General features: G+C 64.3%; 96 protein-coding genes (2 of these 96 only partly in view). 55 read left to right on the top strand and 41 right to left on the bottom strand.

The genetic code is table 11. The annotated features are described in order from the left end of the window. Positions 1–138, top strand: the 3' portion of a protein-coding gene (locus RPS27_RS13250; RefSeq protein ID WP_212064944.1) for an SDR family NAD(P)-dependent oxidoreductase. 699 nt of this gene lie to the left of the window's left edge; 138 of the gene's 837 nt are visible here — the last part of the coding sequence; its start codon lies off the left edge, out of view; the stop codon is at positions 136–138. 109 nt (positions 139–247) lie between these two features. On the opposite strand, the gene RPS27_RS13245 is transcribed toward RPS27_RS13250, so the two are convergent. Both RPS27_RS13245 and RPS27_RS13240 read right to left on the bottom strand, forming a co-directional pair. Beyond that, entirely contained in the window at positions 248–1,624 is a 1,377-nt protein-coding gene (locus tag RPS27_RS13245) for a cytochrome P450 (protein ID WP_194405063.1), read from the bottom strand. A gap of 145 nt (positions 1,625–1,769) precedes the next feature. Next, entirely contained in the window at positions 1,770–3,005 is a 1,236-nt protein-coding gene (locus tag RPS27_RS13240; RefSeq protein WP_212064945.1) for an LLM class flavin-dependent oxidoreductase, read from the bottom strand. A gap of 249 nt (positions 3,006–3,254) precedes the next feature. On the opposite strand from RPS27_RS13240, the gene RPS27_RS13235 reads away from it, so the two are divergent. Both RPS27_RS13235 and RPS27_RS13230 read left to right on the top strand, forming a co-directional pair. After that, entirely contained in the window at positions 3,255–4,658 is a 1,404-nt protein-coding gene (locus tag RPS27_RS13235) for an MFS transporter (RefSeq protein WP_212064946.1), read from the top strand. A gap of 148 nt (positions 4,659–4,806) precedes the next feature. Further along, the gene (locus RPS27_RS13230) at positions 4,807–6,012 is read left to right on the top strand and encodes a PHB depolymerase family esterase (protein ID WP_212064947.1); all 1,206 of its coding nucleotides are present in this window, start codon (positions 4,807–4,809) and stop codon (positions 6,010–6,012) included. A 46-nt stretch (positions 6,013–6,058) separates the two neighbouring features. Here the strand turns inward: RPS27_RS13230 and RPS27_RS13225 are convergent, their stop codons facing one another. Beyond that, the gene (locus tag RPS27_RS13225) at positions 6,059–6,361 is read right to left on the bottom strand and encodes a hypothetical protein (protein WP_249131367.1); all 303 of its coding nucleotides are present in this window, start codon (positions 6,359–6,361) and stop codon (positions 6,059–6,061) included. 139 nt (positions 6,362–6,500) lie between these two features. Here RPS27_RS13225 and RPS27_RS13220 point away from each other — a divergent pair, with 139 nt between their 5' ends. After that, the gene (locus RPS27_RS13220) at positions 6,501–6,866 is read left to right on the top strand and encodes a helix-turn-helix domain-containing protein (protein ID WP_212064948.1); all 366 of its coding nucleotides are present in this window, start codon (positions 6,501–6,503) and stop codon (positions 6,864–6,866) included. Positions 6,867–6,870: 4 nt separating this feature from the next. On the opposite strand, the gene RPS27_RS13215 is transcribed toward RPS27_RS13220, so the two are convergent. Beyond that, positions 6,871–7,539, bottom strand: a complete 669-nt coding sequence (locus tag RPS27_RS13215) for an MBL fold metallo-hydrolase (RefSeq protein WP_212064949.1) — start codon at positions 7,537–7,539, stop codon at positions 6,871–6,873. Positions 7,540–7,627: 88 nt separating this feature from the next. After that, complete coding sequence (locus tag RPS27_RS13210) at positions 7,628–8,746, bottom strand: vWA domain-containing protein (protein ID WP_211415385.1); 1,119 nt, start codon at positions 8,744–8,746, stop codon at positions 7,628–7,630. Between the two features lie 225 nt (positions 8,747–8,971). Here RPS27_RS13210 and RPS27_RS13205 point away from each other — a divergent pair, with 225 nt between their 5' ends. Next, positions 8,972–10,570, top strand: coding sequence for an alpha-amylase family glycosyl hydrolase (locus tag RPS27_RS13205; RefSeq protein ID WP_212064950.1), 1,599 nt, complete (start codon positions 8,972–8,974; stop codon positions 10,568–10,570). Between the two features lie 38 nt (positions 10,571–10,608). Here the strand turns inward: RPS27_RS13205 and RPS27_RS13200 are convergent, their stop codons facing one another. Next, the gene (locus RPS27_RS13200) at positions 10,609–12,309 is read right to left on the bottom strand and encodes an alpha-amylase family protein (protein WP_212064951.1); all 1,701 of its coding nucleotides are present in this window, start codon (positions 12,307–12,309) and stop codon (positions 10,609–10,611) included. A 153-nt stretch (positions 12,310–12,462) separates the two neighbouring features. Here RPS27_RS13200 and RPS27_RS13195 point away from each other — a divergent pair, with 153 nt between their 5' ends. Continuing rightward, on the top strand, positions 12,463–12,954 hold the full coding sequence (locus RPS27_RS13195; RefSeq protein ID WP_194405053.1) for an MmcB family DNA repair protein: 492 nt from the start codon (positions 12,463–12,465) through the stop codon (positions 12,952–12,954). Positions 12,955–13,107: 153 nt separating this feature from the next. On the opposite strand, the gene RPS27_RS13190 is transcribed toward RPS27_RS13195, so the two are convergent. Both RPS27_RS13190 and RPS27_RS13185 read right to left on the bottom strand, forming a co-directional pair. After that, positions 13,108–13,662 carry an ActR/PrrA/RegA family redox response regulator transcription factor gene (locus RPS27_RS13190; protein WP_008141807.1) on the bottom strand — a complete coding sequence of 185 codons (555 nt, stop codon included), beginning with the start codon at positions 13,660–13,662 and terminating at the stop codon, positions 13,108–13,110. Between the two features lie 102 nt (positions 13,663–13,764). Then, complete coding sequence (locus RPS27_RS13185; RefSeq protein ID WP_212064952.1) at positions 13,765–15,087, bottom strand: ActS/PrrB/RegB family redox-sensitive histidine kinase; 1,323 nt, start codon at positions 15,085–15,087, stop codon at positions 13,765–13,767. Positions 15,088–15,193: 106 nt separating this feature from the next. Here RPS27_RS13185 and RPS27_RS13180 point away from each other — a divergent pair, with 106 nt between their 5' ends. From RPS27_RS13180 to RPS27_RS13160, 5 genes are all read left to right on the top strand, one after another. Continuing rightward, entirely contained in the window at positions 15,194–15,985 is a 792-nt protein-coding gene (locus RPS27_RS13180) for an ABC transporter ATP-binding protein (RefSeq protein WP_212064953.1), read from the top strand. A 109-nt stretch (positions 15,986–16,094) separates the two neighbouring features. Further along, positions 16,095–16,913, top strand: a complete 819-nt coding sequence (locus tag RPS27_RS13175) for an ABC transporter permease (protein ID WP_194405051.1) — start codon at positions 16,095–16,097, stop codon at positions 16,911–16,913. Positions 16,914–17,034: 121 nt separating this feature from the next. Continuing rightward, positions 17,035–18,363, top strand: a complete 1,329-nt coding sequence (locus RPS27_RS13170) for a polyhydroxyalkanoate depolymerase (protein ID WP_194405050.1) — start codon at positions 17,035–17,037, stop codon at positions 18,361–18,363. Positions 18,364–18,580: 217 nt separating this feature from the next. Further along, the gene (locus RPS27_RS13165) at positions 18,581–19,420 is read left to right on the top strand and encodes a M48 family metallopeptidase (protein ID WP_211415390.1); all 840 of its coding nucleotides are present in this window, start codon (positions 18,581–18,583) and stop codon (positions 19,418–19,420) included. 195 nt (positions 19,421–19,615) lie between these two features. Next, positions 19,616–20,371, top strand: a complete 756-nt coding sequence (locus RPS27_RS13160; protein WP_212064954.1) for an SDR family oxidoreductase — start codon at positions 19,616–19,618, stop codon at positions 20,369–20,371. A 156-nt stretch (positions 20,372–20,527) separates the two neighbouring features. On the opposite strand, the gene RPS27_RS13155 is transcribed toward RPS27_RS13160, so the two are convergent. Further along, entirely contained in the window at positions 20,528–22,744 is a 2,217-nt protein-coding gene (locus RPS27_RS13155; RefSeq protein ID WP_212064955.1) for a transglycosylase domain-containing protein, read from the bottom strand. Positions 22,745–22,911: 167 nt separating this feature from the next. Here RPS27_RS13155 and RPS27_RS13150 point away from each other — a divergent pair, with 167 nt between their 5' ends. Next, positions 22,912–23,337 (top strand): DUF1330 domain-containing protein, encoded by a 426-nt coding sequence (locus RPS27_RS13150; RefSeq protein WP_212064956.1) that lies wholly within the window; start codon positions 22,912–22,914, stop codon positions 23,335–23,337. 138 nt (positions 23,338–23,475) lie between these two features. On the opposite strand, the gene RPS27_RS13145 is transcribed toward RPS27_RS13150, so the two are convergent. The 3 genes from RPS27_RS13145 to RPS27_RS13135 all read right to left on the bottom strand — a co-directional run bounded on the left by RPS27_RS13145 (position 23,476) and on the right by RPS27_RS13135 (position 26,711). Then, complete coding sequence (locus RPS27_RS13145; protein ID WP_212064957.1) at positions 23,476–24,702, bottom strand: ABC transporter substrate-binding protein; 1,227 nt, start codon at positions 24,700–24,702, stop codon at positions 23,476–23,478. 269 nt (positions 24,703–24,971) lie between these two features. Then, a complete protein-coding gene (locus tag RPS27_RS13140; RefSeq protein ID WP_212064958.1) occupies positions 24,972–26,210 on the bottom strand; it encodes an ABC transporter substrate-binding protein in 1,239 nt (412 codons plus the stop codon). A 144-nt stretch (positions 26,211–26,354) separates the two neighbouring features. Further along, a complete protein-coding gene (locus RPS27_RS13135) occupies positions 26,355–26,711 on the bottom strand; it encodes a DUF1304 domain-containing protein (protein ID WP_313754090.1) in 357 nt (118 codons plus the stop codon). A gap of 99 nt (positions 26,712–26,810) precedes the next feature. Here RPS27_RS13135 and RPS27_RS13130 point away from each other — a divergent pair, with 99 nt between their 5' ends. Continuing rightward, entirely contained in the window at positions 26,811–27,353 is a 543-nt protein-coding gene (locus RPS27_RS13130) for a methylated-DNA--[protein]-cysteine S-methyltransferase (protein WP_212064959.1), read from the top strand. Positions 27,354–27,407: 54 nt separating this feature from the next. Here the strand turns inward: RPS27_RS13130 and RPS27_RS13125 are convergent, their stop codons facing one another. Then, complete coding sequence (locus RPS27_RS13125) at positions 27,408–27,776, bottom strand: nuclear transport factor 2 family protein (protein ID WP_194405044.1); 369 nt, start codon at positions 27,774–27,776, stop codon at positions 27,408–27,410. 187 nt (positions 27,777–27,963) lie between these two features. On the opposite strand from RPS27_RS13125, the gene RPS27_RS13120 reads away from it, so the two are divergent. Next, entirely contained in the window at positions 27,964–28,863 is a 900-nt protein-coding gene (locus RPS27_RS13120; RefSeq protein ID WP_211415396.1) for a LysR family transcriptional regulator, read from the top strand. An 86-nt stretch (positions 28,864–28,949) separates the two neighbouring features. Here RPS27_RS13120 and RPS27_RS13115 read toward each other — a convergent pair whose 3' ends face one another. Continuing rightward, complete coding sequence (locus tag RPS27_RS13115; protein ID WP_212064960.1) at positions 28,950–31,742, bottom strand: [protein-PII] uridylyltransferase; 2,793 nt, start codon at positions 31,740–31,742, stop codon at positions 28,950–28,952. A 188-nt stretch (positions 31,743–31,930) separates the two neighbouring features. Here RPS27_RS13115 and RPS27_RS13110 point away from each other — a divergent pair, with 188 nt between their 5' ends. From RPS27_RS13110 to RPS27_RS13085, 6 genes are all read left to right on the top strand, one after another. After that, entirely contained in the window at positions 31,931–32,902 is a 972-nt protein-coding gene (locus tag RPS27_RS13110; RefSeq protein WP_212064961.1) for an aliphatic sulfonate ABC transporter substrate-binding protein, read from the top strand. A 213-nt stretch (positions 32,903–33,115) separates the two neighbouring features. Continuing rightward, entirely contained in the window at positions 33,116–33,961 is an 846-nt protein-coding gene (locus tag RPS27_RS13105) for an ABC transporter permease (RefSeq protein ID WP_212064962.1), read from the top strand. A 17-nt stretch (positions 33,962–33,978) separates the two neighbouring features. Then, positions 33,979–34,764, top strand: a complete 786-nt coding sequence (locus tag RPS27_RS13100) for an ABC transporter ATP-binding protein (RefSeq protein ID WP_212064963.1) — start codon at positions 33,979–33,981, stop codon at positions 34,762–34,764. Between the two features lie 54 nt (positions 34,765–34,818). Continuing rightward, complete coding sequence (locus RPS27_RS13095) at positions 34,819–35,328, top strand: OsmC family protein (RefSeq protein ID WP_212064964.1); 510 nt, start codon at positions 34,819–34,821, stop codon at positions 35,326–35,328. 181 nt (positions 35,329–35,509) lie between these two features. Further along, complete coding sequence (locus RPS27_RS13090) at positions 35,510–36,319, top strand: hypothetical protein (protein WP_212064965.1); 810 nt, start codon at positions 35,510–35,512, stop codon at positions 36,317–36,319. A gap of 370 nt (positions 36,320–36,689) precedes the next feature. After that, positions 36,690–38,366 (top strand): PAS domain-containing methyl-accepting chemotaxis protein, encoded by a 1,677-nt coding sequence (locus RPS27_RS13085; protein ID WP_212064966.1) that lies wholly within the window; start codon positions 36,690–36,692, stop codon positions 38,364–38,366. Positions 38,367–38,507: 141 nt separating this feature from the next. Here RPS27_RS13085 and mutS read toward each other — a convergent pair whose 3' ends face one another. After that, positions 38,508–41,246 carry a DNA mismatch repair protein MutS gene (gene mutS / locus RPS27_RS13080; protein ID WP_212064967.1) on the bottom strand — a complete coding sequence of 913 codons (2,739 nt, stop codon included), beginning with the start codon at positions 41,244–41,246 and terminating at the stop codon, positions 38,508–38,510. Between the two features lie 216 nt (positions 41,247–41,462). Here mutS and pcaF point away from each other — a divergent pair, with 216 nt between their 5' ends. The 6 genes from pcaF (at position 41,463) to RPS27_RS13050 (ending at position 48,227) form a co-directional block, all read left to right on the top strand. Then, entirely contained in the window at positions 41,463–42,671 is a 1,209-nt protein-coding gene (pcaF, locus tag RPS27_RS13075) for a 3-oxoadipyl-CoA thiolase (protein ID WP_212064968.1), read from the top strand. Between the two features lie 139 nt (positions 42,672–42,810). Then, a complete protein-coding gene (locus RPS27_RS13070; protein ID WP_212064969.1) occupies positions 42,811–43,704 on the top strand; it encodes a dioxygenase in 894 nt (297 codons plus the stop codon). Between the two features lie 127 nt (positions 43,705–43,831). Further along, positions 43,832–44,533: a protocatechuate 3,4-dioxygenase subunit beta gene (pcaH, locus tag RPS27_RS13065; RefSeq protein ID WP_212064970.1), complete on the top strand. Its 702-nt coding sequence runs from the start codon at positions 43,832–43,834 to the stop codon at positions 44,531–44,533. Further along, positions 44,534–45,136, top strand: coding sequence for a protocatechuate 3,4-dioxygenase subunit alpha (pcaG, locus tag RPS27_RS13060; RefSeq protein WP_212064971.1), 603 nt, complete (start codon positions 44,534–44,536; stop codon positions 45,134–45,136). A gap of 262 nt (positions 45,137–45,398) precedes the next feature. Next, on the top strand, positions 45,399–47,087 hold the full coding sequence (locus RPS27_RS13055) for a methyl-accepting chemotaxis protein (protein WP_212064972.1): 1,689 nt from the start codon (positions 45,399–45,401) through the stop codon (positions 47,085–47,087). A 48-nt stretch (positions 47,088–47,135) separates the two neighbouring features. Further along, positions 47,136–48,227, top strand: a complete 1,092-nt coding sequence (locus RPS27_RS13050; protein WP_212064973.1) for a phosphotransferase — start codon at positions 47,136–47,138, stop codon at positions 48,225–48,227. 168 nt (positions 48,228–48,395) lie between these two features. Here RPS27_RS13050 and RPS27_RS13045 read toward each other — a convergent pair whose 3' ends face one another. From RPS27_RS13045 to RPS27_RS13035, 3 genes are read right to left on the bottom strand one after another with little or no spacing between them, the layout of a single operon-like run. Beyond that, positions 48,396–49,952 carry an MDR family MFS transporter gene (locus tag RPS27_RS13045; protein ID WP_212064974.1) on the bottom strand — a complete coding sequence of 519 codons (1,557 nt, stop codon included), beginning with the start codon at positions 49,950–49,952 and terminating at the stop codon, positions 48,396–48,398. A gap of 30 nt (positions 49,953–49,982) precedes the next feature. Continuing rightward, on the bottom strand, positions 49,983–51,152 hold the full coding sequence (locus RPS27_RS13040; RefSeq protein ID WP_212064975.1) for an HlyD family secretion protein: 1,170 nt from the start codon (positions 51,150–51,152) through the stop codon (positions 49,983–49,985). Then, the gene (locus RPS27_RS13035) at positions 51,145–51,627 is read right to left on the bottom strand and encodes a MarR family winged helix-turn-helix transcriptional regulator (protein ID WP_194405027.1); all 483 of its coding nucleotides are present in this window, start codon (positions 51,625–51,627) and stop codon (positions 51,145–51,147) included. Before RPS27_RS13035 ends, RPS27_RS13040 begins: the two co-directional genes overlap by 8 nt. A 157-nt stretch (positions 51,628–51,784) precedes the next feature. Here RPS27_RS13035 and RPS27_RS13030 point away from each other — a divergent pair, with 157 nt between their 5' ends. From RPS27_RS13030 to RPS27_RS13005, 6 genes are all read left to right on the top strand, one after another. After that, positions 51,785–52,279: a Fur family transcriptional regulator gene (locus RPS27_RS13030; protein ID WP_194405026.1), complete on the top strand. Its 495-nt coding sequence runs from the start codon at positions 51,785–51,787 to the stop codon at positions 52,277–52,279. Between the two features lie 36 nt (positions 52,280–52,315). Continuing rightward, positions 52,316–53,269: a DMT family transporter gene (locus RPS27_RS13025; RefSeq protein WP_211415411.1), complete on the top strand. Its 954-nt coding sequence runs from the start codon at positions 52,316–52,318 to the stop codon at positions 53,267–53,269. A gap of 12 nt (positions 53,270–53,281) precedes the next feature. Then, positions 53,282–54,565 (top strand): flavodoxin-dependent (E)-4-hydroxy-3-methylbut-2-enyl-diphosphate synthase, encoded by a 1,284-nt coding sequence (gene ispG / locus RPS27_RS13020; RefSeq protein ID WP_194405024.1) that lies wholly within the window; start codon positions 53,282–53,284, stop codon positions 54,563–54,565. A gap of 144 nt (positions 54,566–54,709) precedes the next feature. Further along, the gene (locus RPS27_RS13015) at positions 54,710–55,606 is read left to right on the top strand and encodes a TauD/TfdA dioxygenase family protein (protein ID WP_212064976.1); all 897 of its coding nucleotides are present in this window, start codon (positions 54,710–54,712) and stop codon (positions 55,604–55,606) included. Positions 55,607–55,752: 146 nt separating this feature from the next. Continuing rightward, the gene (locus RPS27_RS13010) at positions 55,753–57,090 is read left to right on the top strand and encodes a Rieske 2Fe-2S domain-containing protein (protein WP_211415413.1); all 1,338 of its coding nucleotides are present in this window, start codon (positions 55,753–55,755) and stop codon (positions 57,088–57,090) included. A gap of 3 nt (positions 57,091–57,093) precedes the next feature. Beyond that, positions 57,094–57,909 carry an N-acetylmuramoyl-L-alanine amidase gene (locus RPS27_RS13005; RefSeq protein WP_212064977.1) on the top strand — a complete coding sequence of 272 codons (816 nt, stop codon included), beginning with the start codon at positions 57,094–57,096 and terminating at the stop codon, positions 57,907–57,909. Between the two features lie 9 nt (positions 57,910–57,918). Here RPS27_RS13005 and RPS27_RS13000 read toward each other — a convergent pair whose 3' ends face one another. The 3 genes from RPS27_RS13000 to RPS27_RS12990 form a co-directional block, all read right to left on the bottom strand. After that, the gene (locus tag RPS27_RS13000; RefSeq protein ID WP_212064978.1) at positions 57,919–59,526 is read right to left on the bottom strand and encodes a Na+/H+ antiporter; all 1,608 of its coding nucleotides are present in this window, start codon (positions 59,524–59,526) and stop codon (positions 57,919–57,921) included. A gap of 46 nt (positions 59,527–59,572) precedes the next feature. Then, the gene (bla, locus tag RPS27_RS12995) at positions 59,573–60,430 is read right to left on the bottom strand and encodes a class A beta-lactamase (RefSeq protein ID WP_313754065.1); all 858 of its coding nucleotides are present in this window, start codon (positions 60,428–60,430) and stop codon (positions 59,573–59,575) included. 216 nt (positions 60,431–60,646) lie between these two features. Further along, the gene (locus tag RPS27_RS12990) at positions 60,647–61,021 is read right to left on the bottom strand and encodes a nuclear transport factor 2 family protein (protein ID WP_194405018.1); all 375 of its coding nucleotides are present in this window, start codon (positions 61,019–61,021) and stop codon (positions 60,647–60,649) included. Between the two features lie 93 nt (positions 61,022–61,114). On the opposite strand from RPS27_RS12990, the gene RPS27_RS12985 reads away from it, so the two are divergent. Both RPS27_RS12985 and RPS27_RS12980 read left to right on the top strand, forming a co-directional pair. Next, complete coding sequence (locus tag RPS27_RS12985; protein ID WP_313754064.1) at positions 61,115–61,543, top strand: GFA family protein; 429 nt, start codon at positions 61,115–61,117, stop codon at positions 61,541–61,543. Between the two features lie 183 nt (positions 61,544–61,726). Continuing rightward, positions 61,727–63,553, top strand: coding sequence for a caspase family protein (locus tag RPS27_RS12980; RefSeq protein ID WP_212064981.1), 1,827 nt, complete (start codon positions 61,727–61,729; stop codon positions 63,551–63,553). A gap of 32 nt (positions 63,554–63,585) precedes the next feature. Here the strand turns inward: RPS27_RS12980 and RPS27_RS12975 are convergent, their stop codons facing one another. Together RPS27_RS12975 and RPS27_RS12970 are read right to left on the bottom strand one after the other, a co-directional pair. Next, positions 63,586–64,278, bottom strand: coding sequence for a DUF1345 domain-containing protein (locus RPS27_RS12975; RefSeq protein ID WP_211415420.1), 693 nt, complete (start codon positions 64,276–64,278; stop codon positions 63,586–63,588). A gap of 9 nt (positions 64,279–64,287) precedes the next feature. Then, a complete protein-coding gene (locus RPS27_RS12970) occupies positions 64,288–65,211 on the bottom strand; it encodes a polyprenyl synthetase family protein (RefSeq protein ID WP_194405014.1) in 924 nt (307 codons plus the stop codon). Between the two features lie 161 nt (positions 65,212–65,372). Between RPS27_RS12970 and mtgA the strand changes: the two genes are divergently transcribed. The 3 genes from mtgA to RPS27_RS12955 all read left to right on the top strand — a co-directional run bounded on the left by mtgA (position 65,373) and on the right by RPS27_RS12955 (position 67,189). Next, on the top strand, positions 65,373–66,047 hold the full coding sequence (mtgA, locus tag RPS27_RS12965; protein ID WP_212064982.1) for a monofunctional biosynthetic peptidoglycan transglycosylase: 675 nt from the start codon (positions 65,373–65,375) through the stop codon (positions 66,045–66,047). Between the two features lie 163 nt (positions 66,048–66,210). After that, the gene (gene rpmF, locus RPS27_RS12960) at positions 66,211–66,393 is read left to right on the top strand and encodes a 50S ribosomal protein L32 (RefSeq protein WP_007598106.1); all 183 of its coding nucleotides are present in this window, start codon (positions 66,211–66,213) and stop codon (positions 66,391–66,393) included. A 142-nt stretch (positions 66,394–66,535) separates the two neighbouring features. After that, positions 66,536–67,189: a hypothetical protein gene (locus RPS27_RS12955; protein WP_212064983.1), complete on the top strand. Its 654-nt coding sequence runs from the start codon at positions 66,536–66,538 to the stop codon at positions 67,187–67,189. Between the two features lie 6 nt (positions 67,190–67,195). Here the strand turns inward: RPS27_RS12955 and RPS27_RS12950 are convergent, their stop codons facing one another. Next, positions 67,196–67,456 (bottom strand): hypothetical protein, encoded by a 261-nt coding sequence (locus RPS27_RS12950; protein WP_212065226.1) that lies wholly within the window; start codon positions 67,454–67,456, stop codon positions 67,196–67,198. A 220-nt stretch (positions 67,457–67,676) separates the two neighbouring features. On the opposite strand from RPS27_RS12950, the gene RPS27_RS12945 reads away from it, so the two are divergent. Further along, positions 67,677–69,371, top strand: coding sequence for a bifunctional diguanylate cyclase/phosphodiesterase (locus tag RPS27_RS12945; protein ID WP_212064984.1), 1,695 nt, complete (start codon positions 67,677–67,679; stop codon positions 69,369–69,371). 98 nt (positions 69,372–69,469) lie between these two features. Here the strand turns inward: RPS27_RS12945 and RPS27_RS12940 are convergent, their stop codons facing one another. The 7 genes from RPS27_RS12940 to RPS27_RS12910 all read right to left on the bottom strand — a co-directional run bounded on the left by RPS27_RS12940 (position 69,470) and on the right by RPS27_RS12910 (position 79,047). After that, a complete protein-coding gene (locus tag RPS27_RS12940; protein WP_212064985.1) occupies positions 69,470–70,978 on the bottom strand; it encodes a tripartite tricarboxylate transporter permease in 1,509 nt (502 codons plus the stop codon). Positions 70,979–70,982: 4 nt separating this feature from the next. Further along, positions 70,983–71,468: a tripartite tricarboxylate transporter TctB family protein gene (locus RPS27_RS12935; RefSeq protein WP_212064986.1), complete on the bottom strand. Its 486-nt coding sequence runs from the start codon at positions 71,466–71,468 to the stop codon at positions 70,983–70,985. A gap of 155 nt (positions 71,469–71,623) precedes the next feature. Next, positions 71,624–72,601, bottom strand: coding sequence for a tripartite tricarboxylate transporter substrate binding protein (locus tag RPS27_RS12930; RefSeq protein WP_212064987.1), 978 nt, complete (start codon positions 72,599–72,601; stop codon positions 71,624–71,626). A gap of 203 nt (positions 72,602–72,804) precedes the next feature. Continuing rightward, complete coding sequence (locus RPS27_RS12925) at positions 72,805–75,672, bottom strand: PAS-domain containing protein (RefSeq protein ID WP_212064988.1); 2,868 nt, start codon at positions 75,670–75,672, stop codon at positions 72,805–72,807. Positions 75,673–75,880: 208 nt separating this feature from the next. Continuing rightward, positions 75,881–76,756, bottom strand: coding sequence for an acyl-CoA acyltransferase (locus RPS27_RS12920; RefSeq protein WP_212064989.1), 876 nt, complete (start codon positions 76,754–76,756; stop codon positions 75,881–75,883). 38 nt (positions 76,757–76,794) lie between these two features. Further along, entirely contained in the window at positions 76,795–77,775 is a 981-nt protein-coding gene (locus RPS27_RS12915; RefSeq protein ID WP_212064990.1) for an amino acid--[acyl-carrier-protein] ligase, read from the bottom strand. Positions 77,776–77,829: 54 nt separating this feature from the next. After that, complete coding sequence (locus RPS27_RS12910) at positions 77,830–79,047, bottom strand: acyl-CoA dehydrogenase family protein (protein WP_194405005.1); 1,218 nt, start codon at positions 79,045–79,047, stop codon at positions 77,830–77,832. 358 nt (positions 79,048–79,405) lie between these two features. Here RPS27_RS12910 and RPS27_RS12905 point away from each other — a divergent pair, with 358 nt between their 5' ends. The 3 genes from RPS27_RS12905 (at position 79,406) to mtnA (ending at position 81,850) form a co-directional block, all read left to right on the top strand. Then, positions 79,406–79,678, top strand: a complete 273-nt coding sequence (locus RPS27_RS12905) for a phosphopantetheine-binding protein (RefSeq protein ID WP_211415430.1) — start codon at positions 79,406–79,408, stop codon at positions 79,676–79,678. A 159-nt stretch (positions 79,679–79,837) separates the two neighbouring features. After that, on the top strand, positions 79,838–80,713 hold the full coding sequence (locus RPS27_RS12900) for an S-methyl-5'-thioadenosine phosphorylase (RefSeq protein WP_194405003.1): 876 nt from the start codon (positions 79,838–79,840) through the stop codon (positions 80,711–80,713). Between the two features lie 30 nt (positions 80,714–80,743). Next, positions 80,744–81,850 carry an S-methyl-5-thioribose-1-phosphate isomerase gene (gene mtnA, locus RPS27_RS12895; RefSeq protein ID WP_212064991.1) on the top strand — a complete coding sequence of 369 codons (1,107 nt, stop codon included), beginning with the start codon at positions 80,744–80,746 and terminating at the stop codon, positions 81,848–81,850. A gap of 185 nt (positions 81,851–82,035) precedes the next feature. Here mtnA and RPS27_RS12890 read toward each other — a convergent pair whose 3' ends face one another. Together RPS27_RS12890 and RPS27_RS12885 are read right to left on the bottom strand one after the other, a co-directional pair. Beyond that, positions 82,036–83,820, bottom strand: a complete 1,785-nt coding sequence (locus RPS27_RS12890) for an adenylate/guanylate cyclase domain-containing protein (RefSeq protein ID WP_313754063.1) — start codon at positions 83,818–83,820, stop codon at positions 82,036–82,038. 168 nt (positions 83,821–83,988) lie between these two features. After that, positions 83,989–84,624, bottom strand: a complete 636-nt coding sequence (locus tag RPS27_RS12885) for an HAD-IA family hydrolase (protein WP_212064992.1) — start codon at positions 84,622–84,624, stop codon at positions 83,989–83,991. Between the two features lie 99 nt (positions 84,625–84,723). Between RPS27_RS12885 and RPS27_RS12880 the strand changes: the two genes are divergently transcribed. Continuing rightward, positions 84,724–85,482 carry a trypsin-like serine protease gene (locus RPS27_RS12880; protein ID WP_212064993.1) on the top strand — a complete coding sequence of 253 codons (759 nt, stop codon included), beginning with the start codon at positions 84,724–84,726 and terminating at the stop codon, positions 85,480–85,482. Between the two features lie 125 nt (positions 85,483–85,607). Continuing rightward, positions 85,608–87,110, top strand: coding sequence for a flavin-containing monooxygenase (locus RPS27_RS12875; protein ID WP_212064994.1), 1,503 nt, complete (start codon positions 85,608–85,610; stop codon positions 87,108–87,110). Between the two features lie 231 nt (positions 87,111–87,341). On the opposite strand, the gene RPS27_RS12870 is transcribed toward RPS27_RS12875, so the two are convergent. Together RPS27_RS12870 and RPS27_RS12865 are read right to left on the bottom strand one after the other, a co-directional pair. Further along, positions 87,342–88,268: a response regulator gene (locus RPS27_RS12870; RefSeq protein ID WP_194404998.1), complete on the bottom strand. Its 927-nt coding sequence runs from the start codon at positions 88,266–88,268 to the stop codon at positions 87,342–87,344. Beyond that, positions 88,252–91,623: an ATP-binding protein gene (locus tag RPS27_RS12865; RefSeq protein WP_313754062.1), complete on the bottom strand. Its 3,372-nt coding sequence runs from the start codon at positions 91,621–91,623 to the stop codon at positions 88,252–88,254. The genes RPS27_RS12870 and RPS27_RS12865 overlap by 17 nt, the downstream gene beginning before the upstream one ends. Positions 91,624–91,794: 171 nt before the next feature. On the opposite strand from RPS27_RS12865, the gene urtA reads away from it, so the two are divergent. The 9 genes from urtA (at position 91,795) to RPS27_RS12820 (ending at position 103,083) form a co-directional block, all read left to right on the top strand. Then, entirely contained in the window at positions 91,795–93,054 is a 1,260-nt protein-coding gene (gene urtA / locus RPS27_RS12860) for an urea ABC transporter substrate-binding protein (RefSeq protein WP_211415445.1), read from the top strand. A 132-nt stretch (positions 93,055–93,186) separates the two neighbouring features. After that, the gene (urtB, locus tag RPS27_RS12855; RefSeq protein WP_194404995.1) at positions 93,187–94,113 is read left to right on the top strand and encodes an urea ABC transporter permease subunit UrtB; all 927 of its coding nucleotides are present in this window, start codon (positions 93,187–93,189) and stop codon (positions 94,111–94,113) included. 17 nt (positions 94,114–94,130) lie between these two features. Beyond that, positions 94,131–95,273 carry an urea ABC transporter permease subunit UrtC gene (gene urtC, locus RPS27_RS12850; RefSeq protein ID WP_212064995.1) on the top strand — a complete coding sequence of 381 codons (1,143 nt, stop codon included), beginning with the start codon at positions 94,131–94,133 and terminating at the stop codon, positions 95,271–95,273. A 10-nt stretch (positions 95,274–95,283) separates the two neighbouring features. Continuing rightward, positions 95,284–96,039: an urea ABC transporter ATP-binding protein UrtD gene (gene urtD, locus RPS27_RS12845; RefSeq protein ID WP_212064996.1), complete on the top strand. Its 756-nt coding sequence runs from the start codon at positions 95,284–95,286 to the stop codon at positions 96,037–96,039. A 223-nt stretch (positions 96,040–96,262) separates the two neighbouring features. Further along, positions 96,263–96,952, top strand: coding sequence for an urea ABC transporter ATP-binding subunit UrtE (urtE, locus tag RPS27_RS12840; protein WP_028133834.1), 690 nt, complete (start codon positions 96,263–96,265; stop codon positions 96,950–96,952). Positions 96,953–96,980: 28 nt separating this feature from the next. Further along, entirely contained in the window at positions 96,981–98,210 is a 1,230-nt protein-coding gene (fmdA, locus tag RPS27_RS12835) for a formamidase (RefSeq protein WP_157285379.1), read from the top strand. Between the two features lie 89 nt (positions 98,211–98,299). Further along, a complete protein-coding gene (locus RPS27_RS12830) occupies positions 98,300–98,677 on the top strand; it encodes a zinc ribbon domain-containing protein (RefSeq protein WP_212064997.1) in 378 nt (125 codons plus the stop codon). A gap of 38 nt (positions 98,678–98,715) precedes the next feature. Further along, a complete protein-coding gene (locus RPS27_RS12825) occupies positions 98,716–99,756 on the top strand; it encodes an aliphatic amidase (protein WP_194404991.1) in 1,041 nt (346 codons plus the stop codon). A 189-nt stretch (positions 99,757–99,945) separates the two neighbouring features. Further along, entirely contained in the window at positions 99,946–103,083 is a 3,138-nt protein-coding gene (locus tag RPS27_RS12820) for an autotransporter domain-containing protein (protein ID WP_212064998.1), read from the top strand. 4 nt (positions 103,084–103,087) lie between these two features. On the opposite strand, the gene RPS27_RS12815 is transcribed toward RPS27_RS12820, so the two are convergent. Beyond that, complete coding sequence (locus tag RPS27_RS12815) at positions 103,088–103,918, bottom strand: MlaD family protein (protein ID WP_211415452.1); 831 nt, start codon at positions 103,916–103,918, stop codon at positions 103,088–103,090. Between the two features lie 146 nt (positions 103,919–104,064). Continuing rightward, the gene (locus RPS27_RS12810) at positions 104,065–106,284 is read right to left on the bottom strand and encodes an acetate--CoA ligase family protein (protein ID WP_212064999.1); all 2,220 of its coding nucleotides are present in this window, start codon (positions 106,282–106,284) and stop codon (positions 104,065–104,067) included. Positions 106,285–106,494: 210 nt separating this feature from the next. Here RPS27_RS12810 and RPS27_RS12805 point away from each other — a divergent pair, with 210 nt between their 5' ends. Beyond that, on the top strand, positions 106,495–108,144 hold the full coding sequence (locus tag RPS27_RS12805; RefSeq protein WP_313754061.1) for a glycosyltransferase: 1,650 nt from the start codon (positions 106,495–106,497) through the stop codon (positions 108,142–108,144). Between the two features lie 11 nt (positions 108,145–108,155). On the opposite strand, the gene RPS27_RS12800 is transcribed toward RPS27_RS12805, so the two are convergent. The 3 genes from RPS27_RS12800 to RPS27_RS12790 form a co-directional block, all read right to left on the bottom strand. After that, entirely contained in the window at positions 108,156–109,148 is a 993-nt protein-coding gene (locus RPS27_RS12800) for a glycosyltransferase (RefSeq protein WP_212065001.1), read from the bottom strand. A gap of 140 nt (positions 109,149–109,288) precedes the next feature. Then, positions 109,289–109,858, bottom strand: coding sequence for a class GN sortase (locus tag RPS27_RS12795; protein WP_211415455.1), 570 nt, complete (start codon positions 109,856–109,858; stop codon positions 109,289–109,291). 179 nt (positions 109,859–110,037) lie between these two features. Further along, entirely contained in the window at positions 110,038–112,299 is a 2,262-nt protein-coding gene (locus RPS27_RS12790; RefSeq protein ID WP_212065003.1) for a marine proteobacterial sortase target protein, read from the bottom strand. A gap of 187 nt (positions 112,300–112,486) precedes the next feature. Between RPS27_RS12790 and RPS27_RS12785 the strand changes: the two genes are divergently transcribed. Together RPS27_RS12785 and RPS27_RS12780 are read left to right on the top strand one after the other, a co-directional pair. After that, positions 112,487–113,257 (top strand): multiprotein-bridging factor 1 family protein, encoded by a 771-nt coding sequence (locus RPS27_RS12785; RefSeq protein ID WP_194404983.1) that lies wholly within the window; start codon positions 112,487–112,489, stop codon positions 113,255–113,257. A 52-nt stretch (positions 113,258–113,309) separates the two neighbouring features. After that, positions 113,310–114,821 carry a glycosyltransferase family 2 protein gene (locus RPS27_RS12780; RefSeq protein WP_212065004.1) on the top strand — a complete coding sequence of 504 codons (1,512 nt, stop codon included), beginning with the start codon at positions 113,310–113,312 and terminating at the stop codon, positions 114,819–114,821. A 79-nt stretch (positions 114,822–114,900) separates the two neighbouring features. On the opposite strand, the gene RPS27_RS12775 is transcribed toward RPS27_RS12780, so the two are convergent. Then, a protein-coding gene (locus RPS27_RS12775) for an ABC transporter substrate-binding protein (RefSeq protein WP_211415458.1) crosses the window boundary here: on the bottom strand, positions 114,901–115,343 show its final stretch. The gene runs 781 nt beyond the window's last position; only the last 443 of its 1,224 coding nucleotides appear in the window; its start codon lies beyond the right edge, outside the window; it ends in the stop codon at positions 114,901–114,903.

Here is a 115,343-nt window from a genome sequence, read left to right as displayed (position 1 = left end):
GTGTTTCTGGCCAGCGACGAATCCAGCTTCATCAACGGCCACGATCTCGTCGTCGACGGCGCCATGACCGGCGGCCGCAACTGGAGCCAGCAGCAGCAGGGCTATGTGGCCCTGCGCAAGGCGTTCGATCAGGGGTAGCCGATAGCGCGTAGGGCGGATTAGCCGCAGGCGTAATCCGCCTCTTCGCCTCCGCAGAGACAGAAGTGGCGGGTTACGCCTGCGGCTAACCCGCCCTACAAAGCAACGCCTAAACCGCCTTCACCCGCACCCTCAACCCATCCCGCGGTTTTGGGATCGGCCACATCTGCCAGTCCGGTTTGTAGCCCGGCTCCAGCGACACCTCGATGTTCTGCAAAAAGTGCCGCGCGAAGCATTTCGCCTGCATGTAGGCGAAGTGCAGGCCGAGGCACATATGCGCGCCGCCGCCGAACGGGACCCAGGCGAAGCGGTGGCGGCCGCGCTGGGCCTCGTCGGTGAAACGCATGGGATCGAAGCGGTCCGGCTCCGGCCAGATGTCCTTCATGTGATGGGTATAGAGCGGATTGACGCCGACCGCGGTGCCGGCGGGAATGGTAAAGCCCTTGAAGGTGAAATCGCGCATCGCGCGGCGCGGCATCGAGGGCACCGGCGGCTTGATCCGCAGCGCTTCCTTGAACGCCATCTCCGACAGCGGCATCTTCTCGAGATCGTCGAAGCTGCTCGGCGCGCCCGGCGCAAGCCCGAGCGCGAGAACTTCCGCGCGCAGCCGGTCCTGCCAGTCCGGATTGGCGGCGAGCTCGCCGATAAAGGAGGTCAGCGACGAGGTCAGGGTGTCGTGCGCCGCCATCATCAGGAAGCTCATGTGGTCGATGATGTCCTGCTCGGACAGCAGCGCGCCGTCCTCATGGGTGGCGCGGCACAGCTGCGAGAACAGATCGTCGCCGCCGTGATTGCCACGCCGCAGCGGGATCTGCTCGCGGAAATAGGCGACGATGCGCTTGCGGCCCCTGACGCCGGCTGCCATCTGGGTGCCGGGCAGGGGGCGGCGGATCGGGGCGACGGCGGCGGCGACCATGTCGACGAAGGCGCGGTTGATCTCGTCGACCTCAGGCCCGATGTCGGCGCCGAGGAACGAGGCCGCGGCGAGATCGAGCGTGAGCTGCTTCATCGCCGGGTAGAGCTGCATCTCGCCAGGCTTGGCCTTCCACTGCGCGACCCGCGCGGCGATGCCGCGGTCGAGATCGGCGAGGTAGGATTTCATCGGCCCCGACTTGAACGCGACCGACAGCGTCTTGCGGTGCAGCCGGTGCTCGTCGAAATCGAGCAGCATCAATCCGCGCGGAAACAACAGGCCAAGCACCTTGTTCCAGCCGTGGGTCGAGGAGAACAGTTTCTGCTGATCGAACATCACGAGCTCGTTGGCCTCCGGCCCGAGCAGCACGACATTGGTCTCGCCGAACACATGGGTGCGGTAGACCGGACCGTATTTGGCGCCGTTCGCCTCGATATGACCCTTGGGATCAGCCAGCACCTGCAAGGTCTTGCCGATGATCGGCCAGCCTTCGTCGCCGGGAATGTGCGTCAGCGCGTTACGCTTGGGCGCGGTGTAGTCGGGCGCCGTTGCGGCCACATTCTGCATCGACATGACGATTGCTCCGGTTGGCGGGCGCTTCCAGCGTAGCACAATCCAGGCCTGGTGACGCGACGGTTGCTGGCGCAAATGACCGCAGGCGACATCGCCTCCCCCGGGCTCGCGCTGCGCGCGCCCGGGGACGACGAGTGGATCCGTCCTACCGCTTCGCCGCTTCCTTCTGCAGATCCGGGGCGTTGACGGCGGGAATGGCGACACGGCCCGGGCCGGTCACCTTCAGCGCCTCGGCGGCCTTCTCGTTCTCCATGATCTTGGCCATCACCGCCTGACCCGCGCGCTCGAAGATCGCGCGGTTCTCGATCACGAATTTTTGCGAGCGGCGCAGGGCGTCGATATAGCCGTTGATTTCAGGCACGACGTACCGCGCCACCATGTCCCAGCTCCGGCGCGTCGCTTCCGGATTGGCCCAGTCGTGCACGAAGCCGATGATGGCGCCGACCCCGCCCGACACCTGCATCACGTTCTTGATGGTTTTGACGAGATCGTCGGGCGTGCCGATGGTGGAGGCCGCGCCCTCGACGAAGGCGGTCTTGTCCACGGCCTCATCCGGGGAGGAGAATGCGGTGAGGCCCGGCCGCTGCAGCGTGCCGACATTATACTCGTTGTGCCAGCGCATCAGCCCGGCGCCGGCCTCGCGGCGCGCCTGCTCGCGGGTCTCGGCGATGTGGAAGGTCAGGAGCACGCGCCAGTCGGCACGGTCGACCTTCGTGCCGTGCTTCTTGGCGGCGTCCTCGGCGAACTGCCATTGCTGCTGCAGCGACATCAGCCCCTGCGTCGTCATCGATCCCAGCGAGATGATGCCGATGCCGTATTTGCCGGCGAGCGTCATGCCGGAGGGCGAAATCTGCGAGGCTACGACGAACGGCATCTCTTCCTGCAAGGGGAGGATCTGCAGCGCGGCGTCGTTCATGGTGAACCAGTCGCTCTTTGCCGTGACGCGCTCGCCGTTGAACAGGCGCCGGATCACGCCGATCGCCTCGTCCTGGCGGTCGCGCTGCGTCATCGGGTCGATGCCGAGCGTATGCGCGTCGGAGGCGAGCGCGCCGGGGCCTGAGCCGAAGATGGCGCGGCCGCCGGTCATGTGGTCGAGCTGCACCATGCGCTGGGCGACGTTGTAGGGATGATGATAGGGCAGTGACACCACGCCGGTGCCGAGCTTGATCCGCTTGGTGCGCTCGCCGGTCGCGGCCAGGAACATCTCCGGAGAGGCGATCATCTCCCAGCCGGATGAATGGTGCTCGCCGCACCAGAACTCGTCATAACCGAGCGCATCGAGCTGCTCGACCAGGTCGAGATCGCGCCGGAACTGGAGCATCGGATGCTCCCCGATCGGGTGATGCGGGGCAAGGAAGGCTCCGAACTTCAGGCGTGCCATGACGTTTTCTCCGGCTTTGATTTTCTGTTTGTTGAGGCGACAAGGCTACGTGCCTGATGGCACGAACGCAATCGCGCGGTGTCCCGCGCGGCGGAATGCAGGCATGCGTGTTTTTTCCTCTCCCCGCTTGCGGGGAGAGGCGAGCGGTCGCGCCTTCGAATGAAGGAAGCGCGGAGTCCTACCTCGGAGGTAATCGCGGCGCTGCAAACGATCTGAAATCATCGGCCGCGTCTTCAGGGACCTGCACCGATGCATCAAATCGTCACAAGGCCGATCGATTCGACCCGCCGCTGGTGGGTGCTGGCGATCGTGGTCGCCGCCCAGTTCATGTTCGGCGTCGATGCCTTCATTGTGAACGTTGCCATTCCCACCATTGCGGCGGAGCTGAAGGCGACTCCGGCGCAGATCGAATCCGTCATTGCCATCTATCTGATCGCCTATGCCACGCTGGTCGTCACCGGCGGCCGGCTCGGCGACATCCATGGCACCAAAAAAATATTCCTCGCCGGTGTGCTCGGCTTCACCCTGACGTCGCTGTGGTGCGGCCTCGCGCAATCCGGCGCGGAGCTGATCATCGCCCGGCTGGCGCAGGGCGCGACCGCCGCGCTGATGGTGCCTCAGGTGCTGGCGACGCTGCATCTGTTGTTCACGGACGGCCAGCGCAGCCGCGCCTTCGCCATCTACGGCATCGTGCTCGGGCTTGCCGGCGCTGCGGGCTTCCTGCTCGGCGGCCTCTTGATCACGGTTGATCTGGCCGGCACCGGCTGGCGTTCGGTGTTCTTCGTCAACGTGCCCTGCGGCCTCGTCATTGCAGTTGCCGCCTGGCGCATCATGCCGTCGGCGCCGCGGCGGTCAGGGACACGGCTCGACATCAAAGGCAGCGTGGTCCTGTTCGCAGGGCTGCTGTGCCTGATCGGCCCGCTGCTGTTCGGTCACGATGTCGGCTGGGCGCCCTGGCTGTGGGCGCTGATGGCGGTCGGCGGCGTCATCCTGGCCGCATTCCCAAAGCTCGAGCGCGCCGTCGCGCGCGCGGGCATGCCGCTGATCGACCTGACGCTGCTGGCGGACGCCGCTTTCCTGCGCGGGCTCGGCGCCGCCTTCTTTTTCTTCTTCGCCAATCTCTCCTTCTACCTCGTCATGACGCTGTTCATGCAGCGGGGCCTGAAGATCCCGCCACTCGCGGCCGGCATGGCGTTCCTCCCGCTGGCGCTCGCTTTCGTCGTGGCGTCGCGTCATAGCGGCGTGCGGGCGCGGCATCGCGGCAGCAAGGTCTTGATCGAGGGCTGCGCGATTCAGGTCGCGGGCCTCGCCGCGCTCGCGCTCGTCGCAGGCTGCGTCGACGCACCGTCGGCGCTCCTGCTCGCGCTCACCATGATCATCTTCGGCTATGGACAGGGATTGGTGATGGCCCCGCTCTCCGGCGCGGTGCTCTCGACCGTGAAGCCCGTCGCTGCAGGCTCGGCATCCGGCATGTACGGCACCATTGCGCAGATCGGAAATGCGGCCGGAGTGGCCGCAATCGGCGCGGTGTTCTTCGCGGTCGAAGCGTTGCAATCAACGCGCGCAGGATTCCTGGTCTCGCTTGTGCTGTTTGTGACATTAATCATGATCTGCGCCGCATTTTTGTCGTGCCAGCGTCGTGCGCCTGCATGAAGTTGAGGCAATGGGGTTAATACGTGCGAGTTTCCGCGGGGATTTCCGGGGATTTTCGCCGGATTGACAGCGCACGGTCTTTTTATTTTGCAATGCAGCAACTATCTGGTCTGGCTGGACGTTGAATGTCGCCCACCAGGAAGTTGCCGTGTCACTCGCCAAAAATATCGATCTGTTGAGACGTCTGCCCAGGCTGGACGGTCTGCGCTTCGCCGAGCTCGGCCGCGGCGCGGACGCACCCAGTCCGTTGCAGGAGATCGCGGATTTCGGCGGCAACCCCGGAGCGTTGCGCATGTTCGCGTTCGTGCCGGAGCAGTTGCAGAAGCCGCGCGCGCTCGTCGTCGTGCTGCATGGCTGCGGCCAGACCGCGGCGGCCTACGATCTCGGCGCCGGCTGGTCGACGCTGGCCGAGCACTATGGCTTCGCGCTTCTGATGCCCGAGCAGCAGCGCATCAACAACGGCAACACCTGCTTCAACTGGTTCAATCCCGAAGACATTGCGCGCGGCAGCGGCGAGGCGCATTCGATCCGCGAGATGATCGCCCACATGGTCGGGGCGCATCGCATCGATCCCAGGCGAATCTTCATCACCGGCCTGTCCGCCGGCGGCGGCATGACGTCGGTGATGCTCGCGACCTATCCGGAGATCTTCGCCGCCGGCGCGGTCATTGCCGGATTGCCCTACGGCATCGCCATGAACCTGCGCGAGGCGCTCGACGGGATGTTTCATTCCCCAATGCGTCCGGCGCGCGAGCTCGGCGATCTCGTGCGCAACGCGTCCGATCATAGCGGCCCCTGGCCGAAAATCTCGGTGTGGCACGGCAGTGCCGACCGCACCGTCAATCCGGGCAATGCCAACGAGATCGTCAAGCAATGGCTCGATCTGCACGATCTGCCTGAAACGCCGATGGCGGAGACCATCGTCGACGGCTATCCGCGCCAAGCCTGGTGGAACAAGGACGGCGAGACGCTCGTCGAATCCTTTGCCATCACCGACATGGCGCACGGCACGCCGCTCGGCCTTGCCGACAACGATCAGCGCTATGGCGTCGAAGGCGCCTTCCTGATCGAGGCCGGGATCTCCTCATCCTACCACATCGCTAAGTTCTTCGGCCTCACGGACTGGATTGCAGACGCTGCCAAGGCGGAAGCCAAATCGGCAACCAAGCCGGCAGCCAAGCCTGTAAGCAAGCCGGCAACCAAGCCTGGGCTCTCGCCCGCGCCGCATCTCGCCCGTTCGATCCGCGCGGCGATCGCCGAACAGCCGGCCGAACCGAAGCGCGAGCAGGCCCGCAGCTTCGATCTCGGCCAGATCATCACCCGCGCGCTGACCGCGGCGGGATTGATGAAGTAGCCTCGCTGTCGTCCCTGAGTTCGCAAGGACGACAGCTGCGTTGTGGCTACGCGGTTGCGTCGATCATCTCGATCGGCGTTGCCGTCACCTCGCCGCCGGACACTTGCCGCGTCATCGCCGAATAAGCCTTGAAGAAGTCGCGCGATTGCAGCGTTTTCTGCGCATCCTCGTCGGCGACGCTGGCGAGATGGAAGTAGTGGCCATCGTCGCGGTTCTTGAGGACGCGATAGCCGACCCGTCCTTTCAGCTCCGGATCGCCGTCGATCGCCTTGATGAAGCGGGCGATCTCCTGATGCCAGGCTTCCGTCGTACCGTTCCTGAACTCGTACTTGATCATGAAGTGCTTCATGTGACGCTCCCTGTTCGTCATGTGCGTCATCATCTGCGCCTTGTGGGCGCAGCTGCAAGTATGGACAAAATTGATAGTATGGACTTTTTCGCCGTCGCTCCTATCCTCTCCCAAGCTGGATGCGCATGGAGGGGACGACATGGCAAAGGCAATTCTGGCGCGCAGCTGTCCGGTCGCGGCCTTTCAGAAGATGATCAGCGGCAAGTACAAGCTCCGCATCGTCTGGGATTTGAAGGACGGTCCGCGCCGCTATGGTGAGATCCGAAGCGGCCTGTTGCGCGGTACCACCGGCAGCGCCGAGATCACCCCGCGCGTGCTCAGCCGCGAGCTGAAGGCGCTCACGGCGAGCGGCCTGATCGATCGCAAGGATTTTGGCGAGGTGCCGCCGAAGGTCGAGTATCGCCTCACCCGCAAGGGCAAGAGTTTCGTGCCCGTCGTCGCGGCGATCCGCGAATGGGGCGAGCGCAACCTTGGTGAGACGGCGGTTGTGGACGCCGCCGAATAGACTCTCACATCTCGCCGGTGATGAACGGGTTGGTCATCCGCTCCTGGCCGATGCTCGAGCCGGCGCCGTGGCCGCAGATGAAGCCGACGTCGTCGCCGAGCGGCAGCAGCTTCGTCAGGATCGAGTTGATCAGCGTCGCGTGACTGCCGCCGGGCAGATCGGTACGCCCGACCGAGCCGGCGAACAGGACATCGCCGACATGGGCGAACCGCAATTCCTTGTTGAAGAACACCACGCTGCCCGGCGAGTGGCCGGGGCAGTGGAAGATGTCGAACGTGAGGTCGCCGATCGACACGGTGTCGCCCTCGTTGAGCCAGCGGTCCGGCGCAAAGTTACGCACGCCGGTCATGCCGAAGCGCGCGCCGCTTTCGACCACATTGTCGAGCAGGAATTTGTCCGCTTCATGCGGCCCCTCGATCGGCACTTTCAGCGCATCGCGCAGATCGGCTGCGCCGCCGACATGGTCGATATGGCCGTGGGTCAGCCAGATCTTCTCGACGGTGACGCCGGTCTGCTTGATCGCATCCAGGATCTTCGGCACGTCCCCGCCGGGATCGATCACCACGGCCTTCTTGGAGGGCTCGTCCCAGATGATGGTGCAGTTCTGCTCGAACAGCGTCACGGGGACGATGATCGCGCCCGCCTTGGCTTTGGTGTCGTTTTGCTCGGTCATGGCGCCACAATGCCGATTTTTGCCATGCCGCCAAGCAAAAGATTCGCGCGAGGGATCCGGGGAACGGGTGTTCCCCGGATCGCCGCGATTACCGCTTGATCTGCGCCTTCAGCGTCTCCTGGACGACCCCGTCGAAGGACGAGGTTTTCGGCGACTTCACGGCCTGATCGGCGATGTATTTGTCGCGCTTGGCGACCAGCGCGGCGAGCTTCTCGTTCAGGGTCTTGCGCTGTTCGACCTGCTTGGCGACTTCGGCCTCGCGCTGCTCGGGCTTCATCGCGCGCAGGTTCTCGGGCAGGTCCGCGTCCTTGACGGCGGCGACGCTGGTCGTGCCCTTGGCCGCATCGGCAACGAGGTCGCCGCCGCCGGTGACCGCTTCCGCGGTCGCGCGGGCCCGCTTGCCGATATAGCTTGTCATGTCGGCCGCGACTGACGGTGCGGCCGCCGCCACGCTCGCCGTCTGCTGCATCTTCATCTCCGTGCGCTTCTGCATCTCGCGCGGCCCATAGGGAATCACCGTGCCGTTCAGCTGCTGCTGCAGGATGATGATATCCTGGTCGTACGGCGTCTCGATCACCACGATTTGGCCGCCATCCTGCGGAATCGGGATGAAGCGGCCTTGGCCGATCTGCGCGATGTCGCGCCACACCCGCTCGGTATCGCGGGCATCGCCGGCGAGCACGGCGTTGACGATGATGTCCTTTTGCCGGGCGGCCGCGAGGGTCGTCGGATATTTCGTGTCCTGCGCGTAGTCCATGTGCGGCGGCGCATCGCCGACCAGGAAGACGATGTGCCTGGCGTCGCTGCCACCAGTCCATTGCAGCTTGTTGACGGCGACGTCGAGCGCCTCGTTGACGCTTTCGGGCCAGTCGCCGCCGCCGCGCGCCTTCAGCTCCAGCAGGTTGGCATAGAGATCCTGGATGTCGCGGGTCAGCTCGATCTTCGATGTCACGTAATCGTCGCCGATGTCGCGATAGGCGACGAGGCCCATGCGGATATCGGCATCCGGATTGGAATCGACGATCGCGGTGGCGATCGACCAGATTTTGCGCTTGGCGCCCTCGATCAAGCGCGCCATCGAGCCCGTGGTATCCAGCACGAAAGCGACTTCGACGGTGGGCCGTGCCAGGGCCGGGGACAATCCGGCCGACAGCGGCAGGGCAGCAAGAGCGAAGGCGAGCGAGCACAGTGTGATGCGTGACCTCATGGGGTCCCTCCAGTGTTTTTCGTCCCTCGGAACCGAGGTTCCACTGGCATCGCGGTGGGCTGAAGCCGGAACAAAGGCCGGACTAGCGCGAAATTACGGCGATTCCCGGCGAAATCCGCGCCATGCGGTCCCTGGCGACGTCCTCTCAGCGGCGGCCGTCACCCCTATGTGAACCCTTGGCGCGGTTCCGCGTTGCTGTCCCCGAAGCGCATTCGGGGGATGATCTTGGCTCGGAACGACAAGAACTGGTGGCGCAACGGCATTTTCTATCAGATCTACCCGCGCTCGTTTCAGGACGCCGACGGTGACGGTGTCGGCGATCTCGCCGGCATCTTGCGCCGGCTGCCCTATGTGAAATCGCTCGGTGTCGACGCGATCTGGCTGTCGCCGATCTTCCCCTCGCCGATGGCCGATTTCGGCTACGACATTTCCGACTATACCGGCATCGAGCCGCTGTTCGGCACGATGGAAGATTTCGACGCGCTGATCGCGGCCGTCCATGACAACGGCCTGAAGCTGATCCTCGATCTCGTGCCCAACCACACCTCGGACCAGCATCCCTGGTTCGTCGAGAGCCGATCCTCGCGCGACAATCCCAAGCGCGATTGGTACATCTGGCGCGATCCGGCCGGCGACGGCGGCGTGCCGAACAATTGGTTGTCCGAGTTCGGCGGCAGTGCGTGGCAGCTCGACGAGGCCACGGGCCAGTATTATTACCACGCCTTCCTCGCCCAACAGCCCGACCTGAACTGGCGCAATCCGGATGTCCGCAGCGCCATCTACGACGTGATGCGGTTCTGGCTGGAGAAGGGCGTGGACGGCTTCCGCGTCGACGTGATCTGGCACCTCGTCAAGGATGCCGAATTCCGCGACAATCCGCCGAACCCGCATTACGTCGAGGGCCGGCCGCCGAACGAGCGCATCCTGACGCAATACTCCACCGACCAGCCCGAGGTGCACGACGTGATCGCCGAGATGCGACGCGTCACCGATGCATATTCCGCGCGCGTCCTGATCGGCGAGATCTATCTGCCGCTGCACCGGCTCATGGCCTATTACGGCAACGATCTCACCGGCGCGCAGATGCCGTTCAACTTCGCGCTGCTCTCGACATTCTGGAGCGCGCGCTCGATCGAGAAGATCGTCGAGGATTACGAGAAGGCGCTGCCGCGCGGCGCCTGGCCGAACTGGGTGCTCGGCAACCACGATCGCCCGCGCGTGGCGAGCCGCGTCGGCACGGAGCAGGCCCGCGTCGCCGCCATGCTGCTGCTGACGTTGCGCGGCACGCCGACGCTCTATTACGGCGACGAGATCGGCATGCACCAGGTCGCGATTGCGCCGGAGGATGTCCGCGATCCCTTCGAGAAGAACGTGCCCGGCATCGGTGTCGGCCGCGACGGCTGCCGCACGCCGATGCACTGGGATGCGTCGAAATTCGCCGGATTCTCCGCGGTGCGGCCGTGGCTGCCGCTGCCCGAGCACTCTGTACGCGACAATGTCGCCAGTCTCGAAGCCGATCCACGCTCGATCCTCAACCTCTACAAGCGCCTGATCGGCTTGCGGCAGAGTTGCCCACAACTGATCGCTGGCGACTATCATCCGGTCGCCGCGCACGGCGATCTCCTGATCTATCGCCGCGAGGCCGAGGGCCGGGCGGTGATCGTGGCGCTCAATCTCGGTGCGGACCCGGTCACCGCGACGACGAGCGCCGTCCGCTTCGGCAGCAGGATTTTGCTGTCGACGTTCCTGGATCGTGAGGGGGAAGGAATCGAAGGCGTGCTGGAGCTGCGTGGCAATGAGGGAGTGATCGTCGCTCCACCCTAGCCGTCGTCCCGGTGGATACAGCGAGGCATGTCGAGACGTCACCCCGGATGCTTATTCCCACGTACCGTATTCCCGTCGATGTCACTCCGCTTCAACAGATAATCCAGCCCGCCGACGCGGTACCAGCGATAGCCATAGGGCTCCAGTACGACGCGGTGCTGGCCGCGCTTGTCGGCATGGCTGTGGTCCTCCGCGAGGAGATTGATCAAATGCGCGCCGGCCTCGCCCGATAGCCCCACCGAGAACGCGATCTCGCGCGGCTTCTCGTCGAGATTATGCACGAACAGCACCGAATTGTTGCGCCAGTCGTAGCGCATGATGAACACCGCGGGATCGCGCGTCGGGATGATGGCGAAATCGCCCCAGCCCACCTCCGGCACTTCCTTCCGCATGCGGACGATGCGCTCGGTCCAGTTCAGCATGGAGTTGGGGTCGCGCCGCTGCTTTGCCACGTTGACGTGCGGATAGCCGTAAGGTCCCTTGTCGATGACGGGGCAGGCCGGCTTGTCGCTCTTGGTGAAGCCGCCATGAGGCTCGGTCGACCATTGCATCGGCGTGCGCGCGCAATTGCGCTCGGGCAGCGAAAGGTCGTCGCCCATCGCGATCTCGTCGCCATAGCGGATCACGGGCGTTCCCGGCAGCGTGCACATCAGGCTGTAGGCGAGCTCCAGCCGCCTGCGGTCGCCGCCCAGCATCGGCGCGAGGCGGCGGCGAATGCCGCGGTCGTAGAGCTGCATGTCCTTGTCGGGGCCGAACGATTTGAACACCGCATCGCGCTGCGCCTTGGTCAGGCGTCCCAGATCGAGCTCGTCGTGATTGCGCAGGAACAGGCCCCATTGCGCGGTCGCCGGCCGCGGCTTGGTCGCCTTCAGCGCCTTCGCCAGAGGGCGCGAGTCCGCCGAGGCCAGCGCATAGAACAGATGCTGGTTGACGTGGAAATTGAACATCATGTGCATGCGGTCGGCGTCCTGGCCGAAATATTCCATGTCGGTTTCCGGCAGCACGTTGGCCTCGGCGAGAATGATGGCGTCGCCCTGCCGCCATTGCAGGAATTCGCGGAACGCGCGCAGCATGTCGTACTGCTCGACCGCCTTCTTCACCTTGGCGCCCTTGGTCGCGATCACGAAGGGCACGGCGTCCATGCGGAAACCGGAGACGCCGAGCTGGATCCAGAAGCCCATGATCTTGAGAATTTCCGCCTGCACGTAAGGATTCGACGTGTTGAGGTCGGGCTGGAAATCGTAGAAGCGATGGAAGTAATACGCGCCCGCTTCCTTGTCGCGCGTCCATGTCGATTTCTGCACGCCGGGAAACACCATGCCCTTGTTGGCATTGGCGGGCTTCTTGTCGGACCACACATACCAGTCGCGATAGGGCGAGTTCTTGTCGCGCCGCGCCTCCTTGAACCATTGATGCTGGTCCGAGGTGTGGTTGACGACGAGGTCGATGATGATGCGGATGCCGCGCTGCTTGCAGCCATGGGTGAACTCGACGAAATCGCCGAGCGTGCCGTAGCGGGGATCGACGCTGTAATAATCGGCGATGTCGTAGCCGTCGTCGCGGCCCGGCGAGGTCTGGAACGGCATCAGCCAGATCGTGGTGATGCCGAGGCCGTGCAGATAATCGAGCCGGCGCAGCAGGCCCTTGAAATCGCCGATGCCGTCGCCGTTGGCGTCCATATAGGAGCCGACGGACAGGCAGTAGATCACGCCGTTCTTGTACCAGAGATCGTCTATCATGCGCGCGCCGCCTCGGTGGTTCCGCCGAGGAACGGCGGCTGCGTGATAAGTGCGTGGAAGAGGGGAGGTTCCGCATCCTCACCGGGTGTGTGGTAACAGCCCGCCCCTATCGGACAGTGTCCGCCCCACACGGAATCGGCTATCCTCCTCGCCATGGACAACCCCGCCCGCAACCTCTCCCTCGTTCCGCCGCCCGACCGCCGCCAATCCGAGACGGCGCTTGCGATCGCGCGCGGCACCTCGCGGCTGTTACGTTCGCTCGGCTTCTCCTGCATCAGCGAATTGCCGCTGCCCTCGGGGCGGCGCGCCGATCTGGTCGCGCTGAACGAGCGCGGCGAGATCTGGATCGTCGAGATCAAATCGTCGGTGGAGGATCTGCGTGCCGATCAGAAATGGCACGAATACCGCGCCCATTGCGACCGGCTGTTCTTCGCCTTCACGCAGGATCTGCCGTGCGAGATCTTTCCGGAAGAGACCGGCCTGATCGTCGCCGACGCCTATGGCGCGCACCTGCATTGCGAAGCGCCCGAGCACAAGCTCGCCGCCGCCACGCGCAAGCAGATGACGGTGCGGTTTGCAATGGCAGCAGCGTTACGGATCAACCGCCTGGTCGATCCGCAGGGACACGCGGAGTTTTGGGAGTAGAACGGTCTCGTGTCCCGGACGCGCTGCAGCGCGTAGCGTTGCTGCGCAGAGCCGGGACCTGGAAGGCGGCAATGGATTCTGAGAACTGGACCCCGGCTCTGCAGCGCATCACTTCGTGCTGCGCTGCGTTCGGAGCGCGAGAGCCGTTGAAGCTTACCGCGGCGCGCGCTTGGCCAGAATGCGCTGCAGGGTTCGCCGGTGCATGTTGAGCCGGCGCGCCGTTTCCGAGACATTGCGGTTGCACATCTCGTAGATGCGCTGGATGTGCTCCCAGCGCACGCGGTCGGCGGACATCGGGTTGGTCGGCAGCTCGGACTTCTCCGCGCTGGTCGACAGCAGCGCCGCGACGACGTCGTCGGCATCCGCGGGCTTGGAGAGATAATCGATCGCGCCCATCTTCACCGCGGTGACGGCGGTGGCGATGTTGCCGTAGCCGGTCAGCACGATCGCGCGCGCATCCGGGCGCTTCTTCTTCAGCGCCGAGACGACGTCGAGGCCGTTGCCGTCGCCGAGCCGCAAATCGACCACGGCGAATGCGGGCGCCGCCTTGCCGATCTGGGCAAGACCGTCCGACACGGTGTCACATGACGTCACCGCAAAGCCGCGCGTCTCCATGGCGCGCGACAACCGCTCCAGGAACGGCTTGTCGTCCTCCACGATGAGCAGCGAGCGGTCGGTCTGTTCGTTCAGTTCGGCGATGGCGTTCAAGGTTTTGTCCTCTCTCCAACGCGTCTACATATGGCCTCGCAATCGGGCGGTGCCAAGGCCGCCGATAGTCGATCGGCCCTGTTGTGCGACGCAAGGTCGCGGCTATCCTATTGTTTCTTCGAGCGTCTCGATAGCCTCAAAGCGCTCTCGCGGCCAACTGATGTGGACCACGGCACCGTGTTCCGGAAAGGTCCGGTTGGTAAACGAGACCTTGGCGCCGGTGCGTTCGAGCAGTGTCCGCGCGATGAACACGCCCAATCCGAGGCCGCGTCGTTCGCCACCGCCCTCGTCCACGGTTCGCCGCCGCGACAGATAGGGCTCGCCGATCCGGTTCAGGATATCAGGGGGAATGCCGGGGCCGTCGTCGGAGATCACGAGCTCGATCGTATCCTTGTTCCACCACGCGTTCACCTCGACCGTGGTGCGGGCGAAATCGACCGCGTTCTCGACGATGTTGCCGACGCCGTAGAGGATCGCCGGATTGCGCGAGCCGACCGGCTCGGCCACGGCGGCGACCGCGATCCGCACCTTGATCTCGACACCGAAATCGCGGTGCGGGGCCACCACCTCCTCGATCAGCTCCGACAGCTTCATGCGGTCGAACGGCGCACCGGTGGAGGAGAGCTGGGTGATCTTGCTCAATATGTCGCGGCAGCGCTGGGTCTGCTCGCGCAGCATCTTCAGGTCGGCGGCAAAACTGGCGTCTTTCACCGTCTTCTCCAGCTCGCGCGAGATCAGGAAGATCGTGGCGAGCGGCGTGCCGAGCTCGTGCGCGGCGGCAGCGGCAAGGCCGTCGAGCTGGGTCAGATGCTGCTCGCGCGTCAGCACCAGCTCGGTCGCGGCCAGCGCGTCCGCGAGCTTGCGCGCCTCCTCGGTCACCTGGAACGAATAGAGGCTGGTGACGCCGATCGCGAGCACGATCGAGAGCCAGACGCCGACCAGATAGATCGGCGGCAGCACCAAGGGATCGTCGGAATCCCAGGGCAGCGGCAGATGGAAGAAGAACAGCACCGAGGCGCAGGCGACCGCGAGCAGGCCGAGGCCGAAGGTGAGGCGCGCCGGCAGCGCCGTGGCCGAGATCAGCACCGGCGCGAGGAACAGGAACGAGAACGGGTTCTGCAAGCCGCCTGTAAAGTACAGCAGACCGGCCAATTCCACGATGTTCAGCGCGAGCAGGCCGGCCGCCTGGATCGGCTCCAGCCGCTGCATCGGATTGGCCGCGGTCTGCAGCGCCAGGTTCAGGGCCGCCGACAGAGCGATGATGCTGACGCAGGGGACGATCTCGACGTTGAACTCCAGCCCCTGTGCCACGATGAAGATCGCGGCGAGCTGCCCCAGCACCGCAAGCCAGCGCAGCCGCAGGATCGTATCCAGGCGGATATGCCGCTGCGAGGGGCGGAAGTCGGAAGCAGCAATTTCGGTCATATCGGCCAATGTGGCGGCGCCTTCCAAGGTCACAAACGCTGGGCTCGCGGAACCATCGGATTACAAGCCTTGCGCTCCCTGCCGCAATAGCAGAAGAACGGTCAGCATGACGGAGAATGACGAGGCTTCAAGTCGGCCGACTGTCGCGGAGCGCAGCTCGTCCGCGGCGATCGCGGTCGAGCATCTCGTCAAGGTCTACAAGCAGACCCGCGCCGTCGACGACATCTCCTTTGTCCTGCCGCGCGGCAGCATCACCGGCCTTCTGGGCGGCAACGGCGCCGGCAAGACCACGACCATCGCGATGATCATGGGGCTGGTGCTGCCGACCTCCGGCCGCGTGCAGGTGCTCGGCCATCGCATGCCCGAGGAGAGCGCTGCCGTGCTGGGGCGGATGAACTTCGAGAGCCCCTATGTCGACATGCCGATGCGGCTCACGGTACGGCAAAACCTCACCATCTTCGGCAAGCTCTATGCGGTCAAGGACCTCGCGAACCGCATCGCGGAGCTCGCGGGCGATCTCGATCTCACCGACTTCATCGACCGTGCCAACGGCAAGCTCTCCGCCGGGCAGAAAACCCGCGTCGCGCTGGCCAAAGCGCTGATCAACCAGCCCGAGCTTCTGCTGCTGGACGAGCCGACCGCTTCGCTCGACCCCGATACGGCCGACTGGGTGCGGGCGCATCTGGAGCGCTATCGCAAGGCGAACAACGCCACCATTCTGCTGGCTTCGCACAACATGCTCGAGGTCGAGCGGCTCTGCGACCGCGTCATCATTATGAAGCGCGGCCGCATCGAGGACGACGACACGCCCGAGGCGATCATGGCCCGCTACAACCGCACCACGCTGGAGGAGGTGTTTCTCGACGTCGCGCGCGGCCGGAAGGAGGCGGTGCGATGAGTAGACGCAGCCGTAGCCCGGATGGAGCGCAGCGTAATGCGGGACGCCTGTCGCTTGTGGCACGATTCCCGGATTGCGCTGCGCTCCATCCGGGCTACGGATCGCTCCTATGACCGACATCTCCCACCATCACGGCATCTCCGCCCATCGCATCGGCGCGATGATCCTGCGCTATTGGTATCTCTTGCTGTCGTCCTGGCCGCGGCTGCTTGAGCTGTTGTACTGGCCGGCGCTGCAGGTCATCACCTGGGGCTTCATCCAATATTACATCGCGGAGAATGCCAGCTTTTTCGCGCGTGCCGGCGGCACGCTGATCGGCGCCGTCATCCTCTGGGACATCCTGTTTCGCGGCCAGCTCGGCTTCTCCATCTCGTTCCTCGAGGAGATGTGGGCGCGCAATCTCGGAAACCTCATGATGAGTCCGCTCAAGCCGATCGAGTTTCTGCTCTCGCTGATGGTCATGAGCCTGATCCGTCTCGCGATCGGAATCATCCCGATGACGCTGCTGGCGCTGTTCCTGTTTCACTTCAACGTCTACGCGCTCGGCCTGCCGTTGATTGCCTTCTTCTGCAATCTGATCTTCACGAGCTGGTCGGTCGGCATCTTCGTCTCGGGCCTGGTGCTACGAAACGGCCTTGGCGCGGAGAGCATCGTCTGGACCTTGATGTTCGTGATCTTGCCGCTCGCCTGCATCTACTATCCCGTCAGCGTGCTGCCGGTTTGGCTGCAATATGTCGCCTGGACGCTGCCGCCGACCTACGTGTTCGAAGGAATGCGCGCGCTCCTGATCGAGAACACCTTCCGCACCGACCTGATGCTGGATGCACTGGCCATCAATGTGGTGCTTCTGGTTGCATCTTTTGGGGCATTCCTTGCCCTTTTACGCAGCGCCAGGAAGCACGGCTCGCTGCTGGCGGGCGGCGAATAGCGTCACTTTCTCGTGGATTCAGGCCGGTTGAGCCGTTTCGGCCACGTAGATGTACGGAACCATGCATTGACGCAATATTACGCATTCGGCAGTATGCTGCGATGCGAAGAGGAATATAGCGATGCCTATTGGTGAGTTTGGCGGCGCGCCGCCCCTGGCGGCCGAAGGCAGTCCGGTCCTGACGACGCCGATGTACTGGATGTACGAGATGGCGCACGCCTCTCTCAATCCGGCACGTGCGGTCACTGACGCCACCAAGTTGCTGTTTCAAAATCCGCTCAATCCCTGGGCGCGCACCGAGATCGGCAAGTCGGTCGCCGCAGCCTGCGAATTGTTCGAGCGCACCACGCGCCGTTACGGCAAGCCGGAATGGGGTCTCAACGACACCGAGGTCAACGGCATCCGCGTTCCCGTCGAGGTCCGCTCGGTCTGGGAAAAGCCGTTCTGCCGGCTGCTCTATTTCGATCGCAAATTCGCGCGGCCTTTGCGTAGCCCGCAGCCGCGCGTGCTGATCGTCGCGCCGATGTCCGGCCATTATGCGACGCTGCTGCGTGGCACTGTCGAAGCCTTCCTGCCCGCGCATGAGGTCTACATCACCGACTGGGCCGATGCCCGCATGGTGCCGCTCAGCGACGGCCGCTTCGATCTCGACGACTACATCGATTACGTCATCGAGATGCTGCATGTCCTCGGCGGCAACACGCATGTGCTGGCCGTGTGCCAGCCCTCCGTGCCCGTCGTCGCCGCCGTCTCGATCATGGAAGCGCGGCGAGATCCCTTTGTGCCGACCTCGATGACGCTGATGGGCGGGCCGATCGACACTCGCCGCAATCCGACCGCGGTGAACAACCTCGCCCAGGAGCGCGGCATCGACTGGTTCCGCAACCACGTCATCACCAAGGTGCCGTTCCCGCATCCGGGCATGATGCGCGACGTCTATCCGGGATTCCTGCAGCTCAACGGCTTCATCAGCATGAATCTCGACCGACATATGGACGCCCACAAGCAGCTCTTTGCCCATCTGGTGAAGGGCGACGGCGACCTCGTCGACAAGCATCGCGAGTTCTATGACGAATATCTCGCGGTGATGGATCTCTCGGCAGAGTATTACCTGCAGACGGTCGACACCGTGTTCGTGAAGCACTCGCTGCCGAAGGGCGAGATGACCCATCGCGGAACACGCGTCGATCCCTCCAAGGTCACGCGCGTGGCGTTGATGACGGTCGAAGGCGAGAACGACGACATCTCCGGTCTCGGCCAGACCGAAGCAACGCACACATTGTGCAGCTCGATCCCGGATCATCGCCGCATTCATTACGTCCAGAAGGGTGTCGGGCATTACGGCGTGTTCAACGGCTCGCGCTTCAGGTCGGAAATCGTGCCGCGAATTCACGACTTCATGGTTTCGGCGGCGAATCCGAGCTCGTTGCAGGCGCGCGCGGCCGAATAACCTGCTTTTTCGGCTTTCCCGTCGAAAATCCGGTTCCGGCCGGACGTTCCGGAGGGGGTGAATACCCGCCAGATTCGCGGTATTTAGGTAGCTTTATAGGAGTGAGTCAGCACTCACCTCTTGGGGGTGCCGCATGCATCCAGCGAGGGCGAAAAAAGCCGGTTCCAACCCCAGTCTGTAGGGTCTCCCGGAAGCCTGACCGCTGTATATTGGGCAAATGATTTGTTTTTGCGCCGAGCGCTTCCCATGGCGGCGGTTATGGCAGAATCCGGGCGCCCTCCTGCCCCCCGGACTGACAGACATGGCCACCCGCGCACTCCTTTATCGTCGGCCCCACGAACCAAAGACCGTCCTGATCACCCACGGATCGCAATTTTTTGCCATCCGATTGCGCCGGCACCGCCGCGCGCGCCGTTACACGCTCAGAATTCATCCGAGCGATCGCGAAGCCATCCTCACGATGCCGCCGCGCGGCACGCTGGCCGAAGCCAAAGACTTCGCGCAGCGCCATGGCGCGTGGATCGCCGCGCGTCTCGGTCGCTTGCCAAAGGCCGCGCCGTTCCAGCCGGGCACGGTGATACCGCTCCGCGGCACGCCGCATCGCATCGTTCATCGCGCCGGCACGCGTGGCACGGTGTGGACCGAGACTCGCGATAGCGGCGAGAAGATTCTCTGCGTCGCCGGCGGGCTCGAACATGTCGATCGCCGCGTCAGCGACTTCCTCAAGCGCGAGGCGCGCCGCGATCTGCAGCGTTCGGCGGAAGCCTACGCCGCCGAGCTCGGTGTCCGGGTCAAGCGCCTGTCGATCCGCGATCAGTCCAGTCGCTGGGGTTCATGCACCTCCGCGGGCTCGCTGTCGTTCTCCTGGCGACTGATCCTCGCGCCGCCCTTCGTGCTGGACTATCTCGCCGCCCACGAGGTCGCCCATCTCGTCGAGATGAACCACTCGGCGCGGTTCTGGCGCGTTTGCGGCAAAGTCTGCCCCTCGATGGAGCGCGCCAAGAAGTGGCTCGATACCTACGGCAACGACCTGCACCGCTACGGCGTCGAGGATTAGGGCTCGCTTTTGCCTCATCTGACGCTGTCATCGCCCGCCTTGTGCGCGAGGGCTTGCAGCCGCGCGCGCCGATGGATTGATGGGACTTTGTTCTCAGCGGCCTCGGTGTCCGGCCAGCCCTTTCGCGCAAGTCGACAGCCTCTTCATTGATCATCAATCCACGGGCATCCCCCTGATTTGTGAGGAGATCAACCGATGAACCTCGGACTGGAAGGCAAGACCGCCCTCATAACGGCGGCCAGTGGTGGAATTGGCAGCGGCATCGCCGGCTCACTGGCAGACGCGGGGGTGCGGGTCGCAATCAGTGGGCGGACGGCGGCCGCGCTGGAGAAGGTAGCCGGAGCCCTCGCCTCGCGCGCCGGCGGTCGCCCAGTGATCGTCGTGGGGGACGTGTGCGCGCAAGGCGGCCCGGCGCAAATTGCAGCCGAAGCGTCGGCCGCGCTCGGCGGGCACGTCGATATCCTCGTCAACAACGCCGGTGGGGCGAGACCCGTGACGGGCGAGGCCGACGATGCCTTCTGGGACGAGGCGATGACGCTCAACTTCCTTGCGGCACGTCGCTTGACCGACCTCATCTCGCCGGGAATGAAGGCTCGAAACTGGGGGCGGATCGTCAACATCTCGGGTGCGCTTGTTGCGCCTAAGCTCAATGGAGCGGCGCCGGCCAAGGCCGCTCTCGTCAGCTGGTCCCGAACGCTATCGTCCGAACTCGGCCCCTATGGTGTCACCGTTAACACGATCGCACCGGGCCGCATCAACACCGCTCAAATTCAGAAATTGCATCCAACGGAGCAATCGAAGGCGGACTTCATCAAGCAGAACATCCCTGCCGGCTATTTCGGGGAGCCTGAGGATATCGGGCACCTCGTCGCGTTTCTCGCCTCTCCACTCGCCCGCTACATCAACGGCGCTGCAATCCCGGTTGATGGGGGTGCGATCCGCCGGGTGTAGAACGTCAATCCCGAAGGGTTGCAGCTGACGTCCAAGCCCGCGCTTCGAACATCAAGGCTTCCCCCGCAAGCCGTTGATTTCGTTAGCGCCGGCTACTGTGCATGGGGTTGTTTTCGCGGTTTTTGTGTTGAGGTCGCCAATGTCCTCAGGCCGCGCCTATCGGTTTCCGCCGAACAACCGGTCCATCAGCCAGCCATCGAGTCCCGCAGCAGCCTCCGGCCGTGCATTGGCGCGCGTCGGCGGCGGGCGATAGCCGCCATTGTTGGCCGGCGCCGGTGCGGGCGCAATCGCTGTCGGCGGTGACACTTGCGAAGCCGCCTGCGCAAGGTTCGACAGGCCCCAGCCGCCTGGCGAGCTCGGCAAGTTTGCCACCGCCACACCCTCGTGCGCCGTCTTCATGAAGCGCGACCAGACTTCCACCGGCAGGCCGCCGCCGGTAGCCTTCTTGGTCGGCGAGTTGTCGTCGTTGCCGAGCCAGACGCCGGTGACGAGGTTTGCGGTGTAGCCGATGAACCAGGCGTCGCGATAATCCTGGCTGGTGCCGGTCTTGCCGGCCGCGGGCCATCCCGGGATCTCCGCCTTCTTGGCGGTCCCTGAAACAAGCGTCTCCCGCATCATCGCGTTCATCATGCCGACATAGCGGGGGTCGATCACCGGGTTGCGCTCTTCAGGCTGACGCATGTAGAGCAGCTTGCCGCTGAGCGTCCTGATCCGCGTCACGACATGCGGCGCCACTGCGAAGCCGCCATTGGCGAAGGGCGCGTAGGCGCCGACCAGTTCGACGACCGAGACTTCCGACGTGCCGAGCGCGATCGAGGCATTGGGCTCGAGCTTTGAGGAGATGCCGAGCCGGTGCGCGGTGCGCACCACGTTCTTCGGTCCGACTTCGAGGCCGAGACGGATGGCGACGGTGTTGAGCGACATCGCCAGCGCCTGGGTCAGCGTCACCGCGCCGAAATATTCATGGGTGTAGTTCTCGGGCCTCCAGCCCTTGACCTCGATCGGCGCGTCCTGGCGCATCGTGTCAGGCGTCAGGCCCTGTTCGAGCGCCGTGAGGTACACGAACGGCTTGAAAGAGGAGCCGGGCTGTCGTTTGGCGGTGACCGCGCGGTTATACTGGCTCTCGGAATAGTTCCGCCCGCCGACCATCGCGCGCACGGCGCCGTCGGGCGTCATCGCCACCAGCGCGCCCTGGCTGACATTGAACTTCACGCTCTTGGCCGCGAGCTCGTCGATGATGGCGGCTTCCGCCACGCTCTGCAGCTTGGGATCGATCGTGGTCTCGACCTTGATGCTCTCGTCGATCTGGCCGACCAGATCGTCCAGGACCTCGCCGATCCAGTCGGCGACGTAATTGACGGTGCCGGCGCCGGCCGGCTTCACATTGTAGGAGGGATGGCCGATCGAGGCCTTGGCCTGCGCGTCGGTGATGAATTTTGCATCCGCCATCGCCGCGAGCACGATTTGCGCACGCGCTTCGGCGCCTTCGGGATTGCGGTTCGGGGCGAGGCGCGAGGGCGATTTGACGAGACCGGCCAGCATCGCCGCCTCGGCCACGGTGACGTTCTTCGCCGACTTGCCGAAATATTTCTGCGCGGCGGCTTCGACGCCGTAGGCACCGGAGCCGAAATAGACGCGGTTGAGATAGAGCTCCAGGATCTCGTCCTTGGAGTGCTTGCGCTCCAGCCAGATCGCGAGCTCCGCCTCCTGCAGCTTGCGCTGCATGGTGCGCTCCTGGGTCAGGAACAGGTTTTTCGCGAGCTGCTGCGTCAGCGTCGAGCCGCCCTGCGAGACGCCGCGGTGCAGAACGTTGGTGACGAGGGCGCGCAGGATGCCGACGGGATCGATGCCGAAATGCGAATAGAAGCGGCGATCCTCGATGGCGATGAACGCCTTCGGCAAATAGGGCGGCAGGTCCTTCAGCGCGACATTGGCGCCGGCCATCTCGCCGCGCTGCGCCAGCATGCTGCCGTCGATGCCGACGATCTGGATCGTCGGCGGGCGTTTTGGAATCTCCAGCGACTGGATCGGCGGCAAATGGGCGCCGACATAGATCACGACGCCGATCACCGCGATGCCGCCCCACAGGCTCAGCACCGCGCCCCAATAGACCAGACGGCCGAGGCCGAACCCGCCCCGCGACTTCGCGCGCCGCTTGGCGCCGCTCCGGCTGGCCGGCGCCTTGCGTTCGCGCGGCGGCTCGCCGCCGGGCTCGTCAGCCTTGCGCTTGGCGGATGATTTCGCTGATTTCTTCGGCTTGTCGTCGCCGCCACCGGGAACGCGATCCGCCGCGGTCAGGCGCAGATCGGAGAGCGCCGCGGGCAAGCCGAACAGCGGCTCCTTCCGCCCACCCTTTTTCTTTCCCCACGCCATACGCAAAACGCCCGGTCAGCCCGCCCCGTCGCACGCTAGCGGTCGCTGTTTAAGGCCCGGTTACCCCGGCGTTAACGCGTGATTAGGAGGTGAGGCATTCGCACCCCGCAGTTCCGCATCCTCGGCGGCAAAGCTAGGATCGTCGGCATCAAGAAGAGGGAGCGCTCATGGGCCATATCGATCCGACCAAGGAGACTTTTGCGCAGTTCCGGGAGAACGACCGTCCCGGCCCAATCCATATGCTCAACCTGGTGCGGTTGCGGAAAGAGGCGGCCTATCCGGACGGACGCAAGGCGAGCGGCGCGGAAGCCTACGCGGCCTATGGGCGCGAGAGCGGCCCGGTGTTCGAACGCCTCGGCGGCCGCATCGTCTGGCAGGGCAGGTTCGAGCTGATGCTGATCGGCCCGCAGGACGAACGCTGGGACCATTGCTTCATCGCGGAGTATCCGAGCGTCGCCGCCTTCGTCGAGATGATCCGCGACCCCGTTTATCGCGAGGCGGTGAAGCACAGGCAGGCCGCGGTGGAGGATTCCCGCCTGATCCGGCACGCGGTGCTGCCCGTGGGGAAGAATTTTGGCGAGATCCCGGCGTGAATGCCGTTGGACCGATCTCTCGCGGTCGTCATGGCCGGGCTTGACCCGGCCATCCACGACTTCCTTTCGCGCCTCTAAGAACGTGGATGCCCGGGGACAAGCCCGGGCATGACGTCGTTGAGGCCGCGTTCTTGAGAACTAACCTGCCGGACCCGCATCCTCCAGGATCGGGCCGAACAGCTCCCAGCGCTCGCCGTTGAACTTCATCATCTGAAGCTGCTTGTTGACGCGGTAGTCGGTCGGCGACGTATTGGCCTTGATGCCGGGCAGCGACAGGTCGAGTTCAACGTCCTTCAGGCTGGTGGCGACCTTCATGACGTTCTCGCGAGTCAGGTTGTCGCCGCATTTCTGGAGCACGTAGGCCATCAACTGCGAGGTCGAGTAGCCGTAGCTGTTGAAGCTCGAATCCTTGTCGCCGTCCGGATAGTACTTGGCCATGAACTCGAAATATTTCTTCATGCCCGGATCATCCTTCCAGCTCGGATCGAGCGGATCCTTGCCATAGTTGACGCTGATCACGCCCTTGGATGCTTCAAGTCCAGCGGGCTTCATCACGGCGCCGACCGAAGTGGCGTTGATGTCGAGAATATGCACGGGGTGCCAGTCGAGCTCGGCGATCTTCTTGATCGCCTGCGCGGCCTGCTTCGGCGTCGTGGCGCTGAAGAACAAATCGGCGCCTGCCGACTTGATCTTGAGGATCTGTGAATCGACGGTGGGATCGGACACTTCGTACGAAGCTTCCGCGACGATCATGCTGGAGGCCTTGTCTCCAAGCCCGGCCTTGATGCCGTTCAGATAGTCTTTTCCGAGATCGTCGTTCTGGTAGAGGACGCCGACCTTGGCGTTCGGATGATTCTTGATGATGTACTGGCCGTAGATGCGGCCTTCGACGAAGTAGTTGGGATTGAAGCCCATCGTCCAGGGGAAGTTCTTGGGGTCGGTGAACTTCGATGCGCCAGTGGCCGCGAAGAGTTGCGGCACCTTCTTGGCGTTGAGATATTTCTGCACGGCAGCGTTCGAGGGGGTGCCGAGAAGCTGGAAGGTCAGCAGCACCTCGTCGCTCTCGACCAGCTTGCGCACCTGCTCCACGGCCTTCGGGGGCGAATAGGCGTCGTCATACTGGATCAGGTTGATCTTGCGGCCGTTGATGCCGCCCTGATCGTTGATCATCTTGAAGTAAGCGGCCTGGGTCTTGCCGATCGTGGCATAAGCGGAGGCGGGACCGCTGAACGGGTTGGTCTGACCGATCTTGATTTCGGTGTCCGACGCGCCGGGGTCATATTTCTTCTGGGCATTGGCCGACGAGACCGACAGCGCCAAAGCGAGCGCCGTGCCAGTGACCAGATGCAAAAATCCGTTCCTCATTCGCAATTTCCTCGGTTTGTTATCGCGGACGATCTTTCCATCGCCCCGTCGGCGGCGGACGTCATCGCTGGGCGGGAGTGTGGCGGAGGCTCTGCTGCGACGCAAGATTACATGCTGGTCACGAAAGTGACTTTAGTCGAACCGACGCTGGGACCTTCAGGTATGGTTGACGACGCGGCCAGCCGTGGAAAGCAGGACGCCCGCACCCCGGGGAGGGCGAGCGTCCGTTACGTGCTCTGTCCGGGCAGAGGCGAGGTATCCGGGTCTCGCTAGCCCGACGGTCCCGTGTCCTCGATGATCGGTCCGAACAGCTCCCAGCGTTCGCCGTTGAACTTCATCATCTGCATCTGCTTGTTGACGCGGAAGTCGTTCGGCCCGGTGTTGATCTTGATGCCGGGGAGCGCGAAGCTCGGCGTGAAGTTCTTGATGTTGGCGACCTGCTTCATGATGTTCTCACGCGTCAGGTCGTCGCCGCATTGCTTCAGGACCTGCACCAGCAACTCCGCCACCGAATAGGCATAGGTGTTGACGGTGTTGAGCTTGTCGCCTTCCGGGAAGTACTTGTCCATGAAGGCGAAGAAGGCCTTCACGCCGGGATCGTCCTTCCACTGCGGATCGCTCGGCTCCTTGCCGTATTGGGTCGAGATGATGCCCTTGGAGATGTCGAGGCCGGCCGGCTTCAGCGTCGCCGAGATCGGGCTCGCATTGATGTCGAGGATGTGCACCGGCGTCCAGCCGAGGTCGGCCAACTTCTTGATCGCCTGCGCCGCGAATTTCGGCGTCGAGGCATCGAAGAACACGTCGACACCCATCGACTTCAGCTTGACCACCTGGGAGTCGACGGTCGGGTCGGTGACCTCGTAGGAGACTTCGCCGACGATCATGTTGGCCTTGTCGCCGAGGCCGCTCTTGAGGCCCGCGAGATAGTCGCGGCCCATGTCGTCGTTCTGGTAGAGCACGCCGATCTTGGCGTTCGGATGCTCCTTGAGAATGTACTTGGCGTAGATCCGTCCCTCGGACACGTAATTGGGATTGTAGGCGATGGTCCAGGGATAGTTCTGCGGATCGTTGAAGCGCGCCGCGCCGGTCGAGGCCAGCAACTGCGGGACCTTCTTGCCGTTCAGATATTTCTGCACGGCCGCGTTCGCCGCGGTGCCGATCAGCTGGAAGGTGAACAGCACCTCGTCGCCCTCGACCAGCTTGCGCACCTGCTCGACCGTTTTCGGCGGCGAATAAGCGTCGTCATACTGGATCAGGTTGATCTTGCGGCCGTTGATGCCGCCCTGATCGTTGATCATCTTGAAATAGGCGGCCTGGGTCTTGCCGATATTGGCGTAGACGGAATAGGGGCCGGAGAACGGCACGGTCTGGCCGATCTTGATCTCTGTGTCGCTCGCCCCGGTGTCGTATTTCTTCTGCGCGAAGGCCTGGCTTACAAAGGCCTGGTTCGCGGAGAACGCGACGGCGAGCGCCGCCGTGGCAGCTAGAAAGGCTCTGCGATTATTCATGTGGGTGTTCCTCCAGACGGAATTTTCCGCCGATGGTCTTTTTCCGCTGATTGCAACGGTCGCCATCGCTGCCGAAGATTGTGGAGGAAGGTTCGCCGCCGCGCAAGGATCGCGGCGCTGCGCCGTAGCGTCTCAGGCCAGAAGCTAAGCCAGGAACAACGCCGCCAGCGCGATCGCCGCCGGCAGCGCCTGCACCATCAGGATGCGGCTGCTGACGGTCGCGGCGCCATAGGCGCCGGCCACGATCACGCAAAGCAGGAAGAACGCCTTGATCTGGAACGCGAAGGCCGGGTTGCCGTGGACGAGACCCCAGATCAGTCCGGCCGCGAGGAAGCCGTTATAGAGACCTTGATTGGCGGCCAGCACCTTCGTGATCTCGGCCTTCTCAGGCGTGTTGCGAAACACCTTCAGGCCCTGTGGCTTGTCCCAGAGAAACATCTCCAGGGTCAGGAAGAAGACGTGCAGCGCGGCGACCAGCGCCACCAGGACATTGGCGATCAGAATCAAGGTGAGCTCCCCCAAAGCGTCAGCTTTCGGGTGGACGTTACCACGGCCGGCATGGCAAGTGCGATGGGCGTGTTTCGTTGCAATGGTGCCGCAATGGCCAGTCGGTCAACCAAATCCTCAGTCAGCTTCGGCCTCGATCGCCTGACGACGCCGATCGGCACCGCGCTGCTCGTCACCGACGCGGAAGGCGCGCTGCGCGCGCTGGATTGGGATGATTACGAGCACCGGATGCGAGAGCTCCTGCGCCTGCACTACGGCGTGGTGGAGCTGCGTGACCGGCCTGCGCCCGTTTCCATGCGGACGGCGCTGTCAGGCTATTTCGACGGCGATCTCGGCCAGCTCTCGGTCATCGCATGGCGCATCGCCGGCACCCCGTTCCAGCAGAAGGTCTGGACCGCGCTCGCGCAAATCCCTGCGGGCACCACGATGAGCTATGGCGCACTCGCCACAAAGATCGACCTGCCCAAAGCAATTCGCGCCGTCGGCCATGCCAACGGCTCCAATCCGATCAGCGTGGTGCTGCCATGTCATCGGCTGATCGGCGCGGATGGTTCGCTGGTGAAGTATGGCGGCGGGCTCGAACGCAAACGCTGGCTGCTGCGGCACGAGGGGGTGAAGATTCGGGAGTCCCTTTGAGAACGAGCGATCGTCGGGCGATCTCTTGGATGTTCTCCCCTTATGCCGAACTCGTCAGATTTCCGACGTCATCACCTTCTGCACGATCTTCCATGTTCCATTCACCTTTAAGCACGACAACAGGTCCGTGAAGGAACGCGGCGGAATTTGCAGTTTCACCTTCAAGAGCGCGAGCTCCCTCTCGACATCTATCGACACGATCTGATCATCGCGCTCGCAGCCCTGTTGCTTCGGAGCCTTCATGTTGCGGACTACTGCCAGCCAGGCCGCAATCGGCGTCACGCCGACATTGCCGTCCTCGGCGACCTTCGTCACGGAACTCGAGGGGTGGAAGATGGACGCAAATTTCTCAGCATCCATTTCATAGGCAGCATCGAAATAGGTCTGCGCCAGGGAGCGCAAGGCAGAAACGTCCGTGTCCATGGTCTTCCTTGAGGTTGTCGTGCCGAACTCATTCATGCGGCTCGGTCGGCTGTGCTGAGCCTGGACCTGCCCTGCGTTCAGGAAGGCTGCTGCAAGTCGTCTCGTTGCCCGCAAAGACCTACGGCAAAGTGGCTTATGAAACTAGACACCTTGCTTGGCATAGGCTCGTGAGCAATATTCATGAACGATGACCAACGAAATGAACGAACTCGCCGCGTTTGCGGTCGTAGCCAACGAACGAAGCTTTACACGCGCTGCGATAAAGCTCGGTGTATCCCAATCTGCCTTGAGCCATACAATCCGGAGACTCGAGCAACGGCTAGAGTTGAAGCTGCTCGCCCGAACAACTAAGAGCGTTGCGCCGACCGCCGCCGGGGCAGCCCTTTTGGAAGATTTGTCTCCGGCCCTCGAGCAAATTCGTCAGGCCCTCGACAAGGCCCGTAGCGTTCGGCGTCGGCCCCAAGGCCGCCTTCGAATCGTGATGTCGCGATCGGCCGCCGTGATGGTCTTATTGCCGCGGCTGAGAGCTTTTGCTGAGGCCTACCCTGACATCGTTCTGGACATTGTCACCGTCACTGGTCCCGTGGATCTTGTGGCGGGCGAGTTCGATGCCGGTATTCAGCTTGGCGAGTACATCCAAAAGGACATGATCGCGGTTCGTCTCACGCCCGACCTGCGGCTGGCGGTCGTAGGTTCGCCGCGATATTTCGCTTCACGACGCATTCCCGAAAATCCAAAGGACCTTAACGATCATCGGTGCATTACCTTGCGTCTTGCGAGCGGTCCATATCGATGGGAGTTCGAGCAGGGTCGAAAGTCGGTCACGATCAACGTGAACGGCCCGCTGATCATTGACGATACTCACCTGGTGATCCAGGCAGCGCTCGCCGGGGTTGGTGTCGGACTCGCCTATGAGGAGCAGGTCGCCGGGTATGTTGCGCAGCGCCGCCTTATCAGGGTGCTGGAGGACTGGACGCCGCCAATTCCCGGCTTCTTCATGTACTATCCCAGTCGTCAGCATCAACCGGCTGCATTGTCTGCGCTGGTGAACGCGCTACGACTTTCCGGACAGAGGTCGGCGCGATGATCAGCAGAGGGGAAAAGCCGTGGCCTGCCGGCCTCTTCCCCTCTCAATCCGGGCCGCACCGCGGCCAGTCCGGACATGAGGAAAACTCACGCCGCCGGCGCCGCAACCGCCTTGTCGCCGGCCATCACATGGGTCAGTGCGCTCTTGATCGCGGCCTGGCGTGTCGGTGCGCTGATCTGGGCGCCGAGGAGGTCGGTGACGTAGAACACGTCGCGCGCGCGCTCGCCGAAGGTCGCGACGTGGGCTGAAGCAATGTTGAGGTTGAGCTTGGAGATCGCGGTGGTCAGCTCGTAGAGCAGGCCGGGCCGGTCGAGGCCCGAGACCTCGATCACGGTGTAGCGGTCGGACCATTGGTTGTTGATGGTCACTTCCGGCTCGATCACGAAGGGTTTTGCCTTGCTGCGCACGGTGCGGCGGGCCACCACCTCGGGCAGACGCAGCTTGCCTTCCAGCACGTCCTCGATCATCTCGCCGATGCGGGTGGCGCGCCGTCCCTCGTCCTCGTCGCGGTCATATTCCCGGGAGATCGAGATCGTGTCGAGCGCGCGGCCGTCGGTCGTGGTGTAGATCTGGGCATCGACGATGTTGGCGCCGGCCGAAGCGCAGGCGCCCGCGATGATCGACAGCAGCCAGGGATGGTCGGCCGCGAAGATCGTGAGCTCGGTGACGCCGCGCACCTCGTCGAAGCCGACATTGATCGCGAGCTTGTGGCCGGCCTGCTCGCTGGAGCGGACGAAGCGCGCGTGGCGGATTTTTCGCGGCAGCTCGACCTTGAGCCAATAGGCCGGATAGTGCCGGCCGATATAGGCGTCGAGCTCCTCCGCCGGCCATTCTGCGAAGGCCATGCGGAATTCTGCGTGGGCGGACGCAAGACGTTTGCCCCGGTCGACCTCCGAGAAGCCGCCTGTGAGCACCGGCTCGGTCTCATAATACAGTGAGCGCAGCAGCTGCGCCTTCCAGCCGTTCCACACGCCCGGACCGACGCCGCGAATGTCCGCGGTGGTCAGGATCGTCAGGAGCTTCATCTGCTCGACCGACTGCACCACTGCTGCGAAATTCTCGATGGTCTTGCGATCCGAGAGGTCGCGCGACTGCGCGACCGTGGACATCGTCAGATGCTCCTCGATCAGCCAGGCGATGAGCTCGGTGTCGGCCGGGCTGAAGCCGAGCCGCGGGCAGAGCCGGCGCGCGACCTTGGCGCCGGCGATCGAGTGGTCCTCCGGCCGGCCCTTGGCGACGTCATGCAGCAGCGTGGCGATATAGATCACCGCGCGGTGCTCGGGCCGCGTCTTGCGCATGAGGTCGCTGGCGAGCGTGAACTCCTCGACGCCGCCGCGCTCGATGTCCTGGAGGAAGCCGATGCAGCGGATCAGATGCTCGTCGACGGTGTAGTGATGATACATGTTGAACTGCATCATCGAGACGATCTTGCCGAAGGCGCGGATGAAGTGGCCGAGCACGCCGGTCTCGTTCATCCGCCGCAGCACGATCTCGGCGTTGTCCGAGGTCAGGATCTCCATGAACAGCCGGTTGGCCTCGGGATTTTCACGCATTTGCGCATTGATCAGGCCGAGCGAGCGCGTGACGTCGCGCATCGCATCCGGATGGAAGGCGAGGTTGTTCTTCTGCGCGAGCCGGAAGATCCGGATCAGATTGACCGGATCGTGCTTGAAGACATCCGGGGCTGCGACGTTGATGCGGTTGTTGTCGACGATGAAGTCGTCGCTGTCGGGGACGCGCCGCTTCGCCGCGGTCGGCCGCAGCCGCGCCATCATCCGGCTCAGCACCGGCGCGGGCTTGGCCTGCTGGTCCTCGAGCTTGGCGCAGAGGATGGCGGTGAGGTTGCCGACCTCCTTGGCGACAAGGAAGTAGTGCTTCATGAAGCGCTCGACGTCCTGCATGCCGGGATGCGAGGTGTAGCCGAGCCGTACCGCGATCTCGCGCTGGAGGTCGAAGGAGAGGCGCTCTTCGGCGCGGCCAGAGTAGAAATGCAGATTGCAGCGCACCGACCACAGGAAGTCGGCGCAGCGGCGGAAGCTGCGATATTCCTGCGCGTCGAACACCCCGCGCTCGACCAATTCGTCGGTGTCGCGCACGCGGTAGACGTATTTGGCGATCCAGAACAGCGTGTGCAGGTCGCGCAAGGCGCCCTTGCCGTCCTTGACATTGGGCTCGACCAGATAGCGCGACTGGCCGCCGCGCCGATGGCGCTCCTCGCGCTCGGCGAGCTTTGCGGTGACGAATTCCGACGCGGTGCCCTGCACCACCTCCTTGTCGAAGCGCGCGACCAGCTCGTCGTAGAGCGGCTTGTCGCCGGTCAGGAAGCGGGTCTCCAGGATGGCGGTGCGGATCGTCATGTCGCCACGTGCCTGCCGGATCGATTCGTCCACCGAGCGCGTGGCGTGGCCGACCTTCAGCCCCATGTCCCACAGGCAGTAGAGGATGGCTTCGGCGACCTGCTCGCCCCAGGCGGTCTGCTTGTAGGGCAGGATGAACAAGAGATCGATGTCGGATTCGGGCGCCATCAGGCCGCGGCCGTAGCCGCCGGTCGCGACCACCGCCATGCGCTCGGCGCCGCTCGGGATCGGCGAACGGTAGAGATGACGGGTCGCCGCCGAATACAGGATGCGGATGATCTCGTCCTGGACGTGACAGAGCCGCTCCGCGCAGCGGCGGCCGTGGCGGTCCTTCAGGAGGATGTCCTGTGCCGCGGCGCGCGCCGCGATCAGCTCGGCCTTGAGCAATTGCGCCATGGCCGTGCGGAACGCGTCTTCGCGTCCCCCATGCTTTTCGACAAGCGCATTGATGGCGGCGGTGATCCGCGCAGTGTCGAAACGCTCGTCCACCTCGGCCTTGTGCTCAGTCGCGACGCTGTCCATGCCTCACCGGATATAAGAGGTGACAGGCGCTGTCACCCGCCATTCTCTGGCAATAGTCGTTCCATGCTGGAAAGCGGCGGCTTCGGGCAAATCTGTTCTCGGCCGGCGGGCTTTCAAGGGGCGGATTTTCTCGTTGATTTCTAGATTTAACTCATTGAAAAACAATGAAGTTTTGGAGGAGGCTGGGCATGACTGGGATGACACGACGCATTCTGCTGGCGGGCGCTATTGCGCTCGCGGTGGCGCCTGCGGCAAAGGCGGCGGATCCGCTCAAGGAAATCCGCATCGACTGGGCGACCTACAACCCGGTGTCGATGGTCCTGAAGCAGAAGGGCCTCTTGGAGAAGGAGTTCGCCAAGGACGGGATCACCATCACCTGGGTGCAGTCGGCCGGCTCCAACAAGGCGCTCGAATTCCTCAATGCCGGCTCGATCGATTTCGGCTCGACCGCGGGCTCTGCGGCGCTGGTGGCCAAGATCAACGGCAACCCGATCAAGTCGATCTACGTCTATTCGCGCCCTGAGTGGACCGCGCTGGTGACGGGCAAGGATTCCAAGATCGCTGGCGTTGCCGATCTCAAGGGCAAGCGCGTCGCGGTGACGCGCGGCACCGATCCGCACATCTTCCTGGTCCGCGCGCTGCTCAGCGCCGGCCTCACCGAAAAGGACATCACGCCGGTGCTGCTGCAGCATGCCGACGGCAAAACCGCGCTGATCCGCGGCGACGTGGACGCCTGGGCCGGCCTCGATCCGATGATGGCGCAGGCCGAGGTCGAGGAAGGCGCAAAGCTGTTCTATCGCAAGGCGGACGCCAACACCTGGGGCATCCTCAATGTGCGCGAGCAGTTCTTGAAGGATCATCCGGACGCCGCCCGCCGCGTGCTTGCGGTCTACGAGGAGGCGCGAAAGTACTCGCTGGCCAATTACGACGAGCTGAAGAAGACCTTCATCGCCGTCACCAAGCTTCCCGAGGCCGTCGTCGACAAGCAGCTCAAGGAGCGCACCGAGCTCACCCATAGCCGCATCGGCGCACCCCAGCGCGAGTCGATCCTCGCCGCCGGCCTCGCCCTGCAGCAGGCCGGCGTCGTCGATGCCAAGGTCGACGTGAAGGCGGCGCTGGATGCGTTGATCGACGATCAGGTGCCGTTGCCGACGAATTGAGGTGCTCTTTCCCTCTCCCCTTGTGGGGGAGGGTGCCTCGCGAAGCGAGGCGGGTGAGGGGTATCTTTCTTCACGGTCAGTATTGCGAGCGGAGAGAACCCCCGGCGCTTCGCGCCACCTTCTCCCACTCCCACAAGAGGAGAAGGGAAAAGCAGCGGAGGGCGCTGCAAGAGTAGTGTTGCAATCTCGCGGAAGACGCGCTTCCTAACGGCCATGATCTCCGACGCACCAGTCTTGCAACAGACATCGGAACCAGCCGAAAGCGCCGCCGCGCCGTCTCGGCTCGCCCGCTATGCACGGCCGATGCTGGGTGTGTTGCTGCCGCTCGCCCTCGCGCTCGGTTGGGAGTTCCTGGTCTGGCTCGGCTGGTCCAACGGCCGGCTGGTGCCGCCGCCCTCGCGCGTGTTTGCCACCATCGCCGAGCTTGCCCGTTCCGGTGAGCTGGTCCGCCACATCACCGCGACGCTGTGGCGCGTCGCGCTCGGCTTCGCCTTCGGCGTGGTCGCGGGCACGGTGCTCGGCGCCATCTCCGGCTATTGGTCGCTGGCGCGGCGGCTTCTTGATCCCACCGTACAAGCCTTGCGCGCGATCCCCTCGCTGGCCTGGGTGCCGCTGTTCATTCTCTGGCTCGGCATTTTCGAGACCTCGAAGATCGCGCTGATCGCGGTCGGCGTGTTCTTCCCGGTCTATCTCGGCGTGATGGGCGCGATCCTCTCGGTGGACCGCAAGATCGTCGAGGTCGGCCGCACGTTCCGCCTGTCCGGGCCGGCCATGATCCGCCGCATCCTGCTGCCTGCGGTGCTGCCGGCTTATGTCGTGTCCTTGCGGGTCGGTCTCGGCCTCGGCTGGATGTTCGTGGTCGCCGCCGAGCTGATCGGCGCCTCGGAAGGCCTCGGCTATCTCCTGCTCGACGGCCAGCAGCTCGGCAAGCCCGCGCAGATCCTCGCCGCGATCGTGATCTTCGCCATTCTCGGCAAGCTCACGGATTGGCTGATCGAGATTGCAGCCGCGCCGTTCCTGCGCTGGCAGGACGCCTTCGGGCGTGCCAAAGAAACTTGACAAGGGGGCGTAACGCGATGCTGGCGCTCGACCGGGTCAGCAAGACCTATCCCAACGGCGTGCATGCGCTGGCGCGCTTTTCCGCCGAGATCAAGCAGGGCGAGATCATCGCCATCATCGGCGGCTCCGGCTGCGGCAAGTCCACTTTGCTGCGCGCCATTGCCGGTCTCGACCGCGCCAGCTCGGGCACGGTGAGCCTCGACAACGAGGCGATCTCTTCGCCGCACGCCAAGATCGGCATCATCTTCCAGGAGCCGCGGCTGCTGTCCTGGCTCAGCGTGGCCGACAATATCGGGTTTGGCCTTGCCGACCTGCCTGCGGTCGAGCGGCGCCAGAAGGTCGCGCGCGCGCTCGAGCGCGTCGGCCTCGCCGAGAAGGCGCAGGCCTGGCCGCGCGAGCTGTCGGGCGGGCAGGCCCAACGCGTCGCGATCGCACGCGCGCTGGTGCCGCAGCCGGAGGTGCTCCTGCTCGACGAGCCGTTCTCGGCGCTGGATGCCTTCACCCGCCGCGACCTTCAGGATCATCTGCTCGACCTCTGGGCCGACACGCGACCGACGCTGATCCTCGTCACGCATGACGTCGACGAGGCCGTGGTGCTGGCTGACCGCGTGCTGGTGATGCGGCCGCGGCCGGGCCGGCTGTTCGACCAGATCGAGATCAATCTCGGCCGCCCGCGCGACCGCAATTCGCCGCTGTTCGAGACTTTCAAGCGAAGTGTGCTGACGTCACTCGACCGGTCGCTCGACCGCAACGTGCCCGACCGTGACGCAACCCAGGGTCCCGGTCAGGCCATGTGGTGGTGACAATTTCTCTCTGAGCCGGTACATCGAGGGGCAATTCTTCCGGGAGAGAACAAGATGGACGCCGCCCAACTGCGCCAGATGCAGGCTCCGATCAAGGAGCGCTACAAGACCGATCCCAAGACCGCGCTGATCACACTGAAGGCCAAGGGCTCGACCGACAGCGAGGGCATCGCCTGCAAGGTCGAGACCGGCCGCGCCATCGCGCTTGCTGGCCTGCATCCGGCCACCGGCGGCTCCGGCCTCGAGCTCTGCTCCGGCGACATGCTGCTCGAAGCCTTGGTCGCCTGTGCCGGCGTCACCCTGAAATCGGTTGCGACCGCGATCGAGGTGCCGCTCAGGGCCGGCAATGTCTATGCCGAGGGCGATCTCGATTTCCGCGGCACGCTCGGCGTCGACAAGGAGACCCCTGTCGGCTTCGCCGAGATCCGCTTGCGCTTCGAGGTCGACACCGACGCGCCGCAGGACAAGCTCGATCTCCTGCTCAAGCTCACCGAGCGCTATTGCGTGGTCTATCAGACCATCAAGAACGGCCCGAAGGTCTCGGTGTCGATGCAGCGGATGTGAGGCGAGGGTCGTAACCCGATCATTGGTGTCGTCCCGGGGCGCGCCGCTTGGCGTGAGCCCGGGACCCATAATCCCAGGCCGTCGCGATTTCAGACGGTTGTTGCTCCAGCTCTTAAACCACGCCGGCCTGTGGTTATGGATTCCTGGCTCGCGCTTCGCGCGCCCGGAAATGACAGATAGAATGTCCCCCGACATCCACTTCATCCTCTTCCTTCTTCTGCGCATGGCGATCGCGGCGACCTTCGTCGTGACGGCGTCGATCATCACCGAGCGGTCGGGACCGGTGATCGGCGCGCTGGTCGCGACCCTGCCGATCTCGGCCGGTCCTTCCTACGTCTTTCTCGCGCTCGACCACGACGCCGCCTTCATCGCGCAAGGCTCGCTCGCGAGTCTTCCGATCAATGCGGCGACGATCTTCATGTGCCTCACTTACGTCGTGCTGGCGCAGCGGCATAGCCTTCTGGTGAGTTGCGGCAGTGCGGTCGCGGTCTGGATCGTGCTGGCCTCCATCATCCGTCAGTTCGACTGGTCGCTCACCGCGGGGCTCGCCGCGAACCTGATCGCCTTCGGCATCTGCATTCCCCTGCTGGCCGGCTACCGCCACGTGAAGATGCCGCTGGTGACGCGCCGCTGGTATGACGTGCCGATGCGAGCTGCACTGGTGGCGACCCTCGTCGCCATCGTGGTCTCGACCTCGGGCTGGGTCGGTCCCCGCATCAGCGGCATCATCGCGCTGTATCCCGTGGTGTTCTCCAGCATCATGGTGATCCTGCATCCGCGGATCGGCGGCCCGCCGACCGCCGCCGTGCTCGCCAACTCCGCCTGGGGCCTGCTCGGATTCGGCACGGCGATCGCCGTTCTACACGTTGCGGTCGTGTCATTCGGCTCGGCCGTCGGCCTGTGCCTCGCGCTCGGCACGTGTATCGCCTGGAACCTGACGCTGTGGGCGATCGGCCGGCGAGCAATGCACAAGGCGCGACGACAGCCGTGAGACTACGGACATGCGCGACACCCCGTCGCGAAAAGTCGTTCCGGCGTGCCCGATTGGCGATGCCGCATCTTCGCAAGCCATTGAATGAGATGCGTCATTTCAAGTCGTGACGCCGGCCGGGACCGACTGCTACACGAGCGGAGGCCGTTCCACTTCCCGCTGATTTCCGACACTTCTATTAGAACTTTGTTCGAGCTTTTCCCTTACGAATAATAATGCTTACCCGCTTCCGGCGTCATCGGCGCGGACGCGCCCGAGCTGCATCCGAGTGCAGGGACTCGCGCTAATTGCAATTCGAGTGCGGCTGTTTCGCCGCGAGAGTCGCTTCCCCCAAGAGCTGTCCACGTCATTTCGAGATGGAGATTCTTTGATGTTCGGTCGCAAGTCCCAGATTGATGCGCAAGCGCGGCTCGATGCGATCGGCCGCTCCCAGGCCATGATCGAATTCAATCTGGATGGCACGATCATCACGGCCAACAAGAACTTCCTCGACGCCCTCGGCTATCAGCTTGGCGAGATCCAGGGCAAGCATCACTCCATGTTCGTGCCGGCCGACCAGCGCGACAGCGCCGAGTACAAGGCGTTCTGGGCCGCGCTGAACCGTGGCGAGAGTCAGGCGCGCGAGTTCAAGCGGATCGCGAAAGGCGGCCGCGAAGTCTGGATCGAGGCAGCCTACAATCCGGTACTCGACGGCAATGGCAAGACGGTGATGGTCGCCAAGATCGCGACCGACATCACCGCGAAGAAGATGCGGAGCATGACCGATGCTTCGAAGATCGCCGCCATCGGCCGCGCCCAGGCCGTGATCGAGTTCAGGCTCGACGGCACCATCGTCACCGCCAACGAGAATTTCTGCAAGGCGCTCGGCTATTCGTTGTCCGAGATCGAGGGCAAGCATCATAGCCTGTTCGTGGCCGAGACCGACCGCAACAGCGCGGCCTATCGTGAATTCTGGGCCGCGCTCAACCGCGGCGACTACCAGGCCGGCGAGTTCAAGCGCATCGGCAAGGGCGGCAAGGAGGTGTGGATTCTCGCGTCCTACAATCCGCTGCTCGACGAGGCGGGCAAGCCCTACGGCGTCGTCAAGTTCGCGACCGACGTGACTGCCGAGAAGCTGAAAAACGCGGATCTCGCCGGTCAGATCGCGGCGATCGACAAGGCGCAGGCCGTGATCGAGTTCAACATGGACGGCACGATCATCACCGCGAACGCCAACTTCCTCGGCGCGCTCGGTTACTCGCTGGCCGAGATCAAGGGCAAGCATCACAGCATGTTCGTCGAGCCCAGCGAGCGCGACGGCTCTGCCTATCGCGAATTCTGGGCGGCGCTCAACCGCGGTCAGTACCAGGCGGCCGAATACAAGCGCATCGGCAAGGGCGGCAAGGAGGTCTACATCCAGGCGTCCTACAATCCGATCCTCGATCTCAATGCCAAGCCGTTCAAGGTCGTCAAATATGCCACCGACGTCACCAAGCAGGTGCTGGTCCGGATGGGCAACGAGCGCGTGCGCGGCATGATGGAATCGGTCGCGGCGGGTTCGGAGGAGCTGAACGCCTCGGTGCGGGAGATCTCCGAGGCGATGACCAAATCCCGCGAGACCGCGATGAGCGCGGTGGACCAGGTCGCCTCCGCCGACGCGCAGGCGCAGCGCCTCACCGAGGCTGCGCAGTCGATGAGCGGCATCGTCGAGATGATCAACAGCATCACCGGCCAGATCAACCTGCTCGCGCTCAACGCCACGATCGAATCCGCCCGGGCCGGTGAAGCCGGCCGCGGCTTTGCCGTGGTCGCCTCCGAAGTGAAGAGCCTTGCCAACCAGGCCAAGCAGGCGACCGACAAGATCGGCCAGGAGATCGGCAGCCTCAATGGTATCTCCGGCGATGTCGTCAGCGCGCTCGGCTCGATCAAGCAGGCGATCAACAATGTCAGCGAATACGTAACATCGACCGCGGCCGCCGTCGAGGAGCAGAGCACGGTGACGAACGAGATGTCGACCAGCATGCAGCGCGCCGCGGCCGAAGCGGCCGCGATCGCGGCGAGGGCGTAGTTTCCCTCGAGTCATCCCGGGGCGATCCGCAGCATCGAACTATGGTGCGCAATTGCGCAGCTGAGAAACTCGTGATTCCCCGGTGCGCAATTGCGCACCTGGGGTCTGGTCCTCCGGACCATCCCGGAATGACCGTTCCTTTCACTGCTTCGGCAGCTTGGCCTTCAGCGCATAGAGCGCATCGAGCGCCTCGCGCGGCGACATCTCGTCCGGGTGCAGCGCCTTCACCGCTTCCATCAGCAACTCGGTCTCGCTCGGCGGCGCGGCTTCCGCCGCGGCGCGCGAGGGCACGGCGAACAGCGGCAGATCGTCCACCAGCGCGCGTGCGGTCTGGCCGCGGTCCTGCGCCTCCAGCTTGGAGAGCACGGATTTCGCGCGCGTGATCACCGCGGACGGCAGGCCGGCGAGTTTTGCGACCTGGATGCCGTAGGAGCGGTCGGCCGAGCCCGGCAGCACCTCGTGCAGGAACACGACATTGCCCTGCCACTCCTTCACTTGCACGGTGGCATTGAACATCCGCGGCAGCTTGGCCGAGAGCGCGGTCAGCTCGTGATAATGCGTCGCGAACAGCGTGCGGCAGCGGTTACTCTCGTGCAGATGCTCGATCGCGGCCCAGGCGATCGAGAGGCCGTCGAACGTCGCGGTGCCGCGACCGATCTCGTCGAGGATCACGAGCGAACGCTCGCCGGCCTGGTTCAGGATCGCCGCGGTCTCGACCATCTCCACCATGAAGGTGGAGCGGCCGCGCGCGAGATCGTCGGCGGCGCCGACGCGCGAGAACAGGCGGTCGATGATGCCGATCCGCGCGCGCGCCGCCGGCACGAAGCTGCCGATTTGAGCAAGAAGGGCAATGAGCGCATTCTGGCGCAAGAACGTCGATTTGCCGGCCATGTTGGGACCGGTGAGCAGCCAGAGCTGGCCGGACTTCTGGCCAGGCGCCGGTGACAGATCGCACGCATTGGCGATGAACGGCTCGCCATTGCGCTTCAGGGCTTGCTCGACCACGGGGTGGCGGCCGGCTTCGATCGCAAAGCCGAGGGAGTCGTCGACGTCGGGTCGCACATAGTGATCGTCGACCGCGAGTTTGGCGAGCGACGTTGCAACGTCGAGCAAGGCGAACGCATGGGCGGCGGCGCGCAGATCGTCGCTGATCGCCATGGCCTTCGCGGACAGGCGCTCGAAAATCTCGAGCTCCAGTCCAAGGGCACGATCGCCGGCATTGGCGATCTTGGCCTCGATCTCCCCTAGTTCCGACGTGGTGAAGCGCACCTGCCCCGCCAGCGTCTGGCGGTGGATGAAGGTCGCGTTCAGCGGCGCCGACATCAGCTTGTCGCCGTGCTGTGCGGTGACCTCAACGAAATAGCCGAGCACGTTGTTGTGGCGAATCTTGAGGCCTTTGACGGCGGTCGCGTCGGCGTAGCGAGCCTGCATCGAGGCCACCACCAGGCGCGAGGCGTCGCGCAGGTTTCGCGCCTCGTCGAGGGCGGGCTCATAGCCCTGTCGGACGAAGCCGCCGTCACGCTTGATCAGCGGCAGCTGCTCGTCGAGCGCGCTGGCAAATTCGGCCGCCAGCTCGCGCGACGGCCTTTGCAGCGCCGCCATCACTGCGGCGATCTCCTGCGGCGGCTGGTCGAGCTCACCGAGCCGCGCCAGCACCTGGTCCGCGGCGATGATGCCGTCGCGGATGCCGGCGAGATCGCGCGGTCCGCCGCGGCCGACCGAGAGACGGGCCAGCGATCGCGACATGTCGGGCGCGCCGCGCAAGATGCTGCGGATGTCTTCGCGCGCCGCCGGGTCTGTAACGAAGGCGCTGACCGCATCCAACCGCCGCGCGATCGCGGGCGCATCGGTCAGCGGCGCCGCCAGCCGCTGCGCCAGCAGGCGCGAGCCGGCCGAGGTCACGGTGCAGTCGATCGCGTCGAGCAGCGAGCCGCGACGTTCGCCGGCAAGCGTCCGCGTCAGCTCGAGATTGGCGCGGGTGGCGGGATCGATCGCCATGGTCGCGCCCGAGGCTTCACGCGCGGGCGGCGACAGCGGCGGATGCTTGCCGACCTGGGTGCGGTCGACATAGGTGACGGCTGCTGCTGCCGCCGTGGCTTCGAGCCGCGTCAGCTGCGCCAGCCCGTCCATGGTCGCGACCGCAAAATAATCGCACAACCGCTTCTCGGCGGTGGCGCCGTCGAAGACATCGCGGGTCAGCGGCGTCACGGCCGGCAGCTCGCGCAGGGTCTGTCCGAGCTCGCTGTCGTTATAGAGTGCGTCGGTGACGATCGCCTCGTTCGGATTGATGCGCGCCAGCGTCGCGGCGAGCTCGCCGCCCGAACATTCCGTGACCATGAATTCGGCGGTCGAGATGTCGATCCAGGCAAGGCCGAAGCGATCGCCGCCGCCGGAGGCGCGGGCGCGCGCGATCGCGAGCAGGTAATTGTTGGCACGCGCGTCGAGCAGATTGTCTTCGGTCAACGTGCCCGGCGTGACCAGCCGGACCACGCCGCGGCGGACCACGCTCTTGTTGCCGCGCGCTTTCGCAGCGGCGGGATCCTCGGTCTGCTCGCAGACCGCGACGCGGTGGCCGGCCGAGATCAGGCGGTGCAGGTAATCCTCGGAGCGCTCGACCGGCACGCCGCACATCGGGATGTCGGCGCCCTGGTGCTTGCCGCGCTTGGTCAAGACGATGCCGAGCGTCCGGGAGGCGATCTCGGCGTCCTCGAAGAACAATTCGTAGAAATCGCCCATCCGGTAGAACAGCAAGAGACCTTGGTGCGCCGCCTTGATCTCCAGGTACTGTTCCATCATCGGCGTGACGCGCGCGGCGGCTTCCGCCGGCGCTGCGGGCGCTTCGTCGGCGGGCGGGACGGGTATCGGCTGTTGCATCGTCATGGGCGGCGCAACCTACAAAATTTCGGCACCTGCTCCTATCGCTTTGGCCGCTAGGAGCGGGTTTTCCACGTTGTCCGCATTGCGGCATGCGTGGCCGGCGTGCAGCCCCCTCGGAACACGCGTGTATCAGTCAATTGACCTGCCGCGGGCGCCCTCCTAAAACTCCGCCGACATTGAAGAAATTGGGCCGAACCGCGGCATTCAGGGAGAACAACGATGCGTGACGTCTTTATTTGCGATGCCGTGCGGACCCCGATCGGCCGCTTCGGCGGCTCGCTCGCCAAGGTGCGCGCCGACGATCTCGCCGCCGCCCCGATCAAGGCGCTGATGGCCAAGCATCCCAATCTCGACTGGGCGCAGGTGGACGAAGTCTTCTTCGGCTGCGCCAACCAGGCCGGCGAGGACAACCGCAACGTCGCGCGCATGGCGCTGCTGCTCGCGGGCCTGCCGGATTCGGTTCCCGGCCAGACCCTGAACCGCCTCTGTGCCTCCGGCCTCGATGCGGTCGGTGCCGCGGGCCGCGCCATCCGCTCCGGCGAGATCGAGCTCGCCATTGCCGGCGGCGTCGAGTCGATGACCCGCGCGCCCTTCGTGATGGGCAAGGCGCAGGAGGCCTTCTCGCGCTCGGCCGAGATCTTCGACACCACGATCGGCTGGCGCTTCATCAATCCGCTGCTGAAGGCGCAGTACGGCGTCGATGCCATGCCGGAGACCGGCGAGAACGTTGCCGAGGAATTCCAGGTCTCGCGCGCCGACCAGGACGCCTTCGCCATCCGCTCGCAGCAGCGCGCCGGCAAGGCGATCGCGGCGGGTTATTTCGCGGAGGAAATCACGCCCATCACGATTCCTGGCGGCAAAGCCGGTCCTGTTACGGTCGACAAGGACGAGCATCCGCGTCCCGAGACCACGCTGGAAGGTCTGGCAAAACTGAAGCCGATCGTGCGCAATCCCGGCACGGTGACGGCCGGCAACGCCTCGGGCGTCAACGACGGAGCTGCCGCGATGATCCTGGCCTCAGAGGCTGCGGTGAAGAAGCACGGCCTGACGCCGCGCGCGCGCATCCTCGGCCTGGCCTCGGCCGGCGTGCCGCCGCGCATCATGGGCATCGGCCCGGTGCCCGCGACCCGCAAGCTGATGGAGCGCCTCGGCAAGAAGATCAGCGATTTCGACCTGATCGAGCTCAACGAGGCCTTCGCCTCGCAGGGCATCGCCTGCATGCGCCAGCTCGGCGTCGCCGATGACGCCGATTTCGTCAATCCGCATGGCGGCGCCATCGCGCTCGGCCACCCCCTCGGCATGAGCGGCGCGCGCCTCGCGCTCACCGCGGTGCACGGCATGGAAAAGCGCGGCGGCAAGCTGGCGCTCGCCACCATGTGCGTCGGCGTCGGCCAGGGCGTCGCGGTCGCGATCGAGAAGCTGAACTGACCGAACGCTTCGCGTTCGGTCATCCCGGAGCCGCCCGATGAGGACGGAGTCCGGGATCTCGAGATTCCCCGGTGCGCAATTGCGCACCTGGGGTTTGGTCCTTCGGACCACCCCGGAATGGCTGGGAGAGATTGGCGCCATGATCATCGAGCGCGAGCAGGACGTCACGGCTGCTGCACTGGCGGTGATGGAGCGGACCTCCGATCCGCGCATGCGCCAGATCATGCTCTCTCTGGTCAAGCATCTGCATGCCTTCGTCCGCGACGTCCGCCTGACCGAGAAGGAGTTTCGCGACGCCACGGCCGTTATCGCCGAGCTCGGCAAGCTCTCGACCGACACGCACAACGAAGTCGTGCTGATGGCAGGCTCGCTCGGCGTTTCCTCCCTGGTGTGCCTGCTCAACAATGGCGATCAGGGCAATACCGAAACCGATCAATCGCTGCTCGGGCCGTTCTGGCGGCTGAACTCGCCGCGGGTCGAGAATGGCGGGTCGATCGTGCGCTCCGAGACCCCCGGCGTGCCGCTGTTTGTGAACGGCCGTGTCGTCGACAAGGACGGCCGTCCCGTTGCCGGCGCCGAGGTCGATGTCTGGCACGCCTCGCCCGTCGGCCTCTACGAGAACCAGGATCCTGAGCAGGCCGACATGAACCTGCGCGGCAAGTTCACGACCGACCAGGACGGGCGCTTCTCCTTCCGCTCGGTGATGATGGTCGGCTATCCCATCCCGACCAATGGCGTGGTCGGCCGCTTGCTGGCCGCGCAGGGCCGGCATCCCTATCGACCCGCGCATCTGCACGCCCTGATCTTCAAGCCCGGATTCAAGACGCTGATCTCGCAGGTCTACGACCCCGCCGACCCGCATATCGACAGTGACGTGCAGTTCGGCGTGACGCGGGCGCTGATCGGCAAGTTCCACCGCCATGAATCGCCGCATCCGGCAGTGCCTGATGTTGCCGCGCCCTGGTATTCGCTCGAGCACACCTATCGGCTCGAAGCCGGCGAGGCCACGCTGCCGCGGCCGCCGATCAAATAGGCAACCCAGGCCAAGTCCGGCGCGCGGGCGGGCCGCGAAACCGGCTTCCCCAAATTAGTTATGTCATATAATGATTGGCGGAAGCGTTGACCGGCCGGACCGAGAATGGCCGGGGAGGAGTTCGCCAATGACATTCATCTATCCGACCGACAGCAACAAGGCGCATCCGCTGCCGCTGTCGCCCGACTACAAGAGCTCGATCAAGCGCGCGCCGAACAAGCCCTTGATCCCGATGCGTCATACGCTGTCGGAGCTGACCGGACCGGTCTACGGCCATGAGACCGTGCGCGGGGGCGACAGCGATCTGACCACGCAGCATGCCGGTGAGCCGATCGGCGAGCGCATCATCGTTCACGGCCATGTGCGCGATGAGGACGGCCGGGGCGTACCGAGCTCATTGGTCGAGATCTGGCAGGCCAATTCCTGCGGCCGTTACGTCCATGTCCGCGACCAGCATCCGGCGCCGCTCGATCCGAACTTCACCGGCGCGGGCCGCACGGTGAGCGACGCCTCCGGCTATTATCGTTTCGTGACGATCAAGCCCGGCGCCTATCCCTGGGGCAATCACCACAATGCCTGGCGTCCCGCGCACATCCATCTGTCGGTGTTCGGCCATTCCTTCGTCACGCGCCTAGTGACGCAGATGTACTTCCCGGCCGATCCGCTGTTTCCGTTCGACCCGATCTTCAACTCGGTGCCGGACGAGAAGGCGCGGGCGCGCATGGTCTCGTCCTTCGACCTCGAGAATACCCAGCCCGAATGGGCGCTGTGCTACCGCTTTGACATCGTGCTGCGCGGCAAGAACGCCACCCCCATGGAGAACCATTAAGTGCAACAGTCTGGGAAGCCTGATGGGATCACGCCATCGCAGACCGTCGGCCCGTTCTTCAAATACGGCCTGACGCCGACCGGCGAGTACGCCTGGAACGACGCGTTCATCAACTCGACGCTGACCCCCGACGTCACGGGCGATCGCGTCCGTATCGAAGGTCGCGTGTTCGACGGCGATGGCGTCGCGGTGCCGGATTGCATGCTGGAGATCTGGCAGGCGGACGCGCAGGGCCGCTTTGCCGACCCGCAGGACAAGCGTGCGCTGCCGAATGCGAGCTTCCGTGGCTTTGCCCGTTGCGGCACCGACAAGGACGGCAATTACGCATTCGAGACCGTCAAGCCGGGCGCGGTGCCGGATCCCGACGGCAAGCCGCAGGCGCCGCACATTCTGCTTGCGGTGTTCGGTCGCGGCATGCTGCGGCATCTCTACACCCGCATCTATTTCAGCGACGAGGCCGGCAATGCCGCCGATCCCGTGCTGGCGCTGGTGCCCGCCGATCGGCGCGCCACGATCACCGCCGTGCGGGAGGCCGGCAAGCCGGTGTATCGGCTCGATCTGCGGCTGCAGGGCGACAACGAGACGGTGTTCTTCGACGTGTGAAGGCAATACGTGCCGGGGAGGTTGCTCCTCGGCACGTCTTCCTCGTTCGGCGCATCGAAGCCGACGCCGGGTCGCGCCGGGCCGGAACGACTGTCTTTTGGGTCTGTGCGTCAGCTCTACTGACTCAAATACCGATAGATTGACGCCAAATTCCCGTACTTGTGCGGGGATCGCGCGATGCAATTCCGGCGCGAAGCAATTCCGTATTTACCGTATTCGTCTAGGGTGGCCTCAGTTTGGACGCCGCCCCGGATTGTTTTTCATGAAATTTCGTCTGTCGTTGTCCTCTGCGATCATTGCGTTTGGGATCGTTCTCGCCATCGGCTTTGCCGCCGTGGTCTCGACCAGTCTGTACGCCCTGAAAGAGCTCAAGGTCGGCGGTCCGCTCTACTCGGACATCAAGCTGGGCAACGACCTCATCGCGGACATTCTGCCGCCGCCGGAATATGTCATCGAGGCCTATCTCGAGGCGACCCTCGCCATGCGCGAGCCGGATCAACTGGCGGCCCATGGCGAACGCCTGGTTCAGCTCCGCAAGGACTATGACGAGCGCAAGGCATTCTGGGTCTCCTCCAGCCTATCGGCCGACCTGAAGACGGCGCTGGTGTCGAAATCCGACGCCGAAGTGCAGAAATTCTGGAAGGCGTCCGACCAGCTCCTGCCGGCGCTCAAGGCCAAGGACGCAGCTGCGTCCGAGCGCATCTACGCGCAGCTCAAGGATGCCTACACCGCCCATCGCGCCGTCATCGACAGCATCGTCGAGAGCGCCAACAAGCAGAATTCCGCCATGGAGACGCTGGCCGCGGAGCGCGACAGCTCGATGCTTTGGATCCTCCTCGGCGTCTCCGCCGCCGTCCTCGCTTTCGTTGCCGCGGGCCTGCTCGGCGTCGCCGTCGGCGTGGTGCGCCCGATCGTGCGCATGACGGAGACGATGCAGAGGCTCGCGACCGGCGATCTCACCGCCGACATTCCGTTCGCCCACCGCCAGGACGAGGTCGGCTCGATGGCGGGTGCGCTTCTGGTGTTCAAGCAGGCGGCGGGCGAGAATTCCCGGCTGCGCGAGGAACAGTTGCGCCAGGAGCAGGAGGCGGCGCTCGCCAAGCGCGGCGCCCTGCACCAGATGGCGGAGACCGTCGAGCGCGAGACCGGCCGTTCGGTCGACACCGCGAGCGCGGCGAGCCATGGCGTGGAGCGGGCTGCGTCCAGCCTGTCAGAGATCGCAAGTTCGCTCTCCGCGCAGTCGCAGGCCGTCGCGGCGGCCTCCACCCAGGCCCTCGGCAGCTCGCAGACCGTCTCGGCCGCGGCCGAAGAGCTGAGCGCCTCGATCCGCGAGATCGCAAGCCAGGTCGCGCGGACCAGCACGGTGACGAAATCGGCGGTCGCCGGCCGCGAGCAGGCGCGCTCGACCATCCAGGCGCTGGCCGGATCGGTGAAGAAGATCGCCGAGGTCTCCGACCTCATCGGCGGCATCGCGGGCCAGACCAACCTGCTGGCGCTCAACGCGACGATCGAGGCGGCGCGCGCCGGCGAGGCCGGTCGCGGCTTCGCCGTGGTCGCCGCCGAGGTGAAGTCCCTGTCGGACCAGACCGCCAAATCCACCGAGGAGATCGCGCGGCTGATTGCCGAGATCCAGGCCTCGACGCAGGCCGCGGTCGATGCCGTCGAAACGATGGGAGGGCACATCGTCGAGATCGACGGCGTCGCCACCTCTGTTGCCGCCGCGATGGAAGAGCAGGACGCAGCGACCCGGGAAATCACGCGCTCGATTTCCGAATCGGCGTCGGCCGCCAAGGAGGTCTCGGCCAAGATCGGCAATGTCAGCCGCGACGCCGCTTCCGTGAACGAGCGCGCCGAGGAGGTCAGGCGGGCGATCGCCGGCATGGCGGCCAATCTCGAACAGCTCCGGTCGGTCGTGGTCAGGACCGTGCGCGAATCGACCGCCGCGGCTTGAGCCGGGCGCGATGCCTGCCGCTGGTGCCGGCGGTTGTGATCGTGCAGTATGGAGCGGCACGGGGGCATCGTGGTTATGACATCTCCACAATTGCCTGACATCATTGAGCCGGCTCGGCTGACGGCCGCGCTGCGCCGGGGCGGCGTGCTGGATGCCGGCGCGGTGCGCGAGGTGAAGGTGCTGCACCAGCGCGACACCGTGGTGTCCCATATCGTCCGGCTTGGCCTGCGCTATGTCGGCGAATCCACGGGTGCCCCGCAATCGCTGATCCTGAAGACCGCGAACTCCGCGTTCGCCGAGAAGCTTGCCAATGGCGGCCGGCGCGAGGTGGAGTACTACACGCAGCTGGCGCCGAATATGCCGCCGGGACTCGTGCCACGCTGCTTCGACGGACATTTCGACGAGGACAGTCTCACCTGGCATCTTCTGCTCGAGGACCTCACCGACAGCCACGACGTCGCGGCGGCCTGGCCGCTGCCGCCATCGCGCGAGCAGACGGTCGCCATCATCACCACGCTCGCACGTTGGCATGCAGCCTGGTGGGACCATCCGGGCCTCGGCGACACTGTCGGCACCTTCGCGAGCCCCGAGGACAGTGCGGAGCGCATCGAGACCTTCGCGGGCCATTACGACCGCTTTGCAGATTCTCTCGGTGACCGCCTCAGTGAGGAACGGCGTATCCTCTATCGCCGCCTGATCGATCAGTCGGACCGGCTGTCCCAGCGCTACCACTCGCGCCGTCACCTCAGCATCACCCATGGCGATGCCCATGTCTGGAATTTCCTGCTGCCGCGCGGGGGCGTTGCCGATACCGCGCGCATCTTCGATTTCGACCTGTGGAGCATCAACGCTCCAAGCCACGACCTCGCCTATATGATGGCGATGCATTGGTATCCGGAGCGCCGGCAAGCGCTGGAACGCGCGCTGCTCAACCTCTATCACGACACGCTGATCGACAGCGGCATCACCGGCTACACGCGCGGCGCGCTCGATCGCGACTACCGCTGGGCGGTGCTCTGGCAGATCACGCGGCCGGTCTGGCAGTGGAGCTTCAACATCCCGCCGGTGATCTGGTGGAATAATCTGGAGCGGATATTCGCGGCGGTGGATGATCTGGGCTGCGAGGAGTTGTTGGGGTGATCTCTCGTGCCCCGGACGCAGCGCAGCACTCCCGGCGATGCGAAGCATCGTCCGGTGTGATGCGCTGCTGAGCCGGGGCCCAGATCCGACAGCAGAATGGTCCCGGTTCTGCGGCGCATCACACCGCGCTGTACCGCGCCCGGGACACGAGATCGCGTGAAACTGTGCCTACTCTATCACCGCATGTTCCGGCCCGGCCGCCTGCTTGCGCAGCGTGGCCTTGGTCGATCCGATCAGCAGAGCGAGCGGGATGGTGCAGAGGATGAAGAGCATCACTAGCTGGTAGTCGTGCGCGAAGGCGATGATCTGCGCCTGCACGCTGACCATCCGGTCCGCCATGGCGCGGCCGGCGTCGGTGGACAGATTGATCAGGCCACGGACGTCGGGCATCTGCAGCGCGTGGTTGAACGGGTTGATGTGCTCCGACAGGATCGCGTAGCTCCGCCGCGTTCCCTGCGTCAGCTGCGCGATGACGACGGAGATGCCGACCGAGCTCGCGACGTTGCGCATCAGGGTCAGCATCGCGGTGCCGTCGGTGCGCAGCTCGTTCGAGAGCGTCAGGAACGCCACGGTCGAGAGCGGCACGAAGACGAGGCCAAAGCCAAAACCCTGGATGACGCTGACGGTGACGATCTCCGGTACCTGGGTCAGGTCGGTCCAGCCCGTCATCTGGTACAGCGAGCCCGCGGTCAGCGTCAGGCCGGAGATGATCAGCGTGCGCGCCTCGAAATAGCGCATCATGCGGCCGACCAGCATCATCGCGAAGAAGGTGCCGAAGCCGCGGCTCGCCAGCAAGAGGCCGGCGGTGATGATGGGATAGCCGATCACGTTCTGCATGTAGGGCGAGGCCAGCGCCATGGTCGAGAACAGCACGAGCCCCATCACGACCATGAACATGCAGCCGGTGACGAAGTTGCGATCCCGGAACAGCGCGAAGCGGATGAACGGCGTCGAGGTCGTGAAGGAGTGCGCCAGAAAGAAGTAGAAGGCGACGGCCGAGACGATGAACTCCGCGAGGATCTCATTGGATTCCAGCCAGCCCAATTGCTCGCCGCGGTCGAGCGCGAGCTGCAGCGCGCCGATCGCAACCGCCAGCGCGGCGAAACCGAACCAGTCGAATCTGAGGCTGAAATCCTTCCGGGTCTCGTCCATGAACACGATCAGCCCGAGCACCGTGATGAAGCCGAACGGCAAATTGACGAAGAACACCCAGTGCCAGGAATAGGTCTCGGTCAGCCAGGCACCGAGCGAGGGGCCCATGATCGGACCCATCATCACGCCCATGCCCCAGATCGACATCGCCTTGGCGCGTTCCTGGAGCGTGTAATAGTCGAGCATGACCGATTGCGACAGCGGCACCAGCGCCGCGCCGAACACGCCCTGCAGCAGGCGGAACATCACCATCTGGTTGATGTCCTGCGCGAGGCCGCACAGCACCGAGGCCATGGTGAAACCGGCCGAGCAGATGATGAAGATGCGCTTGCGGCCGAAGCGGTTGGCGATCCAGCCCACCGGCGCCGTCATGATCGCGGCGGCGACGATGTAGGAGGTCAGCACCCAGTTGATCTGGTCCTGCGAGGCCGACAGCGTGCCCTGCATGTAGGGCAAAGCGACGTTGGCGATGGTGGTGTCCAGCGCCTGCATGATGGTCGCGGTCATGGCGCAGATCGTCACCATGTTCCGGCGCAGGCCGGGGACCATCAGATGGGCATTGGGACCGGACATCCGATCAGTCCTTGTCAGTCTTTATCTTGGTCAGTCTTTATCTTGATCTTGGCTCGCGGTCGCCGACAGGCCGAGCAGGCCCGCGAGCGAGCGCTGATGGCCGGTGTCGATGGTGGCGTAGACGCTCATGCCGGCCTTCAGCTTCCGTACGTATTTGTCGGTCTCGTCGAAATAGATGCGGATCGGCACGCGCTGCACCACCTTGACGAAATTGCCGGTGGCGTTCTGCGGCGGCAGGATCGCGAATTGCGCGCCGGTGCCGGGCGAGAGCGAGCCGATCTTGCCCTTGAAGACATGGTTCGGGAACGCGTCGACCTCGAGCGTGACGGGCTGTCCCTCGGTGACGTGGGTGAGGTCGCTCTCCTTGGGATTGGCGTCGACCCAGGGATGGGCGACGTCGATGATCGAGAAGACGGGCGTGCCCGCGGTGACGAAACGGCCGAGCTGAATCTGCTCGACCTGCGTCGCCACGCCGTCCATCGGCGCGCGCAGCACGGTGTGGTCGAGGTTGCGCTGGGCATCGTCCAGCTTGGCTTTCGCCTGAGCGTAGGGCGGGAATTGCTCCAGCGGCAATTCCGCGTTGCCGAGCAGCTGCGTCTTGGCGTTGGACAGTTGCTGCTTGATGTATTGCGCCTGCGCGCCGGCGGTCACCAGCGCATTCGAGGCGTTGTCGAGATCGAGCTGCGAGCCGTAATTGTTCTTCACCAGCGCCTGCTTGCGCTCGACATCGCGCTTCTTCAGATCCATGCCCTGCTGGGCGAGATCGAGCATGTCGCCGTAGATCTTGATGTTGGCGACGAGGTTGTCATAGGTCGTGCGCGCCTGGGCGAGCTGCGCCTTGGCTTCGTCCACCGCGTGGCGAAACGGAACGGGGTCGATCTCGAACAGCTCGTCGCCGTGCTTGACCGACTGGCCTTCCTTCACGACCACCTTCAGGATCTTGCCTGAGATATCGGGCGTCACCAGCACCTTCTGGGCGCCGACATAGGCGTCATCGGTGCCGACATAGCGGCCGCCATGCAGGTAGAAGGTGAGGCCGCCGATGGCGGCGGCAACCGGCAGCACGACCAGCAGCAGGAAGCGGCGATAGCGGCGCAGGCCCGCCACCAGGCGGCGGCGCGGATCGGTGCCGGCTTTCTTGGTGGGCTTGCCGCTGTCGGTCTTCTGCTCGGGCTGGAACTTGAGGACCTGGTCAGCCATAGCGCTGCTCCTTACGTGCTTGCTCCGCGCCGGACGTCTGGATCGCGTTGCGCACGTTTTCCTTGATGGTTTCGAGCTGGGTCAGGAGACGGTGGGCGTCGGCCGGGCTGATGCCGTCGAGCGCGTTCGCGGTGAGCTCCGACTTCAGGCCGCTCATCCGGCCCAGCAGCTGCCGGCCGGCCTTCTTGAGGTGCAGGCGCTTGACGCGCCGGTCCGAGGCGTCGTTGCGCCGCTCGATCCAGTCATTGTCGCAGAGCTTGTCGATCAGGCGGGTCAGCGTGATCGGCTGCATCTCGAGCAGCTCGGCGAGCTCCGACTGCTTCATGCCCTCGCTGCGCTCGACCTTGGCCAGCACGGCCCATTGCGCGCGCGTGATGCCGAAGCGCGAGGCTTCCTTGTCGGCATAGACGCGCAACAGGCGGTAGAGCTCACCTAGCGTAAACAGGAAATTCTGGTCCACGGACCCGCGGCTCATGAGCTTGGTCTCCAATAAGCTTGGAATATAATAAGCAAGCTTATGATTGTTGCACGGTGGCTTACCGGGTGGCTGTCCCGCCATGAGAGCATGGCTGACAGCCGACGCGCCCGTCGCGCTTTGGGTTCCATCGGCGAAATGCTAGAAGCTGTGTCGCATGACCCCCGCGAAGACGGCCTTTCCCGCGCCCGACCACGATCACGGCCGCTGTACCGCGGATGCGCTGGCGCATGCCGAGGAGGTCTGCGAGCAGCGCGCGCAGAAATTCACGCCGATCCGGCGCCAGGTGCTGGGGGCCTTGCTCTCCAGCCACCGTCCGCTCGGCGCCTATGAGGTGATCGACGAATTGGCCAAGTCGATGCCGCGGCCGGCGCCGATCACGGTCTACCGTGCGCTCGATTTCCTGATGGCCAACGGCCTCGTGCACCGCATCGAGAGCCGCAATGCCTACCTCGCCTGCGCCGCCCACGACCATGACGCGACCTCGGCGGTGGCGTTCCTGATCTGCGAGCGCTGCGGCCTGGTCGGCGAGATTCCCTCGGCTTCCTTCGCCGGTGATCTCAATGCCGCGGCGCGCAGCTCGGGCTTTGCTCCCAAATTGTCCGTGGTGGAGATCACGGGCGTCTGCACCCATTGTCAGAAAGCTGCTTGAAGCAACAACGGCGCAAAGCCGGATTTTCAGGAAGACATGTCCGCAACCCAAGCCAACCTATCCGCCGCACGCCCCCTCAGTGCCGGCGCCATCGCCCTGATGCTCATGCTGTGCCTGACCTGGGGGTTCAACCAGATCGCGGTGAAGCTGGTGCTGCCGGACATCCCGCCGATGCTCCAGGCCACGATCCGCTCGGCGGGCGCGCTGCCGGTGCTGTTCATCATCGGCACGCTTCGCGGCGTCAAATTCTTCGAGAACGACCGCACGTGGAAGCCGGGCCTGATCGCCGGGCTGATGTTCGGCATCGAATTCGTGCTGATCTTCCAGGGATTGCGCCTCACCTCCGCCTCGCGCGCGGTGGTGTTCCTCTACACCGCGCCGTTCTTCGTCGCGCTCGGCTCCTACCAGGTGCTCGGCGAGCGGCTCGGCGCCTCGCAATGGCTGGGCCTCGCCATCAGCTTTGCCGGCGTCGCGCTCGCAATCGGCGTGCCGCAGCCCAATGTCGATTCACATGTGCTGCTCGGGGACCTCATGATCGTCGGTGGCGCCGCGCTGTGGGCGGCGACGACGCTGGTGGCCAAGGGCACGCGGTTGCGATTCGCTGCGCCGGAGAAGGCGCTGGGCTATCAGGTCGCCACCTCGATCCCCATCCTGGGGCTGGCGGCCTGGCTGTTCGGCGAGACCATCACCCACACCCCGGCGCCGCTCTCGCTCGGCCTGATGGCGTTCCAGGCGATCTGGGTGGTTGGAACCACGTTCACGCTTTGGTTCGCTCTGGTGAAGGCCTATTCGGCCAGCAAATTGTCGGCTTTTACCTTCATCACCCCTTTGTTTGGCGTGGTGGGTAGCTATTTCATCATGCACGACACCCTAAGCTTGGCGTTCGGGGCGGCTGCTGTCCTTGTAATTGCTGGGCTTTTTCTGGTTAACCGTCCGAGCCAAACGGCTGCGGCGCCAGCTGATGCATTGCTGAACGTCACCAAAACCTGATATTTGGACCCCATGAACAAGCCCGAAACCACCATCGATTCCGATCTCGCGGGACCCGCACCGCGCCATCGTACCACCCAGGTCAAGGTCGGCGACGTCGCCGTCGGCGGCGGTGCGCCGATCGTCGTGCAGTCGATGACCAACACCGACACCGCCGACATCGACGGTACCATTGCCCAGGTCGCAGCGCTCGCGCGCGCCGGCTCCGAAATGGTCCGCATCACCGTGGACCGCGAGGAAGCCGCGGCCGCCGTTCCGCACATTCGCGACGGCCTCGCCAAGCGCGGGATCACGACGCCGCTGATCGGCGACTTCCACTATATCGGCCACAAGCTGCTCGCGGCCTATCCGGCCTGCGCCGAGGCGCTCGCCAAGTACCGCATCAATCCCGGCAATGTCGGCTTCAAGGACAAGCGCGACACCCAGTTCGCCGACATCATCGAGATCGCGAACAAGAACGGCAAGCCGGTCCGCATCGGCGCCAATTGGGGCTCGCTCGACCAGGAGCTCCTGACCAAGCTGATGGACGAGAACGCCGCCTCCGCCAATCCGCGCGACGTGCGCGCGGTGACGCGCGAGGCCATGGTGCAATCCGCGCTGCTCTCGGCCGCGCGCGCCGAAGAGCTCGGCATGCCCAAGAACCGCATCATCCTCTCCGCAAAGGTCTCGGCGGTGCAGGATCTCATCGCGGTCTATCAGGACCTCGCCAGCCGTTCCGATTACGCCATCCATCTCGGCCTCACCGAAGCCGGCATGGGCTCGAAGGGCATCGTGGCGTCCTCGGCGGCGCTCGGCATCCTCTTGCAGCAGGGTATCGGCGACACCATCCGTATCTCGCTGACGCCGGAGCCCGGCGGCGACCGCACCCGTGAAGTGCAGGTCGGCCAGGAGCTGCTGCAGACCATGGGCTTCCGCACCTTCGTGCCGCTGGTCGCGGCATGCCCCGGCTGCGGCCGCACCACCTCGACCACGTTCCAGGAGCTGGCCCGCTCGATCCAGGATTTCATCCGCGACGAGATGCCGGCGTGGAAGACGAAATATCCCGGCGTGGAAGAGCTCAACGTCGCGGTGATGGGCTGCATCGTCAACGGCCCCGGCGAATCCAAGCACGCCAATATCGGCATCTCCCTGCCGGGCACCGGCGAAGCCCCGGCCGCGCCCGTGTTCGTCGACGGCAAGAAGTTCCGCACGCTGCGCGGCCCCACCATCTCCGCCGACTTCAAGGCGCTGGTGATCGACTATATCGACCAGCGCTACGGACAGGGCGCCAAGGTGCCGGTGACCGCGGCGGAGTAGGCGCCTCAACATTGAATCGTAGGGCGGGTTCGCGCAGCGTAACCCGCCTTATTTTTTGCGGACGCGAAGTGGCGGGTTACGCTTCGCGAACCCGCCCTACATTGCTACGATGGCTCCCAATCAACAATGATCGGGAGACACGCCATGAGCTTACTCGCCGGCAAGCAGGGTCCGCGCTATCGCCACACGGCTGAGGACGGCGCGCCTTACGAGACCATTGCAGTCGAAAAGCTCACGCCGATCATCGGCGCGGAAATCTCCGGGATCGACATCGGCTCGCTGGTTGATGGCGACGCGCGCTCCAACCGGCAAATGGACGAGATCCACCGCGCGCTCGCCGAAAACCTCGTCATCTTCTTCCGCGACCAGCACATCACGCCGCAGCAGCACCTCGCCTTCGGCCGCAAGTTCGGCGAGCTGCATTTTCACCCCGCAGCGCCGCACGAGGACGAAGACCCAGCCCTGATGAAAATCTACGCCGACAAGAACTCGCCGCGTGCCAATGGCGAGGGCTGGCACTCGGACGTGTCCTGCGATCTCGAGCCGCCGATGGGCTCGATCCTCTACATCAAGCAATGCCCGCCGCGCGGCGGCGACACCCTGTTCGCCAACATGTATGCGGCTTACGAAGCCTTGTCGGACCGCATGAAGGCCTATCTCGACGGCCTCACCGCGCTGCACGACGGCGAGCCGATCTACCGTGGGCTCTATGCGAATTACGGCGTCGCCGATCGTCCCTCCTATCCGCAAGCCGAGCATCCCGTGGTGCGAACCCATCCGGTCACGGGCAAGAAGGCGCTCTACGTCAACCGCGGCTTCACCCGCCACATCAACGGCATCCCGCGCGACGAGAGCGATGCGATGCTGGCCTATCTCTACCAGCACGCCGAGAACCCGCTGTTCCAGTGCCGCTTCCGCTGGACGGAGAACGCCATCGCGTTCTGGGACAACCGCTGCACCCAGCACCGCGCGATGTGGGACTACTGGCCGCATACGCGCTCCGGCACGCGCGTGACGGTGAAGGGCGAGCGGCCGGTGTAGGGCTGCTTGTGCCCCGGACGCAGCGCAGCGCTGCTTCAGCCTCATTTCACGCCGCGCCGCGTCGGGGGACAAGTGCTTCGTTCTTGCGTTGACGTCCTCCTGCTCCCGCGCCAATCTTCCCAAAAAACAAATCGGGAGGCTTCTTCATGCTTCGCGCAGAGGACAATAAATTCCTGACCGAGGCCGGCCCCGGAACGGGCATGGGCGAATTGCTGCGCCGCTTCTGGATTCCCGTCCTGCTCTCGGAAGAACTTTCCGAGCCCGACGGCGAGCCGAAGAAGATCGTCGTGCTCGGCGAGGAGCTGCTCGCCTTCCGCGATACGCGCGGCGTCGTCGGAATCATCGACCAATACTGCCCGCATCGCGGCGCCAATCTCTGGCTGGGGCGCAATGAGGAGTGCGGCATCCGTTGCGTCTATCATGGCTGGAAGTTCGACACCGACGGGCGCTGTGTGGACATGCCGACCTCCTATCCCGATCTCAATGCCAAGGACCTGATCCGCATCAAGTCCTACCCGGTGCGCGAATGGGGCGAGATTATCTGGGCCTATATGGGTCCGCTCGAAGCCATGCCCGAGCTGCCCGATCTCGAAATGGCGCTGCTGCCGGAATCGCACCGCTACGTCAGCAAGAAATGGCAGGACTGCAACTGGGTGCAGGCCCTGGAAGGCTCGATCGACACCGCGCATTTCACCTTCGCCCATCTCTCCTTCGACAAGGAGGAGAACGAGATTCTGGACATCAAGAAGCATTTTGTGAATCCGATCGCGCGGATGTCGAGCGATCACATGCGCTGGATCGCGGAGGACCCGCGCCCCGTGATCAAGGTTGCGCCGCACGAGGCCGGGCTGACGATCGCCGGCGGCCGGCTCACCGGTGGCGACAACATCTACTGGCGCATCGCGCAGTTCCTGATGCCGTTCCATGCCTATGCCCCGAGCGCGATGCCGGGCGAGAATATTTTTGGCCAGACCTTCGTGCCCGTCACCGATACCAATTGCTGGATCTATACCTATGTGTGGAATCCGGAACGGCCGCTCTCGCAGGCCGAGCGCGACGCCTATGACCACGGCAACGGCGTCATCGCGGAGGTCGACGACAATTACGTGCCGCTGCGCCACAAGGGCAACGACTACCTGATCGACCGCAAGCTGCAGAAGACCCGCAGCTACACCGGCATCAAGGGCGTCTCCGAGCAGGATGCCGCCGTGCAGGACAGCCAGGGCCCGATCGCCGACCGCACCCGCGAGCATCTCGGACCGACCGATCTCGGCATCATGCATTTCCGCAAAGTCGTGATGGATCTGGCCCGCGCGCTCCAGCAGGGTGAGCCGCCGCCGCAGGCCGCGCATCAGGATCGCTATGCGGTGCGCTCCGGGGCCTGCGTCACCAGCAAGTCCAAGGACCTGCCCGCCGTGATGCTGGAACGCTTTGGCGACGTCGCGGGCTTCGTCGGCCGACCCAGGATCGCAGCGGCGGAGTAACGCGTGGGGCAATCGCGCAGCATCATCGCCGGACTGGTCGCCGCGATCCTGTTGTCGTGGCTTGCGCCTGTTGGCCGCAGCGAGGCTGCGGCCGCGCGAAAGGTCGCCAAGGCCACGCCGAAGCAGCCCCAATCACTGGCCAAATGCGAGATGCCGAAGTTCCGGATCGTCGTCGACGTCGGCCACACCCCGGACTCCTACGGCGCCCTCAGCGCGCGGAATGATCCGGAGTTCGGCTTCAACCTCGTTCTCGCGCGCCTCGTCACGGCGAAGCTGAAGGCTGAGGGTTTCGCGGCAACCCGCCTGCTCGTCACCGACGGCAAGGCGCGGCCGAGCCTGTTCAAGCGGGTCAGTGCCGCGAATGACGGCCGGGCCGATCTCTTCCTGTCGATCCATCACGATTCGGTCCCGGACAAATTGCTCGAGACCTGGGAATTCGACGGCGCGAAGAGCTATTTCAGCGATCGCTTTTCGGGCCACTCGCTGTTCGTGTCGCAGCAGAATTCGCATTTCGCCACCAGCCTGAAGCTGGCCCGGATGATCGGCAGGCAGTTGAAGGAACAGGGCCTGCACTATGCCAGCCAATACACCTTGCCGCTGATGGGCCGTTACCGGCGCCAGCTGCTCGACAAGGATGTCGGCGTCTACCGCTATGACGGGCTCGTCGTTCTCTCACGGACAAGCAGCGCCGCGGTGCTGCTCGAAGCCGGCTCCATCATCAACCGCGACGAGGAGATGGCGATGAACTCGGCGGAGCGGCATGAGGTGGTCGCGGGCGCCGTTGCGGCTGCGATGAGGGAGTTTTGCGAGAGGCGGTAGCTCACGGCGCTAAAGCGGCACGTCCCGATACTCCCGGTTCGCCAGGCCCGCCTCCTCCAGATCCAGGTCGCGCTCGATCCGTCGCCGTGTCTCGTCGGTGATCTGGCCGTCGCGCAGCAGGTTGTGAATGAATTTGCGCTCGGCGGCGATCAGGTCGCGGGTCAGCGCGGTGCCGGCGGCGGAGACGTCATGGCGGGTGGGATCGAGCGACTCCGGCAGTTGGTTGGTGCGGATCTCGTGACGTGCACGCAGAAGCCGCATGACCTCGTCCGACACGTCCTTCTCCTCGGTCATTGCGTCGAGCGACTTCAGCGCGGCGTCGAGCGCCTGGCGGCGTGCGGCGATCTCGGCCTCGTGCTCGGCGACATGCTCGTCGCGGCCGGCCTGCGCGACACCGAGCCAGCGCACCACCGGCGGCAGCGTGAGCCCGACGCCGATCAGCGTGACGAAGATGACGCCGAAGGCCACGAATAGGATCAGGTCGCGATACGGGAAGGCTTCACCGCCAGGCAGCGTGAACGGCAGCGCCAGCGCGGCCGCGAGCGACACCGCGCCGCGCACGCCGGTGAAGGCGAGCACGAACGGCCACTGCCATGGCGGCGACGGATCGCGCTCGCGCAGCGACTTGCTGAGCATCCGCGGCAGATAGGTGGCAGGATAGAGCCAGGCGAAGCGGGCGATCACGACGATCACCAGCACCACGGCGGTCGCGATCAGGATGTCGTCGAGCGGGAACGCCTTCGATTTCTCGTAGAGCGCGCGCATCTGAAAGCCGGTGAGCAGGAACAGCACGCCCTCGATCAGGTAGATCACGAGATCCCAGAAGAAGATGCCTTGCAGGCGCGTCGCCGACGAGATCAGCAGCGGGCCGTTCCAGCTGACATAGAGACCGCAGGCGACCGTCGCGATCACGCCGGAGCCGCCGACATGCTCGGGCAGCCAATAGGAGACGTAGGGCGTGATCAGCGACAGCGTCAGCTCGACCTGCGGATCTCCGGACCATTTGCGGAAGCGGAGGGAGAGCCAACCGACGCCGATGCCGAAGGCGATCTCGCTGGCGACGATGAGGAGGAATTCGCCGGCCGCCAGCGGCAGCGAGAAATGCCCGACCATGATCGCGGCCAGCGCGAAGCGGTAGAGGATCAGCGCCGTGGCATCGTTGGCGAGCCCTTCGCCTTCGAGGATGACCACGAGCCGCCGCGGCAAGTTGAGCCGGCGCGCGATCGCGAGCGGCGCCACCACGTCGGGCGGCGCGACGATGGCGCCTAACAGGAAGCCGATGGTCCAGGGCAGGCCGATCATGTAGTGGGTCGCGGCCGCCACCATCGCCGCCGTGAAGATCACCGCGCCGACCGCGAGCAGCACGATCGGGCGCAAATTTTTTCGGAACTCGCGCCAGCTCATGGCGACGCTCGCCGAGTAGATCAGCGGCGGCAGCACCATCAGCAGCACCAGCTCCGGCGGCAATTCCACCGAGGGCATGCCCGGCACGAAGGCGAGGCCGACGCCGGCCAGCATCAGCAGGATCGCGGGCGCGATGTTGAAGCGGCGCGCGGCAAGTGCGGTGCCCGCCAGCACGGCGAGCAGGATGAGAAAGGTCTGAAATTTCGCTTCCATAGTGGCCTGTCTTGACCCGGAAGCGACTGCTGCGTCAATGCGCGGCTTACGCTAGCCGCTCGGCCACCATGCGCCCGATCCGCGCGAACACGGCTTCGATCTGCGCCGCATTCGGCGTGCCACCCTGGGTATAGGCCGTGATCAGGATCGGCGTGTCGGGTTTGGGCCAGACGACCGCGATATCACCCGATGCATCCTTGCCGTTGTTGCCGGTCTTGTCGCCGATGGTCCAGCTTGCGGGCAGGCCGCCGCGCAGCCGGTTCGCGCCGGTCTTGCAGTTCACCATCCAATCCGTAAGCAGGGCGCGCGAGGCCGGCGACAGGGCTTCACCCACCACCAGGCGCCGCAAATTCCCCGCCATCGCTGCCGGCGTCGTGGTGTCCTGGGGATTGCCCGGCGGTGAGCGGTTGAGCTCGGGCTCATTATGATCGAGCCGCGAGGTGCTATCGCCGATCGAACGCCAGAATGCCGTGAGGGCAGCCGGCCCGCCGATCCGTGCCAGCAGCAGATTGGCGCAGGTATTGTCGCTGAGCTCGACGATCGCCTTGCACATCTCGGTCACGGACATCGTGCCCGCCGCGAGATTTTGCTTGGCGACCGGTGCGTAGTCCAGCAGATCGGCCTTGCCGTAGGGTATCATGGCCGCGAGCTGCTCCTCGCCGCGATCGACCCGTGCCAGCACGCAGGCCGCGAGCGAGGCCTTGAATGTCGAGCACATCACGAAGCGCTCATCGGCGCGCCAGGTGAGCTTCCTGCCGGTTGCAAGGTTCTCGGCATGGACCCCGATCCGGCCGCCGCTCTCGCGCTCATAGGATTCGAGCTCGGGCGGCGCCTCGGCGGCGAATGCGGGCGATGCGGCCATCCAGACGAGCGAGGCGAGCAGGGAACGGCGGTCGAGATGCATGGGGGACTTTCAGGGAACAAGAGACGGAAGATATAGCGCACGCTTCATCCGCGCCGTCATTGCGAGCGCAGCGAAGCAATCCAGAGTCTGTCCGTGGAGGGATTCCGGATTGCTTCGTCGCAAGAGCTCCTCGCAATGACGGGGCGAGAGACTTACGCGTCGCGGAAATTGGAGGGTGAGCGCGGCAGATATTGGGCAGCAGACGATCAGGTCCCCTCACTCCCTCAAATCATAGCGATACGATTTCGATACGATCTGCCAGCCGTCGGCGAGCTTCATCGCCACCAGATAGTCGGTGAAGAAGCGCGGCGGCAATTGGCACCGGACCTTGATGAAGGCGGTCTTCTCGTCGGAACGGTCGATGGTGACGATGAAGTCCTCGCGCGGCTTGCCTTCGGCCTTGCCGGAGGGGCGCTTGCGCACGCGGTCGAGCCAGTCGGGTACGGTCAGCACCTGCAGCTCGCCCTTCTCGACCCAGCGCAAATCCGCAGAGGGATGGAAGATGGCGCCGAGCTTTTCGGCGTCGCCCTCGTAAAGGCCGTCAAAATAGCATTGCACGACGGCTTCGACGCTCGAGCGGTTCTGGTTCATGGGTCATCCTTTTGCATGATGGCTTGGGACGAACTTAGTCGTACAGGTCAAAATGCGCTATGGGTGTGTCAGCCATTTGCGTGAGGCCTCGCCATGACCGGATCAGAAAATTCGAACGCTCGTATCCTGATCGGCGAATGCTGCTGCCGCACCGTGCGCTTCGAGGTTGCCGACGCATTCTCCTATGCGATGAACTGCCATTGCTCGAATTGCCGTCGCACCACCGGCTCCGCCTTCAAGCCGTTCGCCGGCATCGCGCAGGACAAGCTCCGTATTGTCCGGGGCGACGACCAGCGGCTGATTTTCGGCGACGACACCACCCACGACGTGCATTGTGGGCGATGCGGCTCGCTGCTTTATTCCCGGGTGCGAGAGGGACAATGGGTCCATGTCGCCATGGGAACCCTGGTCGATACCCCCTCGATCCGGCCGAGCGCCCATATTTTCGTGGCCTCGAAGGCGTCCTGGCACGACATCACGGACAATCTGCCGCAATATCGGGGGCATATCGGTGATGGCTAGGGGAATTTGGTCCGCACGCCGGCTTGGCCGCGAACCGCGGCCGGACTGGCGCGACAAACAGAGGGGGACTTTCGGGCTGTCGTCGGTGCGGTCTTCGTGACCTCCATCACAAGCGCCGCCGCCAGATCCTGCTAAAGCGGTCCTAAAGGGGCTCGAAACGCCCCGAACTTCGGAAGTTGTGTCATGCGCAATCTGCTCAGACTCTGCCCGCTTCTCCTCGCCGCAGCGCTGCTGTTCGGCGCAGAGCCCGCGTTCGCGGGCAACCGCGTCGCGCTGGTGCTTGCCAACTCGGCCTATCGGCACGCGCCCTCGCTCACCAACCCCGTCAACGACGGTGCGGTGATGGCCAAGACGCTGAAGGAGGCCGGTTTCGACACCGTCGATTACCGACACGATCTATCGGCCCAGGAGACGCGGCGCGTGCTGCGCGATTTCGCCGACGCGACCCGCAATGCCGACATTGCCGTGGTTTACTATGCCGGTCACGGTATCGAGGTCGAGGGTTCGAATTACCTGATCCCTGTCGACGCCAAGCTCGAGCGCGACACCGACGTCTATGACGAGGCGCTCTCGCTCGATCGCGTGCTGGTTGCCGTCGAACCGGCAAAACAGCTTCGTCTGGTGATCCTGGATGCCTGCCGCGACAATCCGTTCGGCAAGACGATGAAGCGTACGGTGGCCTCGCGCGGCATCGGCCGTGGCCTCGCCCAGGTCGAGCCGACCAGCCCCAACACGCTGATCGCCTATTCGGCGAAGGCCGGCTTCACCGCCCAGGACGGTGACGGTGCCAACAGCCCCTTCACGGTTGCGCTGTCGAAATATCTGACGACGCCGGGCCTCGACGTTCGCCGCGCCTTCGGTTTCGTGCGCGACGAGGTGCTCAAGTCGACCGGTAACAAGCAGGAGCCGTTCGTCTACGGATCGCTCGGCGGCGACGACGTGCCGCTGGTCCCGGTCAAGGTCGCGGCGGCCGCACCCGTCGCGCCCGTGGCTAACCCGCAGGCCGATATCCGCCGCGACTATGAGCTCGCGCTCCAGGTCGGCAACAAGGCGGCATGGGATGCCTTCCTCGCCCAGCACCCCGATGGTTTCTATGCGAACCTTGCCAAGCTCCAGGTCGAAAAGATCGGCGCCGAGCAGGCCCACGCAGCGGCGATCGCGAAGGCGAAGCAGGCCGAGGCCGAGCGGGATCGTCTCGCCGCCCTCGGCGCCCAGAAGGATGCGCAGGCCAGAGCCGCAGCCGATGCCAAGGCCGCCGAGCAGGCGCAGCTTGCCGCGCAGAAGACAAAGGAGCAGGCACAGCAGCAGGCCGCTGCCGCCGAGCAGCAGCGCGTCAATCTCGCCGCTGCGGCCCCGAGCGCGGCGCCGGCCAGCACGGCGAGCCCCGCCGGCACCAACGTCGCGTCGCTGACGCCGGCGACTGCGCCGGCCGATCTCAGCCGATCCGTGCAGACCGAGCTCGGCCGCGTCGGCTGCTTCTCGGGCACAGCCGACGGCAACTGGAGTACGTCCTCGCAGCGTTCACTGTCGCAGTTCAACCGCTACGCCGGCACCAAGCTCGACGTGAAGGTTGCGAGCACCGACGCGCTCGACGCCGTCAAGGCCAAGCCGTCGCGCGTCTGTCCGCTGGTTTGCGAACATGGCTTCAAGGCCGACGGCGACAAGTGCAGCAAGATCGTCTGCCGCGAGGGCTATGCGGTCAACGACGACAATGAGTGCGAAAAGCAGCGTGCGGCCAAGCCGGCCAAACCCGCGACCGCCAAGCGCGACGATGGCGATGAGCGTCCTGCGCGGCAGCGTCGTCAGGCCGGCGGTGCGGCGGCCGGGGCCGCGGGTGGTTATGGTGCTGCGGCCGGCATTGCTGCTGCCGCTGGCGCCAGCCGTGCCTCGGGCGGCGGGCAGATGTTCTGCAACAGCACCGGCTGCCGTCCTGTCAGCCGCGGCTGCCATCTCGAATATCGCGGCGGTGGCGGCCCCTCCAATGACGCCAATGCCGAGGTCTGCAACTGACAATTCCGATCGTCCCGGCAACGCCGGGACGATCAGTTCGAAATCGCGCTCGCCGCGATGTTCACGGTCAGGGCCAACAGGGCCGTGTTGTAGATGAATGACACGATCCCATGCGCGGTGGCCGTGCGGCGGATGGTCTTGCCGGTGATGCCGACGTCGGAGACCTGCGCGGTCATGCCAATCACGAACGAGAAATAGACGAAGTCCCAATAGTCGGCGTGGTCTTCCTTGTCGCCGCTCGGGAATTGCAGGCCGCCGGGCTTGGCGCCGCGGTAATAATCATGCGCGTAATGCAGCGCGAACGTCGTGTGCACGGCGGCCCATGACAGCGCGATGGTGGCAATCGCGATCGTGAGCTCCCACACGCCGCGATGCGGCGTGCCGAGCTCGGAGACGATCGCGGCGATGCTGGCGAATGCGCCTGTGGCCGTCACCAGCAGGATCAGGAAGCGGCCGTCGTCCTGCATCGCGGCGGAGCGGCGGATGTGCTGGTGGTCGTTGCACAGCATCATCGCATAGACCAGCACGAGATAGACCGCTATCAGCGCATCCCAGCCGAACAACAGGCGGGTCACCAACCGGTACGAGCCCGGCAGCAGCAGGCCGACCAGGATGCCGGCCGCAACCGCGATGAAGGTCCGCGGCCGCGCATAGATCAGCCGCACCGGCCGCGACATCTTGCGGAAGCGGGCGAGGGCGGGATCTTCCTTGCCGTTGCCCGCCATAGCAGCGCGTCAGTTCTTCCGCTCGGCGACGAAGCGCGCGGCGGCCTGCAGCACGGCGGCACGGTCGCCGAAGATCGACACGGCGCTATCGGCCCGGGCGAGCAGGTCGCGCACGCGCTGCTTGGCGCCTTCGATGCCGAGCTGGGTGACGAACGTGGTCTTGCCGAGCGCGGCATCGGCGCCGGCCGGCTTGCCGAGCGCGGCGGCATCGCCTTCGACGTCGAGCAGATCGTCGGCGATCTGGAAGGCCTCGCCGAGCGCGCGGCCGTAATCGTCGAGCGCCTGATATTCTTTCTGCGAGGCCTGGCCGAGAATCGCACCGGCGATGCAGCCGTAGCGCAGCAGCGCGCCGGTCTTCATCTGCTGGATGCGGGCGACATCGATCGGCTCGTTGCCGCCAAAGCGGCCTTCGCCGGCGAGATCGAGGATCTGGCCGCCGACCATGCCGCCGATGCCGGCGCAGCGCGCCAGCGCGCGTGTCAGCAGGAGGCGCACATTGGCGTCGCGATGGATCTCGTCGCGGGTGACGATGTCGAAGGCGAGCGTCAGGAGGCCGTCGCCGGCGAGGATCGCGGTCGCGTCATCGGTCTGCTTGTGCAGGGTGGGACGGCCGCGACGCAGGTCCGAATTGTCCATCGCCGGCAGATCGTCGTGGATCAGCGAATAGCAGTGGATGCATTCGAGCGCGGCGCCGACGAGCAGGGCGGCCTCGCGCGATACGCCGAATACGGCAGCGCTCTCGACCACCAGGAACGGCCGCAGGCGCTTGCCGCCGTTGAGGCTCGAATAGCGCATTGCGTCCATCAGTCGCTTGGGCCGGGCGATCTCATCGTGCAGGATGTCGTCCGACAGCAGGCGCCCGAGCAGGGCTTCGGTGTCATCAGCGGTCTTGTCCAGACGTTTGGCGAAATCGGACGGGGACGTGCCGGTCATCAAGAAAGGCTCCAGAACTAAAATTCGGCGGGACAATCCTTTATGCGCCCGCCCCAGTCAATCGTTTGGAAGGCCTAAAAAGTGCTGGAAAAGGCCCGAATTATCACAGACTTAATGGGGTGATCCGTGGCCGCTTCTCGTTCCATGCCGGAAAGGTCGATTTGCGCATCGTCAAAATCCTGCTCGTAGCGCTCGCGGTCGTCATTCTCGCGCCTTATGTGATCGCGCCGTTCTACCGCATCGGCCATCCCGTTTCGACGCTGATGGCGTGGCGCTCGCTCCGCGGCGTGCCGATGCAGCGGGAATGGATCGATCTGGCGGCGATGTCGCCCTATCTGCCGCGAGCGGTGATTGCAGCCGAGGACGCCCATTTCTGCAGGCATCACGGCATCGATTGGGGCGCGCTGCGCGAGGCGATCGACGATGCCCAGGAGGACGGTACGCCGTTCCGGGGCGCATCCACGATCACCCAGCAGGTCGCGAAAAATCTGTTCCTCTGGCAGGGGCGGGATTTCGTCCGCAAGGCGCTCGAATTCCCGCTGGCGCTCTGGATCGATCTCGTCCTGCCCAAGCCGCGGATCCTGGAGATCTATCTCAACATCGCCGAGTTCGGCCCCAAGGGCCAGTTCGGCGTCGAGGCCGGCAGCGCCTATGCTTTCGGCAAGTCGGCCGAGGACCTTTCCCCCCGGGAGGCGGCCCTTCTGGCCTCGATCCTGCCGAATCCGGTCAAACGCAGCGCCAAAACCCCCGGCCCGGGTGTCCGGCGGCTGGCGGCCACCTATATGGCCCGGGGGCAGGCGAGCTCGCTTGCGACCTGCTGGCGGGAAAATCGCTGATTTTGGGCCCATTCGGAGCGTATTTTCCGGCCCAAAAGCCTAGCTTTACGCCCGGCCTTCCTCTATAAGCCCGGCCTTGATCGGCATTTCGCTCGCCCCGTTTGGGTGCTGAGCCGTCCCGCGGACGATGCCCTGATGACACCAATCCCTAGAGGATATTGAAATGGCCGTTCCGAGAAGAAAAACCTCGCCGTCGCGCCGTGGCATGCGCCGCTCGGCAGACGCCATCAAGAAGCCGACCTATGTGGAAGACAAGGACTCCGGCGAGCTCCGTCGTCCGCATCATCTCGACCTCAAGACCGGCATGTACAAGGGCCGGCAGGTCCTGAAGAAGAAAGAGTCCTGAGCCCAGGACCTTTCTCCGGGCAGGAGGATTTCGCCTGCCTGATTTCGGCCCACCCATGAGATAGACGGTGACGGCGGCGGAGCGAATGCTTCGCCGCTGCATTGTTCTGTCCGGATATCATGCTTGAGAAGGCATTTTGCCGATGGTCGGTTTCCCGCTGCTTCTGATTCCGCTCGCGGTGTACAACATCATCGCTTTCCTGATGCCCAGCGTGTCCTTCTCGGACGTGCTGTTTCGGGTGCCGATGATCACGGGCGAGGCCTGGCCGGTCACGCTGGCCGATCTCATGCTCGCGCTCGGCGTGGTGCTGCTGCTGCTCGAAGTGGTCAAGGGCGCGCGGCCCGGATCGAAATTCCTGATGGACCATCTGCTGTCGCTGATCATCTTCGGCGCGGCCGCGGCCGAATTCGTGATGTGGCCCAAATTCGGCAACTCGACCTATTTCCTGCTGGTGCTGCTGGCGATGGCGGATTTCCTCGGCGGCATTGCCCAGCGCACGCGCCGCCGCGTCACCTATGTCGCCGAGACCACGGTGCCGGCGCCGCGCAAGGCCAAGCGCCAGGCCGAGGCGCCGGTGGAGGATGCGGCGTCCGAGCGCAAGTTCGAGCCGGTGATTGCGCCGCAGCCGGTGCCAGGAGAGCCTCCCGCACCCTCGGCGCAGTCCGTCGCCGAATCCGTGCTGATGGATCATCCTGCGCCGAAGCCCGTGCAGGGCGCGTCTTCGCCGGAAATTCCCTCGCCGCAGCTTCAGCCGGGTAACGGCACGCCGCCGTCTTCCGAGACGCCGCCGCGCTGATCGGCCTCAAGCCACCTGCCGTGTCCGTGCGCTGACGCTCTGCAGCGGGCGTTTGCCGCCATAGGCCATCTGCACGTCTTCGGAAGAGCCGCGGCGCAGCCGGCTCGCCTGGGGCAGCTGCTCGGCGTTGGCGATGAGCTGGGTGACGAAGCTGGGATCGGGGCGCAATATCGGCGTCTTGTGCACCCAGCGTAACGTCGGCATCAGCGGGACCAGGGCCGTGCCGGCCTGCCGCTTGATCTCTTCGATTCCATCCGTCGTCGCCATCGCAACACCGTTCATCAGATTGAGCTGGCGCGTTTTGGGACATTGGCGCCGGTGCATTTGATGGTCTCGCAAGGCCTATGCCGGTCGAGCTTAATCGTTCCTGGGCGGCTCGGGAACGTGGTTTCCAAATTGTTTATGAACTTTGCCTAGGGTCGAAGGCGAATCTGGCCCTATTCTGTGCCGGCTCAGGACTTACCCGCTGTCCCGAAACGAGGCGATTTTGACCCCTGCATTACCGCAAGCCTCCGACATTCTGGCCGCGCTCGGCCAGGCCGTGTTCGCCTGGGACGTCGCCAGCGATGCCATTGTCTGGGGTGACCAGGCCGCCAGCGTTTTTCCCGGCATTCCCGCCGAGCGCCTCGCGACCGGCGCCGAATTTGCCAAGCTGATCGAACCCGCGCCGTCGCTGCGGACCGCGGCGCTGGCGCAGACGTCCGCCGTGCACGGCGCCGACGGCACGCCCTACCGTGTCGAGTACGGCGTCCGCATGAGCGCCGCCGATCCCGTGATCTGGATCGAGGAGACCGGCCGCTGGTTCGCCGGCCCCGACGGCCGCCCCACGCGCGCGATCGGCTCGATCCGTATCAACAACGAGCGCCATGCTAGAGACGAGGAGCTGACCAAGCTGGCCCGGCTCGATCCGTTGACCGGCGAGCTCAACCGCTCGCACCTGATCGCCGCGCTGGCCGAGGCGATCGAGGAGACGACCCGCTTCCGCTCCACTGCGGCGTTCATGCTGGTCGGCATCGACCATCTCGCCCGCGTCAACGACGCCTTCGGCTTCGACGTTGCCGACGCTGTGATCCTCGACATCGCCAAGCGCATCCGCTCGCGCCTGCGTGGCGGCGACGTGCTCGGCCGCTTTTCCGGCAACAAGTTTGGCCTGATCCTGAAGAACTGCACCGTCGACGACATGAACGTCGCCGCCGAGCGTTTCCTCGCCGGCATTCGCGACGAGGTGGTGCCCACCAAATCCGGCCCGGTCTCGGTCACCGCCTCGATCGGCGCAGTCAGCTTGCCGCGCTACGCCCGCAACACCGACGAGGCCGTCAACCGCGCCCATGAGACGCTGGACGCCGCCAAGCGCCGTCGCGCCGGCTCGTTCGCGGCATGGCGTCCGGATGCCGCGCGCGACGCGCAGCGCCGGGTCAATATCCGCGTCACCGACGAGATCGTCACCGCGCTGAACGAGCGCCGCATCAAGCTGGCCTATGAGCCGGTGGTGTCGGCCGCCTCGCGCGAGCGCGCCTTCCACGAATGCCTGGTGCGGATGGACCAGGGCGGCGGCCAGGTGCTGCTCGCGCCCGACATCGTGCCGGTCGCCGAACGGCTCGGCCTGATCCGCCTGGTCGATCACCGCGTGCTCGAGCTCGTGGTCGCCGAGCTCGCCGGCGCGCCCGACATCTGCCTCAGCCTCAACATCTCGCCCGATACCACCATGGATCCGGACTGGTGGGCGGGAATCGAATCGCTGATGCTGGCCCATCCCGGCGTTGCCGAGCGGCTGATCGTCGAGATCACCGAGACGGTCGCGATCCAGGACATCGACGACGTCCGTGGCTTCGTCACGCGGCTGAAGAATTTCGGCAGCCGCATCGCCATCGACGATTTCGGCGCCGGCTACACCTCGTTCCGAAACCTGCGCAAGCTCGGCGTGGACATCGTCAAGATCGACGGCGCCTTCGTGCAGAACATCACCCATTCCGCGGACGACCGCGCCTTCGTGCAGACGCTGATCGATCTCGCGCGACGCCTCGATATCAAGACCGTGGCTGAATGGGTGCAGGACGAAGAGGCAGCAAGCATGCTGCGCGACTGGGGCTGCGACTATATCCAGGGCCGCCTGATCGGCTTGGCATCAGCCGAACGGCCGTGGGGCGCTCCGACGGATAGCGCGCTGCCGGCGGCGGGGTAGCATGTCACGCTAGAATTTTCCCTGTGAAATCAATCCCCCATCTACTGTGCATGGGGTTGTTTTCGCGAAATTGCATCTTAGCCGACCTCTGCAAAACGTTACGCCCCCTCATCCAGCGCCACCAGCTCGCGCTTCTTGCGCAGTGCGGGCAAGAGCGGTGCGATCAGCAGCATCATTGCGAATGCGAGGCACACTGCCGAGATCGGCCGCTGCACGAAGGTCCAGAGATCGCCCTGCGACAGGATCAGCGACTTGCGTAAGTTATTCTCCATCATCGGCCCCAGCACGAAGGCCAGCACCAGCGGCGCCGGCTCGTAGCCGAGCTTGCGCATGAAATAGCCGATGATGCCGAACGCGATCATCACATAGACGTCGAACACGTTGTTGCTGGAGCAGTAGACGCCCAGGATCGTGAACAGGATGATCAGGGGGAACAGGATGTTGTAGGGCAGCTTGAGCAGTTGCACCCACATGCCGATCATCGGCAGGTTCAGGATCAGCAGCATGACGTTGCCGATATACATGCTGGCGACGATGCCCCAGAACAGGCCGGGGTTTTGCGTGATCAGCAGCGGCCCCGGCTGCAGACCGTGAATGACGAAGGCCCCGAGCAGCAGCGCCATCACCACGTTCGGCGGAATGCCGAGCGTCATCAGCGGAATGAAGGCGCCGCCTGCCGCGGCGTTGTTCGCCGATTCCGGCCCCGCGACGCCTTCGATCGCACCATGGCCGAAACGTTCGGGCGTCTTCGACAGCCGTTTCTCCAGCGCGTAGGATGCAAAGGAGGCCACCACCGCGCCGCCGCCCGGCAGGATGCCGAGGAAGAAGCCGAGAATGGTGCCGCGGCCGACCGGACCTGCGCTCGCCTTCCAGTCCTCCCTGGTGGGCAGCAGATGCGTGATCTTTGTGTTGATGACGTCGCGCTTGATCGCCTGCTCGGTGTTGAGCAGCACCTCGGCGACGCCGAACAGGCCCATCACGACGGGCACGAGCCCGATGCCGTCGATCAATTCCATGCGGCCGAAGGTCAGGCGCGGCTGCGCCGTGATGCTGTCGAGCCCGATCAGTCCGAGCACGACGCCGATGCATGCCATCAGCAGCGCCTTCGGCATCGAGCCCTGCGTCAGGAAGGTGAGCACGACGAGGCCGAGCACCATCAGGCTGAAATATTCGGCCGGGCCGAACGCGATGGCGACGCTGGCAAGCTTCGGCGCGACCAGCATCAAGGCGATCAGTGCGAACGTGCCGGCAATGAAGGAGCCGAAGGCGGAGATGCCGAGCGCGGGGCCGGCGCGGCCCTGCTTCGCCATCTGGTGGCCGTCGATGCAGGTGACGACGGAAGCTGCCTCGCCGGGGATATTGACCAGGATCGAGGTGGTCGAGCCGCCATACATCGAGCCGTAATAGATGCCGGCCATCATGATGATGCCGGATTCCGGCGTGCCCGACAGCGTCACGGGCAGCAGCAGCGACATTGCCGAGATCGGCCCGATGCCCGGCAGCACGCCGACCAGCGTGCCGATGAAGACGCCGATGAAGCAATAGAGCAGGTTGACCGGCAGCAGCGCGACGCCGAATCCATGCGCGACGTTGACGAGTGTATCCATGAGGTCAGCCGATCCCGAACAGGCCCGAGGGCAGCTGGATCAGCAGCACCCGCTTGAGCACCCACCACATGCCCATGGGCACCAGCACGGCGATCGGAATCGCCAGCGTCCAGCGCACCGGATCGATCAGCCGCAACAGCAGCAGCATCAACGGGATCGACGACAGCAGAAAGCCGAGCGGCTCCAGTGCAACGGAGAATGCCACGAGACATGCGATCAGCAGCAGCGGCTTGCTCCAGCGCACATTCTCCCAGCGCGAGGCCAGCGTCGGGCCGCCCTCGGTGACCGCCGAGACGATGATGGCGCCAGCGAACAGGCACATCAGGATGCCCGTGTAGAACAGCACGTAGCCGGAGCCGGGATCGTTGATGGTGCCGAGCTTGAGCTTCATGCCCGACCATATCACGAAGCCGCCGAGCGCGAGCCCGATCAGCCCGCCCCAGAGCTCGGAATTGTCGAGGCGGAGTTTGACGTTGGTTTGGTTGGTCATCGACACCCTCTCGGCCGTTCCCCGGACGCTGCGCGGCACGAAGTGACGCGCTGCAGATCCGGGGTCCATGGATGCTTGGCAGGATGGGTCCCGGCTCTGCGGTGCACCGCTGAAGAAGCGCTGCACCGCGTCCCGGACACGCTGGTGGCTCAGTCTTACTTCTTCGCCAGCCCGAGCGTCTCGATCACCTTGCGCTCGGACTCCGTGACCTCGACGACGAACTTCTTGTAGTCCTCGGTGTTCTTGTAGTTCGGCACCATGTCGTATTTGGCGAGCGTTGCCACAACGGCGGGGTCCTCGACTGCCTTCTTGAAGGCATCGTGCAGCTTGGCGACGATCTTTGGATCGAGGCCCTTCGGGCCGGCGATGCCGAACGGGGAATCATAGACCATGGGGTAGCCGAGCTCCTTCAGCGTCGGCACATCGGGATAGTTCGGCGAGCGTGAGCCGGTCCACACCATCAACAGGCGCAGCTTGCCGGCGTCGACCAGCGGTCGCCATCCCGTGGAATCGGCCTGAAGCATCGTGTGCTGTCCCAGCACCGCGGCGTTGGTCTCGGCGCCGCCCTTGAACGGGACTTGCGTCAGCTTGATGCCGGACATCCCGGCGATCTGCTCCATGCCGATATGCAGCGAGGTGCCGGCGCCCGGCGTGGCATAGGTGACCTTGCCCGGGTTGGCCTTCGCGAACTCCACCACGTCCTTCCAGCTCTTGAACTGCGATTCTGCGCTGGTGGTCACACCGAACGTGTAGCCGGTGAGATGGACGATGTAGGTGAAGTCCTTGGCCGGATCCCACGATACCTCCTGCATCAAGGGCAGGCGGAAGACGGTGATCGGAATCTGCGAGATGGTGTAGCCGTCGGGCTTCGCGGCCGCGGCCATGGTCGCGGGCCCCACAGTGCCGCCGCCACCGGCCTTGTTGTCGATCACGATCGGCTGCCCCAGCACCTTCGAGGCGCTGTCGGCGATGGCGCGCATCGAGATATCGGTCGAGCCGCCGGCCGGCCATGGCACGATCAGCGTGATGGGTTTGGTGGGATAGTCCTGCGCCATTGCGGCGGTCGAGAGCAATGTGCCCAGGACAGCATGCATCGCGGCAGATGCGATCGTCTTCAGCCCGTATCGCGGCATCGGAATTCCTCCCTCGGGGCCGCTTGCGGGCCGCCGTTCTTCGTTCTTGTGAGAGGATTGTTCCCGAAATCGCGGGAGAAGAAAAGCGCGTTGCGCGATAGGGGCGCGGCGGTCGGTGCGGCAATGCCGGTCAAACCGGCACATGCGACAATTCGTCGTTTGGCCGTGTGCCGAGAGGCGGAATTTGAGCGAGCAGAAAGCCGTTACGCCACGCGCCGGACCGTGTTCAGCGTCTCGATGGTGCGGCCGACTTCCGATGCGGGGCACGGCTTGCCGAAATAATAGCCCTGCACGGCCGTGCAGCCGCATTCGCGCACGAAGTCGAGTTGCTCCTCGGTCTCCACACCCTCTGCCGTGGTCTCGACGCCGAGCACGGAACCGAGGCTGGCGATGGTGCGGACGATGGCAACGCTCTCGGGGCTTTCGCCGAGCGTGCCGACGAAGGAACGGTCGATCTTGATGCGGTCGAACGGAAATTTGCGCAAGTAACTCAGCGAGGAATAGCCGACGCCGAAATCGTCGAGGCTGACGCGGACGCCCAGCGCGCGGAGCTGGTGCAGGATCTCGATGGTCGCTTCACTGTCGTCGAGCAGGGCCGTCTCGGTGACTTCGAGCTCGAGACGCTGCGGCGGCAGGCCGGCTTCGGCGAGCGCGCTCGTGACCATTGCCACCAATCCGCGCGAGCGGAATTGCACCGGCGACAGGTTCACCGCGACGGCGACACCAGGCCAGGACGCGGCGGTCGCACAGGCGCTGCGCAGCACCCATTCGCCGAGCGGCACGATCAGCCCGTTCTCTTCCGCGATCGGAATGAACTCGGCCGGCGAGATGAAGCCGCGCGACGGATGTTTCCAGCGCAGCAGGGCCTCGAAGCCGGTGAGCTCCGACGAATCGAGCCGCATCTGCGGCTGGAACACCAGGTGGAATTCGCGTGCCTCCAGCGCGCCGCGCAGATCCTGCTCGAGCGCGTGGCGGCTGCGCGCCTCTTCCTCCATCTCGGGCTCGAACAGCTGATAGGCCCCGCGCCCCTTGGCCTTGGCCTGATACAGCGCGAGGTCGGCGCATTTCATCAGCTCGTCGGCATCGAGCCCGTGATCGGGCGCGATGGCGATTCCGACGGAGGCGCCGACATGGATCGACTGGCTCTCCAGCGGCGGCGGGCGGCCGATGATCTCGACCAGGCGCCGCGCAAGCTTCTCCGCCGATTGCGGCTGCGGTCCGCGCTGCAGCACGGCGAATTCGTCGCCGCCGAGACGCGCGACGGTGTCGTGCTCGCCGACATTCTCCTTCAGGCGCGCCGCGACCCAGCGCAGCAGGCGGTCGCCCGCGGCATGGCCGAGGCGGTCGTTGACCGTCTTGAAATTGTCGAGGTCGAAGCACAACACCGCCATCGCGCCGCCGGCGATCGCGACCTGGTTCAGACCCTCGCTCATCTTCTCGCGAAACAATGTGCGATTGGGCAGATCCGTCAGAGAATCGTGCCGCGCCATATGCGCCACCCGGGCCTGGGCCTTGTGGCGCTCGGTGACGTCTTCATAGGTGACGACCCAGCCGCCTTGCTCCATGCGCTTGTGATTGAGCTTGATGATGCGGCCGTCGTTCAGATGCCGGTGCAGCGTGTGCTCGCCCTCGCGCAGCCGTTCGACATAGTCGGCATAGAGCCTTGCCCCCGTCATGTTCGGGTGGATGCCGAGCTCGCAGCTGTGCTCCATGATCTCGCGCATCGAGACGCCGGGCTTCACGATGTCGGGCGACAGGCCGTACATCTCGATATAGCGGCGATTGCAGACGATCACGCGCAGGCTCGAGTCGAGCATGCACAGACCCTGGCTCATGTTGTTCAGCGCCGCGTCGAAGCGGCGGTACTGCTCGCTCAGCTCCCCGATCGCGTGTTCGCGCTCGGTGATATCCTCATAGGTGGCGACGAAGCCACCCTCGGGCAGCGCGCAATAGCGCACCGAGATCACCGTGTCGTTCGACATGCGCCGTCGCATCGGCGAGCAATCGCGGCTCGCGATCCGCGCGCGGGCAGCTTCGAGGATCTGCTGCGGGCTGTATTCCGAGGCAAACGCGCCGTTCGCTATCGAACGCTCGATCAGCTCGGAGAGATGCGTGCCGGGCCTGGTCTCTTCCGGCGACAGCAGGTAGATCTTGCGATAAGTGGTGTTGCAGACGCGCAGGCGCATGTCGCTGTCGTAGAAGGCGAGCCCGTGCGCCATGTTCTCCAGCGCCGCGTCGAGGATGAAGTTCTGCTGCCTCAGCGTCTCCTCGTATTGCAGCCGCTCCGTGACATCCTCGTGCACGGTCACCCAGCCGCCATCGGGCAGGAAACGGGAGACCGTCTGCACCATGCGTCCGTCATAGCGCATCACCAGCATGGTCTTGGCCCGCCTGGCGCGCACGTCCTCCAATCTGGAATGCTGGAATTCGTCGGCCGGCATGCCGGCCATGTTGCCGCGCGACAGCCAATGGTCGAGCACCGCATGATGCGAGACGCCCGGTTTCACGATTGCGGGATCGAGGTTGTAGAGGCTCAGGAAGCGCTCGTTGCAGACGACGACGCTGCTGTCGGCGTCGTACATGATGAGGCCGTGCGACATGTTGGCGAGCGCGTGCTGGCTGCGCTCGGTCTGCACGCGCAATTCCGCTTCGAGCCGGGCGAGGCGGGTGACATCGTCGCAGATCGTCATCCAGCCGCCGCCGGGAAGCGGCTTCAGCTCGAGCGACATGACGAGGCCGGTGGCTAGCCGCTGCTCGGTCCGGAACGGTTTTCCCCCCGCGATCTCCGCGATCCGCGCCGAATAGAGCGCGTCGATCTCGCTTTCCGGAAAGTTACCGCGGCCGGCGCTGTGCGCGAGCACCTCGCGGTAGCTCGTGCCCACCCGTACGATGTCGGCCGACATGCCGAACTGGGACAGGTAGCGTTGGTTGACCAGCACGATCCGGTTGTCGGCGTCGTAGACGCAGACGCCCTGTTCCATGTGGTCGAGCGCAAGCTGGCTCAGCGCGACCAGGGCTTCCGGGCCCTGCTCGCGGCGCGCACCAAGCTCGTTGTCGCAGGTCGAAATCATGGGATCGGCAGGATCTCGGCGGGCAATAGACTTAACGCAACCTAATTCAGCCACCGAGGGTAACGAAGAGGCGGGAAAATTCCCTTAAGCGCAGTAGTTTACGGAGGGTGACCGGCGATGGAGAGAGAGGCGGAATGCCGAGGCGCCTGCAAGAGTTGGCCGCCAGGACGCGGCAAATTCCGGAGATGATTGGGTCCGAAAGCCTTCGCTACGGCCCGTACAACACGAGTTCCGTATCCGTGAGATCGCCGAGCTGCGGCCGATGCGGGCCCTTGAAATATTTGCGGCCGCGCCGCTCGGTATAAATACCGACAAGGCCGGGAACCGGTCCATTGGAATCGATCGCCACCGCGATCTTGCCGAGCCGAAGCAGCAACCGGCCGATACGGCCTGCGCAGGCGGAATATTCCGCGGCGCTACGGCAATAGATCAGCTTCATCGCTGGGGGCGCAATGAAGCCGCGGCGGATGCGCACCGGTTGTAGAATGAACGGAAATGTTCCCTTCGGCGTGCGGCAGACGAGGCTGAGGCAATTGTAGCGCGCATGCCGCGTCAGCAACTCGGTCTCGGCTTCGGAAAGTCCCTCGATCGTCTTCGCGTGAGGCGAGATGACCTCGATCTCGCTCCAGCGCGGAACGCGCGCCAGTGCGGGCACCGAGAAGAATATGCCGCGGCAATAGGCGCGAAAGCCCTGGGTCTCGATGATCGGCCAGGTCCACGGCGCCGGGCTGATGTTGAAATAGGTCACGTCCTTGTGCCGCTGGGCGATCTTGGTCAGCAGCGGGGCGTAGTTGCGGTAGGCCGGATCGACATACCAGCTGGACAGGTTGCACTGAATGGCGGTCTCTTCGCCGTTCTTGCGTTCCGTATAGATCAGCAGCAGCACGCCGACCGGCGTGCCCTCATTGTCGAGCATATAGCCGAAGCGCGGATAGCCCTCCGGCACGGGCCGGAAAGCCTGCCGGCGCAGGCCCTGGATCCAATAGTTACGCGAGCGGCCCACGAAGCCACGCGTCAGCAGGTCCGCGACCGCTTCTGCGTCGGACTCGGTGATCTCGCGGCATCGGACCTTGGTGTGGATCACGCTCGTCTTACCCGTGGAAATGGCAGGCCTCGTTCGCTTTAGCGCCAACCTTCGCCATGGGCGCCGATCGTCGCCGACGGCTGCATGCCCATGATCTCCCGCACTTTGGCGGGCCAAGCGGAAAGGTCGGTGCCGTGGGTGTGGAACATAGCGACCGCCAGACGATCCATGCCGAAGGCGACGCACCCCGTGTGGGCCGGCTCGCCATTGGCATCCTGGATTCCCCAGGTCGTGCCGAAATGCTCGCGGTGATAGTTGAAGCTCATGCAAGCCGTCGGCTGCTCTTCCGAGCGCAGCGGAATGAGGAGCTCGAATTTGAGCTGCTGCTGCTTCTGGCTCACCGCCTTCATCTGTCCGACGCGGCCGAAGAACGGGTCGCTGGCATAGTCGACGCGGAAGGTCAGGCCGAGGTCGGTCGCGATCTTCTGCGCGCGCACCATCCAGCGCTCGCGGAAGTCGGCGACGTCGTCGGGCGTGCCGATACAGACATATTCGCGCATCCGGAACGATTGCAGCCGGTCGAGGTGCTTCGACGGCTCGCGGCGGAAGCAATCCGCGGCAACGTCGAAGCGCAGGCCGCCCTTCGGCAAGGGACCGCGGCTCGCCGCGATCGGATAGACCGGGTAGCAGGCAGCCGGCGACAGCACGAGATCGGCGGGCGAGAGCGAGGTGGTCCAATCGCCGCCGGCATCGAAGCGGCTCACCGCGGCGTTGATCTCGCGCTCGGTGCCGTGCAGGCCGCAAACGCAGCCGAGCAGGTTCGGAAAGCTCTTGAGGTAGCCGGATTTTTCCAGCTGGGCCCGGCTCATCACCGGCGGGAAGCGCATCACCTCGGTACCGGCCTCGCGATGGCCGGTGATGAGCGCGGCGAGCTTCTCGACGACGCCTTCATAGAGCGCGGTGCGGGCATAGACGCCGTCGGCGCCCATGCGATGGAACAGCTTGTCGGCGAGATGATCGAGCGGATCGATCATCTGCGGCGCGGTGGCGGGCGAATCGGGGAGGACGGCAATGTTCATGGTTAGGTGTCCTGCTATCTCAAAATTGTTCTTGTTGGTTCAGTCGCCAGGTACTTAGTCACGAAGGCTTGTCGGCACCCCGCTCATCAGCGTCGATGTCGCGGCGTTGGCCAGAATGCGGTCGTTGTTGATCATGATCGGGGACGACAGCACGTCGCGGAGATGCCGGCCCATGGTGAACTCGCCGTCGTTGCGATAGCCGGAGAGGCCGGCCGTGCGCATCGCGTGCATTACGGTCTCGACCGCGAGCTCGGAGGCCTGCACCTTGAGAAGCGTGATCGAGGACTGGAAGTCGAGCGAGGCGAGGGCGCGCTCGTCGTGTTCGGCGTGGGCGAAAGCATCGATGTTGGCCGCGATCAGCGCGCGCAGCTTGGCCAGCGACATCTTCGCGGCAGTGAAATGCGCCGCGGCCGGCGGCATCTGGCCGCCGGAAGAGCGCGCCGCCTTGCGGATGAAGGCCTGCGCGCGGGTCACGGCTGCGGCGGCGATGCCGGCCCAGGCCGACGACCAGCACAGATGTGCGAACGGCGTCATGGTCTGGGCATGGATCTTGTCATAGGCTTCCGGGAAGACGCGGTCGGCGGGGCAATCGACCTTCAGCTCGAAGCCGGTCGAGCAGGTGCCGCGCATGCCCAGCGTTTCCCAGCCCAGCGTCCGCTTCAGCGAGTAATCGTCCTTGGCGAGGGCCAGCAGAACCTGGTCGGAGGCTGCGGCCTCGGTGGCGCGTCGGGCGATGGTGACGAGGCCGTCGGCCTCGGCGCCGTAGGAGATGACGGTGGCGTCGCGCACCAGCGAAACGGTATCGCCTGCGTGGTCGACGGCCGCGGCGCTGGCGCGGATGTTGCCGCCGTTCTGGCCTTCGGTGGTGGAGGAGGCGAGCAGCCACTGGTCGCGGGCGACCCGGCGCATCATGGTTTCCATCCAGGGGATGCCGTGGCCGTGCCTGACGACGCAGGCGACCTTGGTCTGGTGCATCGCATAGATCATCGCGGTCGAGGCGCAGGCGCGTCCCAGCGTGTAGCAGATGTCGGTGACGTCGTAGATGGAGGCGCCGAAGCCGCCGAACTCGACCGGGATCATGACGCCGAGCAGCTTCTGCTCCCGCGCGACCTCGAAAGCCTTGTGCGGGAAACGGGCGTCGCGGTCGACGCCGTCGGCGTCGGCCGCCGCAGCAGCAGCGGTCCGGGCGGCGCGCTCGATCAGGGAAGGCGTCTGCTCCAGGAAGCTTGTCTGCGTTTCGTCGACAGTGAGGACTGCTTCACGCACGTTCATACTCGTCCGCCTCCGGTTTGCCGTTCGAGATCGCCGGCATCATTCGCGATGCGCGTAAGCGATCCTCCGGCCATCTTTGCTTGTGAGATGAGGCTACGGATTTAATTCAAATTCGTCGATGAAATAGAGGGTAAACAAAGCCCAATTCCGAACGAACAGTTAAGTTCGGGTTGTTTGCATCTCCTGATTTTCCGGCATCGCGTTAGGATTCTGGAAGAAGGGCGAATTCCAGACAATCTGAGTCATCGTTTACTAAGAAACGCGAAGTATTGGTGCTGGGCATTGCGGGACCGGCGGGCCGCGCCCATCGTAGCGGCAAGCCGGTCCGGACCTTCGACAGACAGACGGGAATTTGCCGATGCAAGCCTTTGATACCGAATTGCGCAATCGCATCATCAAGCTGGTGAAGGGCCTCCTCGAGCAGAATTCGCTCAGCGCCGACGTCACGCCGTCCGCCAAGCTGGTCGATGCCGGCCTGACCTCGATGGACATGGTCAATCTGATGCTCGGCGTCGAAGCCGAGTTCGACTTCACCATCCCACAGTCCGAGATCACGCCGGAGAACTTCCAGTCCGTCGAAACGCTGGAGCGGATGGTCGCGGCCCAGCTGCGGTTGGCGACCGCGGCTTAAGCCAAAACTGCGGCTATCGCCCCTGCGTTCGCAGCGACGACACCGAGTGTGGAGCGCGCGCCACCCACACCACCGCCATCACCCCTCCCCCGTTCCAAAACCGCCCCAAAGCTGGCATAGCTTAACCATGTCGTACGTGACGAACATGGTGGAGCAGGCATGGCGCAGGCAGTATTGGGCATCATCGGCGGCTCGGGCATCTATGACCTGCCGGGCCTCGAAGGTGCGCGCGAAGAGGTGATCAGCAGCCCGTGGGGCGAGCCGTCGGCTCCCCTCAGGCGTGGCACCATCGCCGGCCTGCCAATCGTGTTCCTGCCGCGGCACGACAAGGGACACCGCCTGTCGCCCTCCGACATCAATTATCGCGCCAATATCGACGTGCTCAAGCGCGCCGGCGTCACCGACCTGATCTCGCTGTCCGCCTGCGGCTCCTTCAAGGAGGAGATGCCCCCCGGCACCTTCGTGCTCGTCGACCAGTTCGTCGACCGTACCCACAAGCGGGAGAGCTCGTTCTTCGGCCGGGGCTGCGTCGCGCATGTGTCGATGGCCCATCCGGTCTCGCCGCGGTTGCGCATCCATCTCGCGGCAGCGGCTGAAGCCGAGAATATCGCGATCGCGCGGGGCGGAACCTATGTCTGCATGGAGGGGCCGCAATTCTCCACCTACGCCGAGAGCATGACCTACAAGACGCTCGGCTATTCCGTGATCGGCATGACCAACATGCCCGAGGCGAAGCTCGCACGCGAGGCGGAGATCTGTTACGCCACGGTGGCGATGGTGACGGATTTCGATTGCTGGCATCCCGACCATGATGCGGTCACCGTGCAGGACATCATTCGCGTATTGACGTCGAACGCCGACAAGGCGAAGGCGCTGGTGGCGCGGCTGGCCAAGGATTTTCCGCGCGAGCACGAACCGTGCCCGATCGGCTCGGACCGCGCACTCGACACCGCGCTGATCACGGCGCCCGAGGCGCGCGATCCGGAGCTCCTCAGGAAGCTCGACGCAGTGGCGGGGCGCGTGCTGCGGGCTTGAAAAGCAAGAGAGACGAAAAGGCAGAATGCCATGAAGGTCGACGGCAAGCATTTCCGCAGCATCTGGCGCGAGCGTGATGGGTGGTCGGTCGGCGCGATCGACCAGCGCCGGCTGCCGCATGAGTTCATCGTCGCGAAGCTGACCTCGTGCGAGGACGCCGCCGTCGCCATCCGCGACATGCTGGTGCGCGGCGCGCCGCTGATCGGCGCGACCGCGGCCTATGGCATGGCGCTCGCCATGCGCGAGGATTCCTCCGACGCCGGCCTGAAGCGTGCTTACGAGACGCTCGTGGTGGCGCGGCCGACGGCGATCAATCTGAAATGGGCGCTGGACGAGATGCGCATCGCGCTCGCGCCGATCGATCCGGTGGAAAGGGCCGAGGCGGCTTACGCGCGTGCCGACGAGATCGTCGAGCAGGACGTCGAGATCAACCGCGGCATCGCCGGCAACGGTCTGAAGCTGATCGAGGCGATCGCAGCGAAGAAGCCGGGCGAGACGGTCAACGTGCTGACCCATTGCAACGCCGGCTGGCTCGCAACGGTCGATTGGGGCACGGCGACCGCGCCGATCTATCTTGCGCATGAGCGCGGCATCAAGGTCCATGTCTGGGTCGACGAGACGCGCCCGCGCAACCAGGGTGCCTCGCTCACCGCATGGGAGCTCGGCCATCACGGCGTGCCGCACACGGTGATCCCCGACAATACCGGCGGGCATCTGATGCAGCATGGTATGGTCGATCTCGCCATCGTCGGCACCGACCGCGTCGCTGCCAATGGCGACGTCTGCAACAAGATCGGTACCTATCTGAAGGCGCTCGCCGCGCATGACAACGGCGTGCCGTTCTACGTCGCGCTGCCGTCGCCGACGATCGACTTCGCCGTCCATGACGGCATCCGCGACATCCCGATCGAACAGCGCAGCGGCGTGGAGGTCACCGACATGACCGGCCGCACCGCCGACGGCCGGCTGGAGACGGTGCGCATCGTGCCCGAGGGCTCGCCGGTCGCGAATTACGCCTTCGACGTGACGCCTGCGCGGCTCGTCACCGGTCTCATCACCGAGCGCGGTGTGCTGAAGCCGGATCGCGCCGCGCTGGCGGCGGCATTTCCCGAGCGCGTCGCCGCCGCGGCAGAGTAGGTCTCGTAGGGTGGGCAAAGGCGCGAAGCGCCGTGCCCATCCATGCTTGCGGTGGCACGCTTTCGCTTTGTTCACCCTGCGGCATTTGTGGACTAGGACGTGTACTCATAAACGTCAGCTTTCGAGAGTTAAGCTGAAGTCGCCTCGCTCGGTCGGGATCGACGGCCTATGACCCAAAGGCGACCTCACTGCTCCGGCACCCCAGCTAATCTCAGCCCCTCATACAGGCGAGCACGTCCGGCGAGGTAGATCGGATTGTCGCTTGGCAGATGGGAGCGCACGCGACGGATGGAGAAGCTCGAATTGAGAGCAAGCCCAGCCCGCGCCGCACGCTTTGCCTCCTGGATCGCACCGAGCCAAGCCAAAGCAGCAGCCAGCCAAAAATGCGCGAGCGGATGATTCCGATTTGCCTCAATGCTACGACGTAAACAAACCACCGCCTCTCCGTATAGGCCAAGATGGAACTTAGCCATTCCGACAATCATCAGCCAAATATAGGAACGGCTATCGCGAGGTGACAAACGAAGGGCCTCCTGCACATCGGCTTCGGTCTCCCCCGCCCGGCCGATGTACACCTTTGCCAGACCAATCCAAGCGTAAGCATGGGCTAAATTGCGATCGAGTGTTAGGGCCCGTTGGCATTCAGCAATACCCTCGGAGACGCGGTTCGTAAGCACTTGAAGGACGCCTAATCGCAAGTGCGCCAACGCATGCTCAGGAGCGAGCGATAAAACTTCGTTTATAGTTGCCTCAGCCATTTCAAGCCGCGAAGCTGGGTCGTCAGTTAACAATGCGGCGACCGCCGCCTCATCCAGACCTGCGCAGCCGACTAACGCATCGATGCAGCCGGGATCTTTGACCAAAGCACTTTCGAAAAAGCCACGCGCCTGCGTCAGGTGCTCTGGCGTAGTCCCTCTGTTTGCGATAGCGACGCCCTGGAAATAAAGATCCATCGCGTCTGGATCTACGGAGCGTTGGGCTCTCCGCGCCTCTGCCGCAATGAGCTCAGCATTTAGCGCGCTAGCCAGCCGAGCGACGATTTCGTCCTGCATATCGAACATATCGACAAGAGATTTATCAAATCGATCGGCCCAAACGTGACTACTGCTTTCGCTATCGATTAATTGAGTGTTCACCCGAATCCGATTGCCACTTCGCTGAACAGATCCTTCGAGCACGTAGCGCACGTTCAACTCGCGCCCGATCCTCTTTACATCAATCGTTGTACCTTTGTACGTGAATGCGGTGTGACGGCCGATTACAAATGCACCTGATATGCGAGACAGGTCGGTGGTCAGTGCCTCTGTCACGCCGTCGACGAAGTACTCTTGCTCCGGACCCCCACCCAGATTGGCAAACGGTAGAACGACAATGGAAAGGCGAGGTGGAGAGGATGCAGGCTCGAAAGCCGGCCGTGCCCGCGAGGACGTGCTCAGGTCACCCCAGATTACAGCGTAGGGCCGCACAGCGCGATCAATATTCTTGAGAGTGCGCTCTCCGAGGTCGATGAAATCGACCGAGACTTTGCCCCGCACATAATCGTATGCGGAAGACGAGATACAGATGCCGCCGGGTTGCGCCAAGCTCTCAAGCCGCGCTGCGATGTTGACGCCATCTCCGAAAATGTCATGGGGCTCAACAATTACGTCGCTAATGTTTATACCAACCCGGAAAGCGATGCGCACTTCTTCAACTTCATTAGCGGTCAGGTCCTTAATAAGGCTCTGGAACAAAACGGCAGCTCGAAGCGCGTCGACCGCGCTCGGAAATTCCGCCAAGAACCCGTCCCCGGTATTCTTGACGACGCGGCCGCCGTGTTCGGCGATTGCTGGATAAACAGCATCCGCTAAGATTACTGTCAGTTTCGCGTGCGTGGCTTCTTCGTCATGATGCATAAGCCTCGAATAGCCGGCCACATCAGCAGCCAAAATCGCCGCTAATCTGCGCTCGACCCGTCGGTCCTGTGCCATGGCGATCCACTTTGGTGGCCGCCATTGTACGACAGTTCGGACGGAATGCCCACCAGGCCGATGTCGCCTATTGGCCCAACGCGGACCTTCTGCAACATTCCGATTTCGGACTGCTATCAGAGGCATAGCAGACGTCAGACGGCGACCCCCGATTAATGAATACGCGCCCTAGCTCAGCTTCAGCGCCGTCGCGGCTTCAAGTTCGGTGATTGCCTGGGCGCCGCTCGTCACCTTGATCGTGGTCATGCCCATCTCGCGCGCCGGCTTGAGGTTGACGCCGAGATCATCGAGATAGACGCACCTCTTGGGATCGACCTTCAGGGTCTCAACCATGATCCTGTAGATGCGCGGGTCGGGCTTGCGCAGGCCGATCTTGGCGGATTCGATCACGTGATCGAACAGCACCATGACCTCGGCGATGTAGAGCGAGCGCCCCGTCATGCTGCCAATGGCATTGGCCGGCAGGTTGTTGGTGATGCAGCCGGTCTTGAATTGCGCCTTGATGCGCTTCAAGGCTTCGACCATCTCGGGGCGGAGGTCGCCCTGCAGCAAGGGCAGCACGTCGCGGCCGCGCACCTCGGCGCCGAGGGCCAGCGATTCCTCGGCAAACAGGCGATCGAACGTCTCGATGTCGACCTCGGCGCGCTCGAACTTGGCCCAGGCGTTTTCCAGATGGTTGGCGGCATTGGTGCGTCGGATGATGTCGGCGGGCAGGCCGCGTTCGGTCTCGAATCGCGTGAACGCCTCGAAAGGCGAGCTCGTCAGCACCCCGCCAAAATCAAAGATCACCGCCTCGATCGTCACGATCCTGCCCTCGTCAATTGCTTTCCAAGAGGGCTAGCATGCGCTATCGGCAAGAGCCAGTCCGAAGCAATCCACCGCCGCAGACCGAAGCGTGTTCCCATGAAGAAGCTTGCCACGTTCGTCACGACAGCGCTGCTGCTCGCCACGCCCGCTCACGCGATCGTCGGCGGCGGCACGCCGCAGGCCGAGGGCGTCGCGCGCGCGGTCGTCACCATCGTCGGCTCGCGCGGCAATTTCTGCACCGGCAGCCTGATTGCGCCACGTGTGGTCCTGACGGTCGCGCACTGTGTGCAGCCCGGCGCTGACTACAAGATCGTCGATCGCGGCAGCGACGGTGCGCCGCAATTGCTGAACGTGCGCACGGTCGCGATCCATCCGAACTTCAACATGCAGGCGATGCAATCACATCGTGCCACTGCCGACGTGGCATTGCTGCAACTGGAAATTCCACTCAAGGGAAAATCCGCGGTGACGGTCGGCATGCCGCAGATTCCGATTCGGGTGGGCGGTCGCTTCACGATCGCTGGCATTGGCGTCACGGTGCGCGGGGACGGCAAGAGTGGCGGCACGATTCGTGTCGCCGGACTCGTTGCCACGGGCCAGCCCGGCACGCTCCAGATCCGGCTGGTCGATCCCGTAACCAACGGTGTTCGTGAAGGAATCGGCGCCTGCACAGGCGATTCCGGCGGGCCTGTGTTCGAGGACAAGCCGAATGGTGCCGTTCTCGTCGGTCTCGTCAGTTGGTCCACGGGGCCGAACGGCGCTGTCGGTTGCGGCGGCTTGACCGGTGTCACACCGCTCACGCTCTACCGCGACTGGATCTTGCAGACCGCGCGGGGCTGGGGTGCGGCGCTGTGATTTGACCGCGACTTGATCTATGTCATTTTGAAGCGGAGGCGCGGCGGGTGATCATGCCCGCTGCGGAGGGAACGCGTCGTCCAGTCAAGGGCGGCCACCAAAACAAGCAAGGCATAGAAGCAACAATGAATGTCGCCGTTCGCAGTCACGCCACGACCAAGCAGGCCTCTGAACATTTCGACGTGCTGATCGTCGGTGCCGGCATCTCCGGCATCGGCAGCGCCTATCACATCGACAAGCAGCTTCCGGGCACCAGCTACGTGATCCTGGAAACCCAGGCGACGTTCGGCGGAACCTGGACCACGCACCGTTATCCCGGAATTCGTTCGGACAGCGATCTTCATACGTTTGGCTACAGCTTCAAGCCCTGGGTTGGTCCGCCGATCGCGACCGCCGAGGAAATCCTCACCTACATGAACGAGGTGATCGAGGACAACGACATCGCGAAGCACATTCGCTACAAGCACAAGATCAATTCCGCGAGCTGGTCGAGCGACCAGAACCTCTGGACCATCGAGGCGGTGACGACCGACACCGGCGAAGCAAAGACGTTCACCGCGAATTTCCTCTGGATGTGCCAGGGCTATTACCGCCATTCGGAAGGCTACACGCCGGAATGGAAGGGCATGGACCGCTTCAAGGGTCGCATCGTCCATCCCCAGACCTGGCCCGATGATATCGATCTCGGGAACAAGAAGGTCGTCGTGATCGGCTCGGGCGCCACCGCGGCGACGCTGGTGCCGAACATTGCGGACAAATGCGCACATGTCACCATGCTGCAGCGTTCGCCGACCTATTTCCGCTTGGGGCGCAACGCCATCGAGATTGCCGAAGAATTGCGCCGGCTCCAGGTCGACGAGGCCTGGATCCACGAGATCGTTCGCCGCAAGATCCTGTTCGAGCAGGATGCCTTCACGAAGCTCTGCGTGTCCAAGCCCGAGCAGGTGAAGAAGGAGCTGATCGGCCAGATCAGCGCCGTGCTCGGTCCCGATTACGACGTCGAGACGCACTTCACGCCGACCTACCGGCCGTGGCGGCAGCGCATCGCCTTCGTACCCGATGCCGATTTGTTCAAGGGCATCGCCAGCGGCAAGGCCTCGGTCGTCACCGACGAGATCGAGTGCTTCGTCGAGAACGGAATCCAGCTCAAATCGGGCAAGCTGCTGGAGGCCGATGTCATCGTCACGGCAACGGGCTTCAATCTCGCGGCGCTCGGCGACATCGCCTTCGAGATCGACGGCAAGCCGCTCGCCTTCGGCGATACCGTCACCTATCGCGGCATGATGTTCACGGGCGTACCGAACATGGTCTGGGTGTTCGGCTATTTCCGCGCGAGCTGGACGCTGCGCGTCGACCTCGTCGCCGATTTCGTCTGCCGGCTGCTTGGTCATATGAAGGCCAAGGGCAAGAAGAAGGTCGAGGTGAAACTTCGCCCCGAAGACCACAATATGCCGATCCTGCCCTGGATCGATCCCGAGAACTTCAATCCCGGCTACATGATGCGCAACATGAACCTGTTGCCCAAGCGTGGCGACAAGCCGGAATGGCAGCACAGCCAGGATTACTGGACCGAGAAGGACGAGATTCCGAAGACGGATCTGGACGACAAGGCGTTCGTGTATGGGTGAAGGTGCGTGGTGGTAAGAGAGAGATAGCAATAGCCACACACTCCGCTGTTGTCCCGGGGCGCGAAGCGAGCCCAGGACCCATACTCCCAGGCGGTGGTTATAGAGCGAGCAGGTCACTCCAAGTCTTCGCCAAAAATCTCCCTGCGGCTATGGGTCCCGGATCTGCGCTTCGCTTGTCCGGGACGACACCGTTGGTTTGGCGAACGGTGCACCAACTCATCAGCACCGCGACTATGAATTCCTTCGCGTCGCATTCGCGGCAATCGCCGCGGCTGCCGTTCGGTTCTCCACGCCGAGCTTGGCGTAGATCTGCTCCAGGTGCTTGTCGACCGTACGCGGGCTGAGGCCCAGGATCTGCGCGATGTCCCGGTTGGTCTTGCCCTTGCTGAGCCAGGCCAGCACCTCGCCCTCCCGGGTGGTGAGGCCGAGCTCGCTGGTGAATTCGGGCGGCAGCGCGGTGCCGGAGTCCCTGGAGAGCCGCAGCAGAAACTCGTTCGGCGCCGTCTCGCCCATATAATAGAGCCGGAGTTGTGGATTGTCTGGTAACGAGGTCGCCTGGGATTTCGAACTACCCTTGGTCTTGGCCTGCTCCAGCCATTGCAGCAGCGTCGGCGACAGGACGAAGTCGTCGGCCCGTGCGCCCTGATGATCGGACATCAGCTTCTGCGCCTGCGGCGTCGCCCATAGCAAATTGCCCTGGCGGTTCACTGCGAACAGAAAGCGGCCGGAGACGTCGAGCGCGGCGCGCGCGCTCTGCGTCAGCCGGGCATTGCCGAGATGGACGCGAATGCGCGCCAGCATCTCCTCGATCACGATCGGCTTGGTCACGTAGTCGACGCCGCCGGCCTCGAGCCCGCGCACGATGTGCTCGGTTTCGGCAAGGCCCGTCATGAAGATGACCGGGACATTGGCAAGGTCCGCATCGCGCTTCAGCCGGCGGCAGGTCTCGAAGCCATCGATGCCGGGCATCACGGCATCGAGCAGCACGATATCCGGCGTGATCTGGTCGACGATGCGCATCGCGGCCGCGCCATCGAGCGCCACCATCACCGTCATGCCGGCGCCGTCAAGCGCGTCGGTCAGCAGCCGCAGCGTCTCCGGAGAGTCATCGACAACCAGCGCGACGTCGCGCTTCTTTGGTTCAATGCTCATGCGCATGCAATGTCTTCAATGTGGCCATGTACTGCTCGAGATCGAAGCGGTCCACCAGGGACCGCATCTGCGCGACGAAGTCGGCATGCTCCGGATGCTCGTTGCCGATCTCGTCCAGCTTCAACTGGATACCCCTGACATAGCCGATCTGGCCGAGCCCGATCAGCGCCTCGATATGCCGCGCCGGCGGCCTTGACCCGCTTTCGGGACGCCAAAACGACACCGCGATCTCGTCCGAGCCGTATTGCCATTCGATCTTGAGCAGCTGGCGGATTGCCTCCAGGAGCCGGGGGATGTCGATCGGCTTCATCAGGTAGCCGTCGTGGAAGGGCTGCGCCAGCGGCGTGCCGTGAGCTTCCAGCGCGCTCGCCGACACCATCAGGATGCGCGCCTGGCGGTGGCCGCTCGTGCGCAACGCTTCCGCCACGGCCCAGCCGTCCATGGCCGGCATCGAGATGTCGAGCAGGAACAAATCGGGCCGGCAATGCTGCGCCAGCGCGAGGCAGCCGGGACCGTCGGGAGCACTGAGCAGGATGAAACCGAGCGGCGTCAGCACCTCGCGCAGGAGGTCGCGGTGAACCGGATCGTCGTCCGTGATGAGGATGGTCTTGCGCGCGCCGTGATACCCGGAGACCGGGGCCTCGATCGGCGCGATCCGCTGCGGATTTGTGACCTCGGAGAGCAGGATCTTGACCTTGAACGTCGAGCCGGCGCCGACAGTGCTCGTCACCTTGATATCGCCGCCCATGACCCCGGCCAGCAGGCGGCTGATGGTCAGGCCGAGTCCCGTGCCGGTCTGCGGCTGCGAGACGCCGAGCGCGCCGCGCTCAAACGGCGCGAAGATGCGCTCGAGATCGCCGCCCTGGATGCCTGGGCCAGTGTCGATCACTTCGAACTCGGCGACGGGGCTGCGATAATGCACGACGAACTGCACGCTGCCGGTCTGGGTGAACTTGATCGCGTTGGAGAGCAGGTTGATCAGCACCTGGCGCAGCCGCTTCTCGTCGGCATAGACCACCAGCGGCAGATGTGGCGGCCGCCGGAACACGAAGTCGATGCCCTTGGCGGCGGCCTGCAGGCGGAACATGCCGACGAGCTGGTCGAGGAATTCGCTGAGCCGCACCTCGTCGCGCGACAGATACAGCCGCCCCGCCTCGATCTTGGAGATGTCCAGGATGCCGTCGATCAGGCCGGAGAGGTGGTCGGCGCTGCGGCGGACGACGCGGACCTGGTCGCGCGGCTTGGTGCTCAGCGTCGCGTCCTGCTCCAGCAGCTGCGCATAGCCGCTGATCGCATTCAGCGGCGAGCGTAGCTCGTGGCTCAGGCCCACCACATAGCGGCTCTTGGCGAGGTTGGCGGATTCGGCGACTTCCTTGGCGCGCTGGAGCTCGGCGTCGGTGCGCTTGTGGGCGTCGATCTCCTGGATCAGCAGCGTGGTCTGCCGCCGTGTCTCGGCTTCGGCCGCGCGGCGGCTCTGCTGCGCCAGCACGAACAGCCAGGCCACCACGCCGATGATGATGCTGAGCGAGAAGAACACCTTCCACAGCACGTCGGAAACCAGCATGTTCTCGCCATGCACGCTCGCCGAGGTCTGCAGATAGATCAGGCCGAGCACCAGCGCGACGAGGCCGGCGGAGACCACGAAAACGCCGATATACTGGCCGAGCTGCGAGTTGATCCGCGCGTAGATCGGCTGCGGCATCAGCTTGCCCAGCGTCTCCGACACCTGCGCCTGGATCCGGGCGTGCGGCTTGCAAAGATCGTGGCAGCGGGCGTCGAGCGAACAGCACAAGGAGCAGATCGGCCCGGCGTAAGCCGGGCAGGAGGCCATGTCCTCCGGCTCGAACGCGTGCTCGCAAATGCAGCACTGGATCGCCTCGATGTTCTGCCAGCTCCGTTTCGGCTTGCGTGCGATGTAGTACTTGCCGCCTGTGGCCCAGGCGATCAACGGTGCGGTGATGAAGGCAGCCGCAAGCGCTATGAAGGCTGACAGCGCCTTCGCACTGGGCCCGAACAGGCCGTAAAAGGCGCTGATTGAGACGATTGTCGCGATCGTCATCGCGCCCACGCCGACCGGATTGACGTCGTAGAGATGCGCCCGCTTGAACTCGATCTGCTGCGGCCGCAAGCCGAGCGGCTTGTTGACGACGAGATCGGCGACCAGCGCGCCGACCCAGGCGATCGCAACGTTCGAATATAGAGCCAGCGTCTGCTCCAGGGCCTTGTAGACGCCGATCTCCATCAACAGCAGCGCCACGATGACATTGAAAACCAGCCAGACGACGCGGCCGGGATGGCTGTGGGTCAGCCGCGAGAAGAAGTTCGACCAGGCGATCGAGCCGGCATAGGCGTTGGTGACGTTGATCTTGACTTGCGACAGGATCACGAACGTGCCGGTCAGGGCCAGCGCAAGATCGGGCTGCGACAGCACATAGCGGAACGCTTCAAGATACATGTGGGCCGGCTCGGCGGCCTCCTCGGGCGGCACCCCGTGGCTGAGGGCGAAGAAGGCGAGGAACGAACCCGCCAGGAGTTTTAGCGCGCCGAGCACGATCCAGCCCGGCCCTGCGCTCATCAGCGCCACCCACCAGGAGGCCCTGGATGCGCGGCGGTCGCGCGGCAAAAATCGCAGGAAATCGACCTGCTCGCCAATCTGCGCCACCAGGGAAAACACCACCGAGGCCGCAACCCCGAACAGCAGCAGATTGAATTGGCCGTTGAGGTCGCCGTGCTCGCCCGCAAATTTGCGCCATTCCGTGAAGGAATGCGGGTTGTGCCAGGCGATCGCCGCGAACGGAATGATGTGGAGCACGATCCACAGCGGTTGCGTCCATAGTTGGAAGCGGCTGATCAGCGTGATGCCATAAGCCACCAGCGGGATGATGACGACGGCGCTGATGAGATAGCCGATTGGCCGCGGGATCCCGAAGCACATCTCGAGCGCGGACGCCAGGATCACGGCTTCGATCGCAAAGAAGATGAAGGTGAAGGACGCGTAGATCAGCGAGGTGACGGTCGAGCCGATGTAGCCGAAGCCCGCGCCGCGCGTGAGCAGGTCGATGTCGATGCCGCACTTGGCGGCGTAATAGGCGATGGGCACGCCACAGCAGAAGATGATCGTCGAGACCACGAGGATGGCGGCGGTCGCATTGGTGACGCCGTAGTTCAGGGTGATGGTCCCGCCGATCGCCTCCATCGCCAGGAACGAGATCGCGCCCAGCGCGGTGTTGGCCACCCTGGCGGCGGACCAGCGGCGCGCGCTCTTGGCCGTGAAGCGCAGCGCGTAGTCTTCCAACGTCTGGTTGGCGACCCACTGATTGTACTGGCGCCTGACGCGGTCTATTCGCTGCCGCCCTGCCACGCTCTACCCCACTCCCGATACGGACCCGGAGCCCTCGCAATTTCCGTACCAAAAGCCTACGTCGGCATTTTGCGGTGCAATATACGCGATCTTGCGTATGCTTCCGCCGCCCAGATCCGAGCCATCCTCACGGCACCAATCGCGTGTTCTCGAACAAAAAGTGGGGTGCTCATGTCGGACGAAGGAAACAAGGGCCTGTTATCGCCGCTTCGGCGCAAATTATTGATGGGAATGGCCGCCGTGCCGGCCATGACGATGCTGCCGCGGGCGTCCTTTGCCCAGGCCCCGGCGACCTCGGCGGTCAATACCACGGGCCTTGCGGTCACCGACACCGAGGTGACGGTGGGAATCCTGCACTCGGCGACCGGCACCATGGCGATCTCCGAGACCGGCTCGATCGAAGCTGAAAAGCTCGCCATCGAGCAGATCAACGCCGCCGGCGGCGTGCTCGGCCGCAAAATCAAGTTCATCCAGGAAGACGGCGCCAGCGATTGGCCGACCTTTGCGGAAAAGGCCAAGAAGCTGCTCGTCAACGACAAGGTCGCGGCGATCATGGGTTGCTGGACCTCGGCCTCGCGCAAGGCGGTGCTCCCGGTCATGGAGCAGTATAACGGTATGCTCTACTACCCGACCTTCTACGAAGGCCTCGAGCAGTCCAAGAACGTCATCTACACCGGCCAGGAAGCGACCCAGCAGATCCTCGCCGGCCTGAACTGGATCGCCAAGGAGAAGGGCGCAAAATCGTTCTTCTTCATCGGCTCCGACTACATCTGGCCCCGCACCTCGAACAAGATCGCGCGCAAGCACGTCGAGAACGTGCTGAAGGGCAAGGTCGTCGGCGAGGAATATTATCCGCTCGGCAACACCCAGTTCAACTCGGTCATCAACAAGATCAAGCTGACCAAGCCGGACGTCATTTTCACCGACGTCGTCGGCGGCTCCAACGTCGCCTTCTACAAGCAGCTCAAGGCCGCCGGCATCGACCTTTCCAAGCAAGCGCTGCTGACGATCTCGGTGACCGAAGACGAAATCGACGGCATCGGCGGCGAGAATATCGCGGGCGCCTATGCCTGCATGAAGTACTTCCAGTCGCTCGACAATCCGAACAACAAGGCCTTCGTGCCGGCGTTCAAGAAGATGTGGGGCGAGAAGACCGTGATCGGAGACGTCACCCAGGCTGCCTATCTCGGCCCGTGGCTCTGGAAGTTGACGGTCGAGAAGGCCGGCTCCTTCGACGTCGACAAGATTGCGGCGGCCTCGCCGGGCGTCGAGTTCAAGGGGGCTCCGGAAGGCTACGTGCGCATCCACGAGAATCATCATTTGTGGTCGAAGACCCGCGTAGGCCGCGCCAAGCTCGATGGTCAGTTCGAGCTGATCTACGAGACCGCCGATCTCGTCGAGCCGGATCCGTTCCCGAAGGGCTATCAGTAAGCCGCGGCCTCCGCCGCAGTTTCCCAAAAGCCAAAACCGCTCCCTGGCGTGGATCGCAAGTCCACGCCGCAAGACCCCGCGTCGCGACTCTGCATCGCGACGCGGGACCCTTATCCCCGACGGAGGACATCGATGTTCGGCGACTACTCGCTTGGTGATCTCGGCTCGATCTTCGTCATGCAGGGTTTTGCAGGACTGATCCTGTTTTCGGTCTACGTCCTGATGGCGCTCGGGCTTGCCATCATCTTCGGCCAGATGGGCGTCATCAACATGGCCCATGGCGAGTTCATGATCCTGGGGGCCTACGTCACCTGGATGACGTCCAATCTCTTCCAGGCCTATTTGCCGAGCCTGTTCAGCGGCTACTTCTTCCTCGCGATGATCCTGGCCTTTGTCGCATCAGGTGCGTTGGGCATGCTGGTGGAATGGGTGCTGATACGGCATCTGTACAAGCGTCCGCTCGATACGCTGCTGGCCACCTGGGGCCTCAGCCTGATGCTGCAGCAGGCCTATCGCTCCGTGTTCGGCGCACGAGAGGTCGGCGTCGAGCTGCCGCAATGGATGCTCGGTTCGCTGCACGTCAGCGACAGCATCGAAGTGCCGATCAACGGCGTCTTCGTGATGTGCCTCACCGTGCTGATCACGATCTCTGTCGCCTACGTTCTCTACCTGTCGCGCTGGGGCCGCCAGGTCCGAGCCGTGGTGCAGAACCGCATCATGGCGGGGGCCGTCGGCATCAATACCGAGAAGGTCGACCGCTATACTTTCGGCCTCGGTTGCGGCATCGCCGGAATCGCCGGCAGCGCCTTCACCATGATCGGTTCGACCGGGCCGACCTCGGGACAGCTCTACATCGTCGATACATTCCTGGTCGTCGTGTTCGGCGGCGCCGCCAGCCTGCTCGGTACCATCGCCTCCGCGTTCTCGATCTCGCAGACGCAATCGACGCTCGAATTCTTCATGTCGGGTTCGATGGCCAAGGTGCTCACGCTGCTCGCCGTCGTCGGCATCCTGATGCTGCGGCCGCAGGGTCTGTTCGCCCTCAAGGTTCGCAAATAACGAGAAGCAGGCAAGCCATGGTCATTAACTCACGCTTCTTCAATCGATCCGAACTCATGGGCTTCATTGCGCTCGCCGCCGTGCTGTTCGTGATCCTGCCGCTGACGCTCGATGTCTTCCGTCTCAATCTGGTCGCGAAGTACCTGACCTACGCCTTTGTCGCACTCGGCCTCGTGCTGTGCTGGGGCTATGGCGGCATCTTGAGCCTGGGGCAGGGCGTGTTCTTCGGCCTGGGCGGCTATTGCATGGCGATGTTCCTCAAGCTCGAGGCATCGAGTGTCGAGAACACCAAGATCCAGTCGACACCCGGCATCCCCGATTTCATGGACTGGAATCAGATCACGTCACTGCCGCTGTTCTGGCAGCCGTTCCACAGCCTGACCTTTACCATCCTCGCCATCATCCTGGTCCCCGGCCTGTTCGCGCTGATCATCGGCACCGCGATGTTCAAGCGCCGTGTTGGCGGCACCTATTTCGCGATCATCACCCAGGCGGTCGCCGCCATCCTCACCATCCTGATCGTCGGTCAACAGGGCTATACCGGCGGCATCAACGGCATGACCGATCTGCGCACGCTGAAGGGTTGGGACATCCGGCCCGACCACGCCAAGATCATCCTGTACTTCGTCGAGGTCGTGCTGCTGTTCGCCTGCATCGGCATCGCACAGTTCATCCGGCTGACCAAGCTCGGCCGCATCCTGGTGGCGATGCGCGAACAGGAGGACCGTGTCCGCTTCTCCGGCTATAGCGTCGCCAACTTCAAGATCTTTGCCTTCTGCATGGCCTCGGTCTTCGCCGCGATCGGCGGTGCCATGTTCGCACTCAATGTCGGTTTCATGTCGCCGTCCTTTGTCGGCATCGTGCCGTCGATCGAGATGGTGATCTACACCGCGGTCGGCGGGCGGATGTCGATCTTCGGCGCGATATGGGGGGCCATCCTGGTGAATTTCGCCAAGACCAGCCTGTCCGAATCCTTCCCGCAACTCTGGCTGTTCGGTCTCGGAGCGCTGTTCATCGCGGTCGTGCTCGCCTTCCCGAACGGTCTGTCCGGGCTCTGGGCCGACTACGTGCAGCCGCACATCGATCGGCTGTTCGCCTCGCGGAAGGCGAAGCCGGGCTGGAACGACAATTCGGTCGCCGACGGGGCGCCGGCAGAGTGAGGAGGACATCGTGCTCATCGGTCATCAGCCCAAGGAATTTCTGCTCGCGGTCTCCGGACTCACCGTTTCGTTCGACGGGTTCAAGGCGGTCAACGACCTCTCCTTCTACGTCGAAGAGAACGAGATCCGCGTCATCATCGGTCCCAACGGCGCCGGCAAGACCACCGTGCTCGATCTGATCTGCGGCAAGACCAAGGCGACCTCAGGCTCGATTCAGTTTCGTGGCAAGGAGCTCACGAAGATGAGGGAGAACGAAATCGTGCAGACCGGCGTCGGGCGCAAGTTTCAGACGCCTTCGGTGTTTGAGGATCTCACCGTGTTCGAGAACCTCGAGATCTCATTTCCGCGCGGGCGCACCGTGTTCGGCTCGCTGACCTTCCAGCGCGACCAGCCGGTGAAGGACCGGGTCGAGGAGGTCGCCGAGATGATTTTCCTCAAGGACAAGCTCAACACCTATGCCGACGAGCTCAGCCATGGCCAGAAACAGTGGCTCGAGATCGGCATGCTGCTGGTCCAGGATCCGGACCTGCTGATGCTCGACGAGCCCGTCGCCGGCATGAGCGTGTCCGAGCGCGCCAAGACCGCCGAATTGCTCAACCGCATCATCAAGAACCGCTCGGTGCTGGTGATCGAGCACGACATGAAGTTCGTCGAGGACATCGCGCACAAGGTGACCGTGCTGCACCAGGGCCAGATCCTCTCCGAGGGGACCATGGAGAAGGTGAAGAACGATCCCAAGGTCGTTGAAGTCTACCTGGGGCACTGAGACATGACGTCGAGCGAGCCTGTTGCGGCAACGCCGGTGCACCTCTCCCCTTATGGGATAGGTCGGATCGCGCAGGCGATCCGGGTGAGGGGTATCTCTCCGCGGGAGAAACTGCTCCTCGCATTCGCGGATGCAGACCCCTCATCCGCCGCGGACTTCGTCCGCGCCACCTTCTCCCACAAGGGGAGAAGGAAGAAAACATATCGAGCCTAGGAGCGCACTGATGCTGGCAATTTCCGATCTGCACGTTGCCTACGGCCAGAGCGAAGTGCTGCACGGGCTCAACGTCAAGGTCGCGCCGAACGAGATCGTCGCGATCATGGGCCGCAACGGCATGGGCAAGACCACGCTGATGAAGTCGTTGATGGGCATCCTGCCCGCCAAAAGCGGCTCGGTGACCATGGACGGCGCCGAGCTCGGCAGCCTCAAGAGCTTTGAGCGCGTCGCCAAGGGCCTCGCCTACGTCCCGCAGGGCCGCATGATCTTCTCTACCATGACGGTGAAGGAGAACATCGAAACCGGCCTCGTCGTCTCCGGTGGCTCCGAGGTGCCGGGCGACATCTACGAATTGTTCCCGGTGCTGCTTGAAATGAAAGGCCGTCGCGGCGGCAACCTTTCCGGCGGCCAGCAGCAGCAGCTCGCCATCGCACGTGCGCTCGCGACCAAGCCGAAGGTTCTGCTGCTGGATGAGCCGACCGAAGGCATCCAGCCGTCGATCATCAAGGAGATGGCGCGCACCCTGAAGCGCATCCGTGACGAGAAGGGGCTCTCGATCGTCGTGTCCGAACAGGTGCTGAGCTTCGCGCTCGACATCGCCGACCGTGTGCTGGTGATCGAGAACGGCGAGATCGTGCGTGACGATCCGCGCGACGCCGTCGATGCCGCGCAGGTCTCGAAATATCTGTCCGTCTAATTAACCGTAGTCAAAGGGGAGCATCTCGATGCCAGAGACACTGATCAAGGTCGATCTCACCAAGTCGGCCTATGAAAACGACATGGTGCATAACCGCTGGCACCCCGACATCCCGATCGTTGCGTGGGTCAATCCCGGCGACGATTTCATCATCGAGACCTATGATTGGACCGGCGGCTTCATCAAGAACAACGATTCCGCCGACGACGTGCGCGACATCGACCTGTCGATCGTCCACTTCCTGTCCGGTCCGATCGGCGTCAAAGGCGCCGAGCCCGGCGACCTGCTGGTGGTCGATCTGCTCGACGTCGGTCCGCTCAAGGAGAGCCTGTGGGGCTTCAACGGCTTCTTCTCCAAGCAGAACGGCGGCGGCTTCCTGACCGACCATTTCCCGCTGGCGCAGAAGTCGATCTGGGACATCAAGGGCCTCTACACCTCGTCCCGCCACGTGCCCGGCGTGAACTTCGCGGGTCTCATCCATCCCGGACTGATCGGCTGTCTGCCCGATCCCAAGATGCTGGAGACCTGGAACAAGCGCGAAGCCGAATTGATCTCGACCAACCCGACCCGCGTGCCTGGGCTCGCCAACCCGCCGTTCGCGCCGACTGCCCATGGCGGCCGCGCCAAGGGCGACGTCAAGGCCAAGATCGGCGCCGAAGGCGCGCGCACCGTGCCGCCACGCGAGCATGGCGGCAATTGCGACATCAAGGATCTCTCGCGCGGCTCGAAGATCTACTTCCCGGTCTATGTGCCCGGCGCCGGTCTGTCGATGGGCGATCTTCACTTCAGTCAGGGCGACGGCGAGATCACCTTCTGCGGCGCCATCGAGATGGCCGGCTGGCTGCACCTGAAGGTCGAGGTGATCAAGGACGGTATGTCGAAATACGGTATCAAGAACCCGATCTTCAAGCCGTCGCCGATCACGCCGAACTACAAGGACTATCTGATCTTCGAAGGCATCTCGGTCGACGAGGCCGGCAAGCAGCACTATCTCGACGTCCACATCGCCTACCGTCAGGCCTGCCTCAACGCGATCGAGTATCTGAAGAAGTTCGGCTATTCCGGCGCCCAGGCCTATTCGATCCTCGGCACCGCGCCGTGCCAGGGCCACATCTCCGGCGTGGTCGACGTACCCAACGCCTGCGCCACGCTATGGCTGCCGACGGAAATCTTCGACTTCGACGTGATGCCGTCGGCGGCCGGGCCCATCAAGCACATCACCGGCGACATCCAGATGCCGATCTCGCCGGACAAATGACGTGCTCCCTCTCCCCGTTCTTGCGGGGAGAGGGTTGGGGTGAGGGGCTGTCTCCGCACACGCGGTCACTAAATGCCTAGGAATCAACAATGCCGGTCTACGAATATCTGTGTGACGACTGCGGTCCGTTCAAGGACCTCCGCCCGATGGCCGAATGCGACGATCCGCAAAGCTGCCCGCATTGCGCGACCATGGCGCCGCGGGTGATCCTGACCGCGCCGAATTTTTTCTGCATGCCGGCGGACAGGCGCAAGGCCCACGTCGTCAACGAGCGCAGCTCGCATGCGCCGCAGACCCTGGCGCAATACAAGGCCTCGCACGGCCCTGGCTGTGGCTGTTGCTCCTCGGGAAAGACAGTCAAGGACAAGGGCTCGGCGGACAGCAAGAAACCGGCACGGCTGGTGACCAAGACCAAGAGCGGCGCCAAGGGCTTTCCGACGGCGCGGCCCTGGATGATCAGCCACTAGCGAAGACCTCAAACAGACAAAAGACAGGAGCGCTCAAAATGCTTCACGGCGACATTTCCAGCAGCAACGATACGGTCGGCGTCGCGGTCGTCAATTACAAGATGCCCCGCTTGCACACCAAGGCAGAGGTGCTCGACAACGCCCGCAAGATCGCAGACATGCTGGTGGGCATGAAGGTCGGTCTACCCGGCATGGATCTGGTGATCTTCCCGGAATATTCCACGCAGGGCATCATGTACGACTCCAAGGAGATGTACGAGACGGCGTGCTCGGTGCCAGGTGAAGAGACGGCCATCTTCGCCGAGGCTTGCCGCAAGGCGAAAGTGTGGGGCGTGTTCTCGCTGACCGGCGAGCGCCATGAGGAGCATCCGCACAAGGCCCCCTACAACACCCTGATCCTGATGAACGACAAGGGCGAGATCGTGCAGAAGTACCGCAAGATCATGCCATGGGTGCCGATCGAAGGCTGGTATCCCGGCAATTGCACCTATGTGTCCGAAGGCCCGAAAGGTCTCAAGGTCAGCCTGATCATCTGCGACGACGGCAATTATCCGGAGATCTGGCGTGACTGCGCCATGAAGGGCGCGGAATTGATCGTGCGCTGCCAGGGCTACATGTATCCGGCCAAGGAGCAGCAGGTGATGATCTCCAAGGCGATGGCATGGGCCAACAACGTCTATGTCGCGGTCGCCAACGCCGCCGGCTTCGACGGTGTCTATTCCTATTTCGGCCACTCCGCGATCATCGGCTTCGATGGCCGCACGCTCGGCGAGTGCGGCGAGGAGGATTACGGCATCCAATACGCGCAGCTGTCGAAACATTTGATCCGCGACGCGCGCCGCAACGGCCAGTCGCAGAACCATCTCTACAAGCTGGTCCACCGCGGCTACACCGGCATGATCAATTCCGGCGACAGCCCGCGCGGAGTTGCGGCATGCCCGTATGATTTCTACAAGAACTGGATCAAGGATCCCGAAGGCACGCGGGACATGGTCGAGGCGATGACCCGCGCGACGCCGGGGACCGCGGAATGCCCGATCGACGGCATCCCGAATGAAGCGGCGGCCACCAATTACTGAGCCATTGCGACCCGGCTTCATGCGCCAAATGGAAATTTGGCCCTGCAAACCGTGTCCCGGTTGCAACATGACCGCCGGATTCTGCCTCGGTTGTGGGTCAAACGGACGCATTCCGATGACGCCGTAGTTCTACGGAGCCTTCTCATGGCCTAAGTTCCCGCGGAACTGGCGGGGAAGCGAGGGCGTAACGTGAGGGGCGAGGGGCTATCGAGGCGGCAGGATCGACTGCGCCGGCGCGGTGCCGCGTTGCTCGTCGGCGCACCTGCGTTCATTTTGGGATTCAGCCTGTGCGCATCGCCGGCGAAGGCGACTTGCACACCAGATCCGGCCACCAGCGGCCAGACCGTCACCTGTAGCGGCACCGATACCGACGGCTTTCAGGCCGGGGCCGGCGTCGATGCTCTCAATGTCAACGTGCTCTCAGGCGCAGCGGTGAACGACAACGGCGCGGTCTCGATCGGCGTCAACGATTCCAGCACCGTCACCAACAACGGCACCGTGTCGGCAGGCTCGGGCCTCACCGGCATTGCCGTTGGAAATTCCAACACCGTGATCAACAACAGCACCATCACGGTGCTCGACAACGGACTCGGCATCCAGGCGATCGATCACAACGTCATCACCAATGCCGGAACGATCACGACGGGCGACAGCGGCGCCGCGATCTCGGTCGGTGACAGCAACACCGTCACCAACAGCGGTGCGCTGTCGGTCGGCGGGTCAGGTGCGGGCGTCTTCGCCGGCCAGAACAACACGATCACCAACTCTGCGACCGGCACGATCACGGGCGGCGACGGTGCAAGCGGCATCTTTGCGTTCGGCAGTGCAATCATCACCAATGCCGGCGCGATCACGGTCGGCGATTCCGCCGGATTCTCCGGCGGCATTCTGGCGATCAGTGACAACAACACGATCACCAACACCGCCACCGGCACGATCACGGTCGGGCAGAACGCCGCCGGCATCTTCCTGCAAGGCGACTTCCAGACTGTCAGCAATCTCGGCACGATCACGGCCGGAGATTTTGGCGTCGGCATCGCCGTGCTGGGCGACGACTCGAAAGTCACCAACGGCGGCACGATCACGGTCGGGGGCAGCGGGACGGCCGGCATTTCGTTGCAGGGTGACCGGGCCACGATCAACCAAAGCGGCGCGATCAATGTCGGGCTGGGCGGGGTGGCCATCGCCTATACCGGCTCGTCCTCAACGATAACCAACAGCGGGCAGATCACGGGCGCCGACTTTGTCGAAGGCATCTTCGTTGTCGGCGATTCCAACATCGTCACCAACACGGGCAAGATCACCGTCGGCGACACCGGCGTCGGCATCGACGTCAGCTCGTTCAGCACGACCAACCAGATCGTCAACACCGGCACCATCACCGTCGGCGCCAACGGCACGGGTATCATGCTGAGTGGCGGCGGTAGCGTCTTCAACTCCGGCACCATCGATGCCGGCGCGTCCGGTGCCATCGCGATCGATTTCTGCGGATGCGGCAGCAACACGCTCACCCTCGGCCCCGGCAGCGTCATCAACGGCCAGGTTCTGGCATCCGGAACCGACACCTTCCAGCTCGGCGGCACCGGCAAGGATACGTTCAATCTCGACCTGATCGGCGTTGGCCTCCAGTATGACGGGTTCTCGACCTTCAACAAGGTCGACAGCTCGACCTGGACCGTGACCGGCACCGGCAATCAGGACTGGAACGTGCTCGGCGGCACGCTGATGCTCGCCGGCACCATCAACGGCACCGTGTCCGTCGCCACCGGCGGTACCTTCGGTGGCGTCGGCACGGTCAGCACGATCACCGTGAATGGCGGCACGCTGGCGCCAGGCAATCCGACCGGGACGCTCACCGTGTCCGGCGACCTCTCGTTCACGAGCGCGTCGAGCTACATGGTGCAGGTCTCGGGCGCGAGCAACGGCCTTGCGGTCGTGACCGGAACGGCGACGCTTGGCGGCGCTACCGTCGTCGTGGTTCCGACCGGCTCGATCGCGAAGCACTACACGATCCTCAGCGCGGGGACGCTGCCCGATTCGTTCAATCCCGTGGTCGCGGGGCTATCGCCGAACCTGCATGCGACGCTGGGCTATGGCCTCAACAATGTCGACCTTGATCTCGCGCTCGGCTATGGCGGCGGCCTCAACATCAATCAACAGAACGTCGCCAATGTGCTGACGAACTATTTCAACAGCGGCGGCAGCCTTCCCGTGGCGCTCGCCAATCTCTCGCCGGCCGGCCTCACACAGGCTTCCGGCGAATCGGGCACCGGCTCGCAGCAGACGACCTTCAACGCGATGAACCTGTTCATCAGTCTGCTGACGGACGTGTTCGGCACGGGGCGCGGCGGTGCACCCGGCGCGACTCCGTATGCGGACGACGCAAGCGCGAATTCCTATGCCGCAACTGGCAGGAACGCTCGCGACAAGACCACGCGCGATGCCTTCGCCTCGATCTACCGCAAAGCACCGGTTGCGACGTTCGAGCAGCGCTGGGACGTGTGGGCGGCCGGCTATGGCGGGTCGCAGGCCACCGACGGCAACGCCGGCCTCGGCTCCAACACCACCAGCAGCAGCGTCTATGGCACCGCCGTCGGCCTCGATTACCGCTTCTCGCCGTCGACGATCGCCGGGTTTGCGCTTGCGGGCGGCGGCACCGGCTTCAACGTCAACGGGCTCGGCTGGGGCCGCTCCGACCTGTTCCAGGCCGGCGCCTTCGTTCGTCACACGGCGGGGCCTGCCTATGTCACGGCCGCGCTGGCCTACGGCTGGCAGGACGTCACGACAAACCGCATCGTCACCGCTGCCGGCGTCGATCAGTTGCGTGCGCAGTTCAACGCCAACGCGCTGTCGGGCCGTATCGAGGGCGGCTATCGCCATGCCTCGCAGTGGATCGGCCTCACGCCCTATGCGGCGGTCCAGGCCACCATGTTCAGCCTTCCGAGCTACTCGGAGTTCGCTGTGGTCGGCAGCAATGTCTTCGCGCTGAACTATGCCGCCAAGGACGTGACCAGCACCCGCACCGAGCTCGGCCTGCGCGCGGACAAGTCATTCGCCGCAGCCGGCGGCCTGATGACCCTGCGCGGCCGCGTCGCCTGGGCGCATGACTACAATCCGGAGCGCAGCGTCGGCGCGGTCTTCCAAACGTTGCCGGGATCGGCATTCGTCGTGAACGGTGCCGCCCAGGCGCGCGATTCCGCGCTGACCACGGCGGCGGTGCAGATGAACTGGATGAACGGCTGGTCTGCGTCGGCGACCTTCGAGGGCGAGTTCTCGAACGTCTCCCGCTCCTACGCCGGCAAGGGCGTCGTCCGCTACGCTTGGTAGGGATCTACCGCTTCTTCTGCTCGGGCTTGCGCGGTGGGCGCGGGGCCGCGGCGGGCGTCGATATCCCGCTCATCTTGTTGGCGGCTTCGCTGACGTCGAGCAGCGAGCGGCGGATGTCCTCGAGATAGCCGGCCGACTTCTTCTTCATGGTGTTGGCAAGCTCGTGCAGTCCCTTGATCTTCTCGAACAGCTCGTCGGCCTTGCCGTCGACGAAGCCGGGCACCACGCCCTCGATCTTCGTGACCGCCTTGTCGAAGCCCGCGAAGGCGCTGTCGACCTTGGCCATGACGGAATCGATCTCGCTGCCCTTGCTGCGGAGATCGGCGGTGTAATCTTCGAACGTGCGCAGGCCTTCCTTGATGGCGGGAGCATTGCTGACGATCGTGCGGTCGACGCTATGGAGGGTCTCGACGATGGATTCTGCGTCGCTGAGATCGGCGGTCAGGACGGGGACGCCGTCCGAGTCCAGCGGCACCGGTGGCGCGGAGGGCGCGCCTCCGATCAGGGAGATCGCGGCGACGCCGGTGAGGCCCTGGAACTCGATGCCAGCCACGGTGTCCTTGCGGATCGGCGCGGTGTTGTCGAGCATCACGAGGGCCACGATCCTGCGCGGGCTATCCAGCTTGATCGACAGGATCTGGCCTGCCGGGACACCGTCGAAATTGACCGGCCCGCCGCGGCGCAGGCCGCTGGCGGATCCGCCCTCGAACACCACGCGCAGCTGGCTGCGGCTCTGGATGGTGCGCCATTTCTGCACGCCGAGCACGCCGCCGAACGCCACGGCGATCACCGCCAGCGTCGCCGTTCCGATCACCAGATTGCTCGCACGTGCCATACGGGAAGGTTTTACGGCCAAAGCAGGGAAGTTGGAAGGAGGCCGCGATGTTACGTAGGGCGGGTTAGCGAAGCGTAACCCGCCGTTCTCGCCTCTAGCCGTGCAAGCTGGCGGATTACGCTGGCGCTAATCCGCCCTACGGCGCCTCAATGTCCTGCCGCGCGCTTTGCCGCGGCGTTGTTGAGCACGATCAGGGCATCGACGGCGACGCCCGTCTTGGCGTTGATCAGGAACGGGTTGATGTCGATCGATGCGATCCGGTCGCCGGCATCCGCGATCAAATTGGACAAACCGACCAGCGCCTTCACCGCGGAGGGTTCGTGCAGGGCCGGCTTGCCGCGATAGCCGCGCATCTTGATACCTGCCTTGGTCCGGCCGATCAGGAGCCGGGCCTCGGCCTCGTCCAAGGGCGCGCCGGCGAGCGCAACGTCCTTCATCAGCTCGATGTCGATGCCGCCGGTGCCGAACAGCACGACAGGCCCCATCTCGGCATCCAGCGAGGCGCCGACCACGAGCTCGAGCTCGGCCTTGACCTGCTGCGCGATCAGGATGCCGTCGAGCCTGGGTTTGCCCTTCAGCTTCGCGACCCGTGCCGTGACGTCGGCGAACGCCTTCTTCACCTCGGTCGGGCTGTTCAGGTTCAACACCACGCCGCCGATGTCGGATTTGTGCAGGATCTCCGCGCTGACGACTTTTGCTACGACCGGAAAGCCGATCTGCTTGGCGATCTTCACCGCCTCCGCCGCCGTCTGAGCGATCGCCTCCTTCGAGATCGGGATGCCATAGGCCTTCAGGAGCTTCTTCGAGGCGACCTCGTCGAGCGCGGCGCCGCTCGCCGATTTGAGCGCCTTCTCCAGCACGGCGCGCGCGGCAGGCTTCGAGCTCGAGACGATATCGGGCACCTCCTTGCGCAGCTTGGCGTAGTCGAGCAGCGACTTGATCGCGGTCACCGCCCGGTCCATGCCCTGCATCACCGCGAGATGCGGCAGCGATTTGCGCAAGGTTTTGGTGAACTCGGTGAAGCCGATGGACATCGCGCTGATGTAGATCACCGGCTTGCCGCCCTCGCGCGCCATCTCGTCGACGATGCGCAAATTGCGTTCGCGCAGCTCATGCGGCGCCTTAGGCAGCTCGGCATCGACGATGACGATGTCGATATCGGGGTCGTCGATCATCAGCTTGATCGACTTCATGTAAACGGAGGGATCGACCACCGCGGCAAAGCCGGCATCGAGCGGATTGCCGACGATCGAGCCCGGTCCGAGCATTTTGGCCAGTTCGGAGCCGACATGCGGGCTGAGCGGCGCGAAGTTCAGGCCTTCCTTGTAGAAGGCATCGAGCAGCATTCCGCGCTTGCCGCCCGACAGCGTAACGGCGGCGAGGCGGTTGCCTTTGGGCACCGCCGCGTGAACGAAGCATTCGGTGGTCTCGATCAGCTCGTCGAGCCCGCCGACCCGGATCACCCCTTCGCGCGTCGCAACGGCGTCGAACGTCTCGATCGAGCCCGCGAGCGCGCCGGTGTGTGCCATCGCCGCAGCACGGCCGCCCTCCGAGGCGCCGAGCTTGAGCGCGATCACGGGCTTGCTTGCGGCGCGTGCCGCCTTGCAGGCATCGCGGAACGCCTTGGTGTTGCGAACGCCCTCGAGGTAGACGACGATCACCTTGATGCTCGGATCCTCGGCGAAATAGCGCATCAGGTCCGGCGTCTCGAGCCCGGCCTCGTTGCCGGTCGTTACCATATAGCCGACACCGACACCCCGATCTTCCAGCGCCTGACGGATCGCCATGACGATGGCGCCGGACTGCCCGGCGATGGCCACCGCACCCTGTTCCATGGTCACGACACGGTCGTCGATATTGGTGAAGAGCTTCTCGCCGGCGCTGAGATTGCCGAGGCAATTCGGGCCCGTGACCGCAAGTCCTGTCTCGCGCACGGCCGCCTGCAATTCGGCGGCGAGCTTCTGGCTTTCCTCGTCCTGCAACTCGCTGAAGCCGGAGGTGACGATGGTGGCCGACCGCGCGCCGGCCGCTGCGGCGTCGCGGATCACCTGCACGGCAAAGCGCGCCGGCACCAGCACCAGAACGTGATCGGGCTTTTCAGGGAGGCTCGCAAAGTCCTTGAAGCAGGGGACCCCCCAGATGGTTTCGCGCTTGGCGTTGACCGGATAGAGGCCGCCCTCGTAGCCGTACTTGACCAGGTTATTCCAGATGCGTTCGGCGTAATTGCCAGGCTTGTCGGTTGCGCCCACCAGCACGATGTTGAGCGGGTGCAGCATGGCGTGGATGCCCTTGACGATGTCTCCGGCGTCGGGCGATGGAGACCATGGGCGTTGTGACACCGATGCAGCCGGCACTTGAGCTTCCATGCGCGTTCCTCGCCTCTTGTTCTTGTTGCAATGCGCTGTCGTGCGCCGGTCTCCAGCCTGATCGCGACGGGCTCCATGCCGCGAGGCGGAATGGCAAGCCTTGACGACAAGACTTGTCGATGAGGCTAGCATCACGAGACTTTTGGCGAAAGTGCGAACGACCAGGCAAGATGCTACGCAATCGTAGCGCTCATTCTCTCATTGGTGATCATGCCGCTGCTGTCCATCGTGATACCGACGCTCGATCGTCCCGACACGCTTCGCCACGCGCTCGCGACCATGGCGTGCCAGCCTGCGCAAGCAGATTGCGAGTTCATCGTGCAGAACAATGGCGGCAACCCCGCTATCGCGAAGATGGTTGCAGACCTCCAGGACGAGCGCTTCAAATATTTTGCCAGCGACACCGTGCTGACCATGACTGACAATTGGGAGGCGGCGCTCGGCCGTGCCTCGGGCGAGTACATCACCTTCCTCGGTGATGACGACGGGCTGATGCCCTATGCATGTGCCACGGCATCGGACATGCTCTCCAGCCGACATATCGATCTCCTGAGCTGGAGCGCCTACAGCTACTACTGGCCGGGCTATTACCACCCGGCGTTCCGCAACCGGTTGCTGGCCGAGATCGACCTGACCTCGTCGGTAAAGCGCGTCTCGTCGCGCGCCGAGCTGGCGCGCGTCTTCGGCTTCCAGGCGCACTATGCGCATCTGCCGATGATCTACAATTCCTTCGTCCGCCGCAGCGTCATCGATCGGATGCGTGCACTCGGAGGCCGCTACTTCATCGGCCTTTCGCCGGATGTGGCGTCCGGCATCGCCAACGCTGCGCTGACGGACAGTTTCGTCCGGCTGTCGCGGCCGCTGAGCATGGCCGGATTTTCGCAGCACAGCACCGGCCACGCGCTGTTCTTCGAGACCACCGACCTGCTCGAAACGCCGCGAGGGGCGCGCGATTTCGGACCCGTTGACGGCGATCCGGAGCTCCCCGATCTCAACGCGCTCCAGCTCTTCATCGCCAGGGACATGCTCGTCCTCAAACGTCTGCTGCTGGCGGATGACGACGACGTGCGGCTCGACTTCAAGGCGCTGGCACAGGCGCTCGCGACCGACATCAATAGCCGCCCGCCCTTGTATGACAGGACCGTGCGGACCATCGGCGAACTCGCCCGCACGCACGGATTCGACGTCGCTGACATCGTCATCCCCGCCCGCCTTGCGGATCGGCCGCCACCACCCGGCCAGCGTGTCCGCGTCACCGGACAGAACCATGTGGTTTACGAACTGGACGGTTCCGTGCTCGGGCTCAATTCAATCGCGGATGCCGTGCGCGTGATCGCGCAATTCGTTCCGGATCAGGAGCCGTTCGATCCGGCTGCGCTGGAGGCCCCGGTGTCCGCGCCCGTCCTCGGCGCCGAGCAGCTCGAATTCGCGCGTGGTGGTGCCGGCGTCGCTGCGTTGATCGAGGGATGGAGCGAGCCGGAGCAATGGGGCACCTGGTCCGTCGCCAGGAATTGCGTGCTCCGGTTCGCCGTCCACCCCATTCCGTCACGACCGGTCGCGCTCGTGCTGGCGTGCCGGGCGTTCGTCTCCGACGGAAATCCACAACTGCACGCGGTTTGCCGCGTCGGCAACGGCGTGCAGCAGCAATTGACGTTTTCGAAAGAGGCCTTCGCGGGCCAGCGCAGGTTGATGCTCGATCCCGCCGCGATTGCCGCCGACGGGACGCTGACCATCAGCCTGTCGCTCTCCGATCCCCGCTCGCCCGCCGATCTCGGATTGAGCTCCGACGCGCGACCGCTCGGCATCGGCCTCGAGCGGATCTGGCTCGACGATGATGTCGGTGCGTCAGGAGGGCGCTGATCGCCGCGGGCTCAGTACCTCAGCAGGCTCAGCTTGTGGGCGTAGTGGAAGGCGAGCTGCCGCGTGAGATAGGGTGCGATGGCGCGGCGGATCTGCATCTGTGTCGGATCGAAGCCGAGAACGCGCCGCCGCAAGATGCCCATCTCCCGGACGCCGATCGCATAGGTTGATGCCGTCTTCTGGGCGTCATGGATTCGGAAGCAGGCGAGAAATCGCGGCAGCCGCACGAACTTGAATCCCGCGGCCTGTGCCCGCAGGATGAAGTCCCAATCCATCGCATAGTGGAAGCTCTCATCGAGCGGCCCGATCCTGTCCCACACGCGCCTGCGCCAGAACATCGTCTCCTGCGGGATGTAGTCGGCATATTGCAGCGCGCGTCCGTCATGGGGCGGCAGCACGGCGCGGCCGACCTCGAGCCCCTCGCGATCGACGAAGACGCGATGGCCGTAGACGACGTCGACATGCGGGTGCGACGTGAAATAATTGGCGACATAGGCGAGCGTCCCGGGCAGCAGCATGTCGTCGCTGTTGAGATAAGCCATGATCTCGCTGTCGACGCCGGCGAAGCCGAGATTGATGGCGTTCGACTGTCCGTTGTCAGGTTCGCTCTTCCAGCTGATGCTCGCGCCGCAACGCTTCAGGAGATCCGTCGTGCTGTCGATCGAGGCGCCGTCCTGAACGTGATAATACAGGTTCGGGTAGTTCTGACCGACGATGCTCTCGATCGTGGCGCCGAGATATTGCGCCTGGTTGTAGCTCGGCGTGACCATCGCGATCCGCGGTGCATTCTCGGGAATCGATGGCGCTGGCGGAAAAGACGTCAGATTGAGCAGGCGCGGCGGATATTGCTCGAAGGTCCAGATCGGCGGCCGCCGCCACAGGCTCCGGAGCGAGGACCGTCTCTGCCCGGCGGCGATGAGATCCTGATTCCTTTCCAGGAGCGCGACGCGATTTTCGAGCTGCTCCAATCGCTGTTCGAGGCGCTGCCTGAACTCGTCGTCCATTATCGCTCTTTCAGAAATCGCAACGTACAAAATCAATGGGCCAATCTTACAGCGCTCCGGGCGGTGGCGCCAGAAGTCCGGGCCTGTCCGGCGTGATTTGGGAGGTTCGATCGACCCTGGACGGACCCGATTGCGAACGGCTATTCACCCGTTTCGATCAAGGTGGCATGCAGGACATAGCGCTCCGGGCCGGATGTGACGGCGTCGAACGGCCAGCAGGTTGCAAGCGCGAGCTCTCTACTCTGCGTTGAAGGATCGATGCCCGGCGCGTCGGAACGGACAACATCCGCATGATCCGCCCGGTAGCGGTACTGCTTGCCATCGCGGCGGGTGATCTCAATGACGTCTCCGATGGCAACGTTCCGCAAGAAGCGGAAATGTGTGTCACGATGTGCGGCGTATACGGCAACTCCGCGTTCTCCGGCGTCAGCCGTTTGGGGGATATGGCCTGGTCCGAAAGCAAGTGCCTGGCCGCTGACACCTTCCAGCACGATTGCGCTGGCGCCGATCCGCTTCACCTCGATCCGGGCCACCGGCCAGGTGTCGGCCCATGACCACGGCTTTATCATTTCGCCGGTCGCAAGGCTTCTGTCGAAGGCGCGCTCCAGCAGCACTTGCGCGAGCCAAGCCTTGGCATGGATGTAGGCGCCGTCACCGAACAGGATGAGGCCGATCAGGGCGAGAACCAGAGGAGATAGCAGGCGGGGCATTGTGTTTCCCTTCCGTCATTGCGAGCGACGCGAAGCAATCCGGGCTGTCTCCTGAGCGGCAGCCTGGATTGCTTCGTCGCTTCGCTCCTCGCAATGACGTTGAGAAAAAGGCGCGCGCGGCCGTTGGGTACGGGACGGGCGACCGCGCGCGCTAACAGAGGAGTCGGGGTGCTCCTCTCTCAAGCGGCGTTGGTGAGCAAGAGCCGACGCCGGTTGAACACGAACAGCAACAAGGCGATCACGATCAGGACGAAGCCTCCGATCATCTTCAGCTCGGCCGAGGTTGCCGTCTTGGGCAGACGGATCGCATCGGGCGCTGCAGGCGTCGCGCGCCGTGTGGCGGGTGGTGTGCTCGCATCGGCGTGGCGTTCACGCAGCTGCGGCGGGATCTGCGTCCGTTCGCCAAACAGCTTCTCGAAATCCCAGCCGGCCGGCAGGTTGATCGGCAATTCGCTGAGCTTGAGCGACGCGCCTTCGGGGCGGCTCGGCGTCTTGTCGACGGCGACAAGGCTGGTCAGGCGCGTGACGATCTGATGGTCGAGCGCCAGCGTCAGGATCGCCTTGTCGGCCGCCTCAGGCGCGAGCTCCCGCATGGCGCGTGCCACTTCGGCGTCGCCTATCTTGCGCTTGGCCCAGAGTTTCGACAGGCCCTTGCCTTCGGCGGCATTCTGCAGCGGCAGCGTCACCGACCACGGACGGTCGCCGACGCGTCCCCTGATCTCGAGCGAGCCTGCGAGCTTGTCGAGCTTAGCCGCCAGCACCAGCGGCTCGTCGCGATAGACGTCGGGGATGATCGCCGGGGTAACGTCGGCCGTGGCCTCGGAGAATTTTGCGGTGAGGCCGGTCACGGCCGGGTTTTCGAGCTTGGCGAACAAGCCGCGCATGCGCTCCTCGACCTGCTCGACGGAACCGATATGGGTGAAGGCCCCACGGCCGAGCTCGGCGGCGCGGGTCATCAGATAGGTGTTTGGCGCCGACCCGATGCCGACCATGAAGACACGCGAGCGGCCGCGCATCGCCGTGATCGTTTCGAACAATTGCTGCTCGTTGCCGATTGCGCCGTCGGTCAGGAATACGACCTGCCGGACCAAGCCGGTGTCGCCGAGCTTGTCGGCCAGCGCGGCGCGCATCGCCGGCACCATCTCGGTGCCGCCGCGCGCCTGCAAAGCGCTCACGAACGAGGTCGCCTCGCCGACATGCGCAGCATCCGCCGGCACGGACGCGGGAAACAGCATGTCCATGGTGTCGTCGAAGCGAATGACGTTGAAGCGATCGGCCGGCTGAAGACGGGAGAGCGCGTAAGTGAGGCTTGCCTTGGCTTGGACGATCGACGTGCCGCCCATCGACCCCGAATTGTCGATCACGAACACGACCTCACGCGGCAGCGGCTTTTGCGTCGTCTGCTCGGCGCGGGGCGGGGTGACGAAGGCAAGCAAATAATCGGCATCGCCGACATGTTCGCGGAACAAGCCGACCGACGGCGCCTTCTCGGCGGCAGGCTTCCAGGTCAGCTCGAAGTCGCGGTCGGCTGGGACGACGCCGTCGGCGAGCGTGACGACGCGCGTCGTGCTGTCCGGGCTCTCGATCGTGACCTTATGGTGGTGGCTCGTGACCTCGCCAAGCGCAAAGCCGGCTTTCAGGCGCACCGTGATGCTGGTCGGATTGACCGGCGCAGACTTGGCGGGGTCCAGCACAGGCGGTGAGATGCGGTCACGGTCTGCGACCGGGTCCGACGTCGCCGCGCCCCAACCCGACCCGTCCTTGCGGAAGTCGACGCTCTGGACGATCGGCGCCGGATTGTAGCGGGGGCCGACCACCAGCGGCAGGCGGAGCGAATATTCGTTGCCGGTTTGCTGGACAGGCTCCTGATACTCGATCTGCACCAGCACGGTTTCGCCGGGGCCGATATTGGCAACCGAATTGGTGAAGATGTTCGGCCGTTCCTGCTCGGTGAGGGCGGCCCTCTGACCGGCGCGGCGCGCCTCTTCGTAGATCACGCGTGCCTGCTGCCGCTCCTTGATGTCTCCCACGATGATGCGATCGCCGACCACCATCTTCAGCGTATCGACGGCGCCGCCGGTCGCGAGCGGGTAGACATAGGTTGCCTCGACCCAATCCTGGGTCGGGTTACGGAAAACCTGAGTGATCCGGGCGCGCAAGGTCGGGCCGGAAACGGTGATATCGACGTCGATGCCGAGGCGGATCGCCTCGGTGTAAGCGCCGTCGTCCTTCAGGAGCAGGCTTCCGGACCTGGCCTCGCCGGGCTGGAGCAGGCTGGCCTGCTCGGTCGTTGCCGACCAGCTCGTCCCGAAGCTGACGAGCAGCGCTACGAACGCCATCAGCATCACCGCGATGCCCTGCGCGAGAAGAAACAATCCGAGCTTGATCAGCCCCTTCAACAGGGGGTGCTCTTCGTTGTCGGCTGCGTCGTAGGTGTCCATTGACCTGCTCCCAAAAGGACGTTTGCTGGCTCCGAGCATTCGCCGGGAGGGGCCGATGTCGCGAGCAGAATGATCGGCAATGTTCCGCCACGCCCGGCCGGGCGCACCGTGCCCGAGGGGGCCATGTGCGGTTTTGTGCTGGTTTGTCCGGCCTGCTAGAATGGCTGTGCTGGAAGCGGGGCCCACGATGCAGATGCAGGACAAACTGACCGACAGGCAGCTTTCGGACGAGCAGAGCCGCGAGATCGCCGAGACCATTCGCGAGGAGCTCGCCAGGCGCCGGATCTCCCGGCAGACGCTGGCCGAGCAGGCCAAGCTCAGCCTGTCGACGCTGGAGAAGGTGCTCGGCGGGCGGCGGCCGTTCACGCTGGCGACGACGGTCCGGCTGGAGCAGGCGCTGGGCGTCTCCTTGCGCAAAAATCCCGTCGTGCTGGCGCCTCAGCCCGCCAGCGATGTCGCTCCCGACAGTCTCGGCTCCTACGCGCATCGCGCCGTGACCTGGCTCGAGGACGTCTACATCACGTTGCGGCCGTCCTTCGGCGACAAGGATGCGATTTTCGCCTACCGCACCGAGATCGTCTGGGAGCCGAAGGTCTCGTCACTGGTCTTCCGCGAGGGCGATCGGACCGATGCCGCTTACGAGCATACCGGTGAGGTCGCCGTTCCCCATCAGTCCGGCTTTATCTACCTCGTCATCATCAAGCACGGCCAGCATCGCGTGATCACGGTGTCGCGGCCGACGGTCGCCGGCGAGATGTACGGCATCATCTCGACGCTGCGTGCAGGCCCGGGTTCGCAGCTCACACCGATCGCGGCGCCGATCGCCTACGTGCCCCTCAGGAACATCCCCCAGCCGTCCCTGGGGCGGGTTGCGCCCGATGATGCCAACCATGCCTTGTATCGAAAGCATCTGCGCCGCACGGTTGATGAATCCTTTGCGCTGTTTTTGACGCTATAGTCCGCGAGAAATAGTCCTGCTGCGGCTTCGCATGTGTCTATAAGGATCTGCCATGCAGGACGCGCCCGCGCGAAACGACGGCGGAACTCCGCTGTTCTCCATCATCATCCCGCTCGAATATCACCGCGGGCAATGGGAGCAGTCCTGGCTCGGCTGGACCTCGCAGACCGCGGACAAATCGCTCTACGAAATCATCCTGGTCGTGCCGCCGGATTTCAAGACGCGAGAGGAGTTGGAGGCGCTGGCCGCCGACAAGGCTCGTATCGAGTTCACCGAGTCCGAACACGACATCGGGCTGTGCGCATTCGGCGCCACCAAAGCCCGCGGCCGCTATCTGTTCTTCACCGAATCGCACTGCTGGCCAGAGTCCAACGTGATCGAGCTATGCATCCGCGCCATCGAGGCGCATCCCGACTGGGCCGGCTTTTCCTGCCATTCGGTCCCGATCTGCCACAACCGGTTGTCGGTGGCAGAGGCTGCGATGTACCAGGCCGACATCGAGTTCGGCATGAAGCAGCATCCCTGGCGCAAGGTGCTCGATCAGTGCTTCGTGACGCGGCGTGACGTCTATTGGGAATGCGGCGGCCTGCGCGAGGAGCTCGGCCACTTCGCCGAATGGGTGCTGGCTGCGGCGTATCACGCGCGAGGCTATGCCATTGGTTATCTGGAAGAGGCGCGCTTCCATCATTATTACATCGGGGAGATCGGCGAGCTGAAGACGTTCACGCTCGATTTCGTGCAGGGCGAGATCCGCTATCTCGGCGAGGCGCGCCGCGATCCCGGCAGCGAGCTGCTCGACGTGCCGGTCGAGTGGAGCGAGCGGGACAAACGCGATGCTTCGCTCGCCCGCCACGCATTGAATGCGCTCTTGCGTTACAGCCTTGCGGGCCGAGGCTGGAAGCGGCCCGATGAGAAGCTGCGCGCCTTCCGTCGCTGGGTGGCGCCGGCGCTGCTCGGCGATCTTCCCGCGCGCGTCTCCGCGCGGCTGGCGGCATCAGGAGCGCGCGCCGTGCTGTCCCTCTTGACGATCGTCGGGGCGAGCAACGCGATCGAGCGATGGCTGAGGCGGTACATCGCCTCGCTGATCCGGCTTCAGAGGCTCGACTGCATTCATCGCCTCAGACAGGTTCCCATTCCCACTGCCGGTCCGCTTGGCGAACATGTCATTGCACAAACGGGTTTCCACGAGGTGGAGGTGTCGGCTGGTCACACCTTCCGTTGGAGCGAGCCGCAGGCTGCCGTTCGCATCAACGGACGTCCCGGCCGCAACACGGTCTGCATTCGAAGTCCCGCTCTCCGTGCCGCGCTGGAGAGGATCGGCGCGTATTTCTATCTCGATGGCGCGCGCGTCGACCCGGCCGCGATCGTGATCGGTCGTGACAGCTACACGCTGGAGCTCGATCTGCCGTCATCCGGCACGGCGATCCTTGCGTGGATATGCCCGCCATTCAGTGGCAGTGGCGATGCGCGTCATCTCGGTCTGGCCGTGATGTCGATCGACTTGGAACGGAAGCGCGAGCCGGGCGATGCAAATCCCTTTCCTGCGGCCGTCGCGACGGGATGAAGGATTTGTCGGTCCGCTGGCAAGAAGAATGGCGGCCTCGCAGCCGCCATTCGGTATCTTGCGGCGCGGCAGGGGCGCCTCAGCCGCCGGTTTCGGCGCTGATGATGTCGCCAAACAACTCCCACTGGCCCTTCTTGAAGCGCCACATCTTGAGCTGCTCGATCGGTGCGAAATCATTGGCCGAGGTGTTGATCTTGATCCCCGGGATCAGCGTGTCGGGCGTGAAGTCTTTCAGGCTCGCAGCCTGCTTCATCACGTTCTCACGCGTGAGATTGTCGCCTGCCTGCTTCAGCACCTGAACCATGGTCTGGGCCGCCGCATAGCCGTAGACGAGGTTCGCATCCGAGATGTTCGCGCCCGGCATGTACTTGTCGATGAAGGCCATGAACTTCTTCATGCCCGCGTCGTCCTTCCACTGCGGATCCGACGCGTCCTTCAGGTAGCCGGCGGACAGCACGCCCTCGGAGGCCTCGAGGCCGGCGGGCTTCATCACCGCACCAATCGAGACCGAGACGTCGGTCA

It is taken from the genome of Bradyrhizobium sp. WYCCWR 12699 (genome assembly GCF_032144035.1).
In the GTDB taxonomy this organism is placed as follows: Bacteria; Pseudomonadota; Alphaproteobacteria; order Rhizobiales; family Xanthobacteraceae; genus Bradyrhizobium.
The sequence above is the reverse complement of the archived record's forward strand: the minus strand, read 5'-3'. Positions and strand labels throughout refer to the sequence as shown.

Coding starts and splice junctions, on each gene's coding strand:
- RPS27_RS13185 (WP_212064952.1), bottom strand. CDS start 15,087: ATGACCGAAATTGCTGCTTCCGACTTCCGCCCCTCGCAGCGGCATATC.
- mtnA (WP_212064991.1), top strand. CDS start 80,744: ATGAAGGTCGACGGCAAGCATTTCCGCAGCATCTGGCGCGAGCGTGAT.
- RPS27_RS13110 (WP_212064961.1), top strand. CDS start 31,931: ATGACTGGGATGACACGACGCATTCTGCTGGCGGGCGCTATTGCGCTC.
- RPS27_RS13070 (WP_212064969.1), top strand. CDS start 42,811: ATGATCATCGAGCGCGAGCAGGACGTCACGGCTGCTGCACTGGCGGTG.
- RPS27_RS13150 (WP_212064956.1), top strand. CDS start 22,912: ATGGGCCATATCGATCCGACCAAGGAGACTTTTGCGCAGTTCCGGGAG.
- RPS27_RS12795 (WP_211415455.1), bottom strand. CDS start 109,858: ATGCCCCGCCTGCTATCTCCTCTGGTTCTCGCCCTGATCGGCCTCATC.
- RPS27_RS12825 (WP_194404991.1), top strand. CDS start 98,716: ATGCTTCACGGCGACATTTCCAGCAGCAACGATACGGTCGGCGTCGCG.
- RPS27_RS13160 (WP_212064954.1), top strand. CDS start 19,616: ATGAACCTCGGACTGGAAGGCAAGACCGCCCTCATAACGGCGGCCAGT.
- RPS27_RS13245 (WP_194405063.1), bottom strand. CDS start 1,624: ATGTCGATGCAGAATGTGGCCGCAACGGCGCCCGACTACACCGCGCCC.
- RPS27_RS13055 (WP_212064972.1), top strand. CDS start 45,399: ATGAAATTTCGTCTGTCGTTGTCCTCTGCGATCATTGCGTTTGGGATC.
- RPS27_RS12900 (WP_194405003.1), top strand. CDS start 79,838: ATGGCGCAGGCAGTATTGGGCATCATCGGCGGCTCGGGCATCTATGAC.
- RPS27_RS12830 (WP_212064997.1), top strand. CDS start 98,300: ATGCCGGTCTACGAATATCTGTGTGACGACTGCGGTCCGTTCAAGGAC.
- RPS27_RS12810 (WP_212064999.1), bottom strand. CDS start 106,284: ATGGAAGCTCAAGTGCCGGCTGCATCGGTGTCACAACGCCCATGGTCT.
- urtB (WP_194404995.1), top strand. CDS start 93,187: ATGTTCGGCGACTACTCGCTTGGTGATCTCGGCTCGATCTTCGTCATG.
- RPS27_RS13025 (WP_211415411.1), top strand. CDS start 52,316: ATGTCCGCAACCCAAGCCAACCTATCCGCCGCACGCCCCCTCAGTGCC.
- RPS27_RS13235 (WP_212064946.1), top strand. CDS start 3,255: ATGCATCAAATCGTCACAAGGCCGATCGATTCGACCCGCCGCTGGTGG.
- RPS27_RS12980 (WP_212064981.1), top strand. CDS start 61,727: ATGCGCAATCTGCTCAGACTCTGCCCGCTTCTCCTCGCCGCAGCGCTG.
- RPS27_RS13140 (WP_212064958.1), bottom strand. CDS start 26,210: ATGAATAATCGCAGAGCCTTTCTAGCTGCCACGGCGGCGCTCGCCGTC.
- RPS27_RS13035 (WP_194405027.1), bottom strand. CDS start 51,627: ATGAGCCGCGGGTCCGTGGACCAGAATTTCCTGTTTACGCTAGGTGAG.
- RPS27_RS12910 (WP_194405005.1), bottom strand. CDS start 79,047: ATGAACGTGCGTGAAGCAGTCCTCACTGTCGACGAAACGCAGACAAGC.
- RPS27_RS13040 (WP_212064975.1), bottom strand. CDS start 51,152: ATGGCTGACCAGGTCCTCAAGTTCCAGCCCGAGCAGAAGACCGACAGC.
- RPS27_RS12935 (WP_212064986.1), bottom strand. CDS start 71,468: ATGACCAACCAAACCAACGTCAAACTCCGCCTCGACAATTCCGAGCTC.
- RPS27_RS12790 (WP_212065003.1), bottom strand. CDS start 112,299: ATGGACACCTACGACGCAGCCGACAACGAAGAGCACCCCCTGTTGAAG.
- RPS27_RS13240 (WP_212064945.1), bottom strand. CDS start 3,005: ATGGCACGCCTGAAGTTCGGAGCCTTCCTTGCCCCGCATCACCCGATC.
- RPS27_RS12955 (WP_212064983.1), top strand. CDS start 66,536: ATGGTCGGTTTCCCGCTGCTTCTGATTCCGCTCGCGGTGTACAACATC.
- RPS27_RS12785 (WP_194404983.1), top strand. CDS start 112,487: ATGCAGATGCAGGACAAACTGACCGACAGGCAGCTTTCGGACGAGCAG.
- pcaH (WP_212064970.1), top strand. CDS start 43,832: ATGACATTCATCTATCCGACCGACAGCAACAAGGCGCATCCGCTGCCG.
- RPS27_RS13145 (WP_212064957.1), bottom strand. CDS start 24,702: ATGAGGAACGGATTTTTGCATCTGGTCACTGGCACGGCGCTCGCTTTG.
- RPS27_RS13175 (WP_194405051.1), top strand. CDS start 16,095: ATGACCGACATCTCCCACCATCACGGCATCTCCGCCCATCGCATCGGC.
- RPS27_RS12990 (WP_194405018.1), bottom strand. CDS start 61,021: ATGAACCAGAACCGCTCGAGCGTCGAAGCCGTCGTGCAATGCTATTTT.
- RPS27_RS13180 (WP_212064953.1), top strand. CDS start 15,194: ATGACGGAGAATGACGAGGCTTCAAGTCGGCCGACTGTCGCGGAGCGC.
- RPS27_RS13050 (WP_212064973.1), top strand. CDS start 47,136: ATGGAGCGGCACGGGGGCATCGTGGTTATGACATCTCCACAATTGCCT.
- RPS27_RS13170 (WP_194405050.1), top strand. CDS start 17,035: ATGCCTATTGGTGAGTTTGGCGGCGCGCCGCCCCTGGCGGCCGAAGGC.
- RPS27_RS13095 (WP_212064964.1), top strand. CDS start 34,819: ATGGACGCCGCCCAACTGCGCCAGATGCAGGCTCCGATCAAGGAGCGC.
- RPS27_RS12800 (WP_212065001.1), bottom strand. CDS start 109,148: ATGGACGACGAGTTCAGGCAGCGCCTCGAACAGCGATTGGAGCAGCTC.
- bla (WP_313754065.1), bottom strand. CDS start 60,430: ATGCATCTCGACCGCCGTTCCCTGCTCGCCTCGCTCGTCTGGATGGCC.
- urtA (WP_211415445.1), top strand. CDS start 91,795: ATGTCGGACGAAGGAAACAAGGGCCTGTTATCGCCGCTTCGGCGCAAA.
- RPS27_RS12985 (WP_313754064.1), top strand. CDS start 61,115: ATGACCGGATCAGAAAATTCGAACGCTCGTATCCTGATCGGCGAATGC.
- RPS27_RS13120 (WP_211415396.1), top strand. CDS start 27,964: ATGACCAACGAAATGAACGAACTCGCCGCGTTTGCGGTCGTAGCCAAC.
- RPS27_RS12930 (WP_212064987.1), bottom strand. CDS start 72,601: ATGCCGCGATACGGGCTGAAGACGATCGCATCTGCCGCGATGCATGCT.
- RPS27_RS13030 (WP_194405026.1), top strand. CDS start 51,785: ATGACCCCCGCGAAGACGGCCTTTCCCGCGCCCGACCACGATCACGGC.
- RPS27_RS12970 (WP_194405014.1), bottom strand. CDS start 65,211: ATGACCGGCACGTCCCCGTCCGATTTCGCCAAACGTCTGGACAAGACC.
- RPS27_RS12880 (WP_212064993.1), top strand. CDS start 84,724: ATGAAGAAGCTTGCCACGTTCGTCACGACAGCGCTGCTGCTCGCCACG.
- RPS27_RS13210 (WP_211415385.1), bottom strand. CDS start 8,746: ATGAGGTCACGCATCACACTGTGCTCGCTCGCCTTCGCTCTTGCTGCC.
- RPS27_RS13010 (WP_211415413.1), top strand. CDS start 55,753: ATGCTTCGCGCAGAGGACAATAAATTCCTGACCGAGGCCGGCCCCGGA.
- pcaF (WP_212064968.1), top strand. CDS start 41,463: ATGCGTGACGTCTTTATTTGCGATGCCGTGCGGACCCCGATCGGCCGC.
- RPS27_RS12805 (WP_313754061.1), top strand. CDS start 106,495: ATGCCGCTGCTGTCCATCGTGATACCGACGCTCGATCGTCCCGACACG.
- RPS27_RS12890 (WP_313754063.1), bottom strand. CDS start 83,820: ATGGCACAGGACCGACGGGTCGAGCGCAGATTAGCGGCGATTTTGGCT.
- RPS27_RS13105 (WP_212064962.1), top strand. CDS start 33,116: ATGATCTCCGACGCACCAGTCTTGCAACAGACATCGGAACCAGCCGAA.
- RPS27_RS13130 (WP_212064959.1), top strand. CDS start 26,811: ATGGCCAGTCGGTCAACCAAATCCTCAGTCAGCTTCGGCCTCGATCGC.
- RPS27_RS13000 (WP_212064978.1), bottom strand. CDS start 59,526: ATGGAAGCGAAATTTCAGACCTTTCTCATCCTGCTCGCCGTGCTGGCG.
- mutS (WP_212064967.1), bottom strand. CDS start 41,246: ATGACGATGCAACAGCCGATACCCGTCCCGCCCGCCGACGAAGCGCCC.
- RPS27_RS12950 (WP_212065226.1), bottom strand. CDS start 67,456: ATGGCGACGACGGATGGAATCGAAGAGATCAAGCGGCAGGCCGGCACG.
- rpmF (WP_007598106.1), top strand. CDS start 66,211: ATGGCCGTTCCGAGAAGAAAAACCTCGCCGTCGCGCCGTGGCATGCGC.
- ispG (WP_194405024.1), top strand. CDS start 53,282: ATGAACAAGCCCGAAACCACCATCGATTCCGATCTCGCGGGACCCGCA.
- RPS27_RS13100 (WP_212064963.1), top strand. CDS start 33,979: ATGCTGGCGCTCGACCGGGTCAGCAAGACCTATCCCAACGGCGTGCAT.
- RPS27_RS12925 (WP_212064988.1), bottom strand. CDS start 75,672: ATGATTTCGACCTGCGACAACGAGCTTGGTGCGCGCCGCGAGCAGGGC.
- fmdA (WP_157285379.1), top strand. CDS start 96,981: ATGCCAGAGACACTGATCAAGGTCGATCTCACCAAGTCGGCCTATGAA.
- RPS27_RS13115 (WP_212064960.1), bottom strand. CDS start 31,742: ATGGACAGCGTCGCGACTGAGCACAAGGCCGAGGTGGACGAGCGTTTC.
- urtC (WP_212064995.1), top strand. CDS start 94,131: ATGGTCATTAACTCACGCTTCTTCAATCGATCCGAACTCATGGGCTTC.
- RPS27_RS12815 (WP_211415452.1), bottom strand. CDS start 103,918: ATGGCACGTGCGAGCAATCTGGTGATCGGAACGGCGACGCTGGCGGTG.
- RPS27_RS13155 (WP_212064955.1), bottom strand. CDS start 22,744: ATGGCGTGGGGAAAGAAAAAGGGTGGGCGGAAGGAGCCGCTGTTCGGC.
- RPS27_RS13200 (WP_212064951.1), bottom strand. CDS start 12,309: ATGATAGACGATCTCTGGTACAAGAACGGCGTGATCTACTGCCTGTCC.
- RPS27_RS13220 (WP_212064948.1), top strand. CDS start 6,501: ATGGCAAAGGCAATTCTGGCGCGCAGCTGTCCGGTCGCGGCCTTTCAG.
- urtE (WP_028133834.1), top strand. CDS start 96,263: ATGCTGGCAATTTCCGATCTGCACGTTGCCTACGGCCAGAGCGAAGTG.
- RPS27_RS12870 (WP_194404998.1), bottom strand. CDS start 88,268: ATGCGCATGAGCATTGAACCAAAGAAGCGCGACGTCGCGCTGGTTGTC.
- RPS27_RS13165 (WP_211415390.1), top strand. CDS start 18,581: ATGATTTGTTTTTGCGCCGAGCGCTTCCCATGGCGGCGGTTATGGCAG.
- RPS27_RS13085 (WP_212064966.1), top strand. CDS start 36,690: ATGTTCGGTCGCAAGTCCCAGATTGATGCGCAAGCGCGGCTCGATGCG.
- RPS27_RS13195 (WP_194405053.1), top strand. CDS start 12,463: ATGGACAACCCCGCCCGCAACCTCTCCCTCGTTCCGCCGCCCGACCGC.
- RPS27_RS13215 (WP_212064949.1), bottom strand. CDS start 7,539: ATGACCGAGCAAAACGACACCAAAGCCAAGGCGGGCGCGATCATCGTC.
- RPS27_RS12780 (WP_212065004.1), top strand. CDS start 113,310: ATGCAGGACGCGCCCGCGCGAAACGACGGCGGAACTCCGCTGTTCTCC.
- RPS27_RS12875 (WP_212064994.1), top strand. CDS start 85,608: ATGAATGTCGCCGTTCGCAGTCACGCCACGACCAAGCAGGCCTCTGAA.
- RPS27_RS13015 (WP_212064976.1), top strand. CDS start 54,710: ATGAGCTTACTCGCCGGCAAGCAGGGTCCGCGCTATCGCCACACGGCT.
- RPS27_RS12915 (WP_212064990.1), bottom strand. CDS start 77,775: ATGAACATTGCCGTCCTCCCCGATTCGCCCGCCACCGCGCCGCAGATG.
- RPS27_RS12905 (WP_211415430.1), top strand. CDS start 79,406: ATGCAAGCCTTTGATACCGAATTGCGCAATCGCATCATCAAGCTGGTG.
- RPS27_RS13045 (WP_212064974.1), bottom strand. CDS start 49,952: ATGTCCGGTCCCAATGCCCATCTGATGGTCCCCGGCCTGCGCCGGAAC.
- RPS27_RS13225 (WP_249131367.1), bottom strand. CDS start 6,361: ATGAAGCACTTCATGATCAAGTACGAGTTCAGGAACGGTACGACGGAA.
- RPS27_RS12975 (WP_211415420.1), bottom strand. CDS start 64,278: ATGGCGGGCAACGGCAAGGAAGATCCCGCCCTCGCCCGCTTCCGCAAG.
- RPS27_RS13090 (WP_212064965.1), top strand. CDS start 35,510: ATGTCCCCCGACATCCACTTCATCCTCTTCCTTCTTCTGCGCATGGCG.
- RPS27_RS13125 (WP_194405044.1), bottom strand. CDS start 27,776: ATGGACACGGACGTTTCTGCCTTGCGCTCCCTGGCGCAGACCTATTTC.
- RPS27_RS12940 (WP_212064985.1), bottom strand. CDS start 70,978: ATGGATACACTCGTCAACGTCGCGCATGGATTCGGCGTCGCGCTGCTG.